The sequence below is a fragment of the Amycolatopsis sp. lyj-84 genome (assembly GCF_046549075.1).
Lineage (GTDB): Bacteria > Actinomycetota > Actinomycetes > Mycobacteriales > Pseudonocardiaceae > Amycolatopsis.
On record NZ_JAJPWO010000017.1, the window covers coordinates 1 to 112990 of the forward strand.

Here is a 112990-nt window from a genome sequence, read left to right on the forward strand (position 1 = left end):
GACTGGCACACCCCACTCGAGAAACTCACCACGCTACTGTCCTAACAGAGCACGTTGCGACCACCACATGAATCCGCCCCACTTTCGCGACATCTGATGTCCCGAAAGTGGCTTTCGCGACACGGCCGCTCGGCATCGGACACGCCACCTTTGCCTTACCCCTCAAGAGAAGCCGAAACCTCACACGCGGCCGCGACCAGAGGACCACCGCGGCACCTTCCTCCATTGTGGACGGTGTCGATGGTGCGCCTGTGACGCCAGGGACGCATGGGGCGCCGTCCCGGAGATCCCGCAAACGGGGTATCGAAAACTGTCGGTGCTTCGAACTAGTGTTCGGGTAGAGTTGACCGAACACCAGTTCGAGGGGAAGCCGATGACGATCGCACCGTTCCGCCCGGGTACGCCGCCCGTCCAGACCCTGCCGCCCGGCCGGTGGCACGGCCGGATCTGGGTCTCGGACCTGCCCTTGACCAGGCCGGAGCGCTACACCGGCTGCGTCGCCGAGTTCGACCGGTCCGGGCTGTGGCCGGTGCTGATCCCGCACGACCAGCGGTTCGCGGCCAACGGCGAGGACTGGATCGACGACCGCGGCAGGCTCGCCCCCGCCGACCACCGGATCTCCTCGGCGGACCCGGCCGAGGTGCTGGCCCGCTGGTGGGACACGTCGTGCTGCGACGGCGCCTGCCTTCGCCCGTTCGGCGCGAAGTTCCCCGGCCTCGCCCGCCGTCCGTCGCGCCGGGCGGATCCGCTGGCCGAGGCGGGCAACACCGGGTCGATCCTGGCCGCGCGCGGGCCGCACCGGCTCGCGCTGGTGCAGACCGAGCGGCCCGCCGACATCCCGGCGATCCTCGGCTGGACGGGCATGATCAAGGCGACCGACCAGGTCCACGAGCTGTCCGCGGTCCTGCGCAGCTGGGAAGACCGTTTCGGCGCGACGCTCACGGTGCTGGGCTTCGACTCGATGGAGCTGTCGGTGGCCGCACCGCCGCGCACCCAGGGCCGCGCGCTCACGGTCGCCGCCGAGCACCGCTCGTTCTGCCTGCCCGCGTTCGCCGGTCAGCCCGGCAACCTGCGCGAGTTCGCCTCCAGCCTGGTCCAGACCCGCCGGTGGCAGTTCTCGTGGGCCTGATCAGGCGTTTGCACCGAGGAGAGAGGGGGAATCAGGGCCACATGGGAAGGCGGTGATCGACGTCGCCGAGATCAGGATCGGCACTTCAGGCTGGCGCTACCCACCGTGGCGGGGGAACTTCTACCCGCGCGGCCTGGTGCAGCGACGCGAGCTCGAATACCTGTCCGGCCGGATGAACTCCGCCGAGATCAACGGCTCGTTCTACTCGCTGCAACGGCCGGAGCGGTACCGCGCGTGGGCCGAGCAGACCCCGGACGACTTCGTCTTCGCCGTCAAAGGTGGCCGCTTCATCACCCATCTGAAGCAACTGCGCGACGTCGAGACGCCGCTGGCGAACTTCTTCGCTTCCGGGGTGCTGGCGCTCGGCAGGAAGCTGGGGCCGATCCTCTGGCAGCTGCCGCCGCGACTGTCGTTCGACGCCGAGCGCGTCGAGGATTTCTTCAAGCTGTTGCCGCGCACCAGCCACGCCGCCGCCAAGCTCGCGAGCGAGTACGACGACAAGCTCGAGGCCGAGCCGCACACCGATCCGAAGCCGCGCCGGAAACTCAGGCACGCCGTCGAGGTCCGGCATCCGAGCTTCACCGAGCCCGAAAGCCTCGACCTGTTCCGGAAACACGGCATCGCGCTCGTGGTCGCCGACACCGCCGGTGAGTTCCCGTTCGTCGAGGAGATGACGACCGAGGACTTCGCGTACGTCCGCCTGCACGGCGAAGAGGAGCTCTACGTCAGCGGGTACGGAGACAAGACTCTCGAACGCTGGGCGCGCAAGATCGAAGGCTGGGGCCGCGACACGTACGTCTACTTCGACAACACCGTCGAGGCCGAGGCGCCGAAGAACGCGATCGCCCTCGCGAAACTCCTGGCCTGACCCGCGCACGCTGCACAGTCAGCGCACAGTGAGCGGTGTCCTGTTAGGTGACGCGTGAGGTCACGGGCGTACTCGCGTGCTGCGACTGGGGGTCGGCACGCCGGGCGCCCGTGCCTCGCTCAACTTTGGCCGGAGACCAGCGAGGCGAGTTTCGTCCGGACGTCGTCGGCGTCCGGATGCGCGAGCTCGGTCAGCACCCGCACCGAACGCAGCCAGCACTCACGCGCCGACGAGGGATCACCGAGCCGCAGATGGATTCCGCCGAGCTGGGCCAGCACGTCGGCCGCTTCGTAGAGCTCGCCGTGGGCGAAGAACATCTCGACGGCCCGCCGCATGCAGGCGATGCCTTCATCGGCGCGGCCGAGCCCGACGAGCGCGGTCCCCTTGGTGTGCAGGGTGAAGCGGGCTTCGTCGGGGAGCGCGTGCACCTCCAGGGCCAGTGCCTGGTCGGCGAAGCCGAGCGCCTGCTCGAAGCGGCCGACCTGGGTGCAGATGTCCCCGAGGGCCTGCAGGGCGCTGGCCTCCATGCCGGCGCCGACGTTGTGCTCCCGGATGAGACTCAACGCGCGCGTCCCGTATTCCCACGCCGTGCCGGGGTCCTGGCTGGCCAGTGTGAGGTTGTAGAGAGCCCGCGCCTCCCCTTGCCGATCCCCGACCTGGCGCTGCAGTTCGACGACCTGCTTCAGGTAGACGATGCTGTCGTCGTACTGGCGGCCGACTCCGCAGACCACGCCCAGTCCACTGAGGATGGCGGCCTCACCGGAGCGGTCCTCCAGGTCGCGGGCGGCACGGAGCGCCACGCCGAACACCGAACGCCAGTCCTCCAACCTGGCACGGACGATGAAATACGACTGCAGCAGCCAGGCCAGCTGCCAGCACTCCCGGTACCGCCGCTCCCGGTACGCCACGTTCACCGCGGCGATGAGATTCCCCGCCTCCTCGTCGAACCAGTCCAGCGCCTGTTCGTAGTGCCCGAACTTCAGCCCCGCGCCGTCGAACCGCTCCGGTTCGACGAGCCGGTAGTGCCGATCCGAACGCAAGAGCCGCGACGCGTTCAGCGCCGAGGCGAGCGACGCGTGGAGCAGCCTGTCCAGCACCGCCGTCCGCGCCTCGGGCCCGTCCAGCTTCGCCGAAAGTTCGGCCGCGTAGGCGCGGATCAGGTCATGGAACTGGTACCGGCCGGGCCTGGACCGCGCGATGAGGTGCGCGGAAGCCAGTTTCGCCAGGTCCACGCTCGCTTCCGCGACGTCGACCCCGGCCACCGCCGCGGCCGAGGGCACGCTGAAGTCGCCGCCGGTGGGCAGGGCGAGCAGCCGCAGCATCCGCGCGGCCCGTTCGTCGAGCGCCCGGTACGAGTACGAGAAGACGGCCCGGACGTTCGTCTCGTCGCCGTCGGCGAGGTCGAACGAGCCCAGCCTGTCCTGTTCGGTGTCCAGCAGCCGGACGAACTCCCGCAGCGCGAGGTCCGGGAACTGCGCCGCCCGCACCGCGAGGATCCGGATGGCCAGCGGCAGCCCGCCGCAGTACCGGACGAACCGTTCGGTGGCCTCGGGATCCTCGGTGACCCGGTCCAGCCCGATCGTCGAAGCGACGAGGGTGATCGCGTCCTCGTCCGGCAGTTCCTCGAGCGCGACGCGTCGCGCGCCGTGGGTCGCCACGAGGGCGTGCAGCTGCCAGCGGCTGGTCACCAGCACCAGGCAGCCGGGGCCGGGCAGCAGCGGCCGGATCTGCTCGGTGCTCGCGGCGTTGTCGAGCAGGATCAGCATCCGGCGGCCCGCGCTGTAGGTGCGCCAGGTGGCCGCGCGGCCGTCGACGCCGGCGGGGATCCGGTCGGCGGGGACGCCGACCGAGACGAGCATGGTTTCGAGCGCGGTCGCGGGTTCGACCAGGTCGCCGGGGCCGTATCCGCGCAGGTTGAGGTACACCTGCCCGCCGGGGAAACGCTCCCCGACCTCGTGCGCGAAATGGACGGCGAGCGTCGTCTTGCCGATGCCGCCCATCCCCTCGATCGACGCGATGGACGTCGACCGCTCGGTGTCCAGCGCTTCCGGGACGAGTCCGTGCAAGGCCTTGAGGTCGCGCTGGCGGCCGGAGAAGACCCGGAGATCCGCCGGGAGCTGGCGCGGGATCATCGGCTCGGCGCCGAGGCGGTACCGCGTCAGCTCCGAGTCCAATGTGGTCTCGACGGCCTCCTCGCCGGTCAAGATCGCCTGGTGCGCGCGCTGCAGTGACGCGCCGGGGTCCAGGCCGAGTTCTTCGGCCAGCACCGCGCCGATCCGGCGGTAGACGTTCAGCGCTTCGGCCTGCCTGCCGGAGCGGTAGAGCGCGATCATCAGCTGCTCGTGCAGCCGCTCCCTCAGCGGGTTCTCACGGCACAGCCTGGTCAGCTCGGGAACGACCGTGCCGTGCTCGCCGAGGGCGATGAGCGCGTCGGCCCACTGCTCGCGGACACGCAGCCGCTCTTCGCCCAGCTGGTCGGCTTCGTCCCGGAGCAGCGCCTCGGAATGGACGTTCTGCAGTGCCGGGCCACGCCATTCGGCCAACGCGGCGGCGAACCGCTCCGCCGCCTGGCGCAGGTCGCCGTCCGCCGCGGACTCCGCTCCCGCCGCGGCGAGTGAGCGGAACCGGGCGAGGTCGAGCAGGCTCTCGTCGAGTTCGAGCAGGTAACCGCCGCGTTCGGTGCGGATGGTGACCTCGTCGCCGAGCGCGCGGCGGACCCTCAGGATGTACGTCTGCAGGGCGCCTTTGGACCGCCGCCGGTCGTCCGGCCACAGCCAGCGGCCCAGTTCCTCGACCGGCACCACCGTGTTCGCGCGCAGCAACAAGCCCGCCAGCACGATGAGCGGCCTGCTGCCGCCCAAGGGCACCGGCAGCCCGTCGGCCGTGACCTCGGTGGGTCCCAGCACGCGAAAGTCGAGTGCCACGTCGCCCATTCTGTCCGGAATCGCGGAAAACGGCATCCGATTCCAGCAGTGGCATGATCGGCGGCGATGGACGTCTACGCGATCCCCCTGCGCACGCGGTTCCGCGGCATCACGGTCCGTGAAGGACTGCTGATCCGCGGTGACGCAGGCTGGGGCGAATTCTGCCCGTTCTCCGACTACTCCGACGCCGAAAGCGCGCCGTGGCTCGCGTCCGCGCTGGAGGCGAGCGAACGCGGCTGGCCGTCGCCGGTCCGGGACAGCGTCGAGGTGAACGCGACCGTCCCGGTGGTGTCGCCGGAAAAGGCGTACGAACTCGTCGCCGCGTCGGGCTGCCGCACGGCGAAGGTGAAGGTCGCCGACCCGAGGGTGAGCCTCGCCGAGGACTGCGCCCGGGTGGAGGCGGTGCGGGCAGCGCTGGGCCCGTCGGGCGCGATCCGCGTTGACGCGAACATGGCCTGGGACGTCGACACCGCGGTCAAGGCCATAGGCGAACTGGACCGCGCGGCGGGCGGGCTCGAATACGCCGAGCAGCCGTGCCCGTCGATCGACGAGCTGGCCGACGTCCGGCGCCGGGTCGGCGTGCGGATCGCCGCCGATGAATCGATCCGCCGGGCCGAAGACCCGCTCAAGGTGGCCGTGGCGGGAGCGGCCGACGTCGCCGTTCTCAAGGTCGCGCCGCTGGGCGGGGTCCGGCGCGCACTGGAGGTCGCCGAAGCCTGCGGCCTGCCGTGCGTGGTGTCCTCCGCCGTCGAGACGAGCGTCGGGCTCGCCGCCGGGCTCGCGCTCGCGGGTGCGCTGCCCGCTTTGGACTTCGCTTGCGGGCTGGGGACGATGTCGTTGCTGACGGGGGACGTCTGCGGCGAGTCACTGTCCCCTGTGGACGGTCGCCTGCCGGTGCCGCGCGCCGCTCCCGATCCCGGCCTGTTCGCCGGTCACGCCGCCGCTCCGGAGGTCCGGGCCGCTTGGGAAGACCGCTTCACTCGCGTCCGCGCCCACCTGCGGACGCTATGAAAGGCCCGTTACTTGCAAATTTTGCAAGTAACGGGCCTTTCATAGCGTCCCTGAGCCGAGATCAGCCGCAGTGCTCCAGCGGGGATTCATAGCTGGAGGATCCCGCCGAGCCGCCCCACTTGACGCACTTCGCGCCCGCGGCCGCGCTCACCGGGCCCGCGTAGTACTCGAAGCTTCCGGAGTCGGTCTTCCTGGCCGCGCCTTCCACTTCGAGGAAGGCGGAAACCGCGCTGCCCGTGCCCACCGAGGTGGACTTGATGGTGGTGACGCAGTTGTTCTTGTTCGTGCCGTTGTACAGCAGGTACGTGGTCGCGGCGCTGCCGAGCGCCTGCGAGTCGATCACCTTGTAGCCGTCGCCGCACACCTCGACGGCGTCGTACGGGTTGGGGTTCCCGCTGCCACCGCAGGTGTTCTTGGAGGTCACGTTCGCGTTGGGGTAGCCGAACTTCACGCCGTTGAAGTACGCGGGCTTGATGTTGTCGGGCCACAGGGCGTCGTTGGTGCGGACCTCGTAGTGCAGGTGGGGGCTGATGTTGTTGCCCGGCTTGGAGGTGTTGCCGACCTCGCCGACCTTCTGCCCCTGCGCGACCTGGACGCCCGCCGCGACCGAACGCACCTTCAGGTGCGCGTAGTAGGTCGACCATCCCCCACCGTGGTCGATCTTCACCAGGTTGCCGAAGCCGTTCGCCGAACCCTGGTGCGCCGAGGTGACCACCTTGCCGGCAGCCGCCGCGACGACGGTGTCGCCCAGGTCCGCCCCCGCGGAGCTGCCGCGGTTGAAGTCGATTTCGTAGGCCCGGTGCGCGCTGCTGTTGTCGTTGTCGCCGTTCCACACCTGGTTGCAGGGGAACGGGAGCTGGAAGTTGGGACGCGGACCGACGGCGGCTTCGGCCGACGTCGCGGTGATCGCCAGCCCGGCCATGCCCAGCAAGGCGGTGGCGGCCGCGGTGGCCAGTCGTCTGAATCTCATCGGATGTCCTTTCTCGGCGTTTCGCGAGAAGCGTCCCGAAAGGGCGTACAAGCGAGATACAAACGGCCACGAGCCCTCCTGGCCGAGGGGACCAGGAGGACTCGCGCCGCCGCCGCACCGGATCCGTCCGCGTCTTCCCCGTTCCGGTGCTGCATGTCCAGCAGCCAGGCGCAGCCTGTCCGCTGAGGGTGGTGGTGGGGCGGGGTCCGGGTCAGCCGACCCGCTCGATGACGGCCCGGCGGATCAGGAACTTCCCCGGTTCGCGAACCTGCTCGAAGGCGGCGTTGTTCAGCAGCGCGCAGCTCCCGGAAACGCCGGTGACCTCGACGGTCGTGGACTTGTCGTTGTCCAGGTTCGTCACCTTCAGCTTGGTGCCCGCCGGGAACTCGTCACTGGACGCGGCCGGCGCGCCGCCCTCGCCGGACAACGTCACCGTGGATCCCTGGCAGACGACCTCGCCGCCCCCCGCGGCCGCGTCCTCCTGGTCGGCCGCCTCGTCCTCGCCCGCCATGGCGTCGTCCATCCCGGCGTCCTGTTCGGCGGCCTTCTCGGCCTCGTCCGCGGCCTGGTTCTGTTCCTGCTTCCCGCCGTCGGCCTGGACGACCTCGGTGCAGGTCGCGGCCTGGCGGCGCTGCTGGATGAGGTCGACGACGGCCTGCCGGTTGGCGATCCGCGCCTCGGAGAGGGCGTCCGGATCCGCCTGCTGACCGGCGATGAAGTTGAGATTGTTCCGGAGGGCGGTGTCCAGTCCCTGACAGCTTTCCGAGGCCTGGCCGTCGGGCGTGCTGACCGCGAACATCGCCGCGGCGATGGCGGCCACCCCGAGTACGGACGCGATGCCGATCGTCGCGCGCTTGCGGTGTTTCCCGGCGCTGTTCATCATCCGTGTTTCCTCCGGTCTGGTTCCTCCTCACCCACATCTGGAGATACGGTCGGATAACGAAAGTGGTTCAAACCGATTTCAGCCGAGCCAAGGTTTCGCGATGCGCGCGTAGGTCCCGTCGTTCAGCGCGAGGTGCAGCCACTGGTCGGCCCACTCCTTGAACACGACGTCGCGCGGCAGGAGGTACGCCTTCTCCGAGAAGGTGAACGGCTCGTCGGGATGCACCGCGCACAGGCGCGGGTTCTGCTTTGCCTGCCAACGGGTTTCGGTCGCGTCGGTGATCATCAGATCGGCGCGGCCCGCGATGATCTCGGCGAAGATCGTGTTGTTGTCCGGATGCCGCACGATGGTCGCCCGCTTGAGGTTGGCGTCGGCGAACTGTTCGTTGGTACCGCCCGGATTCACGATCGCCCGCACCCCCGGCTGATCGATCTGTTCGAGCGTCCGGAAGCGCTTTTCGTTCTCGCACAAGGTGATCGGCGTCTTGCCGTCACGAAGATACGGAGCGGTGTAGAAACCCTTCTTCGCCCGGTCCAGCGTCACCGACACGCCGCCCATCGCCAGGTCGCACTTCAGCCCGACGTCGTCGGCGATCGCCTTCCAAGTGGTCTGGACCAGCTGGAGCCGGACGCCGAGCCGCGAGGCGAGGTCGCCCGCGAGGTCGATGTCGATCCCGCTCCACGCGCCCGCGGCGTCGCGATAGGTGAACGGGCGATAGTCCCCCGTCGAGCACACGCGGAGTTCGCCGCGGGCCTGGACGACGTCGAGCCTGCTTCGCGCGTCATGGCCTTCGGGTGCGGCACTGGCCGTGCCGATTCCCAGCACGGTCAGCACCGCGACCCCGAAAGTGAGCGCCTTCGCCTTGATCGTCATCAAGGCATTTTCCACGCCCTGAGGTAGGCGCGCACCAGCCAAGCGTCGGCCCATGCGGCGTCCGGCGCCTCCGGCAGCGGCGAGGATCCGCGCACCAGCTCTTCGAGACGACGCTCCAGGGACTCGGCCGCGTCCAACGCTTCCTCGCGGGTTTTCTTGCCCTGCCTCAGATCACGGAGCCAGCTCAGCCACGGTTCGGGAACGGGCAGCGTGATCCGCCCGGTCTCCAGCAGCTCCACGCCCTGCACGCCGAGGCGCACCATGTGCATGGCGAACTTCGTGTCGAAGCCGTACTTCTCGATCAGCTCCGGCCGCCCGTCCTTGCCCCGCAGCCCGAGCATCCGCTCGCGCTGGGCGCGTGAGTAGCCGAGGAACCGCAGGCCCGCGGCGCGCGAGACGATCCGGTGCGCGTTCTCCCGCAGCTCGGCGCCGAGCTCGTCGATCACGACGATCTCGGACTCCGGCACGAACAACGGCAGCAGGACGGTCGGATTTCCGTTAAGCACGAGACGCATCCACTTGCGCAGCGAGTAGACGGTCAGATCGAGGTCACCGGGACCCGACCGGACGCCTTCGGGCTGCGTGCGGAAGATGTACTGCTCGAACCGCTCGAGGCCGATCACGTGGTCCGGCGGCTCGACGCAGATGCCGAGCTCGTCCCGGTCGTCCTGGCCGAGCACGGCGGTGCCGTGCAGCCCGGACCCGACCTGGCAGCGCAGGATCATGCCCTGCTCGGCGATGGCGGCGAATTCGGGGCTGTCGTGTTTCACCCGAGAAGTTGTACCCGCGTCGACACCGCCCGGGCATCCGGTTTTCCACCCCCTCAGGGTCGGATTCCAGGGTCGGACCGGGGCCGTACCCCGATGTGCCGGGGGTCGGTCCCGGGCGAACATTGAGCCATGACGAACAGCGTGTACACCCCCCAGGCCACCAAGAAGCTCTTCCGCAGCCGGACCGACAAGATGATCGCGGGCGTCGCGGGCGGCTGGGCCGCCTACTTCGGGATCGACGCCGCGATCCTGCGTATCGCCTTGGTGGCGGGCGCCTTCTTCACCGCCGGTTTCGCGATCCCGGTCTACGTCGCCGCGTGGCTCCTGACTCCGGAGCAGCCGGGCGAATCCTGATCGAGGTGGACGCCGCGCGCAGGGGACGCGGCGTCCACCGGATCGCGTTTAGCCCGCTAAACGCGATCCGCGGGGGCAGGGGGAAGAGGTAAGGGGCCCGGACATGGGGATGTCCGGGCTTTTCGCTTTTCCGGAGTTCGGCCGCGCGAACGCGTGTTCACCGTTACACTCCCCATGACTTTGTCACAGGGAGCGGGAAGCGGGGGCCTCCATGGCCGGCAATTATCTCAGCCTCAGCGAGTACAAGAGGATGCTCGATGGCGCGCTGGACGACTTCTGCAAGGCGCTCACCAAGCGCTGGACGGAAGACGCCGTCGACGCCATGACGAAGCTCTCGCCCGCCGTTCCGTGCTCGACCGAGCCCTGGGCCTGGCAATGGCCCGCCGAATCGTACGGCCACCTGTCGGGCTCCGACGACTTCTGCGGATACCTGACCTGGGTCATGGACGGCATGCTCGGCCACTACAAGGACGTCCACTGCCAGGGCTGGAATCCGCAGACCCAGAAGTACGTCGAGTGCCACGTCGAGAAGAATCTGGCCCAGATCGAGCGGCTGGCCTGGAACCGGCGGCAGGAGGTCGCCAAGTTCGTCCCCCAGCTGGAGGGGCCTGACCTCGCGAAGCTCGAAGCCGCCCACAACACGTACTTGAACGTCGCCGGCAACCTCGGCTTCCACGACAAGAACGGGCGGGTGACCGAACTGCTGGGGCAGGGCGCGGTCGTCCGGAACGTCGAGTGGCTGGACGGGGCGACCAGCTCGGACGAGGACTGGTTCATCGAGTGGACCGGGCTCGCCGCCAAAGCCTTCCGAGCCGGATTCTTCGCCTCGATCGCGCCGACCATGCTGAACCAGTCGCTCATCCTCGCCAGCCTGTCCAGCCTGTACTCCACGCGCGCCGCGACGATCCAGGCCACCCGGCTCAACATCGTCAAACGGCTCAACTGGGCCACCAAGAAGCTGGACGAAAAGGTCACGCTCAAGGTCTTCACCGCGGACGCGATCCTGGAGAAGGTCGATCGGGCGTCGGCGATCCACGGGATCGCGACCAGCCTGCTGTCCGCGGGGGCGAAACTCAGCAAGGTCGTGAACACCGTCAACGAGGCGGGCGGGAAGGTCCTCGGCCCGGTAGGCGCGGTCCTCGACCTCGCCGGGTTCGTCGGCGGGGTCATCAAGGGACTCACCGTCGAGCAGGACGCCATGTCCCTCCAGGACATCCTGCAGAAGCTCACCACCTCGATCCAAGACGAACACAACGCGTTGTCCGGCCTCGAAGACGACTTCGGCGGGGACGTGCTGGTTCTGCAGAAGGCGATCGCGGGGGTGCACAGCTACAACCTCGAGCTCTACGACCTCACGGCGAACACGCTGCCGAACCGGACCGAGCGCGAGAAGAACACGGGGATCACCGTCAAGATCCACTTTCTCCTGCGGGTCGCGCAAACCTGTTTCGAAGCGGCCGAGGGGTATTCGGCACAACTGCGGATTCTCGCCGAGGCCGACCGTGCCGACCGGCACCTCGCGGGCCGTGACGAGCAGACGTGCACGGGCGACGACTCGACCTTGGAGATCCGCGACGCCGTCGAACAGTTCATGAGGACGAGCTGCGCCCGGTTCCTGCTCGCCGGTGAGCAGCTCCGGAAGGCCGCCGAGGCCTACGCGAAAACGGACGGGCAGCTCTCGGACGATCTCAAGAAGCTGTTCGCGGACTGGGAGAACGCCACCGCGGGCAGGAAAAAGATCGACCCCAATCCCGAGACGGTCGAAAGGGAGAACCCGGCCAAGGAGGCGGGCTCGACCGACCGGACGAACCTCGAACCCCGGAAGCCTTCGGACCCGAACTCCACCAACCCGTACGAGAAGGACCGCCAGCGGCAGGGCGGCGGGTACCTGGTGGACGGGCAGGTCTAGGCCCGTCGGACCGCCGTCGGTCGGGTGGTCGTGAAGGGCCCCTTGCCTACCTTGAGAGTAGTGATGGAGGCCTTCACTACCTTCGTGATCGGGCGGCGATCACGAAGCGCCACCCACGACCACCCCTACCGAAGCCCGGTCCTCACTTCACGGCAAAGGAAAAGCCCGGACGCGCGAGGCGCGTCCGGGCTTTCCGGTGTTACGGGCTCGAACTCAGAAGTCCATGCCGCCCATGCCACCGGACGGGTCGGCGGGAGCGGCCGAGGCCTTCTCCGGCTTGTCCGCCACGACGGCTTCGGTGGTCAGGAACAGCGCCGCGATGGAAGCGGCGTTCTGCAGCGCGGAGCGGGTGACCTTCGTGGGGTCCGGCACGCCGGCGGCGAGCAGGTCCTCGTAGACACCGGTGGCGGCGTTGAGGCCGTGACCCTGCGGGAGGGACTTGACCTTCTCCGCCACGACGCCGCCTTCGAGGCCGGCGTTGATCGCGATCTGCTTGAGCGGCGCCTCGACGGCGACCTTGACGATGTTGGCACCAGTGGCCTCGTCGCCCTCGAGCTTCAGACCGGCGAAGGCAGCCTCGGCGGCCTGGATGAGAGCGACGCCACCACCGGCGACGATGCCCTCTTCGACGGCGGCCTTGGCGTTGCGCACTGCATCCTCGATGCGGTGCTTGCGCTCCTTCAGCTCGACCTCGGTGGCGGCACCGGCCTTGATGACGGCCACGCCGCCGGCCAGCTTCGCCAGACGCTCCTGGAGCTTCTCGCGGTCGTAGTCCGAGTCCGAGTTCTCGATCTCGGCGCGGATCTGGTTGACGCGACCCTGGATCTGGTCGGCGTCGCCCGCACCCTCGACGATGGTGGTCTCGTCCTTGGTGATGACGGCCTTGCGCGCCTTGCCCAGCAGGGAAAGGTCCGCGTTCTCCAGCTTGAGGCCGACGTCCTCGGAGATGACCTGGCCACCGGTCAGGATCGCGATGTCCTGCAGGATCGCCTTGCGGCGGTCACCGAAGCCCGGGGCCTTGACGGCGACGGACTTGAAGGTGCCGCGCATCTTGTTGACGATCAGGGTGGCCAGAGCCTCGCCCTCGACGTCCTCGGCGATGATCAGCAGCGGCTTGCCGGACTGGATGACCTTCTCCAGCAGCGGCAGCACGTCCTTGACGGTGGAGATCTTGGAACCGAAGAGGAGGACGTACGGGTCCTCGAGCTCGGCTTCCTGACGCTCCGGGTCGGTCACGAAGTAACCGGAGATGTAGCCCTTGTCGAAGCGCATACCCTCGGTGAGCTCGAGCTCGAGCCCGAAGGTGTTGCTCTCCTCGACGGTGACGACGCCTTCCTTGCCGACCTTGTCCAGCGCCTCGGCGATGAGCTCGCCGATGGTGCGGTCAGCGGCCGAGATCGAGGCGGTAGCAGCGATCTGCTCCTTGGTCTCGATCTGGACGGCCATCTTGTGCAGCTGCTCGGTGATGGCCTCGACGGCCGCCTCGATGCCGCGCTTCAGGCTGATGGGGTCGGCCCCGGCGGCGACGTTGCGCAGACCCTCGCGGACGAGAGCCTGGGCGAGCACGGTGGCGGTGGTGGTGCCGTCACCCGCGACGTCGTCGGTCTTCTTGGCAACTTCCTTGACGAGCTCGGCCCCGATCTTCTCCCACGGGTCCTCGAGCTCGATCTCCTTGGCGATGGAGACACCGTCGTTGGTGATCGTCGGCGCGCCCCACTTCTTTTCGAGCACGACGTTCCGGCCCCGCGGGCCGAGGGTCACCTTGACGGCTTCGGCGAGGATGTTCAAGCCACGCTCAAGACCGCGGCGGGCGTCCTCGTCGAACGCGATCAGTTTGGCCATTTCGGTGTGGTCCTCCGGTATTGGGCGCCGCCGCACGCTCTGTCTCGAATGTCACAGAAGCGCGGCGGCAGGACTCTTCCTCGGCCAGGCTCGGTGCCCGCGACGGACGACCCACCCACTCAAGGGTGCGGCCTCACCGTCCCGACCTTCAGGCGAGCGGTCGGTGACCGCCTGCCTGGCACTCGACGGCGTCGAGTGCCAATGCCGTGTTTAGCACTCTCCAGGGTCGAGTGCAAGAACCGCAGGTCAGCGCGGTGCCGCGTCAGTTGCCCGGCTTGATGGAGATCGACGTCGGAGGAGCCTTCGCCGACGACTCCGGGGACTGCGACTGCGAGTCGCCGGGGCCGACCGGGATGTTCGGCGCGGTGGTCTGCGGACCGTTGCCGCTGCTCGAATCACCGAAGACGAGGATCGCCGCGACGATCGCGCCCGCGACCACGAGGACGCCGACGATGATCCAGATCCACTTGGCGCCGCCGCCCTTCTTGGGCTGCTGCTGGAAACCGCCCTGCTGCTGCGGCGGGGGGCCGTAGCCAGGGGGCGGGCCTTGCTGGAAGCCACCCTGCTGGAAACCGCCTTGCTGCGGCGGGGGGCCGTAACCCGGGGGCGGGCCCTGCTGGAAACCACCGGGCTGCTGGTAGCCACCCTGCTGCGGCGGCGGGCCGTAACCGGGCGGCGGGCCTTGCGGCGGGGGACCCTGCGGCCCCGGTCCCTGCTGGCCGTAGCCGGGCTGCTGTCCTCCGTACGGGTGCACGGGGCCCCCCTCTCCCTGTGGCGGCGTGTTCTGCCGTTGCGGTACCGCCTGTTGGACGGTCGCGGCCGCCACCTGTCCTGGCGGGCCCGGGGGCTCGTTCGACGCCGCGAGCGGACCGAGGGCGCGCCTGGCGGCCGCGATCATCTCAACACAGTTCGGGTAGCGATCGGCGGGATTCTTCGCCATTCCCTTCCGGACGACCTCGTCGATCCCGGCGGGCACGCCGACGATCCGCGAGATGGCCGGGGGCTCGCCGTTCAGGTGCCCCTTGATGACCGTCTGCACGTCGCCCTTGAAGGGCGGGCTGCCGGTCAGGCAGGCGTAGAGGACGCAGGTGAGGGCGTACTGGTCGGTGCGGCCGTCGAGCGGCTCGCCGCGCAGGTGCTCGGGCGCGGCGTAGGTGGGCGAACCGAGGAAGTCGCCGCCGCGGGTACGGTGCCCGGTGGCGCCGCGGCGGGTCAGGCCGAAGTCGGCGACGTAGACGTGCTCGCGCGAGGTCTCCTTGCTGGTGACCAGGACGTTGGCCGGTTTGACGTCGAGGTGCACGAGACCCCGGTTGTGCAGGGTGTCGAGTGCGTCGGCGACCTGGTCGAGCATGGTGAGCGTGCGGGCGGGCGCGATCGGGCCACCGGAGATCAGCCCGGCGAGGTCCCCGCCGTCGACCATCCGCATGGCGATGTAGAGCATGCCTTCGAGCTCGCCGAAGTCGTACAAGGGCACGACGTTGGCGTGGTCGATCGCGGACGTGTTCCGCGCCTCGTCGACGAAGCGTTCGCGGAACTCGGCGTCGGCCCCCAGGTGATCACCGATGACCTTCAGTGCCACCTTGCGTCCGAGCCGCACGTCCGTGGCCTTGTAGGTCACGCTCATGCCGCCCTTGCCGAGCACACCGTCGATGCGGTAGTTGCCCAGCCGGCGACCGGTCAGGTCCCCCGACTCATCGCCTGTCACGCAGCGCAGCCTAACGCGCCAGTTCCGGCGGCTGCCGGGGGTCGCCTGAACCCGGCGCTAAACCTTGCGCACGTCCGCCGCTTGACTCCGCCCGTCACGGCCGGACTGGACTTCGAATTCCACGCGATCACCCTCGTCGAGCGTCCGGAATCCGTCGGCCTGAATGGCCGAGTAGTGGACGAAGACGTCGGGCCCTTCGGTGGATTCGATGAATCCGTAGCCCTTTTCCGAGTTGAACCATTTGACGGTGCCGACTGCCACTGCGCACTCCCTCAGCACGGGGCCCGCCGGCCTTCTCTGCCCCGGACGGCGGTTTCGAGTGCAGTTCACGCTACCCGAATTACCGGCGTCGGCAATGGTCGATTCGCCCTAAGGTCACCCGCGAGAAAGCCGCCTATTGCGCGCTTGCACAAGGACGCGTCCTGGTCCTGCGAAGTCCAGCGCGAGCCCCTCGCCGGTGCGGACCGACTGCGGGCCCGCCTGGTCGACGGCGCGGAGACGGCACTGCACGGTGTCCGGATAGGCCAGCAGGAAGTCCGGCCGCACGGTGACGAGTTCGCCCGCGGTGAGTTCGAAGGCGTCGACGGGGCCCTGCGCGGCCAGCACGAGCGGACCGCTTCCGCTGTAGTGCTCCAGGAAACCGGAATCGGCCCCGAAGAGCTTCTGCAGCGGCGCCCAGCCGGGGTCCTGCCTGATGGTCGCCGGCCGGGCGAGGATCGCGTCGCGGCTCACGCACCAGCCCGCGCCGCCGGTGAACTCCAGCGGGTAGACGTCGCCGGCGGTCAGCGGCGCGAAGTCGATCCAGCCGCCGCCCTCCGGCGCGTTGAACACCGACGGGGCGGCCTTGCCCGCCCGGGAACCGCCGCGCGCGGGAACGGTTTCGGTGATGCCGAAACTGCTGGCCAGCATGGTGTCCCCGGCGGCCTGGACGGCTTCGCCGGGGGACAGCAGGATGCGGGCGACCCCGAAGTTGGGGGTGTGCCTGGTCTGGACGCGCATGCGCTCAGCGGGCGGGGACCTGGGCGATCACCCAGGCGGACAGCGCCGACGGGTTACGGGTCTGGGTGAGCAGCTGGCCAGGCCCGGCGAAGTCGAAGACGAGGCCTTCGCCGCTCTTCATCGACTGGATGACGCCGGTGGCGACCTTGCGGACCTGGTACTGCACGGTGTCGGCGAACGCGACGACGTGCCCGGTGTCGATGGTGATCACCTCGCCCTGTTGGAGGGTGACCGTCTCCAGCGCGCCGTAGCAGGCCACGACCAGCGGGCCCTGTCCCGTCGCGTGGGTCAGGAAGCCGCCTTCGCCGCCGACGAGGTTCTTGAGCCCGCCCCATTTGGTCTCGGTCTGCACGCCGTGGGAGGACGCGAGCCACGAGCCGCGGGTGACGCACCAGCCGGTGCGGCCGTCGAGGTTGATGATCTGCATGTCGCCCGGCAGGTTCGCGGCGACGTCGACCCAGCCGCCGTTCTGCGGGGCGGTGTAGGTGGAGATGAAGAAGGACTCGCCGGAGAGGAAGGCGCGGCCGAGGCCCTTCATGATGCCGCCCTGCGCCTGTGACTGGACCTGCACGCCGTAGCTCGTCGCCATCATCGCGCCCGACTCGACCTGCGCCGGTTCACCCGGCGCGAGCATGAGCCTCGCCACCGCGAACGATGGCTGGTGACGGATCTGAACCTGCATGTCTTCTTCTCCCCGGTGGTCGTTGTGACGCGCAGAGTCTTGCATGCGGGCCCGGAGGCGGGAGGATGGTCGGCGTGATCTCCGTCGACACCCACCGTGAGACCGTCACCGGCCTGCTCGGGAACGCCCCCGTCATCAGCCTTCCGCTCGCCTCCGCCGCCGGGCTCGTCCTGGCCGAGGACGTGCTCGCGGGGGTTTCGCTGCCGCCGTTCGACAACTCCGCGATGGACGGTTACGCCGTCCGCGCCGCGGATGTCGCCGAGGTTCCCGTGACACTGCCCGTCGCCGACGACATCCCCGCCGGCCGCGTCGAGATCGGGACGCTGGAGCCGGGTACCGCGCACCGGATCATGACCGGCGCACCGCTGCCGCCCGGCGCGGACGCGGTGGTGATGGTCGAGCACACGGACGGTGGCGTGACCGACGTCCGGATTCTCAGGACAGCCGTCCCGGACGCGCACATCCGGCATCTCGGCGAAGACGTCGTCGAGGGCACGGTGGCGCTGCCCGCCGGAACCGTGCTCGGCCCGGCGCAACTGGGTCTCGCGGCGGCTGTCGGCCTCGCCGAGGTTCCGGTCCGGAGGCCGCTGAAGGTGCTCGTCGTGTCGACCGGCACCGAACTCGTCGACGCGCCGGAACCGTTGCGGCACGGGCAGATCTACGAGTCGAACAGCATCATGCTGGCGTCCGCGATCCGCGCGCTCGGCTGCGAGGCCGAGGTCGTGCGCAGTGTCGTCGACGACGTGGACGAGTTCCGCGCGGTGATCGAGCCGCGGCTGGCGGACGTGGATCTGCTGGTGACCTCGGGCGGGGTCAGCGCGGGGGCGTACGAGGTGGTGAAGGACGCGCTGACCGGGCAGGGCGTGGAATTCCGGAAGGTCGCGATGCAGCCGGGCGGGCCGCAGGGCTGCGGGCGGTGGAACGGCGTGCCGGTGGTGACGTTGCCGGGCAACCCGGTGAGCGTGCTCGTCTCGTTCGAGGCGTTCCTGCGGCCGGCGTTGCTCGCGGCGATGGGGCATTCCGGCGTCGACCGGCAGAAGGTGCGGGCCCGGCTGACCGAGGCGATGAAGTCCCCCGCCGGGCGGCGTCAGTTCCGGCGGGGCTTCTACACGCATTCCGAGGGCGAGGTCACCGGGGTCGTCGGGCCGCGCGGCGGCCCCGGCTCGCATCTGCTGGCGTCGTTCACGCAGGCCAACTGCCTGATCGTGCTGCCGGAGGACGTGGACTCGGCCGAGCAGGGCGACGAGGTGGACGTCCTGCTGCTGTGACCCTGCCGGATCGCGTTTAGCCCGCTAAACGCGATCCGGAGGGGAAGTCGCGGCACCGGCCGATCGGCGTGAACAGCAGGGCCGCGACGGCGAGGACCTCGAGCCCGGCCATCAAGCCCAGCGTCTGCCGCACGCCGGCGGTCTCACCGAGGATCCCGCCGAGCAGGCCGCCGAGCGCGATCGCGCCGAAGCTGAGCACGGACATGCTCGCGGTGACCCGGCCGAACATCGCCGCCGGGACGTAGCGCTGTTTGAAGGTGGCGTTGAGGACGTTCGAGCCGACGACCCCGGCGCTGAGCGAGAATCCGGCGGCGACGAAGAAGGCGAGCCCCCAGCCGTCCCGCGCGAGCGGCCCCAGCAACATCATCAGCGCCCCGAAGGCCTCGCAGAGCACGAAGGCCCGCGCGGTGCCGATCCGCGCGGCGAGTTTGCCCGACAACGCGGCTCCGACGACGCCGCCCAGGCCGGCGAGGGCGAGCACGATTCCGGCGGTACCCACTCCCACGCCGAGATCCCGGACGAGGAACACGACCTCGATCGATTGGTAGCCCATGAGCGCGACGTTCGAGATCGCGCCGAAGACCGCGAACACCCGCAGGTACCGGTCGTGGAGGACGAAGTCGAGACCTTCGCGGATCTCGTCCCGCAGTCGCGTCCGCGTCTTGGCCGGGCGCTCCGGCTCGCGGTAGCGGATGGAACGCAGGCACAGCACGGAGATCCCGAAACTGACGGCGTCGGCGAGCACCCCGGCGACGGCGCCGAACGCGTGGGCGAGCAGACCGGCGAAAGCGGGACCGCCGATCTGCGCGGCGGACTCACTGCCCTGCAGCTTCTCGTTGGCCTCCTGGAGGTCTTCCTTCTCGACCAGCGAAGGCAGGTACGCGCGGTAGGCGACGTTGAAGAACACCTTCGCGACTCCGCCCGCCAGGGCGACGACGAGGAGTTGGGTCATCGTGAGCAGCCCGAACCACGCGGCGATCGGGACGCTCAGGAACACCAGCATGGAGAAGGTGTTGCACGCCAGCATGATCGGCCGTTTCGGGCGCCGGTCGACCCAGGCGCCCGCCGGCAGTCCGATCAGCAGCCACGGCAGCCACGCGGCCGCGGTCAGCAGCCCGACCGCGAACGTGCTGGCCTGCAGGGCGACCACGGCGACGAGCGGCAGCGCGACGACCGCGATGGAACTGCCGAGCACGCTGGTCGTCTCGCCGGTCCACAGCAGCCGGAAGTCCCGGGAGCGCAGCAGTCCGCCGCGTTCGCGGACGCTCACGGCCGGGCCGGGACGGCTCGGGTGGCGAAGAACACCGGCCTGCGTTCCTGGCCGTCGTCCGGCTGTTCCCGGTCGCTGTACTCCCGGAGCAGCGCCTGGATCCGGCCCTCGATTTCGGCCATTTCCGCGACCGAGAGCTTCATCCAGCTGTCGGTGGCGAAGGCGGCTCGGTGCCACTCCTCCGGGTAGGTCTCGCGTTCGGCGAACCATTGGCGCGCCATGGAAACCTGGCGTTCGAGGGCGAGGGATTCGGCGGCGGCCGCGACCGGGTCGTCGGGGAAGTCCGACGGCGACCAGGAAACCGCGTAACCGACGCGGCGCCACCAGCGCTCGCGCCGGTCTCGGGCGAGTTCCGGCGCCTCCTCGACCAGGTCGCTGGCGGCCAGCACCTTCAGATGGTGGCTGACGTTCCCGACCGCCTGCCCGGTCCGCTCGGCGAGCACGGACGCCGTACACGGGCCGTCGAGGCGGAGGACGTCGAGCAGGCGGCGCCGCAGCGGGTGGGACATCGCGGCGAGCACCTTCGAATCGTGGACTTCACGCACTTCACGGTCGGCCATAACGCACAACAGTAGTTGCACAAGAGTCCTTGTACAAGTCTTCTTGTGCGCTACTCCATCCGCGTCGGTAATCTCGTGGCATGGGTTTCTTCTCGTGGATCGTGTTCGGCGCCATCGCCGGGTGGCTGGCCAACGTCGTGGTGGGCGGCCCGGACCGGCGTGGCGGCTGCCTGTTCAGCATCCTGGTCGGCGTGCTCGGCGCGGCGCTCGGCGGTTTCATCTACCGCCTCGCGACGGGCACCGAGCGGTCCTTCGAGTTCGACTTCCCCAGCTTCGGCGTGGCCATTCTCGGCTCGATCGTGCTGCTCGCCCTGCTGCGGCTGGTGCGCGGCTCCGGGCGGCGCGACTCGCGGCCGCCGTATCGCCGGTGATCATGGGAGTGACCGTTGGTAACGGTTTTCCCGTGACCGGTGATCACGGACGTCCGGCGAACTAGAGTGGGACGTTCGCTCAGTTCCAGTGGCCGCGTCCGGGTGCATGTGCCGTCGGGGGGCATATGCATCCGGACGCGCGTGCCTCGGCGATGACCGAGACGGCGCGGACGGGGTCGATGAGCGAAGGCATCGGCGCCGCCGAAATGTCCCTCTTCCAGGCTCGGAACAGCTCGGCGAGTCGCTCGCCTACAGGGTCCGGGCTGGCGGGCATTCGCGGGTCCTCAAGGTCGGCGATCGGCATCAATTACCTAGAGTTATCGCTTATTTCCACCTTCCGTTACCGGGATGTGGTCCCTCCCACCCGAGCCGGGGAAACCCTTCCGGGGGAGGCCACGGCCCGCCCCTGGACAGGGCGGTAGCGTGATGGCTCTTCATGCCCCCACCCCCCGACACGAACTGCGGTGAACCCGACCAATGAGCGGCAACCGGCCGGAATCCACTGGAAACCCACTCACGCACGCCGTGAAGCTGGCCCGCGAGACCGTTCCGCCGATGCACCCGGCCGGCAGGCCGTTCGTGTTCGGCGGTCTCGCCGCGACGCTGGTGCTGCGGAAGTTCTCCAAGCGCCTCGGTGTCGTCGGCGCGCTCGCGACGGCCGCCACGGCCGCGTTCTTCCGTGAGCCCAAGCGCGTCCCGCCCGCCCAGTCCGGTCTCGCGGTCGCGTCGGCGGACGGCCTGGTCTCGCTGATCGAGGAGGCCGTGCCGCCGCCCGAGCTGGGCCTGTCCGCCGAACCGCGGATGCGGGTGAGCGTGTTCCTGTCGGTGTTCGACGTGCACGTCCAGCGGATCCCGGCGTCGGGTGTGATCGAGCGGGTCGCGTACCGGCCCGGAAAGTTCCTGTCGGCGGACCTGGACAAGGCGAGCGAGGACAACGAGCGCAACTCCGTGCTCATGCGCACCGAAGACGGCCACGAGCTCGTCGTGGTGCAGATCGCCGGGCTGGTGGCGCGGCGCATCCTCTGCGACATCCGCGAGGGCGACAAGGTCGGCGTCGGCTCGACGTACGGCATCATCCGCTTCGGCTCGCGAGTCGACCTGTACCTGCCTCCGGGCAGCAAGGTCCTCGTTTCGAAGGGCCAGCGCACGATCGGCGGCGAGACCCCGATCGCCGAGCTGCCCTCGGCGCCGCACTCGGAAGGCTGATCCATGGTCCGTGTGACCACTCCCGGCGTGCGGCTGCTGCCGAACGCCATCACGGTGCTCGCCCTGTGCGCCGGTCTGTCGTCGGTGCAGTTCGCGCTGATCGGCAACTATCCGATGGCGATCGCTTCGATCGGGATCGCCGCGGTGCTCGACAGCCTCGACGGCCGGATCGCGCGGCTGCTGGACGCGACGTCGAAGATGGGGCAGGAGCTCGACTCACTGTCCGACGGCATCTCGTTCGGTGTCGCGCCCGCGCTGGTGCTGTACGTCTGGCACGCCGAGGGCGAGCGGATCGGCTGGGTGGCCTCGCTGATCTTCGCGGTCTGCATGATCCTGCGGCTGGCGCGGTTCAACACGCTGATCGAGGACACCGAGCAGCCGCCGTACGCGGGTGAGTTCTTCGTCGGCGTGCCCGCGCCCGCCGGTGGCCTGCTGGCGATGCTGCCGCTGATCCTGGAGCTGCAGTTCGGGCAGGGCTGGTGGTCGCACCAGTACACGGTGTGGGTGTGGACGATCGCCGTGGCCGCGCTGCTGATCAGCCGGATCCCGACGCTTTCGCTGAAGACGGTGAAGGCGCCGGCGAAGGCGATCGCGCCGCTGCTGGTCGGGGTGGGCCTGCTGGCCGCCGCGATCATCCAGTTCCCGCTGGTGGCGCTGGCTATCGCGCTGGTGCTGTACCTGGCGCACATCCCGTACTCGGTGTACCGGCAGCGCTGGCTGGCCAATCACCCGGAGGCGTGGATGGCGCCGCCGCGGGAACGGCGGGCGATCCGGCGTTCCTCGAGCCGCCGACGGCTGGGCCTGCGCCCGCCGCTGCGGCGCGTGGTGGCCGGTGCCGCCCAGCGCGTCCGGCTGCAGCGAGGCGAACAGCACGTCGCACGCGCTCCGCGCACCCTCGCCAACGACAAGGACCGCGACAACGGCCGGGGCCCCCGGCGCCGCTCGTGGCGCCGGATCGGCCTCCGTAAACGCTGACCCCGCGTTCCCCCACCCCCCGCCCGTCCCAGGGGGACGGCCCCGCGCCCAGCGTATCGGGGCCGACCGACGGGACCTGGGGAAACAGGGGCCGGGAGCGGGAGTTGTCCACAACGGGGTGACCCTGTGGACAACTTGGGGACAAGTGGCCTGGAGCTGGCCTTTCGGGGCAGGCGCGAAGTTTTGCCGCTCAGCTGTCTGGTTCGGTCGCTCTATCCGGATTGCTCAGTACATGAAGGCCCCCTTCCTTGCGTTAGGCGCAAGGAAGGGGGCCTTCATGTACTGACACGGCCATGTACTGACACGGCGCCACCGCGACACCAAAGGTCCCTTGCTCACCGCGCCGAAGCGGCCAGCCCGCCGATCACCAGGTCCAGCTGGAATTCGAAGTCCTGCAGGCAGTCGCCCTCCAGCATCGACGGCAGCACCCGGTGCAGGGCGGGCAGCTCACGAGCGGTCACCAGTCGCTGGAACCACGCGTCGACAGGCTCGGCACGCGCCTCGGAAACGCCGCCGGAAAGCCCCACGGATTCGGTCAGCACGGCCCCGAACACCAGCCCCATCAGCGATCGGTAGCCCCGCGCGGCACCGCGCTCGTCCAGCCCCGCGTCCAGGAGCGCCTCGAGCATCGCGTCGATGAACTTCAGCGCCCCCACCGAACGCGGGTTGGCCTGATCCGTCGCCAAAGCGCGCACGACGACCGGATAGCGCGAAAACGCCGTGTACAGGCCGGAGGTCAGCGCCCGCAGCCGTGAATCCCAAGGACCGGGAGCGGGCAGCGGGACACCTTCGAAGACCCGCGCGGTCAACCCGTCGAGCAGATCGCCCTTGTTCGCGACGTGGTTGTACAGCGACATCGCCTCGACGCCCAGCTCAGCGGCCAGTTTTCGCATCGACAGCCCGGCCAGGCCGTGTTCGCTCGCGAGCCGCAGCGCGGCGTCGAGCACCTTCTCCCTGCTGAGCGCCATGACCCGAATCTACCGCGAGCCACTTACGCCGTAAGTACTTACATCGTATGCTTACGTCGTAAGTCACCTCTGGGAGGAATCATGGACGCCGAAACCCTGCTCACCACCACCCGCTCGGTCCGCCGCAAACTCGACTTCGAGCGCCCGGTGCCCACCGACGTGCTCAAGGACTGCCTCCGGATCGCGCAGCAGGCCCCCGCCGCGGGCAACCTCCTCGACGCCGCGCATTGGGTGGTCGTGACCGACCCCGCCCTGCGCACCCCCATCGCGCGGATCGTCCGCGAAGACGCCATCGCCACGATGAAGCGCTACGAGCATCTCGTCGACCCGTCCGCCTTCACCTCGGCGCGGCACCTCGTCGACAACCTCGACCGCGTCCCGGCGCTGGTGATCCCCTGCCTGACCGGCCGCCCGCCGGAGGGACACATCGAGCAGAGCGCCTACTACGGCTCGTCGTACCCGGCGATCTGGAGCTTCCAGCTCGCCCTGCGCGCCAAGGGCCTCGGCAGCTCGATGTGCGGCTACCACCTCGCCGAGCACGAAGCCGAGGTCGCCGGCCTCCTCGGAATCCCGGCCGACGTCACGCAAATCTCCCTGCTGGCCGTCGCGTACACGACCCAGCGGGACTTCCGGCCCGGCAAGCGGCCGCCACTCGACCGGATCGCGCACTTCAACGGCTGGTCCGCCTGAGCCTGGATAGGGTGACGGGGTGAGCGCACCCCAGATCACGCTGACCGTCCGGCACACCCCCTCCGCCCTGGATTCCCGCCGCGGCGTCGTCCGGCTGCACCCCGAAGTCCTCGACGCGCTCGGCCTGATGGCCTGGGACGCCGTCCGCCTCACCGGCGCGCGGGTCAGTTCCGCGCTGGCCGCTCCCTCGGAGGCGGAGGGGATCCCAGGCGTGATCCTCCTCGACGACGTCACGATGTCGAACCTCGGCGTGACCGAGGGCTCGGAAGTGGTCGTCGCACCGGCGGAGGTGTCGGCGGCGAAGACGGTCACCGTGTCGGGTTCGCGGATGGCGAGCGTGTCGCTCTCCCCGCACACCCTGCGGCTCGCCCTGATCGGCAAGGTACTGACCGTCGGCGACGCGGTTTCCCTGCTCCCCCAGGATCTCGCGCCCGCGCCGGGCTCCGACGTCTCCGCGGTCCGCGGCCAGCTCTCCCGCGCCATCGGCATGACGTGGACGAACGAGCTGCTCACCGTCACCGCCACCGAGCCGTCGGGACCGGTCGCCGTCGGACCGTCCACTGTGGTCAGCTGGCGTGACGGTGCCCGCACCGGCGAGGCCGCGCCCGCCGCCGCCCCGGCCCGCGCCGGGACGACCTTGGTGCGCAGCACGCCCTCGACTCCGCACGAGGACTTCATCGACGCCGAGATCGTCGAAGACGAACAGCTCGACGAGGTGGCCGAGGAATCCGTGCCTCCCCTGTCGGACCTCGCCGGATCCGAGTCGGCCGCGCGCAAGCTCGCCGAATGGTTCGACCTGGCCTTCCACCGCCCGGAGCTGCTGGCCAAACTCGGGACGTCGGCGCATCTCGGCGTCCTGCTGTCCGGGCCGGAAGGCGTCGGGAAGGCGACGCTGGTCCGTGCCGTGGCACAGGCCGAGAAGGTGCGGGTGGTGTCGCTCGCGGCGCCGAACATCGCCGTTCTCGATCCGAACGTGGCCGCCGCGCGGCTGCGAGAGGCGATCGAGCAGGCCACGCGCGACGAAGACCCCGCCGTCCTGCTGATCACCGACATCGACGCGCTGCTGCCCGCGTCCCAGCCACCGCCGCTCGCGACGGTGGTCCTCGACGACCTGCGCAAGGCCTTGCGCAGCAAGGGTTTCGCGGTCATCGCCACCACCGGGCGGGCCGAGTCCACCGATCCGAGGCTGCGCGCCGCCGACCTGCTCGACCGCGAACTCGGCCTGCCGCTCCCGGACGCCAAGACCCGCACGGAACTGCTGCGCGTGCTCCTGCGCGACGCCCCGCTGGAGTCCGGCGTCGACGTCGGCCCGATCGCCGAGCGCACCCCCGGTTTCGTCGCCGCCGACCTCATCGCGCTCCGCCGTGACGCCGCCCTCCGCGCCGCGCTGCGGCAGCGCGACGCCGAGGAACCGCGGATCTCCCAGCAGGACCTGCTCGACGCGCTGACCACCGTCCGCCCGATCTCGATGTCCACTTCGGACAATCTGGCCACCGGCGGGCTCACCCTCGACGACGTCGGCAACATGACCGACGTCAAGCAGTCGCTCACCGAGGCGGTGCTGTGGCCGCTGCGCTACCCGGACTCGTTCGCCCGCCTCGGCGTCGACCCGCCGCGCGGCGTGCTCCTCTACGGGCCGCCCGGCGGCGGCAAGACGTTCCTGGTCCGCGCGCTCGCGGGCACCGGCGCGCTGAACGTTTTCGCGGTCAAGGGCGCCGAGCTGATGGACAAATGGGTCGGCGAGTCCGAGCGCGCGGTGCGGGAGCTCTTCCGCCGCGCCTCCGAGGCCGCGCCGTCGCTGATCTTCCTCGACGAGATCGACGCGCTCGCCCCGCGCCGCGGCCAGTCCTCGGACTCGGGCGTGTCGGACCGGGTCGTCGCGGCCCTGCTCACCGAACTGGACGGTGTCGAGCCGATGCGCGAGGTCGTCGTCCTCGGCGCGACGAACCGGCCGGAACTGGTCGACCCGGCTCTGCTGCGGCCGGGACGGCTGGAGCGTCGCGTCTACGTCCCGCCGCCGGACGCGCACGCGCGTGAGGCGATCCTGGCCGCCAGCGCGAAGAACACGCCGCTCGCGTCCGATGTGGACCTCGCGGCCTATGCGGCCACTTTGGACGGTTACTCGGCGGCGGACTGCGCGGCGCTGATCCGGGAGGCGGCGCTGACCGCGATGCGGGAGTCGCTGGAGGCCAAGGAGGTCACCGCCGCGCATCTGGCGAAGGCGGCCGAGGCCGTGCGGCCGTCGCTCGACCCGGCCCAGCTGGCGGCTCTGGAGGCCTACGCCCAGAACCAGGCATGAGTACGCGAAAGGCCCTCTTCCCATCACGAGGAAGAGGGCCTTTCGCGTACTCGGCTAAGAGCCGGTCTTGTCGTTGACCTTGTAGTCCTTGGTGACGATCACGATCACACCCGGGCCGATGTTCTGGATCTCCGCGAACCTCGGCTCGGCGCGGAAGCCGAACTCCAGGGCCAGCGCCTTCGCGGCGGCTTCCTCGTCGGTGCCAGGCCGGTAGTAGGCCACGGTCTCGGGGAGCTTGCCCTGGTAGCCCTTGACCTCGGAGACGTTCCAGCCGGAGGCACGGAAGTCCTTCGCGGCCTGCTCGGCGAGGCCCTGGATCAGGCTGTTGTTGTAGACGCGCACGGTCACCCACTTGTGCGACGCCTGCTGATCTCCGCCCGGCTGGCCCGGCCCGGGCTGTCCGGTCTGCCCCGGCTGGCTCCCCGGCGGCGCGGAGCTGGCGGGCGCGCTCGACGGCGGCGCCGACGAGGCGGGCGGTGAGGTGGCCGAAGGCGAGCCCGGTGCCGGACTCGACGGCGGAGTCGCGCCGTCCGAGGTCGTGGGCGTGGTGCCGGGCGGCGTCGCCGTGTCCGAGTCACCGCCGCCGGTGGTCAGGGTGATCCCGCCGATCACGGCGGCGATCACGGCGACACCGACCAAGGCCAGTCCGGCGGCCTTCATCGGCCGGGACAGGCCCGAAAACAGACTCATGAGAGATCGATCCCCAGTCGCCGGGCCGCGCGATTGCGCTGCCGGGCCGCTCGCGTCTTTCGCAGGCGCTTCACCAGCATCGGATCGGCCTGCATGGCTTCGGTCTTCTCGAGCAGCCGGTTCAACAGCTGGTAATAACGCGTCGACGACATCGAGAAGCGTTCACGGATGGCCTGTTCCTTCGCGCCGGCGTACTTCCACCACTGCCGTTCGAAAGCGAGCATGTCGAGCTCGCGCTCGCTGAGGCCGTGCACGGTCTCCGACGGGGACGGCTGGTCGGGCTCAGCCATCGACTCCGCGGCGTCCATCCGACTCCTCGCAATCAGGTCAGTGCTCGGCGGCGTGAAACCACAGGCTTGTCATTCCGCGGCGCCATTAGACCACGGATCCGGCGCCCGGCCTCGGTATCGGCGTCGGCGCGTCATGGGTAAGGGTGTACCAGAAGGGTCCGACTAAACTGCGCTCGTGACCGTCCATCCCATCGTGATCGCCGGCGAGCCCGTGCTGCACAACCCGACTCGGGAGATCACCGAGTTCGACGACAAGCTGCGCACGCTCATCGACGACATGTTCGAGACCATGTACGCCGCCGAAGGGGTCGGCCTCGCGGCCAACCAGATCGGCCTCGACCAGCGCGTGTTCGTCTACGACTGCCCCGACGACGAGGGCACCCGCCACAAGGGCGTCGTGGTGAACCCGAAGCTCGAGACCTCGGAGATCCCGGAGACGATGCCGGACCCGGACGACGACTGGGAAGGCTGCCTGTCCGCCCCCGGCGAGTCGTACCCGACCGGCCGCGCTTCGTGGGCGAAGGTCACCGGCTTCGACGCCGAGGGCAACCCGATCGAGGTGGAGGGCACCGGCTACCTCGCGCGCTGCCTCCAGCACGAGACCGATCACCTGGACGGCTTCATCTACCTCGACCGGCTGGTCGGGCGCCACGCCCGGGCGGCGAAGAAGATGCTCAAGGCGAACCAGTGGGGCGTTCCGGGCAACTCGTGGCTGCCCGAACCCGAACCCGCCGGCGACTGACCCTGGTGACCACAGCCGACGCGACCAAGGTCTTTTGATCTTTTGAAGTCGCGCCTTTTGGCCGCAAGGCCCCGTGATCGCGATGGCAGGGCGCCCCTGGCTGGAACGTGACGTTCCAGCTCAAGGAGCGCCCTGGCAGCGCGATCACGGTCGGCGCGATCAACAACAGAGCGCGGTCAACAGCCCAGGAAGTGGCACCGCACCACGCGTGGCTGCTCGATCACCTTCCCGGCCTCCACCGACCAGGCGAGCCGGAGGTACTGGGCGTGCGTCCACGCCAACGGGGTCGCGGACGCCGTCGGCGTGCCCGCCGGGAAGCCCGTCTGCCCCGAAGGCGCGTTCTCGTCCCAGACCTGCTCCGGCATGGTGTCCCCGGAGCTGCTGACGCGCCCCAGGTCGCGAAGGCGCTTCGCGGCCGTACCCCGGTCACCGGCGGCGAGGTCGTACTCGCCGCGTTCACCCGCGAGCAGTGGCCAGAGCCGTCCGAACGTGGTCCGGCTTTCGGCCGGGAACGTGTAGTCCCAGGGTGAGCCGTCGGCCTTCTCGCCGTAGCCGTCCTTCGTGTACCGGTGCCAGAACTGACCCGTCGGGGTGGTGAACGCGATGTCGGCGTCGGTGACCTTGACGCTGTTGCGGATCACCGGATCGTCGGCCCGGTAGATGCCCAGCCTCACCAGTTCGAGGAAACCCGCGTCGGTCACGGCACGCTGGTCCATCGTGACGCTGGAGTTGCCGAGGTTGTACTTCGTGCCGTTGTCCGCGTTGCCGTCCTTGGTCAGCCGGACGAAGTACGGGTCCTTCGACAGCGGACCGTTCGTGGTCACCGTCCACCGGGCGAGTTTCGCCTTGAACGCGTCGGCGGTGTCGAGGTAGCGCTTCGCGTCGGCGGCGGCGCCGTTCGCCTTGGCGAGATCCGCCGCGCAGACCAGCCCGGCGATCACCGCGGCGATCGTCGAAGGCGAGTAGCCGTCCTGCTCCTCCCAGCGCTCCTGCTGGCTGTACGGCGAGGCGTGCCCGTTGTCCGCCTTGTAGGACACCAGGAATTCCGCCGCCTTGCGCACGCCCTGCCAGGTCTTGGCGTCGGTGCGGCCGAGTTGCTGCGCGAGCACGATCGGCAGCGCGGTCTCGTCGAGCTGGATGGACGTCCAGTACGGAGTGCCGTCGACGTGGCTGTTCTGCGGCATGTGCCCGTCCGGCAACTGCTGTGTGCCGAACATGTAGTCGACCGACCGGTTGGCGGCGTCGCGATCACCGGCGGCGAGCAGGCCGGTCGCGATCTGGTAGAGGTCACGGGGCCAGACCAGGTGATAGGTGCCCGACGGCGACCACTCAGGGTCGTTGTTACCGAACCGCCACGGCATGCTCGGCGACGCGATGAGCGCCCCTTGGTGGATCTTGTCCTCACTCGCCGCGAGCATCAGCACGGACGCCTTGTAGAGGTCCCGTTCCTTCTTGGTCTTGAGGGCCGACGGGACGTCCTTCACCTGGCGGAGGTACTGCTTCCAGCCGCGGTCGTACGCGCGGGCGGCGTCGGCGAATCCGCGCCGTAGCGAGGCTTTCGCGTTGGTGAGTGCTTCGGAGTCCTTCGCGCCCATGCCGAGCGAGAGCGTGAAGTCCCGCGAGCGGACACCATCGGCGGACGTCTGCCCGGTGAGCAGCACGTTGCCCTTCGCCGCGCTGGCGTAATCCTTGAGCGCGAAGGACTTCGTCAGCTGGGTGACGCCGTCGGAGGAACCCGCGTACCCCACGGAAGTGCGCGAGAACGCCGGTTCCGCGGCCAGCGCGGCCGCGGTCTTCGCGTCGGAAGCGACCGCGTTCGCCACGCCGGATCGCGCGGAGTCGTCGGAGCCTTCGTTGGTGAGATCGGGGTCCGCGACCGCGTACACCTGGTACGGGCGGCCGGTCAGCGAGACGAAGTCGACGTCGATCAGCACACTCGTGCGAGCCGGGTCGGTGACGTAGGTCTTGCGCACCTTCCAGCGGCGCTGGTCGTCGGTGATGGTCTGCTCGTAGGTGAGGCCGTCCGCGCCGGTGCGCCGCACCTGCTGCGACCTGGCCGAAGAATCGACGGTGGCGAAGCTCTTCCCGTCGGTGACGACGAGATCCAGCGAGCGGACGCTCGGCGTGGACAGATCCGGGTAGTAGACCTCGGACATCCGGCCGCCCTGGAGGGTGAACCAGACGTTGCTCGCCCGATCACGGGCGGTGCCGAAGCCGGTCTTGTCCGCCGGGAGCCAGCTCGGATGGGCGCCGGGCGCTCCGGGCGCCTCACCGCCCTGTGTTTCACTGCCCTGGGCCTCGGCGACCGCTGGGACCAGGCCCGCGATCAGTACGCCTGCCAGTGCCGGGAGCACGAGTTTTCGCATAACCACCCCAGACTTCTGTAACGGTGCAGAACCTCAGGATTCTGTCGTGAATCCCGTGCGGGCACATGCTCCAAACCGGTGAACCGCTAACGCTGTCGACATGTCGATCATGCATCTAGAGGACTGGTTGCGGCAGATGCACGCGCATGAACCGCAACCAGTCCCCTACTTGCGGCTTCGGAGTGACCGATCCCCCGGAGGGTTGATTGTCCGAGCCCCGGCGTGGCATGGTCGGGGCACAACCAAACAACGCGGGAGCTCGCGCCATGGCGGGCTGAGAGGGCGGCTGGTGTCTTTCTAGGGGACCCGGCGCCGCCGACCGCATGAACCTGACCGGGTAATGCCGGCGTAGGGAGTGAACGTCGTTGACGACGCTAGAGAACAAGTCTGCCATCACGCCGACCGTGACCACGGGACCGATCACCGGTTCCCGCAAGGTCTACAACCAGACGGAATCCGGCCTCCGGGTCCCCGCCCGGCGGATCGACCTTTCCAACGGCGAGCATTTCGACGTTTACGACACTTCCGGCCCGTACACCGACGACGACGCGCAGATCGATGTCCACAGTGGACTGCACCGGCTGCGCGCCGGCTGGGCGGACGGCCGTGCGCACAACACCCAGCTGGGCTGGGCGAAACAGGGCGTCATCACCCGCGAGATGGAGTACGTCGCGGCACGCGAGCGCTGCTCGCCGGAATTCGTGCGGGACGAGGTCGCGCGCGGTCGCGCGGTGATCCCCGCCAACCGCAAGCACCCGGAGTCCGAGCCGATGATCATCGGCAAGAAGTTCCTGGTGAAGATCAACGCCAACATGGGAAACTCGGCCGTCTGGTCCTCTGTGGAGGAAGAGGTCGACAAGATGGTGTGGGCCACCCGCTGGGGCGCCGACACGATCATGGACCTCTCCACCGGCAAGCGGATCCACGAGACCCGCGAGTGGATCGTCCGCAACTCGCCGGTCCCGGTCGGCACCGTGCCGATCTACCAGGCACTGGAAAAGGTCGACGGGGAGCCGGAAAAGCTGTCGTGGGAGGTCTACCGCGACACGATCATCGAGCAGTGCGAACAGGGCGTCGACTACGTCACCGTGCACGCGGGCGTCCTGCTGCGCTACATCCCGCTGACCGCGCGCCGGGTCACCGGCATCGTCTCGCGCGGTGGCTCGATCATGGCGGCGTGGTGCCTCGCGCACCACAAGGAATCGTTCCTGTACACCAACTTCGCCGAGCTCTGCGAGATCCTGCGCGAGTACGACGTCACCTTCTCCCTCGGTGACGGCCTGCGCCCCGGCTCGATCGCGGACGCGAACGACCGCGCGCAGTTCGCCGAACTGGAGACGCTGGGCGAGCTCACGCACATCGCCCGCGAGCACGACGTCCAGGTGATGATCGAGGGCCCCGGTCACGTGCCGATGCACAAGATCAAGGAGAACGTCGAGCTCGAGGAGAAGCTGACCGGCGAGGCGCCGTTCTACACCCTCGGCCCGCTCACGACCGACATCGCGCCGGCGTACGACCACATCACCTCGGCCATCGGCGCGGCGCAGATCGGCTGGTACGGCACGGCGATGCTCTGCTACGTCACGCCGAAGGAGCACCTTGGCCTGCCGAACCGCGACGACGTCAAGACCGGTGTGATCACCTACAAGATCGCCGCGCACGCCGCCGACCTCGCCAAGGGGCACCAGTACGCGCAGGAGTGGGACGACGAGCTTTCCAAGGCCCGCTTCGAATTCCGCTGGAACGACCAGTTCAACCTGTCGCTGGACCCCGACACCGCCCGCGCGTACCACGACGAGACGCTGCCCGCGGAACCGGCGAAGACGGCGCACTTCTGCTCGATGTGCGGGCCGAAGTTCTGCTCGATGCGCATCACCCAGGACGTCCGCAAGTACGCCGAGGAACACGGACTGTCCACTGTGGAAGCCATCGAAGCCGGTATGTCGGAGAAGTCGAACGAGTTCGCCGAGCAGGGCAACAAGGTCTACCTGCCGGTGGTCAATCAGTGACACACGCCGACGTACTCTCTCCCGCGGAGGCGTCATGAACACGGCACCCAGGACCGCCCTCACCATCGCCGGATCGGATTCCGGTGGTGGTGCGGGCATCCAGGCCGACCTGCGCACCTTCTTCGCCAACGGTGTGCACGGGATGGTCGCGCTCACCGCGGTCACCGTGCAGAACTCGCTGGGCGTGCAGGGTTTCAGCGAGATCCCGGTCGACGTCGTCACCGGCCAGATCAAGGCCGTCGCCGTCGACATGGGCGTCGACGCCGCCAAGACCGGGATGCTCGCGACCGCCGAGATCATCAACGCCGTCGCCAAAACGCTCGACGAGGTCCACATCGGACGGAACACTTCGACACCGTTCGTCGTGGACCCTGTCGCCGCGTCGATGACCGGGCACGCGCTGCTGCGCGAGGAGGCGCTGGAGGCGATCCGCACCGAGCTCTTCCCGCGCGCGACGCTGATCACTCCGAACCTCGACGAGGTGCGGCTGCTGACCGGCGTGCGCGTGACCGGTCCGGCGACGCAGCGGGAAGCGGCGGAAGCGCTGCTGGAGTTCGGTTCGGAATGGGTGCTGGTGAAGGGCGGCCATCTCGACGCGGCCCAGGACTGCGTGGACCTGTTGTCCGACGGCACGTCTTGGGTCGAGCTGAGGGGGCCGCGGTTCGACACGCAAAACACCCATGGCGGCGGGGACACGATGGCCTCGGCGATCACTTCCTCGCTGGCGAAGGGTTCCGACGTGCCCACCGCGGTCGCCGAGGGGAAACGGTTCATCGAGCGGTGCGTGGCGGAGTCGTATCCGCTGGGGGCGGGTGTGGGTCCGGTTTCACCCTTTTGGCGGCTCAGCGACGCTTGAGGCGTGCAATGAAGGGGACTTTCATTGCGAAATTTGCAATGAAAGTCCCCTTCATTGCAGCCGTTACCGGGTCGTGAAGCGAGGAGCGTCCACGGCCCAGTACCAGTTGTTGCCCGCCGCGTACAGGCGCCAGGTCAGCTTCACCGACCGAGCCCCCGCGGGCACCTTGACCGAAGCCGACGTCGGCACCGAAAGCACGTCCCCGCCCTTGTTGGCCGTACCCGACTCCGGTCCGTACGCCAGCACGCTCTGCTCGGGACCACCGTCGAACGACGCCGTCAGCGCGCCCCGCTGCGTCCCGTCCTGCCGGTAGTGCGAGACGAACAAAACGTCCACAGTGGACTTACCGGAAACGTCGAGACCGGGCGAGACCAGTGAAGAATCGAAGGTGCCGCTCGAGGCGGGCGAGCCCTTGTCGTCCCACTCGTCCGGGTCGGCGACCGCGAAGACGCCACGCGCCCGGGCGTTCGCCTCGCGCTGCTGGCCGGGAGCGGTGCGGGTCCAGAAGTCGTCGTTCGTGAAGGCCCAGCCCTGCCATTCCGCGACACCCACGGGCATTCCGGACGCGTTCCGCACGGTCCAGCCGCCCGGCGCGTCGTGCGTCCAGCCGAGCACTCCCGCCGGGACACCGGTTTCGTCCTGGCGAGGCTTCAAGGAGGCCGTGTCGAAGACGTCGGAAGGCGCGGCGCCGAGCGGGTAGCCGTCGTAGATCGCCGGGGACGCGGTACCCAGGTGCCGCAGGACGGTCGGCGCGATGTCGACGATCTTCGGTGCCACGGCGGGGGTTCCGGCCGGGACCGCGCCGCCCGCGGCGATCACGAACGTCATCCGTTCCTCGGGGCTGTCGCCGCCGTGACCGCCCGACGGCGTGTGGCCGTGGTCGGCGGAGATCATGATCAGCCAGTCCTCGCCGTCGCGGTTCGCGCGGGCGTCGACGGCGGTCAGCAGGCGGCCGATCAGCGCGTCGTCGGTGCGCAGGGAGGCTTCGTACTGCGGCGAGTCCGCGCCGTGCGCGTGGCCCGCTTCATCCGTCTGTCCGAAGTAGACGAACGACGCGTCGGCCCTGTCCTGCTTGAGGTGTTTCTCCGCGTCGACGGCGACCTGCTCGTCCGTCTTCTCGTAACCGGCGCTGTCACCGTCGAGCACGAACTTGCGGTCCTGGCCGGTACGCAGGATCTTGTCGCCGATCGGCTTCCAGTCGACGGCCGCGTAGGTGTCGAGTGCCGGGTTCGCGGTTTCGGCACGGGCGAGCCAACTCGGGTGCGAGGCGAGGTCGTTGCCGGTGAAGGAGTTGTCCTTCACCTTGTGCTTGTCCGGCCAGACGCCGGTGAGGATCGTGGACCAGCCGGGACCGCTGACCGTCGGCGCCATCCCGCTGCCGTACAGCGAGCTGCGCGAGGCGTACCCGCGCTTCACGAGCGCGTGGACGTTCGGGGTGTCGGCGGCCATCAGCTTGTCGAACCGGGCGCCGTCCAGGCCGATGACCAGCACCTTCGGTGTCTTGGCCGCGGCGGCCGCGACTCCGGTGGTCAGCCCGGCGACGGCCACCAGGGCCGACAGGAGGGAAAGCGTTCTGCGCACGAAAGCCTCCGGATAACTTGTTCGAACCAATTGTTCGTCAAGTTAGTGCGCCGAACTGTCCTCCCGATGAAGTCCGCGTGCCGCCGCGAAGGACTTCAGCCGACGGGCTCCATCACGCGCGAGTCGTAGGCCTTGCGGGATTCCAGGATCCCGTCGAAGTTGCCGACGGACCATTCGCTGACCGCCATCAGCAGGGTGCTCGCGCTCGAACCGCGTTCGGTCAGCGCGTACTCGACGGTCGGCGGCGTGGTCGGGTACACCGTCCGGGTGACCAGGCCGTCGCGTTCGAGGGCACGCAGGTTCTGGGTCAGCATCTTCTGGCTGATCCCGCCGACGGCACGGCGCAGCTCACCGAACCGGTGCGGTCGCCGCGACAGCGCGCCGAGCACCAGCGCGGTCCACTTGTTGGCGAGCAGATCGAGGACGTCTCGGCACGGACAGTTCCGCAGGTAGATGTCCCACGGCGATTCCGGCACTTCACAGGTGGTTTCCATCAGGTACCTAGTTTACCTACAAGTGCCTTCTGGCGAGAAGTGACCAAGCGGCCGAGGATGGTGTCACAAGAACTACTAAGGAGCTTTCGATGCGCGTCGTGACCCAGCAGCGGCTTGGTGGCCCGGAGGTACTGGAGGTGACCGAGACCGGCCGTCCGGTGCCCGGCCCGACCGAGGTCCTCGTGCGGGTGCGGGCCGCGGGCATCAACCCGGTCGACTGGAAGACCCGGGCCTACGGCGTCTTCATGGGCGAGCCGCCGTTCGTCCTCGGCTGGGACGTGTCCGGGGTGGTGGAGGAGCTCGGCGTCGGCACGACGCACTTCGCCGTCGGTGACGAGGTCCTCGGTTTCCCGTGGTTTCCCCGGCAGGCCGGTGGCTACGGCGAATACGTGACCGCGCCCGCCCGCCAGTTCGTGCGCAAACCCGCGAACCTCTCCCACGAGGACGCCGCCGGGCTGCCGCTCGCCGGCCTCACCGCGTGGCAGGGCCTCGTGGACATCGCCGGCGTCCAGCCGGGACAGCGCGTGCTGATCGACGCCGCGGCGGGCGGGGTCGGGCACCTCGCCGTCCAGGTGGCGAAGGCGCGTGGCGCGTACGTCCTGGGCACGGCGAGCGCCGGGAAGCACGGCTTCCTCCGCGAACTCGGCGTCGACGAGCCGATCGACTACCACGACGAGACCGCGACGGCGTCCGATGTCGACGTCGTGTTCGGGCTGGTCGGCGAGCAGAGCGACCTGCGCTGGCTGGACGCGGTGAAGCCGGGTGGCCTGCTCATCGCGGTTCCGGGCGGCGTGAGCGAGGCCGTCGCCGCGAAGGCCGAGAAGCTGGGCGTGCGGACGTCGGGGATGCTCGCCGAACCCGATCAGCTCGGCCTGCTGGCGCTGACCGAACTGATCGAGAAGGGCGAACTGCGCGTCCACGTCGAGCAGACCTTCCCGCTGGAGGACGTCGCCAAGGCCCACGAAGTCGGCGAAGGCGGCCGTGTCACCGGAAAGCTCGTCCTGACGGTGTAGTCAAGCGCGTGGACCTAGCCGCGCGGCAGCACCGTCGGCAGGACGGTGGTCAGCCCCGTCCAGTCCGAGGTGAGCACCGACGCGTGGTTCTTCGCCAGCAGGGCCGCCCGTTCGCTCGCCTGCGCCACGGTGGGGTTACGGGAGTCGATGGCCGGCGCGACGTTGTGCGCGTCGGTCATCACCACGTAGTAGTGGTTGTCGTCGTACCAACCCGGCGCGGTCCGCGTCAGGAACGCGTTCGCGTCGCCGTCGAACACCACGAACCACGGCCGCAGCCCGGCGTCGGCGTACTTCGTCCGCGGATCACCCGGCGCCGCGCCGTGCACCGCCGGGAAGGTCTGCGCCTCGCCGACCCGGCCCGCGTCCTTCAGAGACCGCAGATGGCGCGCGTATTCGACATCGGTCTTGAGCGTGTCCGTCGGATTTCCCTCCTCGACCGTGCCGGGGATGACCTCGATGATCACCTTGCCCCGCAACGCGTCCAGCGACGGCCAGTTGTCCGCTTTGGCCGCGTCGTCGAGCGTCGCGTACCCGCCGAGCAGATCCGCCGGGCGGAAGACCGCACTGCCGAGATGCCCCCGGATGGAGGCGTCGAGTTCGTCCGGGCCGAGGCCGCGGTTGTCCGCGAACCCGGTCTTCATCTCCAGTTTGAGCGTGAGCGGTTTGCTGTCCGGATGCGCGCCCAGCCAGACGCGGATGTCGTCGAGGCAGTGTTCGAGGTTCTTGTTCTTCCCGCCGGTGTACAGCTGCGACGGCGAACTCGCCGCGACGCAGTTGTTGTTGTTCCCCAACGGGTTCGAGTGACTGACCTTCCATTCGCGGGTGATGATGTTCGGCCAGACGTCGAGTTCGATCAGCGAGGTACCCGCGTCCAGCGACCTCGCGAGGTAGTCGTAGGCGCCGGTTTCGTAGGTGTTGTGGACGCCGACGGTGGTCACGTGGGAGACCTTGGCGGCGTCCGCGTTCGCGACCGCTCCGGACAGCGAAGCCGCCACGATCACGCCGATCAGGGACACGGTGGGGACGAGTTTCATTCGGGCCCTTTCGCACGCGGGGAGTGCAATGGCTCACACACTGTGCCACCGTGGTGGACGGTGGCCGAACCGGTGTTGAACCAAAAGGACCAGTCGGGAAAATGAACCCATGAGCGAGAACCCGAGCCCGCCGTCGGCGCTGACCATCGCCGGTTCCGACTCCGGCGGCGCCGCCGGTCTGCAGGCGGACCTGCGCACGTTCCTCACCTGCGGCGTGCACGGCCTGGTCGCGGTGACCGCCGTGACCGTCCAGAACACCCTCGGCGTGCACGACCGGACCGACATCCCGGCGGGGATCGTCGCCGGGCAGATCGAGGCCGTCGCGGCCGACATGGGCGTCAACGCGGCCAAGACCGGGATGCTGGCGTCGGCCGAGATCATCAACGCCGTCGCCGCCGCCTGCGACAAGGCCGAAATCGGCCGCGATCGGAAGGTGCCGTTCGTGGTCGACCCGGTCGCGGCGTCGATGCACGGGCATCCGCTGTTCGACGAGGACGGCCTGGTGGCGCTGCGCGACGAGCTCCTGCCGCGCGCGACGGTCCTCACGCCGAACCTCGACGAGGTCCGGCTGCTGACCGGGATGACCGTGACCACCCGCGAACAGATGCACCAGGCCGCCGTCGTCCTGCACCGGCTCGGCCCGAAGTACGTGCTCGTGAAGAGTGGTCACCTCGTGTCCGACCCGGAATGCGTCGACGTGCTCTTCGACGGTTCCACGTTCGTCGAACTGCCGGGCGAGCGGTTCGCGACGCAGCACACGCACGGCGCCGGGGACACCATGGCGTCGGCGCTGACGGCCGGGCTCGCGAAGGGCATGTCCGTCGTGGAGGCCGCCCGCTACGGCAAGTGGTTCGTCTCACACGCGGTCGAAAACGCCTACCCCATGGGCGCGAAGGTCGGTCCGGTTTCGGCGTTTTGGCGGCTTGCGCCGGAGCACTGAGAACACGGCCGGTTACGATCTGTGCCGTGACCGGACGCGAGCGGGTCGCCAAGGTCGTCGAGGCCCGCGGCTTTCAGAACTTCATCATCGCGGTGATCGTCTTCAACGCCGTCACCCTCGGCCTGGAGACCTCCACGAGAATGCTCGCGGAGTACGGGTCTCTGCTGCACACGGTCGACTACGTCGCGCTCACGATCTTCGTGCTCGAACTCTGCGCGAAGTTCTACGCCTACCGCGCGAAGTTCTTCCGCGACCCGTGGAACATCTTCGACCTGCTCGTCGTCGGCATCGCGGTGATCCCCACGACCGGCCCGTTCGCGGTCCTGCGGGCGTTGCGGGTCCTGCGGGTGCTGCGGCTGATCTCGGTCGTGCCGTCGATGCGGAAGGTCGTCACCGGCCTGCTCGCGGCGATCCCCGGGATGGCGTCGATCGCAGCGCTGCTCGCGCTGATCATCTTCGTCGCGGGTGTGATGGCAACCAAGCTCTTCGGGGCCATCTCGCCGGAGAACTTCGGCGACCTCGGCACCTCGCTGTTCACCCTGTTCCAGGTGATGACGGGCGAGGCGTGGCCGGACATCGCCAAGGAGATCATGAAGGAAGCACCCATGGCCTGGGTGTTCTTCGTGGTCTACATCCTCGTGTCCAGCTTCGCGGTGCTGAACCTCTTCATCGCCGTCGTGGTCAGCGGGATGGAGGACGAGCTTCGTCAGGACATCCGCGAAGAAGAAGCGAAGCAGGCCGAAACCCAGGCCCTGGCGAACAAGGAGATCCTCGACGAGCTCCGGGCTCTTCGCGCCGAAGTCAGCGCTCTTCGTCGGCGATAAGCGCTTCGAGGGCGGGCAGAGCCACCGCGAGCGCCGCCTGGTGCTCCGGGGTCAGCCGCTCGAGGCGCTTGCCCAGTTCGTTCACCCTCGTCGACCGGACGCCGGAAACCAGCCTCTCGCCCTCTTCGGTGGCCTCGGCGAGCCAGGCCCGCCTGTCGATCGGGTCCGATTCACGGCTGACGTAGCCCGCTTCGACCAGCGAAGCGACGATCCGCGACATGGTGGCCGCGGCGACGCCTTCCTTCGCCGCGAGATCCCCCAGCCGGAGCTGGCCGTAGTGCACGAGCGTGGCGAGCGCCGAGATGGCGCCATGGCCCGGTCCGGGTATTCCCGCCTGACGCAGTGACCGGGACAACCTGCCCACCGCCAGGAACAATCTGCCCGAAACATCCTGGACCGCTGACGTGGTCACCACTGGCTCCTCTGGGTACACGGCGGCGGGTGCGCCGCCGGAGAGTGCCGTCAACCATACGGGCTCTCCGTGCAGGGTCGCCGTGAACCGTACAAAAGGGTTATCGGGGCGGGCTCGACGCGTGTGCCCAGAACCGCTGGGGAATCCGCCCCGCGCTCGCGGCCAGCCTTCCGGCGGTGACCGCGAAGCGCATCGCCGACGCCATCCGCTCCGGATCGGCCGCCCTGGTCACGGCGGTGGAGAGCAGGACGGCGTCGCAGCCGAGCTCCATCGCCAGCGTCGCGTCGGAGGCCGTGCCGATCCCGGCGTCGAGGATCACCGGGACCCCCGCGCGCGACACGATCAGCTCGATGTTGTGCGGGTTCCGGATACCGAGACCGGTGCCGATCGGCGCGCCCAGCGGCATCACGGCCGCGCAGCCCGCCTCCTCCAGCCGCAGCGCCAGCACCGGGTCGTCGTTGGTGTACGCGAGCACGGTGAAGCCGTCCGCGGTGAGCCGCTCCGCCGCTTCGAGGGTCTCGAACGGGTCCGGCAGCAGCGTGCGGTCGTCGGCGTGGACTTCCAGCTTGATGAGGTCGGTCTCGAGTGCTTCGCGCGCGAGCTGGGCGGTGAGGATCGCTTCGGCCGCCGTCCGGCAGCCGGCGGTGTTGGGCAGCAGGCGGATACCGAGCCGCCGGAGCAGTTCGAGGACGCCGGAGCCGCCCTCGGCGTCCGCCTTGCGCATCGCGACGGTGGTCAGTTCCGTGCCGGACGCCACCAGCGCGCGTTCCACCACGGCGAGGTTCGCCGCGCCGCCGGTGCCGATGATCAGCCGCGACGAGAGCTTGTGCTCGCCGATGACGAGGTGGTCGCCGTCCATGCCGGACATTTCAGCCTCCTTGGACCGCGGTGAGGATGTCGACGCTGGCGCCCTTGCGCACCACGGCTTCCGGCCAGTCGCCGCGCCGGACGACCACGCCGTCCACCGCGACGGCGACGCCTTGTGCCGCCGTGCCGAGCACCTCGAGCACGCCCTCGACGGTGGTCCCGTCGGGGAACTCGCGCCACTGGCCGTTGACCTGGATCTCCATCACACCCGCTCCTCGCTCCGCCGCGACGGCGTCGCCGCCGTGACCTCTTCCGGCAACGGCCCGCCGTCCAGCCAGGCGACCGCGGCGTCCGCGGTGAGCGGGGCCATCAGCAGACCGTTGCGATGGTGACCTGTCGCGGCGAAGACACCTTCGCCCAGCTCACCGATGAAAGGCATGGTGTCGACGCTGGCCGCGCGCAATCCGGCGGCGGTCTCGACGAGTTCGTATTCGGTGATGCCCGGGAAGACGCGCTCCGCGCCTTCGAGCAGCTCGCGAACACCCCGGACGGTGACGGTCTCGTCGAAACCGGCCTCGTACTGGGTCGCGCCGAGGACGAGCTGGCCGTCTTCACGCGGGACGAGGTAGATCGGGCGGCCCTCGACCATCGCGCGGACGGTCCTCACCGGTGGCGGCAGGCAGCCCCGGCGCGGCCGCAGGCGGAGGATCTCGCCCTTCAGCGGGCGGACCGCGTCGGCGAGCGCCGGGTGGAGACGTCCGGTCCAGGCGCCCGCGGCGAGAACGACGTCGCCTTCGAGGCGTTCGAGATCGGTGACAGTCTCGTCGCGGAACGCGACCTCGTGCTTGTCGCAAGCGTGTTTGAGCGCCAGCAGCAGTCTTCTGTTGTCCACGGCCAGATCCCCGGGCACCAGCAGTCCACTTCGGACAGTGGCGGCGAGACAGGGTTCGACCCGGCGGGCTTCGCGGCCGGTCAGTCTCTCGACCTCGCGGCCGAGTTCGGTGAGGTACGTGGCGAGCATTTCGAGGTTGCCCGCGTCGGCGCCATCGAGCGCGACGACGAGCGTGCCGTGCGGCGAAAGCCCCGGGTCGGCGCCCTCTTCGGCCAGGTCACGGGCGAAATCCGGCCAGCGCCGCAGTGACGCTTCGCCGAGGGTGAGGACGTCTTCCTCGCCGGGCCAGGCCTCGGTGACCGGTGCGAGCATGCCGCCCGCGAGCCACGACGCGCCGCGACCGGGCTCGGGGTCGTACACGGTGACGCGATGGCCGCGCGCGGCCGCGCGCCAAGCGACCGAGAGGCCGATGACCCCGCCGCCGACAACCGAAAGTTCCTTCATGGACGCACGCTCCCTGCGCCGGCATGACCCGGATCAGGTTCCACGGTCGGAGCGGTTTCGGCTCCCTCTCAGCCCGTCCTCGGGCTCCCGTGCGGACCACCCCACCGTAGCGCGCGGGTACCGTCGCCGCCATGCCCACCCTGTCTGATCCGCGGATCCGCGCACGGCTCGCGAACGCCCGCCTGTACCTCTGCACCGACGCCCGGTCCGGCCGCGGCGATCTCGCCGAATTCGCCGACGCGGCACTGGCGGGCGGGGTCGACATCATCCAGCTGAGGGACAAGACCGGCGGTGCCCCGATCGAGGCGAAACACGAGATCGCGGCGCTGGAAGTGCTCGCGGAGGCGTGCGAGAGGCACGGCAAGCTGCTGGCGGTGAACGACCGCGCGGACGTCGCGCTCGCCGTCGGCGCGCACGTGCTGCATCTGGGCCAGGACGACATCCCGGTGCCGCTGGCCCGCGAAATCGTCGGCGACGACGTGGTGATCGGCCGCTCCACCCATTCGGCCGAACAGGCCAAGGCCGCGGCCGAGGAGCCGGGCGTGGACTACTTCTGCACCGGACCGTGCTGGCCGACGCCGACGAAGCCCGGCCGCTCCGCTCCGGGACTCGACCTGGTGCGCGCCACGGCGGGTTTCGGAACGCCGCGGCCGTGGTTCGCGATCGGCGGGATCGACGCCGACCGGCTGCCCGAGGTGCTGGACGCGGGGGCGTCGCGGATCGTCGTCGTCCGGGCGATCACCGAGGCCGAAGACCCCGAAGCGGCCGCTCGCACCCTCCGCTCCTCCCTCGCCTGACCCCTCCACCACCGCAAGTAGTCCTCTAGTTGCGGTAGTTGGCGATACGAACTACCGCAACTAGAGGACGAAACGCGGGACAGGAGTGGGATCAGGGCGCGGGGGTGCCGGAGGCGGGAGCGGACGGGGTGGTCGGGGGCGCCTGGGAGGTCGACGGCGTCGTGGACGGCGTCGTCGGAGGGGCCTGAGTGGTCGTGGGGGCCGTCGGTGTCGTCGACGGGGTCGGCGTGGTCGACGGCGTGTTCCCGGGCTGGTTGTCCTGGGTTTCGGAGGGGGACGTCGCGGGCGGGGTGTCCTGCTTGTCCTGCCGCTCCTGCGCCTGCCCGCCGCCGATGATCTTCCCTATGGTCGTCCCGGTCCCGCCGCCGAAGGTCTTCCCGGTCGCGCCCTCGAAACCGGTGATCGCGACGAGCGCCACCACGAACGCCACCACGCTGACCCCGGCGATCACCGCCCAGCGCGGTTTGAACTTCCGCTCGGAGGGCTCTTCGTCCTCCGCCGGGGTGAGCCGGACGGTCTCCTGCTCCGACGGGTCGAGCACCCGCCGCCGTCCCGGCACGGTCAGCACCACTCGTGCCTTCAGCGCCGCGTCCTTCGTGCGTTGCAGCGAACGCAGGTACAGCTCGCCACCGAGCGTCGTGATCACGCTCGCCAGCCCGGCGCCGGCGACCGTGCCGGCCACGCCGAGCGTGGAACCCAGTAACGCCGCGGTGATCGCGGCCATCGCGGCCGCCGTCACCTGGACGATCCTCCCCTGCTTTTCCGTCTTTTCGGTTTCCTTCTCGGAAGTCTCCTTGGTCATGATCCCGTTCTGCAGCTAGTCGATCCTCACCCGGTCCTAACGAATAAGGCGCATGGGATGCTCCGTTCGTTGTCCACACGTGAGGAGCGCCACGCCGTCTGTCCAAAAAGGACTGTCCAGAGTTCACGATTCCTTGACATAATAAGGCATATGGAATTGGTCTCAATCGAGGAAATCCGTGACGCGGCCAGCCGGATCAAGGGCGCCGCGGTACGCACACCGTTGCTGGAACAGACGTGGGCGCCGTTGTGGCTCAAGCCGGAAAGCCTGCAGCGGATCGGCGCTTTCAAGGTTCGTGGCGCGTACAATGCGATCGCCGCGCTCGACGAAGATCAGCGCGCTCGCGGGGTCGTCGCGTTCTCCAGTGGCAACCACGCGCAAGCGGTCGCCTACTCGGCGAAACGGTTCGGGATTCCCGCGGTGATCATCGTTCCGGACGTCGCCCCGCGCGCGAAGGTCGAAGCCACCAAGGCGCTGGGCGCCGAAGTCATCGAGGTCCCGATCGACCGCCAGCAGTCTTCGGCGCTCGCCGTCGCCGAAGAACGGGACCTCACCCTGATCCCGCCGTTCGACCACCGCGACGTCATCGCCGGCCAGGGCACCGTCGGCCTGGAGATCGCCGAAGACCTGCCGGACGCCGAAGTCGTCCTCGTCCCGCTCAGCGGTGGCGGGCTGGCCTCGGGCGTCGGCACGGCGATCAAGGCGCTGCTCCCCGGCACGAAGGTCATCGGCGTCGAGCCCGAACTCGCGGCCGACACCGCCGAGGGCCTGCGCGCGGGCAGGCGGATCGAATGGCCGATGGACCTGCGGGCGAGGACCATCGCCGACGGTCTGCGCGCCCAGCCGTCGGACCTGACCTTCGCCCACCTCCAGGCGGTACTCGACGACGTCGTCACCGTTTCCGAGGAGGAGATCCGGGAGGCCGTCCGGACGCTGGCGCACCGCGCCCGCCTGATCGCCGAGCCGAGCGGTGCCACCGCGACCGCCGCGTACCTGTTCCACCGTGACGCGTTGCCGCCGGGGAAGACCGTGTCGGTGGTTTCGGGCGGCAACCTGGACCCGGCGACGCTGGCCGAACTCCTGGCTTAGGGCGCCGAGTGCCCGGCGGGACGGACGTGTGTCGGCGGCGAGTCCACCCCGCAGTGGAGGCATTCGCCGGGATGCGGCGACTCGGCGGTGTCGTCGGCTGCCTCGGACGGCGTGTCGAGGACACCGTTGTGGATGCCGAGCGCGATCAGGCCGCCGCCGATCGCCAGCGCCGCGCACACCAGCAGCGCCGTCCGCCAGCCCGCGGTCAGCGCCACCGGATCGGTGTAGGCGGCGCCGGACAGTCCGGCGACGGCGGGCAACACGGCGATCGCGAGCAGCCCGCCGGAGCGGGCGATGGCGTTGTTGACCCCGGAGGCCACGCCCGCGTACCGGTCCGGCGCGGCGGCCAGCACGGTCGCGGTCACCGGCGCGACGACCGTCGCCAGCCCGGCACCGAACACGACGACGGCGGGCAACACCGACCCGAGATACGAAGACCCCGGCTCCACGCGCATCAGCAGGAGCATGCCCACACCGACCAGGATCGGGCCGACGACCAGTTGCGCGCGCGGCCCGATCCGCTGCGCCAGCGCGCCGGACCGGCCGGAGAACAACAGCATGATGACGGTGATCGGCAGTCCGGCGAGCCCGGCCGCGGTCGGTGAATAGCCCAGCGACACCTGCAGCTGCATGACCATCAGCATCATCACGCCGCCGAGTGCCGCGTAGACGACGAAGGTCAGCGCGTTGGCGAGGCTGAACGTCCGGTCGCGGAACAGCTTCGGCGGCACCAGCGGGTCGGCCGAGCGGTGCTGGATCACCAGGAACGCCCCCAGCCCCGCGACCCCGAGCACGATGGCCACCAGGACGACGACGTCCCCGATGCCGCGTCCGGGCGCCTCGACCAGCGCGCCGGTCAGCCCGGCGAGGCCGATCGCGCCGACGGCGGCCGCGGTGAAGTCCGGATGCCCGGTCGCCTCCTCGTCGCGGGACTCGGGCACGTAGCGCCGGGCGAGCAGGACGCAGACGACGGCCAGCGGCAGGTTGATCAGGAACGCCAGCCGCCACGACCACACCTGCACCAGCACGCCGCCGAACAGCGGGCCGATCGCCGCGGCGATCCCGCCGAGCCCGGACCACGCGCCGATCGCGCGGGCCCGGTCGTCGTGGGCGAAGGACGCTTGGAGGATGGCGAGGGAGCCGGGCGTGAGCAAAGCTCCCCCGATCCCTTGGAGGACGCGCGTCGCGACGAGCATCTCGGTCGTCGTCGCGGCGGCGCACAGCCCGGACGCGATCCCGAACCAGACGACGCCGACGATGAACATCCGGCGGCGGCCGTAGCGGTCGCCGAGCGAGCCGGCGACGAGGATCAGCGCGGCGAGTGCGAGCAGGTAGCCGTCGAGGATCCATTGCAGGCCCGCGACGGACGCTTCGAGTTCTTCGCCGATCCTCGGCAACGCGACGTTGATGATCGTCCCGTCGAGCATCGCCATGCCCGAGCCCACGATGGTCGTCGCGAGCACTCCGCGCGCCACCGGCGTCCCCCAGCGAATCCCCACCCCGTCAGTCATGGAACGACTGAATCACGCCCACCCGCACCGAGCCACAGCGGAACAAGCACCACGAACAGAAATACCTGACACGTCAGAGATTCAGCGACCGAACGACCCGAACCGGCGGACCCTGACTACTCGAAGCGCGTCAGCGCGACGAGGAGTCCGCACAGGCGCGCCCCAAGCAATTCAGCGCGCCTCAAGGCAACAGCGTGGTGACGAATTTGTAACGGTCGCCCCGGTAGATCGCCCTCGCGAACTCGACCGGTTTTCCGTCGGTGGCGAAAGAATGCCTCGAAAGGAGCAACATCGGCATTCCGACGTCGGCGCCCAGCATCTCCGCTTCGTGCGGTCCGGCGAGCGCGGTCTCGATCGTTTCCTCGGCCCTTTCCAGCTCGACGCCGTAATGCTCCCTCAGCACGGCGTACAGCGAACCACCTGCGGAAACATGTTTGCGCAAACCGCGGAACCGGCCGAGCGGGAGATGCGTGGTCTCCAGTGCCATCGGCTGTGAATCGGCCAGCCGGAGACGGCGAAGACGAAGGATTTTCGCGCCGACGCGGATTCCCAGCAGTTTCGCCAGATCCGCTTCCACCGGCAGTTCGTCGATCTCCAGCAGCTTCGACGACGGCTTGAGGCCCTGCTTCTGCATGTCCTCGGTGTAGGACGACAACTGCAGCCGTTGCGCGAGTTTCGGCTCGGCGGCAAAGGTGCCCTTGCCCTGGACGCGGTGGAGCCTGCCCTCGGCGGTCAGGTCGGCGAGCGCCTGCCGGACCGTGGTGCGCGAAACGGTGAATTCCCCCGCCAGTGCCCGTTCCGTCGGAATCGGCGAGCCCGGCGGCAACGCGTCGAGCAGATCGAGCAGATGCTGTTTCAGCGCCCAGTACTTGGGTTCGCGCTGCCCGCGCATCCCTGCCGTAGCGCCCGCCTCACTCGCGGTGGTTGTCTCCAACATGACCGACTCCCTAAGCCTTCCCACTCAAACGCGCACCTGCCCCGCTAGGAAACGTACCCTTCACCACAAACGTCCATTCGGGCTAGCATTGGTCTAGACCTACTCGGGGGACGAAGTACGTCCCGGTGGAAGGGAACGAGATGACCGAACAGCGCCCCGGCGAGCACATGGCCGCGGAGATCTCCCAGCAACCCGCCATTCTGGCAGGAATCGTGGAGCGACAGGCCGAAATCGCCGAGGTGGCCGAAGCCATCTCCCAGCGCCCGCCCAGGTTCGCACTGCTCGCCGCCCGCGGCTCCAGTGACCACGCCGCCCTGTATGCGAAGTACCTGATCGAAGTACTCCTCGGTCTCCCCTGCGGTCTCGTCTCGCCCTCCACCGCGACTTTGTACGGCGCCCGTCCCGATCTGCGGGACGTTCTCTTCATCACAGTAAGCCAAAGCGGTGGTTCGCCGGATCTCATCGAGGTCACCGAAACCGCGCGTCGCCAGGGAGCGCTGACCGTCTCGGTCACCAACACCCCGGAGTCGCCGCTGCGTGCCGCCGCCGAACTCGGCGTCGACATCGGCGCGGGACTGGAAAAGGCCGTGGCCGCCACGAAGACCTACTCGGCGACCTTGCTCTCCCTTTATCTGCTGATCGACGCGGTCCGCGGTGGCAAGGGCGAGGACGCGGCGAAGCTGGGCGAACTCGCGCAGCAGACCCTCGACAGCGCCGACGAAGGCGTTCAGCGCGCGGTGGACCGCTACCGCTTCGTCGACCGGGTGCTCACCACCGGCCGCGGCTACTCCTACGCCTCGGCGCTGGAGGGTTCCTTGAAATTGGCGGAAACCAGTTACCTCGCGGCCCGCGCGTACAGCGGCGCGGACCTGTTGCACGGTCCGGTCGCCGCGGTCGACGGCGAGACCGCGGTGCTCGCCGTGACGAGTCAGGGACACGGCGTGGGCGCGATGCAGGAGGTCCTCCAGGCCGTCGGCAAGCGTGGCGCGGACGTGCTCGCGGTCGGCTCGGCTTCCGCCGACGTCCCCGCGGCGCTGCGGATCGGGGTCGCCCCGTCCGCCGAAGAGGTCGCGCCGATCCTGGAGATCCTGCCCATCCAGCGGATCGCGCTCGGCCTTTCGCTGGCGCGCGGCGGTGACCCGGACAGCCCCCGCGGGCTGCTCAAGGTGACCAAGACCCGGTGACCCATGTCGTAGGGGTGGACGCCGGAGGCACGTCGACGCGAGCGATCGCGGTCGACGCCTCCGGCGTCGTTCTCGGCACCGGGCGCGCGGGCGGGGCGAATCCGAACTCCCATCCGCCCGCCGAAGCCGCGGCGCGGATCGCGAGCGCGATCACCGGCGCGCTGGGCGCGCTGGACCCGGCCGCGACGGCGGCGTGCGTCGTCGGCATGGCCGGGGTCAGCAAGCTGAGTGATCCGTCGATCGCGGAGATCTTCGCGACCGCGTGGAAGGACACGGGGATCAGTCCTGTGCGGACGGTCCCCGACGTCGAGGTCGCCTACGCGTCGGCCACTTCCGCGCCGGACGGTTCGGTGCTCGTCGCGGGCACCGGGTCGATCGCCGGGCGGATCCGCGGCAGGCGCATGGTTTCCACCGCCGGCGGCTACGGCTGGTTGCTCGGTGACGAAGGTTCGGCGTACTGGCTCGGCCGCGAAGCCGTTCGCTCCACTTTGGATGTTCTGGGCCGCGGCGGCGAACCCGGCCCGCTCGCGCGCGCCGTCCTCACCGAGGCACTCGGACCGTCCGCAGTGGACGCGTTCGACCCCGAAGCCCGGACGGCGCTGTGGCGCGCGCTCATCACGAGCGCGAACTCCGAAGCGCCGATCCGGCTCGCCAGATTCGCCCCGTTGGTCAGCGAGGCCGACCGCGGCGGCGACCCGGTGGCGGACGGGATCACCACCCGCGCGGCCGCCTTACTGGTGACGAATGTCATGACCACGCGAGAATCCGGCGAAACCACGCCGATCGTCCTCGTGGGCAGTGTGCTGTCACCGGAGGGCCCCGTCGGGGCGAAAGTCCGCGCCGAACTCACCGGCATCGAGGTCCTGACCAGCACCGACGGCGTACTCGGGGCCGCGTGGCTCGCCGCCGTCGAGGCGTACGGGGAAGGGGCGCCGCGACCGGCGCGGACGGCGGAAAACACCAAAAAAGAGCCCTAAAAGACCAAACCATCGACTCCGGACCCGAACTCCGGGTACCGTAGGACCCGGCCCCCGGACCCTCCCCCCTCGCCGGGGGCCGCCTTATGTCCTGGGTAGCCCGTCGGGCTCGGAGCCGGAGGGGTTCTTTCCCGCCGCACCCGCGTCGCCGTCGTCCTCCACGACCCGCAGACCGGGGTGTTCCGGCGGCAGCGTCCGGTAGAGCACCCAGCCGCTCACGGCGACCGTCACCGCGACCAGCGGCCAGGACAGCACCGTCCGCGCGATGCCGAGCGCGACCACCTGCCCGCTCCACCACAGCGAGCCGTAAACGACGACTCGCAGCGTGTACTGCAGGAAGACCCACACCCAGCTCGCCCGTGAATACGCGCGCAGCAGTTCGGGATCACGGCGCCAGCGGGTCTTCTGGCCGATGACGAGCCCGACCACGACACCGAGCAACGGCCACCGGATCACGATGCTGGCCGCCCACAGCAGCGCGCTGGCCACATTGGACAGCAGCTGGATGAGGAAGAAGTCTTCGGCGCGGCCGGTGTGCAGGGCGATCAGCGCGGCGGCGATCACCGCGGCGAGACTCACGACGACGGCGCGGGCCTTGTCACCGCGTGTGACCCGGTACGCACCGAGCAGCACCGCCACCCCGATGGCCGCTCCGGCGCCCCAGGCGATCGACTGGCCCGCGATCAGCCAGCCGACGACGAAGGCCGCCGGCGGGATACTCGCGTCGATGGCGCCACGCCGCCCGCCGAGGATCTGGGCGAGCGACTCGCGCGGGGGTCGGTAGGTCACCCTTACAGCCTGCCGGATCCATGACCCCGGACACCCGGGCGGGGAGACGTTCGCCACACACCCTGTCCGTTTCACACCCACTTGAGGGGAATCTCCGCAGCCCAGGAGTGTACATCCCGGTAATGGGGATGCATGGACGTCCGACAAAATAAGAGACTGTGTCAACGGGCTGAACCACCGGTTTCGCTCAGGTGGGATTGCAGGGGCGCTCTCAGCTGTTAGTTGTGGTGTACAAGTACCAACCGGGGGCACACGGACGGAAGGGGACCCAACGTGTACGGATTCGACAGCTACGTGGCGATCGGTGACAGCTTCACCGAAGGACTCAACGACGATCTGCCCGACGGCACCTTCAGGGGCTGGGCGGACAGGCTCGCGGAGATCCTGGCCGAAGGCAGGCCCGATTTCCAGTACGCGAACCTCGCCCTCCGCGGGAAGATGCTCGACGAGATCCTCGAAGAGCAGTTGCCGATCGCCCTGGCGGTGAAGCCCGACCTGGTCACCCTGTGCGCGGGCGGCAACGACATCATCGTGCCCGGCGCGGACGTGGACGCCGTCGCCGCGCGGCTGGAGGCGGGGGTCGCCAAGCTGCGCGATGCCGGGATCCCGGTGCTCATCTTCAACGGGCCGGACACCAAGTACCTGTCCGTCATGCACGTCCTGCGCGGCAAGGTCGGCATCTACAACGCGCATCTGTGGGCGATCGCCGACCGCCACGGCGCGAAGATGGTCGACATGTGGGCGATGGGCCCGCTGCACGACCGCCGCGCCTGGAGCGACGACAGGCTGCACTTCACCCCCGAGGCCCACCGGCGGATCGCGCTGCGCGCGGCCGAGGTCCTCGGCGTCCCGGTCGCCGACGACTGGCGCGAGCCGTGGCCGGCGTCCGAGCAGCCGAGTACCTGGATCACTTCGCGCCGCTCCGACCTCGAGTGGACGAAGGCGCACCTGCTGCCGTGGATCCGGCGTCAGCTCAAGGGCGAGTCCATGGGCGACGGCCTGTCCCCGAAGCGCCCCGAACTCGCGCCGCTGCTCCCGCTGGAGCAGATCGAGTCCGCGGCCGTCTCCCTCCCGACCGAACAACAGCTGCGAGCGGCGCGGGAGATCCACCACCACGCGAGCTGAACGAGCCGCGGTCTCGCGCCGGTACAGCTGGTCGTGAGGGCCGTGAAGGGCCCCTTGCCTACCTTGACCGTAGTGATGGAGGACTTCACTACCTTCATGATCGCCACGACCGCCACTTTCGCCCCACACGCACCAGCAGCCACAGCGGCCGCGCGTGAAGGCCACCTCCACTGCGCTAGACGCAATGAAGGTGGCCATCACGTACTTCAAAGCGACGTTGTGGCTGGACCCAAGGTGAGCGAAGGCGTGACACGCGTGATTGGGGCCGGATCACGCGTGATCGTCGCCCGAACACGACACGTTCGACCTTCCCCTCGATAGCCCGAAGCGCCACTCACGACCAGCCGCACCGACTCGGCACTCACACCCTCCTCGCCCCGCCGGACCGTTCGATGTCACTCAACAGGGTTATGTCCCGCCTCTCCGTTGACCCCACGCCGGAGGCGGCGCGCCCAGCGGGCACCTCGCCCCGGCCACGCACCCGACACCGCAGGCCAGGGACACGCACCACCTGCTGAAGACGATCGACCGCGGGCGGGCGACACCCCGCGGATTCACCCCAACGGCCGCCTGACACTGCGCCGGACGTTGTAAAACCCGGCTCGCTAACCGGCCGAACCCGGCTTACAGTCCCTTCATGCCCGGTACACGCTGGAGCCGCTTGCTGCCTACAGCGCTGCTGGTCACGCTCGCCTTGACGGCGATTTCCGTCTGGTCGGCCTCGGATGACATCGAGGCCGAGCTTTCGGCGCGCGCGAAGGACGCGCTCGCCGATGTCGGTGTCTCCGGCGGTCAGGTGAGCTTCTCGGGCCGCGACGCGAGCCTCGCCGGTTTCCCGCCGGACAAGGCCGCGCAGGCGATGGACGCCATCCAGCGGATCGACGGGGTCCGCACGGTCGAGATCTCCGGTGACACCGCCCCGCCCACCGGCCCGGTGACCACCAGCGGCGAGCCACCGAGCCCGTCGCCCGCTCCGTCGAGCCCGCCGTCCAGTCCTGCGCCGACGTCGGCCAAGCCGACGGACAAGGCCGGGTTCCAGGCCGAGATCGACCGCCTGCTGGCGGCCACCCCCATCACGTTCGAGCCGGACACCACCGAACTGACCGCGGACGGCGAGCGCGGCGCGCTCGAGATCGCGAAGCTGCTCACGGACGCGCCCGCCGGGGTGCGGTTCCGGATCACCGGGCAGGTGGCGACCGGTTCGGACAGGAAGCTCTCGATGAGCCGGGCACTGACGGTGGAGCGGCTTCTGGAGCGCAACGGGGTCAAACGCGACCAGGCGTACTCCACCCAACGCAGGACCTCCGACGGCGCGAACGGCGAGGGCCGCCGCGTCGACATCACGGCAGAACAGAGGTGATGGCTGAATGCTCTGGCTCTTCGGACAGATCTGGCTCTGGCTGCTCATCTCCTTCGCCCTCGGCTGCGGCGCCACCTGGCTGATGATGCGCGGCGAACGACGTGAGCGCCCGGCTCCCGAACCGGCGGCCCGCGAGCCCGAACGCGCCACCGGGCTCCAGGCCGTGCCCGACCCCGAGCCCGTGCCCGAGCTGCTGTCGACCGAACAGACGCAGTTCATCCCGCCCGCGCGGATCCAAGGCGACGACGAGCCGTACGACCAGGAGGCGGAAGGTCACCGCGAAGGGCAGCTGACCCCGGAACCGGTGCGGGCCTACCGCCCGAAGGAACCGGAACCGGCGGGCCGGAACGGCGACCGCGGCCGCGAACCCGAACCGGTCTGGCCGAGTGACGAGGACTGGCCGCCCGCCGGACGCGCGCCCGAACACCGGCCGGGGCAGGGCGGCTGACACTCGCCTGGTAAATTCGGCTACGCACTGTGAGCGTGACGCCGGGTACGTTTCTTCGATCGAGAGCTCCGGCACACGAAGGAGGCTCCGATTGGCGCTCCCGTATTGGACGCCGCACAACCTGCTGCCTCCGGGCCGCCACCCCGCCGATCTGGCCGACGTCTACGAACGGCTGGTCTTCGACGCACCGCACCAGAACGACCGTGAAATCCTGTTCAGCGCGTTGAACAGTTATCTGGGGGTCGCCCGGCGGATCATGCCGACCGGCCGCGCGTGGATCGGCGGAGATCTGACCGCCAGGACCCCGCACGCGCCGCTCGGGCTCGACGTGGTGCTGATCCCCGACGAATGGGGCGCGCTCAAACGGCTCGACGACACGGGCCGCTCGGCGCTCTACGGGCTGCTGACGTTGCGGGGGGTCATCGTCGGCCAGCCCGCCATGTATCTCGACCAGGTCCAGCCCGTCGGCGGCATGCTCGACGGCTTCCTCTGCCGCCCCGGCGACGAGGAGATCTGGGAAGAAGTGTGGGCATCGGGTGGCAGGGGAATTCCGGAAGTGATCTGGTGAGGAACGAATTCCGGCGTATCGCCGACGAGATCCCCGGCGGCACCTGGCTCGACGACCTCGCCCGCGCGTCGGCGATGGCCGCGTACGCGAAGTTCGAGCGGACGTCCCGTTCGCCGTTGCTTCGCGTATCCGTGATCGGTGAGTCGCATCTCGACGCGTACACCTTCTCCGACATCAGCCGCGCGCTGCAGGACGCGACGGCGAAGATCGGGCACATCATCCGCAACCCGTCGGGTGAGGTGACCATCGTCCAGCCCGCGGACCGGGAGAAGGCCCCGCTGATCCAGCGCGGCCAGGCGGGCAACGCGATCTTCTTCGGCTTCCCCGAGCCGGCACTCGAAGACGCGCTCATCCACGACGGGATCGAGTCCCTGTCCGAGCGCGCGGTCAAGGAACTGTGCGACTTCCTGCCCGCCAACGGCTCCGACGACGGCGCGCTGGACGCGGTGCTGCTGCAGCGCGACACCGTCCGCAACGCGGTCAGCGACATCGTCAACGCGGTCAGCAAGCACGCCGGGATCGGCATGGCGCTGACCCCGACCGCGGGCGAGGAACTGACCCGCAGCATGACCACCGAGCAGGCGAGGATCCTGTCCGGGAGCCTGCGCGAGTCGCGGGAAGCCGTCGGCTACGAGACGGTCAGCGGCAGGCTGGACGGGGTCCGCACCCGGCGCCGGATCTTCTATCTCGAACGCGAGTCGGGCGGCACGATCCAGGGCGCGGTCGCGCCGGATCTGCTCGACGAGATCAAGGAGAACCTGGACCGGCCGGTCACCGCGCGACTGCGCGTCGTGCGCACCACGACCATCGACGGCCGCCGCGGCCGCCCGGTGCACGAACTGCTGGAGATCACCCCGGAAGTCAGTCTGTTCGATCAGTGATCGGGTTTCCGACATTCGGCGATGCCACAATTCTCGTCAGAAAATATCGATAACCGCATGATCATCGTTCAATAATGACTTTTTCCGGCAGGTAACAATTTCGGCCATTGCCCCGAACGATGGGTTAACGTCTTCGGACGGAAGCCTCCGAAAGGGCACGTATGCCGACCGATCCACCTCTCCCGCACCCGCCCGCCACCCGCTACGGCCCGGGGTTCGCCACACACGGGACCCGGCACCGAAAGCCCAAGAACGGCCTGGTCATCGCCGGTTTCCTGGTCGGACTCGCGGCACTCGTGGTCGCCTTCGTCCCGGTCGCCGGGGTCGCCGCCTGGCCGCTCGCCGTAGTCGGAATGATTCTTTCCGTAATCGGTTTGACCAAAATCAAGAAGGGCGAAGCGGACAAGAAGGGAATGGGCGTCGCGGGGCTCGCGCTTTCCCTCGCCGGTTTGCTGGCCGCAACCGGGTTACTGGTCTACACCAACTTCTTTGCTACTGGTCAGTCGGGACTGCACATCCCGGCGGTCTCCGGGGACAAGAACACCGTCGAGTTCGTCGTCAGCGCGTCCGGCGGCGCGACCGTCCGGTTCGGCGCGCTCAACGACCAGCGGACCGAAACGACTCCGGCGAGTACCGACGAATGGCGCGGCACGGCGTCCTTCAACTCGGGCGATTACATGCTCACGGTCACCGCGGACACCCGGAACTCGTCGGTCAGCAACCAGATCGCCTGCACGATCCTCGTGAACGGCAAGAAGGTGGCGGAAAACAAGGGCCAGACCATCGCCCTGTGCACCGCGAGCACCGGCTGATCTCCGCGTTCGGTCCTCTGGATGCGGTACTTGCACGCGCAACCACCGCATCCAGAGGACTGAATGCGGGAAGGCCGCCTGGCGGCCGGCCGGTATCGCCCCCACCTCCACCGGCCGGACCGCCACGAGCCGCTCCTGGCGGCTCTTCAAACGGATCCCGAAGGGTCCGCCCGAGCGCCGATCCCTACCGAATGCCCCTCCCCTAGGGCTCGATCGACGCTGAAACGGACCCTACGCGCGCAAGAGGCGAGGCCACTAAGAATCCGCTAAGGATCACTCACGGACCTTCGCCGAGGTCCGTGAGTTCCGCGCGGACCAGCGCGGCGAGCTTCGGATTGGCGTCGGAGAGGATCTTCAGCGCGATCGCGAACTGCTCGCGGGCACCGTCCACATCCGACCCGGCCCGCAGCACTCTGCCCAGTGTCAGCCTCAGCACGCCCTCCTGGAGGACGAACCGCCTGCTGATCGTCAGGTCGACGGCTTCCCAGACGTATCGCTCGGCGGCGGCGAGTTCGCCGATCCTCATGCTCAGTTCGGCCAGGTTGTTCAGCGAGACGACGACGTAGCTTTCGTCGCCGAGGGTCCGGTCGATCTCCAGCGAGGCGATCTGGTGCCCGATCGCCTCGATGAACCGCCCCGCCCGCTTTTCGGCCTCCGCGCAGTTGTTGAGCGCCTGCCCGCGCAGTTCGAGGTCTCCGGTCCGGTCGGTCTCCTCGACCGCCTGCCGCAGCGTCGCGATGGCCTCGTCGTACCGGGCGAGGAGAGTCAGCGCGCAGCCGAGATGGATGTTCGCCGAGACCATCAGCCGGTTGTCGCCGATCGCGCTCGCGAGTTCCAGCGCGCGTTCGGCGTCGGCGAGGCAGCCCTGCGGCAGTTCGAAGGTGAGCGCGATGGCGCAGCGCGAAATCAGCATCCAGCACCGGCCGAGGACGTCACCGGACCGCTCGGCGGCCTCCAGCCCGATCTCGACCAGCCGCTTCCAGTCGTCCAGCAACGGGTACACCGCGCGATAGGTGTGCGCGACCCTGGCCAGCCGCCAGACGTCGTCGTGGCGCCCGCCGGCACGGGCGGCTTCGAGGACCTCCAGCAGGTTCGCCCATTCCGCGGTGAACCAGTCCTGCGCTTCGGCGAAGGAGTTCAGCGGCGGCATCTGCGCGTCACTCAGCGCGTCGGTGAAGTCGAGGGGGTCGACGATCCGCAGCATCTTCCGCCGCGCCCGGTCGGCGACGGCCTGATAGAACCGCACCGACCGCGACAGCACGTCTTCGCGGTCTTCCTCGTCGAGTTCGTTCTCCGCCAGCTCACGCAGGAAAAGCCGGACGAGGTCGTGCGGCACGAAGGAATCGCGGCCGGTTTCGGCGAGCAGGTTGTGCGCGGCGAGCACCCGCAGATGCCGCCGCGCCTCGCCGACGGTGATGTCGCCGATCGCGGCCGTCAGATGAGAACCGGCCGAGACGACCTGGACCACGCCGAGCCGCAGGAACGTGTTCGCGACGTCGGTGGGAAGCCCCCGGAACGAGACGTCGAACGCCGCGCGGACCCCGTCGTCGGGGCCCTCGACGTCGAGGGCGGCCAGCCGCGTCCGCTCGTTGCCGAGTTCGTCGACCAGGTCCTGCGCGGACCACTGCGCGCTGGCGGCGAGCCGCGCGCCCGCGATCCGCAGCGCGAGCGGGAGATAACCGCAGAGCCGGGCGAGCGCGTGGTTGAGGTCGAATCCGGCCGGCCCGGCGAGTTCCTCGATCAGCCGGACGGCGTCACCGGGCGCGAGCGTGCCGAGGACACGCAGTTTGGCGGCGTTGGACACGGCGAGTCCGTCGAGCCTGGAGCGGCTGGTCACCAGCGTCATCGACCGCGAGCCGGGCGGCAGCAGCGGCCGCACCTGATCGGCCGAACGCGCGTTGTCGAGGATCACCAGCATCCGGCGACCGGCGATCATCGAGCGGTAGAGGGCGATGCGTTCGTGGACCTGCTCGGGGATGCCGTCGGCGGGGACGCCGAGCCCGAACAGGAACTGCGTGAGCAGATCGGCGGGCTCCAGCGGCGGGTGCTGCGGGTCGAAACCCCGCAGCGAGGCGAAAAGGATGCCGTCGGGGAAGCGGCGGGCGGCGCGATGCGCCCACCACACCACCAGGCTGCTCTTGCCGATCCCCGCGGTCCCGGAGACCACGCCGACCGCGGTCTCGCCCGCTTCGGCCCGCTCGGCGAGATCGTCGAGCCAGGCGAGATCGGCCTCGCGCCCGGCCAGGCTCGGCACGGCGGGCGGCAACTGCTGGACGGGATGCGCTTCAGCTTTCGCGTCCTCGACGACCTTGACCGGCAGGTCGTCGTTCAGGACGCGTTCGTGCAGCCAGCGCAGATCCGCGCCGGGTTCGACGCCGAGCGTGCGCAGCGTCGCCCGGGACACCGTGCGATAGAGCTCGAGCGCGTCACCGCGGCGCCCGGCGTGATAGAGCGCGCGCATCAGCTGACCGGCCGTGCGTTCGGCGAGCGGCTTGGCCCGGACCAGCGGGCTGAGCTCGACGATCAGTTCCGCGTGCCTGCCGAGTTCGAGATCCGCGTCGACCCTGGCACCGTGGACGGCGAGCCGCAGGTCCTCCAGTTCGGGGGCGCGGACGGACCCCGGCACTCCGGCCAGCGCCGGTCCCTGCCAGAGCGCGAGGGCCTCGGCGAGCAGCTCGGACGCCTTGTCCGGGTCTTCGGTGGACGCCCGCTCCAGCAGCGACCGGGCACGGTGGACGTCGATCCGGCCGGGTTCGACGGTGAGCTGGTACCCGGGCGGCGCGGTGAGGATCTGGGCGCCGCGCGGATGGTCGCCCTGGATGTCCCGGAGCACGCGCCGCAGGTGGGAGACGTTGCCGTGGACGATCGTGCGGGCGGTGGCGGGCGGGTCGTGCCCCCAGAGCGCGTCGATGATCTCGTCGAGCCCGACGACTTTGTTGACTTTCAGGGCCAGCAGCGCGAGCAGTCCGCGGACGCCGGGACCGCCGACGGGGACCGGCCGTTCGCCATCGAGGAGCCGCACGGGACCGAGGAGTTGGAAGCGGGCAGGGGAACCGCTTTCGCCCATGACAAACCCCCTCCCCCGATCTCTCCCCTTACCGGAGTAGCCAACCTACCGCGCGAAGACGCCGCCAACCAGAAAACGCGAGGGAAGAGAGACATAGCGGGCGGCGACCCCCCATGCCCCCAATGCCACATTGGGGGCTTCGGAATCCCGGACGCTCACGCAACCCGAAGGCAAGTGACCGGCGGACTCGTCTCCCCGGAAGCGCGCCAGCGCGACGGGGAGACTTCACCCCGCGCGCCCTCTTTCGGGCCGAAGGCCCACGAAGACGTTTTGTAGGGCGCCCTGACCACGAAGCCGCAGCTTGACCACCATCTGGCGCCCTGCGAAACGTCTTCGTCAGCGCGCGGAAATAACCTTTGTGACGTCCGCCCAGTCCCTGTATGACCGGTCCGATCACGACAGCCGAACCGCCGGCGACGCGAGGGCTGTGTGGAAATAGGGACGTTGAACGTCCCTATTTCCACACAGCCTCACCCTGGGTAACCTCTCGCGCGCTCAACAGGCAGTTCGCGTGGCCGGCGGTGACAGATCGTGAGCAGTGGCTCGCGGTCCTCCGCGGCCGATGTTCCCAATGTCGCATTTGAGACGCTGAGCGTCTCAAATGCGACATTGGGAACATGAGACTGGGAACAGCGGAGCGGGGTGCCCGGTGGATCGCGCGTACCACACCATCTTTGCCCTACCCGGCAAAAAAATAAGGCCCCGTGCCATCAGTCCCGATCTGATGGCACGGAGCCGGGGGATGTCCGATTTGGGCCGCCTGGGGGCGCGACCCACACCGGACATCGGCGTCCACGTCCGTCCGGGTGGGCTCACCCCGAGCGAAGAACCCGTTCGTCCGTCGACAACACCTACGTGAGCGAGCCCACTGGCCCGCTCACGTAGGCGACAACGTAACAGGGCGCACACCGTCGGCTACAGGCGCCCCGTCATGGCCTTCGCTACCTGCGGGTTCGTCAGCGCGACAGGGGTGTCGAGTCGCGGCCGGCGATGAACGCCGGGCGCGGTTCGATCGCGGCGAACGGCTCCCGCAGCGCGTTCTCGACGCTGTTGAACACGATGAAGATGTTCGACCTCGGGTACGGGGTGATGTTGTTCGACGAACCGTGCATCACATTCGAATCGAACCAGAGCGCCGAACCGGCCTGTCCGGTGAATTGGTCGATTCCGTATTCGGCGGCGAGTTTGGTGATGTCTTCCTCACTGGGAACACCGACCCGCTGCTCTTTCAGCGAACTCTTGTAGTTGTCCTCGGGGGTTTCCCCGGCGCATTGGACGAAGGTCCGCTGTGAACCCGGCATCACCATCAGCCCGCCGTTGAACGGGTAGTTGTCGGTGAGCGCGATGGAGCAGCTGACCGCGCGCGGCGCCGGCATGCCGTCCTCGGCGTGCCAGGTCTCGAAGTCCGAGTGCCAGTAGAACCCGGTGCCCTTGAAGCCGGGCATGTAGTTCACGCGGCTCTGGTGGATGTAGACCTCGGAGCCGAGGATCTGCCGGGCCCGGTCGAGCACGCGGGGATCGCGGACGAGCTCCGCGATCAGCTCGCTGGTCTCGTGGACGTCGAAGATGGAGCGGACCTCACCGGTCTTGGCCTCGGTGATGACGCGCTCGTCGTCGCGGTGGTCCCCCGACGACATGCGGACGAGTTCCTGCCAGTACGTCTGGATCTCGCCAGGCGACAACAGCTGGTCGACGACGGTGTAACCACGGGTTTCGTGGTTGGCGAGCGTGGCCGCGTCGATGGGACCGTCGGCCTCGCCGCCCCAGACGGTGGGGTGCGTCCTGGGCAGGTGTTCGGGCTTGCCCGTGACACGCGTCGGGTAGCTGTCGTCGACTCGGGTGTCGGTCAGCGTCAATGCAGTCGCCTCCTCGAGCGATTTTTAGGGTTCGGTTACGAGCGGGTACACGCCGTTTTCGTCGTGGACCTCGCGGCCGGTGATCGGGGGGTTGAACACGCAGACGCACTTGATCTCGGTCTTGGGCCGGACCTGGTGCTTGTCGTGATCGTTCAGCAGGTACAACGTGCCCGGCTTCAGCTGGAAGATCTCGCCGGTCGCGGTGTTCTCGAGCTCGCCTTCACCGGAGGTGATGAAGACCGCTTCGATGTGGTTCGCGTACCAGAAATCGTTGACCGTCCCGGCGTAAAGCGTGGTCTCGTGCACCGAGAAACCGACGCCCTCCTTGGCGAGCACGATGCGTTTGCTGCGCCAGTTCGGGGTCTTGATGTCGGCGTCGGTGTCGGTGACCTCGTCGAGTGTTCGGACAAGCAACGGAAAACTCCTTCTCGTTCTCGGTTGAGGGCGGTCAGTTCAGGACGGTGGCGATGGACTCGTCGATGATCGACAGGCCCTTCGTGAGTTCTTCGTCGGTGAGCGTCAGCGGCGGCAGCAGCTTCATGACCTCGCCGTCGGGGCCGGAGGTCTCCATCAGCAGCCCGCGCTCGAACGCGGCGGCGCAGACCTTGCCCGCGAGGTCGCCGTTGGCGAACTCGAGGCCCCTGGCGAGGCCGCGGCCCTTCGCGAACAGGTTCGCGTCCGGGTACGCCTCGACGATGCCTTGGAACGCGGCGGCGATGCGCTCGCCCTTGGCCTTGGTCGACTTCTCCAGCTCGTCGTCGCTCCAGTAGACGCGCAGCGCCTCCGTCGCGGTGACGAACGCCGGGCTGATGCCGCGGAAGGTGCCGTTGTGCTCGCCCGGCTCCCAGACGTCGAGGTCCGGGCGGATCAGCGTCAGCGCCATCGGGATGCCGTAGCCGCCGATGGACTTCGAGAGGCAGACGATGTCGGGCTTGATGCCCGCGTCCTCGAAGCTGAAGAACGGGCCGGTGCGGCCGCAGCCCATCTGGACGTCGTCGAGGATCAGCAGGATGCCGTGCTTCTTGCACAGATCATCCAGCGCCTTGAGCCACTCGATGCGCGCGGCGTTGATGCCGCCCTCGCCCTGCACACCTTCGACGATAACGGCCGCGGGCTCGTTCAGGCCGCTTCCGGAGTCTTCGAGAAGTTTCTCGAAATAGAGGAAGTCCGGGATCGAGCCGTCGAAGTAGTTGTCGTACGGCATCGGGGTGGCGTGCACCAGCGGGACACCGGCGCCGCCGCGCTTCATCGAGTTGCCGGTCACCGAGAGGGCGCCCAGCGTCATCCCGTGGAAGGCGTTGGTGAAGTTGATGACGGATTCCTTGCCCGTCACCTTGCGCGCGAGCTTCAGCGCGGCCTCGACCGCGTTCGCGCCACCGGGGCCGGGGAAGACGACCTTGTAGTCGAGTTCGCGCGGCGCGAGGATCTTTTCCTTGAAGGTCTCGAGGAAGTCCCGCTTCGCCACGGTGAACATGTCGAGCGCGTGCGTAACGCCGTCACGGGCGATGTAGTCGATCAGGGCCCGCTTGAGCGCCGGGTTGTTGTGCCCGTAGTTGAGCGCGCCGGCACCGGCGAAGAAGTCGAGGTAGGCCTTGCCGTCCTCGTCGTACAGGTAGCTCCCCTGGGCCCGGTCGAACACCACGGGCCAGCCACGGCTGTAACTGCGTACTTCGGATTCGAGTTCCTCGAAAATGCTCATCACGTTTTCTTTCTCCCTGGGATCCCCGGATTTACGTTCTATTGACTGCTGAGCGGACCGATTCGGTACAGGTCCTCCTGCTCATGCGTTCCGTCCTCGGCCGGGAAATCCTTGGCGGTGAACAGATCCCGGCGTTCCAAAGTGGCGTTCCACCGCTTGGCGAACGAGGCGAACAACCGGATCGAAGCCTCGTTGTCCGGCGTGATCGTGGTTTCGAGGTACCGCACACCCTGGGCGGTGAGCTGACTGAACAGCTCGTCGAGCAGTGCCCCGGCCAGGCCTTTTCCGCGCTGGGACGCGTCGACCGCGACCTGCCAGACGAAGCCGGTGTCCTGCTTCCGATACCCGATCACGAAGCCGACCGGGGTGTCGTCGACTTTCGCGACGACCGAGGTGTCGGCGAAATCGTGACACCACAGCAAATAGGCGTAAGGCGTGTTGAGATCGAGCTTCTTCGAATCGCGGGCGATTCTCCAGAGCGCGGCACCGTCTGCCTTGGTCGGGTTTTCGATCAAGTGCTTTCCGGACATGTCCAAGAAACGTACCGGAGGATTCGGGCGCGGTCAGATCAGCGCGGCGGCGGCAACGCGGCTACCTGCAACAACCCTGAAACACACGTGACAAAGGTAACGGTAACGTTTGAAGCGCAGCACTGGTGGGTAAGGCCGCTTCGTCGCGGTCTCACTGGATGTGACGATACCAACCGTTACCACTCGGTCGCAGGACCAGGCCACAATTCGGCGGTTCAGCGGCGGTGGCGCCGCCGGAATACGGAACCCAGCGGCGTCCAGACGGCGGGCAGCAGAATCAGCAGACAGACCACCAGCCACCAGACCGGCGCCTCGCCGCGCCGCCAGCCCGCGACGACGCCGCCGAGCCAGCCGAACAGCGGATCACGGACCGGTGGCAGGAACGCGGCGAACAGCAGACCCGCTCCCACCAGCACGGCGAGCACCGTGAGCACCATCCGCCACGTTTTGCGCAACGTCATCAGGCTGACCACCAGGAACACGATGGCGCCCGCGGCCACCGGGACGCCGACCCACTGCAGGACGGGCCCGCCCTGGCCGCCGATGACGAACCCGGCCAGCACGGTGATCAGCGCGGCGAGCACGTTCCACGGGGACGGCAGGGTGGCCGCGCCGCGTGTGATCCACCACGCGCTGCGGCTCGCGGCCTTGGCGAAGGTCGCGGCGGGCTGGACCGATTTCGGCACCCTGGTCGCCCCCGCGGCCGCGTTGATCCCGGCGGCACCCGCCTTGACCAGCGTCTTCGTCAGCAGCATCGTCCCGCGTTCGTGGTCGAACCGTTCGCCGGAGACCTGGCACGCCTGAAACGCGCGCTGGGTCTGTTCGTCGGTCTCCGGTTCGTTTTCGATCAGCCTCCGGAACCGTTCCGACGGTTTCCCGTTCCCCTTGGCCGTTTTCGCGTCGTGTCCACAGTGGAGGCCGACACAGGGCAGTTCCTCGCGCGCGATCTGCGCTTGGCGGACCCTGGCGAGCACCATCGCCGTCACCGGCATGCTGATCGGGAGCTCGGTTTCCTTCTCCACGTCACCGAGTTCGCCGTCGAGGCCGAGGAAAGCGAGTTCACCGGCCAGTTGCGCGCGCAACGACTCCGCTTCTTCCTGCGACAGGCCGTCTTCGGTGCCCGGCCGCCGCCATCCGATCTTCTCGAACGTTTCCCGGACCTGCTTGCGGAAGGCCTCCCGCCCGACGACGTCGCGCAGCAGCCGCAGGCGTTTCGGATCGAGCAGGCACTGGATCAGCCAGCCCGCGCCGTCGACCCGGCCCCACATCCAGTCGTTCGCGCGCCACGACGCCTTGTAGAAGGCGCCGAAGTAGTCGGCCTGCATGCCGGTGAGCTTGTCCCACGAACGGCGCCGCTTCATGTCCATCAGCGTCCGCGAATCCGCGCTCACCTGGACGAGGTCGACCCGCTGGTCGACCGAGGGCGCTTGCGCGAGCAGCCCCCGGGTCGCGATGTGCAGGCGCACCAGGCGCGAGGTGACGACCGAGTCGCCGGCGCTGTCGTCGCCGGAGGTGAGCCCGGTCCACGCCAGCAGCGTGGTGACCGTGTCGGCGGCTTCGGTGTCGGGTTTCGCCTGTGCCAGCGGCAAAAGGATCGGCGTCGCCTGACGGAGCGCGGCGACCACGATCGGCCACGCCTCCTTCAGGGTGTCCGACCGGCCCCTTGCGGCCCATTTCTTGGCGAGGCCCTCGATCCAGGCCGCGAGCGTGACCTTGGCGTCCGGCGGATCCTGTTCGGTGACCCAGCCCGCGAGCCGTTCGCCGCGCGCGGCCTTGTGCCGCGCCTCGTGCAGCAGCACGCGGCAGCGGTTGAGCTGCACCGCCTGCTCCGGCGCCGGGTCGAGCCGGAAGCCCGCGTTCACCAGCTGGAGGCCGGTGGCGACCGAATCGTCCAGCGCGGTGGTCCGGAAGGCCACCAGGTCCTGGAGTTCGCAGGTGTCCTTCGGCGGCGCGGTGGGCAGGCCGTCGCGCAGTCCCTCCGCCGCGGCCGCGCGCAGCTGCGCCGCCGTGCCGGACGCCCACTGACGGCCCGGATCCTCCACATCGGACAGTGAGAGCCTGCGGGTCGCCTCGCGGACCAGCGCGGTGGCGTCCTCCTGGACCCGCCGATCGCGGTAGTCGTTCATCAGCCGCTGGTCGACCAGCGCGTCCGGACCGCCGCGAACCCCCATCGAGGCAAGGGAAACGCGAGTTCCCCTGGTTCGGACGACAGCGTCGTTGTGCCGGGTCAGATCCTCGAGCTCGGCGCTGATCGTCTGGCTCAAGACGGTGCCGACGACCTTGCTCATCGCGCTGCCCAGCAGCGGCGGCCGGTCCGGATCGACCTCGACCCGCTCGGCTTCGCGTTCCGCCGTCGGCACCACGTACAGCAGCAGCCGCCGGACGTCGGAATGCGACTGTCGTTCGAAGATCTCCCGCAACGCCGGGCGCAGCGGCTTGTTCAGCAGCACGCCGCCGTCGGTCAGCCAATGCGACCGGGTGACGTCGGTGTACCGGGTCATGTCCGGATGCAGCGGCCCGGTCTTCTCGCCGATCGGCATCCGGGAGAGTTCGAACGCGCCGGGGAACGACGCGGTGGAGCGCGCCGCGAGCGCGAGCGGGCCCACGACATCATCCGTCCACAAAGGACCATCGAAGCGGAAGAGGAGCCGGTGCTCGGTGTCCCGCACCAGGTTCCCGAGCGCGTCGTCGAACCTGGTCGTCTCGCCGTCGATCATCGTGCCGGTGAGCAGCACGGTGATGTCGGGACAGTCCGGTTTGACCGTGGCCTTGTCGGTGATGCGGTGCAGCGCGTCCTTGAGATCCGCCAGGAGCACCTTGTCGCCGTCGAGCAGCGAGCGCGGTTCCTTCTCGCCGGGGTCGCGGATCAGGTTGTCGAGCGACCCCGTGCTGATCCACGTGTCGCGCAGCACCTGCGGGCTCGACCGGAACGCCTCGGCCAGCCCGAGGCACGCCGCGTTGATGCCGCCCGCGCTCGTGCCGGTGAGCACGTCGAGCGAAACCGTGGCGTTGAGCAGATCGAGCAGGGCGCGGTACGGCCCCTCGGATTCCGGCGTTCTCGACGCGTGCAGCAGATGTGAGGTCTCGGTGGCGACCCCGCCCATCCAGACCGCGAGGCTCGCCCCGCCCACCATGGTCATCGCCAGCCGGATCTCCTGCGGCCACGGGCTCCCCGCGTCGGCCATGTGCGCCCTCCCCAAGGCTTAAGTGCACGAGCACTTTAGACCGGACGGGCGAGTCGGCGTACCGCCGTTGGTGCCGAGCTTCGTTCACCCGTAAGGGCAATTTCACGCCCTCGCAATCAGGTGCCCGATCGCTGCCCCTGGATACACGCCCCTGCCACCGGCGCGTTCAGAAGTACGTGAAGGACCCCTTCCTTGCGTCTAGCGCAGCGAAGGGGTCCTTCCTGTACTTGGGAGGGTGCGAAGGTCGAGTTTCCTCGGCTGAGCCGAGGAAAGGGAGCCTTCACGCGCCGCCGTCGTGACTTGTGAGACCACTGAGGCCAAGGGTGCTGTTCCTCCTCGGGTGAAGGGACCTTCGAGGGACCCAGGGTCCCTTAAGGAGCCCCTCACGACATCGCGACCCCCACCGGCGCGTTCAGTCCTCTGGTTGCGGTAGTTGCACGCGCAAGTACCGCAACCAGAGGACTAAACGCGGGAGGGGAGAAAGGGGCTCAGGCGGCGAAGTGTTCCAGGAGGAGGACTTGCGCCTCTCCGACGGCGAAGCCGAGGACGGCGCCGGTCGCGATCAGGATCCATTCGTCCTGCTGGAACGCCGGCCGCAGCAGACCCTCGAACTCGCGCGGCGACAGTTCCTTCATCTTGGTCACCAGCACGTTCCGGATGTCCATCGCGTCGTTCGCGTAGTCCTCGATGTACCGCATGGTCTCCGGCAGCTTGTCCATGATCTTCTCGGCGATGTTCAGCTTCATGTCCTGGTACCGCCTGCTGCCGACGGCGAACACGACCAGCGGTTTCCCGACGCCGACGCGGCGGCCGAGCTGTTCGTCGAGCTGACGTTGGATGAGCCCGAGCACCCGGTCCGACAGCGGCCCGTGCAGCACCGCCTCGATCACGTTGTGCGGGGTGATGATCTCCTTCGCGATCAGCGCGCCGTACGCCTCCGCGACCTCGCCGCGCCGCTTCAGGAACAGGCCTTGCCAGCGCACGCCGAAGTACCGGCGCTCTTCGATCGGGTAGAAGATCATCCGCAGCGCCAGCCAGTCGGTGAACCAGCCGGTGAACAGGCCGAACAGCGGCATGATCAGCGGGAACTTGAACAGGATCCACGCGATCATCTGGATCACGCCGATCAGCCCGCCGAAGAAGATGCCGGAGCGGGCGATGAACTTGAACTCCTTGTCGCCCGCCTCCTGGAAGATCCGGTTCAGCAGCCGTTTGTCCTTGACCAGGGCGGTGACCACCATGCCCTTGAGGTCGAACACACTGTCCACATCGGACTTGATCAGCTCCAGCACGGCCGCGACCATCTTCGGCGTCTCGGCCTGGACGCGCTGGATCACCAGCCGCTGCATCCCCACCGGCAGCGATTCCCACAGCCCCGGCTGATAGTGACCGGCGACGTCGCGCACGATGTCCTCGACAGCGGCCTGGAGCGGTTTTTCGATCTCCCGCGCGATTCTCTGCGGATCGAGCCTGGCGACGACCTCCGCCGGTTTGATCAGCTGCTCGGTCATCGTGTCGCAGGCGATGCTCGCCATCCGCGCGGCGCGTTTGGGCACGATGCCCTGCCAGCCGAGGAACGGTTTGATCCCGACGAATTCGACCGGCTGGAACATCATCCGGATCGCGACGAGTTTGGTGGTGTAGCCGATCAGCGCGGCGACGATCGGGATCGAGACGTAGATCGGCCAATGCTCGGCGAAGTCGGCGAGGATCCCGTCGAGGAAGGCACCCATGCCGGGGTCAGCCGGCGCTCGGGTCGCAGGCCTGCCAGAACTGGGCGCCGAGCCGGGAAATGTGGACGGTGCGCTTGACGAACTTGGCCCGCTTGACCGACTTCTCCGCCTCGCGGACGGTCTCGTCGGTCAGCAGGATCTCGTACTGCGTCTCCAGCGAGGGCACCTCTTCGTCCAGCTCGACCAGGCCGAGCCCGATCAGCCTGGTGAGGTAGCCGGGCACCTGGTCGGGCAGCGAAACCCCGGCGGCCTTGCCGACGGTGGAGGCGTTGCGGAGCACGAACCGCCCGGCGCCACCGAGGTTGGTCCGCTCGGCGACGTCGACGGCGGGGAACGGCGAGCCGTCGGAAAGCGCGGAGAGGATGCGGGCTTCGTCGGGCGTCAGCTGCCGCAGGATGATCGCGTAGAGGTACTCGCGAGCCCGCTCGCGGCCGAAGCCGATCGAGTGGTTGAGCAGTTCGGCCATCGCGGCGCGGAGCGGTTCGAGCTGGGCACGCGTGTGCACGAGGGCGATGGTCGCTTCGACCGGGCGCGAGCCGTTGGCGTCGGGCCGGTTCATCGCGGACGCGGCGGTGAGCGCGGCGTGGTACGGGTCGTCGACCTCGTCGAGACGGCGGCGCAGCTCCGAAAGCAGCTGCCGCTCACCCTGCTTGATGACCTGTTCCGCGAGGTCGACGCCGGGGAGTTTGCGGGTGAATTCCATGCCCGTGCGGGCGGCCCAGCCCGCCAGCTGCCCCGCGCGTTTGGCGAAAGCGGCCAGGTCGTCACCGGCGGGTCGATCGTTGCTCACGGGCACTCCCCTCGCGTTCGCGCTGATGCTACCTGCGAGTAGGCCGAACGGCCGAAATTGTGATCGACGCGGGTGTTTGGATGCATACATGAGCTTCACGCGCTGGGGTCCGCCGATCGACGTCCTCCCGCTGTTCGCGCGGGAAGAGCAAGCCCTGCTCGACGTCCTCACCGGTCTCGACGCGGAGCAGTGGGCCGCGCCGACGGTCTGCGCGGGCTGGACGGTGCACGATCTCGCCGCCCACATCCTGGGCGGCAAGCTCGGCAGGCTGTCGCGCGATCGCGACGGCTACCGGACGACGGCGCCCCGCGAGCGCGAACACTTCGCGAAGTTCATCGACCGGATCAACGACGAATGGGTGGTCGCGTGCCGTCGGCTGTCCCCCGAAGTGCTGTTCGCGATGCTGGTGGACAGCACCTCGCAGCTCGCCGAGATGTGGGGCCGCGCCGACCTCGACGCGCTCGGCGAGCCGGTGAGCTGGGCCGGGGACGAACCGGCGCCGGTCTGGCTCGACGTCGCCCGCGAGTACACCGAGTTCTGGGTGCACCAGCAGCAGATCCGCGAGGCCGTCGGTGCCCGCACGCTCGACGAGCGGGACTTCCGCGGGCCGGTGGTCGACACCTTCGTCCGGGCACTGCCACACACGCTGCGTGACGTCGAGACGCGGACCGGACGTCAGGTCGTCTACACCGTCACCGGCCAGGGCGGCGGCAAGTGGACGGCGCAGCGGACCTCGGACGGCTGGTCGCTCGATCGCGTCGCGCCGACGTCGCGCGCGCCGCTGGCCTCGGTGACGACGGACGCGGACACCTTCTGGCGGCTGTGCACCCGGAACCCGGCGGACCGGGACCGGGTCACCGCCAAGGGCGACGAAAACGTTTGCGCCACCGTGCTCGGGATGACGTCGATCATCACAACGAGTAGCGGCTGACCTTCTCCGGGTGGATGACGAGCCGGACGAGATCCAGCTCCTGGATCCCGGCGAGTTCGCCGGAGTGTGCCGGGTCGTCGAGGTCCCAATAACGGGCGCCGAGGCGGGCGGCCAGCTCGTGTGCCCCGTCCTGCTCCACGGTGACGCGACCCGCGACGGAGACCCAGCGTTCGCGCTCGCCCACCGGCGCGGCCACGATGATCGAGGCACGGGGATCGCCGGCCAGCCGCCGCACCTTGGGCGAGTCCCGGGGCGTGAACAACTGGACCGTGCCCTCGCCGGTGGCTTCGAACCACACCGGCCGGACCGGCCCGTCGGCCACGGTCAGGAACCCGTGCAGGGGACGGCGGAGGAATTCCAGGTCTTCGGCGGTCAGCATGAGCTCGATTCAACACGGCCCGCTTGGACGTGCCCATAGGCGAAAAGCCGGATCGCCTGTGTATTCGTCTAACGTCGGTGGCGTGGACGTGTTCAGTGACCTGATCCGTGGGGTGCGGTCCCACGGCTCGTTGTTCGGCAGTTCGGCCCTGTCACCGCCCTGGTCGCTGCACTTCGTGGACGGCGCGCCGCTGACCCTGTGCGCCGTCCTCACCGGGGCGGGCTGGGTCGTGCCCGAAGACGCTCCGCCCGAGCCGCTTCGCGCGGGCGAGACGATCATCGTGCGCGGTCCCGGGACTTTCACCTTCGTCGACGAGGTCGGCACCCTCGCCGAGCCGATCGCGTGCGGCGAGCACTGCGCGACGCCCGAACAGGGCGGGACCCGGCACCGCCTCGGCTGGGCCGACGAACCCGGCGGCGAGACGACCTTGATCGTCGGCGCGTATCCGGTCGGCGGCGAGATCGGCCGCCCGCTGCTGGACGCGTTGCCCGTCGTGGTGCGCGTGGACGCCGGGGGCGCGGGCGATCCCGTGCTGGACCACCTCGCCGCCGAGGTCGCCGTCGACGCGCCCGGTCAGCAGGTGGTCCTCGACCGGTTGCTGGACTGGATGCTGGTCTGCTCCCTGCGCGAATGGTTCGACCGGCCCGGCGGCGAGCCCCCGGCGTGGTGGGCGGCCCAGCGGGATCCGGTTGTCGGCGACGCGCTGCGCCTGCTGCACGCGGAGCCGGCGGCGCCGTGGACGGTCGGCTCGCTGGCCGGGCGGACCGGGGTCTCACGGTCGACGCTGGCCAAGCGGTTCGCCGACCTGGTCGGTGAGCCACCGCTGACCTACCTCACCCGCTGGCGGATGACCCTCGCGGCGGATCTCTTGGCGGGCAAGGAATCCACGACCATTTCCGATATCGCCCGCACCGTCGGCTACTCCGACCCGTTCGGCTTCAGCGCGGCGTTCAAACGGGTCCGGGGCGTCAACCCCAGCGAGTTCCGGCGCGGCGCTGTCCTCTAACAGACGTCAGCGGAGCTGATGCCGGGACTTCTTGGCCTGCTTGCGCAACTGCAGGATCCGGGCACCGCCGACGAGCGCGACCACGGCGCCGCCGGCGATCACGGAGAACAGCATCGCGACGGCCAGCGGCATGCTGCCGGACATGCCGAGGAAGTGGACGGTGGCGGTGTCCTGGTTCTGCAGGATGAACACGAGCAGGAACACCAGCAGGATCAGCGCCACGATGACGGCGATCCAGGTGCCGCTCACCCGCGTGCGCTTGAGTTTCGGGCCGGCGTCGAACTTGCCGCTGTGGCGCGCGCCGCCAGCGGCTTCGGGCGGTGAGACGGGCTCGACCGGAACCTCGGCGGCACCCTCCTGCGGCTGAGTCATGCAGGACAGTGTCCGCCGAAGTCGCCTTGATCGCGCTCTCAAGCGTCCGAACGGGTGACCTCGTCCGCCGCGCGCAGGACGCGCAAGGTGTTCTTCCCAGCCAGCTTCGCGCAATCCTCGTCGCTCCAGCCGCGTTCCATCAGCGCGGCGAACAGCACCGGGTACTTCGAAACGTCTTCGAGGCCCTCGGGCAGTGTCGCGACTCCGTCGTAGTCGCCGCCGAGGCCGATGTGGTCGACACCGGCCACTTCACGCGCGTGCTCGATGTGGGCGACGACGTCGTCGATGCCCGCCTTCGGCTTCTCGGGGCCACCGCGCTCCGCGGTGAACTTCGAGCGCTGGTCGATGTTCCGGTAGTCCTTGCCCGCGGCGTCCATGTCCTGGCGCAGCTGGTCGTCCCATTCGGAGACCTTCGGCGAGATGAAGCCCGGCACGAACGTCACCATCGCGACGCCGTCCTTCGCCGCCAGGGTCTCCAGGACGTCGTCGGGGATGTTGCGGGCGTGGTCGTTGATCGCGACGCACGAGGAGTGGCTGAAGATCACCGGCGCGGAACTGACCTCCAGCGCGGCGCGCATCGTGCTCGGCGCGACATGCGAGAGGTCGACCAGCATGCCGATCTCGTTCATCTCGCGGACGACGTCACGGCCGAACTCGGTGAGCCCGCCGTGCGCGGGTTCGTCGGTGGCGGAGTCGGCCCAGGTGGTGTTGTAGTTGTGCGTCAACGTCATGTAGCGGACGCCGAGACGGCGCAGGATCCTCAGCACGCCAAGGGATTCGGCGATGCTGTGGCCGCCTTCGGCGCCGAGCAGCGACGCGATCTTGCCGTCGCGGAAGGCGGCCTCGGCCTGATCGGCGGTGTCGGCGAAGGCCAGCCTGTCCGGGTACCGCTCGATCATCTGGTGCACGATCTCGATCTGTTCGAGAACCGCGGTGACGGCACTGTGCCCTTCGAACTGGCAGGGCACGTAAACGGACCAGAACTGCATCCCGAGCCTGCCTTCGGCGAGCTTCGGGAAATCGGTGTGCAGATGCGGCTGGCGGACCGTGAGATCCGTGCCCGCCACGGCCTGGACCGGATCCGGCCCGGTCGTGACCCGCAGCTCCCATGGCAGGTCGTTGTGCCCGTCCGCGAGGAGCGCCGTTTCGAGCAGGGCCTGGGCCCGGACGAGGTCACCGTTAGTCATCCGCCGATGTTACGTTCGGCTACTTTGCTCTCACCGCTACGGGTTGAGCCACCCCGCGGCCGCGACCAAACCGTTGCCCGTCACCTGGTGACCGCCGGGATGGCGGTGGGCGACGACGTCCGCGGAGCGCTCGCGCAGGTCGCGGACGAGCGCCTCCGCCGACGCCAGCGGCGCCATCGGATCCTGCTCGCCGTTCGACAGGAAGACCCGCGTACCGGACAGATCGTGCCGCGGCGGCGACGGGAGCGGGGACATCGCCGCGAACAGCGCGGCCTCTCCGACGGTGTCCGGGCGCAGCAGGGTCACCGCGGCGGCGATGTTGGCGCCGTTGGAGAACCCGATGGCGACCAGGCGCCGGTCACCGAGGCCGTACCGCTCGCGCGAGGCGACCACGAAGTCGGCCAGCTGGTTCGCGCGGAAGGCGACGTCCTCGTGATCGAAAACGCCTTCCGCCAGCCGCCGGAACCACCGTGCCGCACCGTGTTCCGACACCGGCCCGGCCGGCGCGAGCAGCGCCGAGGCAGGGCTGAGCTGACGGGCGAGCGGCACGAGATCGTCCGGTCCGCCGCCGGTGCCGTGCAGGAGCAGCAGCACCGGCTCGTCCGGCGACCCTTCGACGTACTTGTGGTCCAAGGTGCTCATCACGGGTTGTTCTCGCTCGGGAGGTCCAGCTTCGGCAGCATCGCCTCGATGTCCTCGCGTTTCGGCTCCAGCCACGGCGGCAGCTTCAGCGCGCGGCCGAGTTCGAGCAGCGGCTCGTCGATCGCGAACCCTGGCTCGTCGGTCGCGACTTCGAGCAGGGTGCCGCCCGGCTCGCGGAAGTAGATCGAGCGGAAGTACTGGCGGTCCAAAATGGACGTCACGTTCACGCCGTCGTCGATCAGTTCGTCGCGCCACGCGGCCTGGGTCGCCTCGTCCGGCGCGCGCCAGGCGACGTGGTGAACGGTGCCCGCCGCCACCAGCCCGCGCGGGGCGTCCGGCGTCACGAGGACGTCGACGAGGGCTCCAGGGCCGCCTTCACCGGCGGAGAACCGCAGGCGGTTGCCCTCCTGGTGCTCGAAGGCCAGGCCGAGGCCGTCGGTCAGCATCCCGGCGGTCGCGTCCTCTTTGGACACCGAGAGCGTGACGGAGTGCAGGCCGCGGATGGCGTGCTCGGCGGGGACGAGCTTCGTGTCCCAAGGGTCGCGCGGGTCGCCCTGCGGATGCGCGACGAGCGCCAGCTTCAGTCCGTCCGGGTCGAGGAAGGTGAGCGTCTCCTCGCCGTCGGAGTTGCGGATCTGGCTGGTCTCGATGCGGCTCTCGGCGAGGTGCTGCTTCCACCACCCGAGCGACGCCTCCGGCACGGAGAACGACGTCGTGGTCGCCTGTCCGGTGCCGTGACGGCCCTTCGGCGCGTCCTTCCACGGGAAGAACGTCATCAGCGAGCCGGGCTTGCCGGACTGGTCGCCGTAGTAGAGGTGGTACGTGCCGGGGTCGTCGAAGTTCACGGTGGTCTTCACCAGCCGCAGGCCGAGGGCCCGGGTATAGAAGTCCGCGTTGCGCTGGGGATCGCCACCGATGGCGGTGACGTGGTGCAGGCCCGAAGTCTTGATCGACATGGTGCCCTCCTCCGAGGTCCGGTGAACTCAAGCTAACCCGAAAACCTCTCGCGCGCAAGATATATTCCTGGAAGAGTTCCTGGTGTACCCTCGCCCGCGTGACAACGGAACCGAACGACGACGAAGTGGTCACGTGGTGGGGCCTGGTGATAGAGGGCTACCTGGCCACGCAGAACAAGCTGATGGGCGAGATCGCCGAACGCTTCGGCCTGGCGCCGGCGTCGTTCGACATCCTGCTGCGGCTCGTGCGATCACCGGAGCACCGGATGCCGATGACGCGGCTGGCCGTCGAGGCGGCGTTGTCCAGCGGCGGGTTCACCAAGGTCGCGGACCGGCTGGTGGCCGCGGACCTGATCTGCCGCGTGCCCAGCCCGGACGACCGCCGCGTCACGTTCGCGGCGCTCACCGAACACGGCCTCGACGTCGCGCAGCAGGCCCGGGAGGCGTGCGCGGAGATCCTGCGGCGCATCGTCCTGGCTCCACTGGGTGACGACGCGCCCGGCCTCGCCGAGGCCATGCGCACCCTGCGCACGGTCAACGGGTCTTGAACTCCGGTTCTGGCCTCCGCGTTTCGTCCTCTGGTCGCGGTAGTCGCGCGGGCAAGTACCGCGACTAGAGGACCAAATGCGGTGGGGCGGCGGGCGCCCGGACCTCGTACATGTCCCGCACGAGTTCGCGGATGACGTTGCGCCGGATCTTCCCGGTCGCCGTCTTCGGCAGTTCGCCCAGCTCGACGATGCCTCGCGGCCGTTTGAACGACGCCAGCCCGGACCGGCAGAAGTCGATCAGCTCGTCCGCGTCCAGCCGTTCGCCGGGAACGCCGACCACGCAGGCGACCGGTTTCTCAATGCCGTCGGCGTCGAAGGCGGCCACAACCGCGACCTCGGCGACCGCCGGATGCTGCAGCAGCCTGTCCTCGACCTCGGCGGGAGACACCCAGATCCCGCCGGGTTTCAGCATGTCGTTGAAGCGCCCGAGACAGGTGTAGCTCCCGTCGGCGTTGCGCACGAAACTGTCGCCCGTCCGCAGCCATTCGCCCTGGAAGACCTGCTTCGTCGTCTCGTACCGCGCCCAGTACCCGGTCGCGATCGACGGCCCGGCGACGTACAGCTCACCGGGCTGCCCGTCCGGCACGGGCTCGCCGTGTTCGTCGCGCAGGGCGACCTCGTAGCCGGGCACCGGCACCCCGGTGGTGCCGGCGCGCACCTGACGCGGCCGGTTGGACAGGAAGATGTGCAACGCCTCCGTCGAGCCGATCCCGTCGATGATCTCGACGCCGAACCGGTCGCGGAACCGTTCGTACAGCACGGCGGGCAGTGGTTCCCCCGCCGAAACCGCCTGGCGCACCGAGGCGAACGTGTCGTCCGGGATGTCGCTGGCGAGCAGCGCCGCGTAGAAGGTCGGGACGGCGAAGAACAACGTCGGCCGCTCCGCGCGGGCCCTGGCGGCGATCAGCCCCGGGGTCGGTCTCGCCGGTTCGAGCAGCGCCGTCCCGCCCGCCGCGAGCGGGAAGAACGCCGAATTCCCCAGGCCGTAGGCGAAGAACAGCTTCGGGACGGAAAGGAACCTGTCGTTCGGGCCGGTGTCCAGCACGTCGCGCGCGTACGTCTCGCAGACCGCGCGGATGCCGGCGTGCCGGTGCATCGCGCCCTTCGGCTTGCCCGTCGTCCCCGAGGTGTAGAGCCAGAGTGCGGGCGAATCCTCCCAGGTCGGCGCCGGTTCGAAACCGCTCTCGTCCACTGTGGACAGATCGCTCCAGTCGTGCGCGCGGACCCCGGACGGCAGTTCGGCGGCCTTGGCCCTGTCGAGCACGACGTCGGTGACCTCCGGCGCCAGCCCGAGCGCGATCGTCGCCTGCGCGGCGAACTCGCCGGAAACGCACAGGACCCTGGCCCGCGAATCGGCCAGCACCTTGCCGAGGTCCAGCCCGGTGACCATCGTCGACACCGGAACCGCGACCGCTCCGGCCAGCATCGCGCCGAGGATCCCGGTGAGCAGCTCGACGTCGTCGACCATGCAGAACAGGACCCGCTCCTCGGGGCGGACGCCGATCGCCTTCAGTCCCGCCGCGACCCGGCGGGTCTCGGCCGCGAGCCCGGCGTAGGTGAGACTTCGCCGCGGGGACACGACCGCGGCCTTCGCCCCGTGCCCTTCCGCGAGATGCCGGTCGAGCAGGTAGCTCGCCGCGTTGAACCCGGTAGCGGCAGCGGTCACGGGCGCACCTTCAATCGGCTCAGCTCAGGTAAACGTATTCGTAATCGAACGGTTTCCCATTGATGCCCTGGCGTGGCGGGGCCACCCAGCTCGCGATCTTTCCTCGCTCGTACACCGGGTGCATCAGCGATCGGACGAAGGTCAGGTCTTCGGGAGTGGGCAGCCACCTGCGTTTGCCGGCCAGCCAGGTCCGCTCGTCGACAACGGTGCCGTCGGGCGTCACATGGTGGCCGGAGTTTATGCCGACTTCGCGGTTGAATCCAGGGTGCGGGAGGACGAATCGGAAGTCGATTCCGGCCTCGTCCAGAATCTTGTTCCAGCGGTTGACCCCGGTCTGGCAGTCGGCGCGGTACTCCTCCCGCAGGTCGAGGTTCAGCAGCAGGATGGCCTGCAGTTCGTCGGTCCCCCAGGTGCCGTCGGCCCTCGGCCGGGGCAGCGATCCGGCGGCGTCGGTGAGCTTGTGGTCGTCCTTGCGGCGGGTCTCCTGCCAGCGGCCTTTGAGCCCGGCGGTGTAGTAGTTCGCCGCGTTGGTCGAGGTCTCGCTGCCGAACAGGTCGAGCGAGACGGTGTAGTGGAAGTTGAGGTAACGCTGGATGACCTCCAGCGGGATCCCGCCGTGCCCGGCGATGTCGAAGGTGTCGTGCTCGCGGATCAGTTCGGCACTGCGGGTGACCACCCGGTCGACCCCGGTGGTGCCGACGAACATGTGGTGCGCCTCTTCCTTGAGCATGAATTCACAAGTGCGGGAAAGCGGGTCGAAGCCGCTTTCCTTGAGGGTGCCGAGCTGATATTTGCCATCGCGGTCGGTGAAATAGGTGAACATGTAGAACGCGAGCCAATCCGCGGTCTCTTCGTTGAAGGCGCCGAGGATGCGCGGGGCGTCCGGACTTCCGGAATTCCGGAGCAGGAGACCTTCCGCTTCGTCGCGGCCTTCCCGCCCGAAGTAGGCGTGCAGCAGATACACCATCGCCCACAGGTGACGGCCTTCTTCGACGTTGACCTGGAAGAGGTTCCGCAGATCGTAAAGGCTCGGCGCGGTGAGCCCCAGCAGCTTCTGCTGCTCAACCGACGCGGGTTCGGTGTCGCCCTGGATGACGATGAGCCGCTGCAGGTCGGCGCGGTACTCGCCGGGGACCTGCTGCCAGACCGGTTCACCCTGGTGCTCGCCGAACGTGATCACCCGGTCCGGATCCCGCTCCGCGAGGAAGATCCCCCAGCGGTAGTCGGGCACGTTGACGTGGTCGAAATGCGCCCAGCCGTCCCTGCCGACGCTGACCGCGGTGCGCAGGTACACCCCTTCGGTCCGCAGCGTGGGGCCCATCTCGCCCCACCAGTCCAGGAACTTCGGCTGCCAGCCCTCCAGCGCCCGCTGGAGCCGCCGATCACCGGAAAGATCGACGTTGTTGGGGATCTTGGCGTCGTAATCGATCTTGGTGGACATGGGTTTTCAAACCCGCTTCCTGTCGAAGACGGCCTTCTGACCAGTACCGTAACGACGCAACGCGCCTTCGGGACCGGATGCGTTCGGACGAGTGAAGATCCAGTTCTGCCAGGCGGCCAGGCGGCCGAAGATCTTGCTTTCCAGTGTTTCGGGGCCGACGAACCGGTGGTTCGCCTCCATCCCGCTCAGGGCGTCCGGGCTGAGCGAAGCCCGGCCTTCCAGCGCGATCCGGATCTCGTCCTCCCAATCGAGGTCGTCCGGCGCGTCGGTGACCAGGCCGAGGTCGTTCGCCTCCGCCGGGCTCAGTGGCTTGCCGCGCTCGTCCTCGAGTCTCGTGACGTGGCCCGGGTCGCCGAAGAACCGGGACTCGAGGCGGGACAGGCCGTTGCCCATCGGGAACCGGCCGAAGTTGGCTTCGGACAACATGATCGACGCGCGTTCTTCACTGTCTTCGTCGTCGATCGGCGGGCCGTCCAGGATGTACTGCCGGTCCGCGGCGAGCGCGAGTTCCAGCAGGAGCCCGGCGAAGCAGCTGCCGGGTTCGATGAGCGCGATGAGACTGCGGCTGGTGACGTCGAGCCGCTTCAGCGTCCGCTTCCAGTAGTGGACGATTTCGTTGCTCAGGCAGTCTTTCGCGTCGAACACGGCGCGTTCGTGTTCGAGGACCTTCGCGGGATCGCCCTCGGTGCGGAGCACCCACGTGCCAAGCTCGGGTTCGTTGGTGCGCAGGCGAAGGATCGCGTCGTCCAGTTCACGGGTGACGTCCAGTAGCCAGCCGTCGTCGTCTTCAGGCCCCTTGACGGTGATGGTCGCTTCGGCCGGGCTCAGCGAAATGTCGACGTAGCGATGCGTGAGCGGAGTCAGCTCGACACCTTCGCCGTCGAGCCGCTCGCTCGTCCGCGCGAGTTCCTTGGCCCTGGCCAGGACGGCTTCGCGGAACCCCTGCCGCGGCACGAGTTCGTCGACGAGCCGCCAGTCGACGGCCGTCCGCCCCTTCACCCCGTCGGGACGGGTGGCGAAGACGTCGGCGAGATCCCGCCGGACGCCGCGTTTGTCGACCACCCTGGTGAGCCCGCCGGTGCCGGGGAGGACGCCGAGAAGCGGAACTTCCGGCAGCGCGACGGTCGAGGAGTTGTCGTCGACCAGCAGGATCTTTTCGCAGGCCAGCGCGATCTCGTAGCCGCCGCCGGCACAGGTGCCGTTGACCGCGGCGACGTACAGCTGGCCGGAGTGCGCGGTGGCGTCCTCCATGGCGTTGCGGGTCTCGTTGGTGAACTTGCAGAAGTTCACCTTCCACTCGTGCGACGACGACGCCAGCATGCGGATGTTCGCCCCGGCGCAGAAGACGTTGTCCTTCGCGCTGGTCACGATGACCACGCGGACCTCGGGATGCTCGAACCGCAGGCGTTGCGTCGCGTCGTACAACTCGATGTCGACGCCGAGGTCGTACGAGTTGAGCTTGAGCTCGTAACCCGGTACGAGACCCCCGTCGGCGTCGACATCGAGTTCGAGCCACGCGACGTCGCCGCCGGTGGACAGTTTCCAGTGCCGGTAGCCGCCGGGATGACGTTCGAACGTCACCGTTGTGGTCCGCGTCACCCTTCCGATTGTCTACATTGCACTGATTAACGTCAATGTTGTGTAGAAAGTTGGTCAGGCGTGGTCACCCGGTTGAGCTTCGCCGCCGCCCACGTCACGAAGCCCCACAGCAGCAGCGCCGCCGCGGTGTCGGTGTAGATCGTGGCGAACCAGAAGGCCGGGATCTGCGGCACGGCCACGAGGAAGTGACCGAGACTCGCCAGCCCGGACAGCGAGAAGACCATCAGGAACGCGAGTGCCCGCCAGTAGCGTCCGCGCCGGTAGTCGCGGTAACCGAGCAGGCCGATCGTGGTCAGGACGACGTACGCGACGGCGACCAAAGCGGCGACGACGCCGACCGGGAGGCCCTCGACCTGCGGGTAGTCGGCCGCCCTGATCACGTTGTGCGCGTAGTGCAGCGTGGTGGACAACAGCGTGAAGGCGAGGATCAGCCGCAGCGCGGTGAGTCCCCGGTCCTGAAGAGCTTCCATGTTCGCCCCCTTGCGATTTGATAGATCGCTCTAGCGAGAGAGTAGCTCATGGTGGGTGGGAGCTGAAGGGGACTTTCGTCCCGCTCTGTCGCGCCCGAGACCGGCCCTGCGCGTGCAATGAAAGGCCCGTTACTTGCAAATTTTGCAAGTAACGGGCCTTTCATTGCACGCGCGACGGTGCTGGGTGCGGCGCCCCGTCGGCAAGGGCCTCGGAAATGTCGGTGGGGGCGCGTAGAGAAGGAGGAGTGCCCGAAGCCACCGTGCCCCTGATCGGGGTCGAGAACCTGAAGATGCCCGAGTGGGCCACGCCCGACGAGGCCGTGGCCGACGCGGGGATGGTCAAGGCCATCCGCGCGCTCCCGTCCGCCGTGGCGATCGTGCTGCGGCTGGCCTGGCGGACGTCGGCGCGGCTGACCCTGCTCGCCGGCGTCGTCCACGTTCTTTCCGGTTGTGTCACGGCGTTCGGCCTGCTGGCGACGGCGAACGTGTTCACCGCGCTGCTGGAGAACGGGCCGACCCCGGACAGGGTGTTGGAATCGCTGCCCGCGCTGGCGATCGTCATCGGCTCGTACGCCTTGCGCGCACTGCTGGACACGGCGGTGGCCGCGGTCGAGGGCACGCTCCGGCCGCGGGTCGTGACCTCGGCGGGCGACGAGGTCACCGCAGCCATGGTCCGGGTCCGGTTGCTGGCCTTCGAGGACGCCGATTTCCGGGAGCTGGCCAGGCAGGGCGCGCGGGACGGGGTCCGGTCGATCGAGATGAGCCTGCGCTGGATCGCGGATCTGACGTCGGCGCTGATCTCGCTGATCGCCGCGCTGGTGGCGGCGGGCCTGCTGAATCCGTGGCTCGCGCCGGTGCTGCTGCTCGCGGCGGCGGCCGACGGCTGGGCGGCGGCCAAGGTCGCGCGGCTGAACTACCGGCACTATCTCGACACCGTCGGCCGGAACATCCGGAAGAGGATCGTCGAGGAGGTGGCCACCTGGCGCACCTTCGCCCTCGAACGGCACGCCCTCACGCTGCAGGAGCCGCTGCTGCAGGAGTACCGGCGGATCACCGAAAGCCTGATGCGCAAGGAGGTCCAGCTCGCGCATCGCAGCAACCTGGTCCGGCTGACCGGGCGCGCGGCGGCCGGGCTGGGCACCGCGATCGCGTATCTGGTGCTCGGTCTCCTGCTCTACAGCGGGCAGATGGAACTCGCCCTCGCCGGGACGGCCGCGCTCGCCATGCGGACGGCGTCGAACTCGCTGTCCGTCACGATGCGCGCGGTGAACGCCATGTACGAGGAGTCGTTCTACATCGCCTTCTTCCAGCGGCTGCTTCTGGAATCCGTAAAACGCAGCCCGGTGAAGGACGGGGTCGTCGCACCGCCGGATCCGGCGGAGATCCGGCTGGAGAACGTCAGTTTCACCTACCCCGGCCAGGAAAACCCCGCGCTGCGCGAGGTTTCGCTGACCATCCGGCGCGGCGAGGTGATCGCCCTCGTCGGCGAGAACGGCTCGGGCAAGACCACGCTGGGCAAACTGCTCACCGGGCTGTACCCGCCTTCCGACGGGAAGGTCTTCTGGGACGACGTCGATCTCGCGGACGCCGATCACGAATCGGTGCACGCGAACATCGCCGTGATCGCGCAGGATCCCGCCGAATGGCCGATGACCGCGGAGCACAACGTGACCGTCGGCAGACTGGGCCGGGAAGACCCGGAACGCGCCGCCTGGCACGACGCGATCACCTCCTCCGGCGCCGACGAGGTGATCGAATCCCTGCCCGCCAAGGAGAAAACGGTGCTGTCCAAGAAGTTCAACGACGGCCAGGACCTTTCGGGCGGGCAATGGCAGCGGATGGGCATCGCCCGCGGGATCTACCGTGACGCCGCCGTCCTCGTCGCCGACGAGCCGACGGCCGCACTCGACGCGAAGGCCGAGGCACGGGTCTTCGCCGGACTGCGGCACGCGAGCGCGTCCGGGGCGGGCAGGCGCACGACGATCCTGGTGACCCACCGGCTGGCCAACATCCGCTCGGTGGACCGGATCCTGGTACTGGAGAAAGGGCGGCTGATCGAGCAGGGCACGCACGCCGAACTCATCGAGGAAGGAGGGCTCTACCACGAGCTCTACGAGATCCAGGCTCGCGCGTATCGCGGTGAGTAGTCACACTGTCCTGATGCCGGAGACAATCGCCGAAGTGAACGGCATCGAGCTGTGTCACGAGACGTTCGGTCCGCCGGACGGCAAGCCGTTGCTGATGATCATGGGCCTGGCCTCGCAGATGATCTGGTGGGACGACGAACTCTGCGAGCACCTCGCGGCCGAGGGGTTCTTCGTCATCCGCTACGACAACCGGGACGCCGGCCGCTCCACCCGGATGGCCGGACGCGCGAGCCTGCCACTGGCGTACACCCTGCGCACGGCACCGTACTCACTGAAGGACATGGCGGACGACGCCGCCGGGCTGCTGGACGAACTCGGCATCGAGAGCGCGCACGTCGTGGGCGCGTCGATGGGCGGGATGGTCGCGCAGACCCTCGCCATCGAGCATCCGTCGCGGGTGCGCTCGCTGACGTCGATCATGTCGACCACCGGGAACCGGTTCGTCGGACGGCCGAGCGCCAAGGCGATGGCGATGCTGCTTTCGGCTCCGCCGCGGAATCGCGAGCAGTACGTCGACTACCTGGTGCGCACGTTCCGCGTCATCGGCTCGCCGGGTTATCCCTTCGACGAGGCCCGGATGCGTGAGCGCGCGGAACGGTCCTTCGACCGCGGCGTCAATCCCGGCGGGACCGCCCGGCAGCTGGCCGCGATCCTGTCGAGCCGGGATCGCTTCCGCGCCCTGCGCAAGGTCGAGGTGCCCGCTCTCGTCGTGCACGGCGCGAAGGATCCGCTCGTGCACGTTTCCGGCGGACGGGCGACAGCGCGTGCGCTGCGGGAGTCCGAATCGGACATCGTCCCCGGCATGGGACACGACCTCCCGCGCGCGATCTGGCCGCGGCTGGTGCGCGGTCTGGTCCGGACGGCGGCCCGCGCCGACTTCAAGACCCGGCGAGCGTGATCGAACCCAGATGCGAGAAATGCGCCGCCACCCGTGATCCCGGGCGCAGCTCGACGGCGTCGGTCATCCCTCCGGTGAGCACGATCCAGCCCGGTTCCAGCGCGAGCCCGCGTGCGCCAAGGGTGTTGGCCGCGAGCGCCAGTGCTTCCGCCGGATGCCCCTGCACGGCGGCACCGGTGGCGGTGTCGACGATGGCACCGTCGACCTCCAGAAGCGCCGCCTCCAGCGAAAGATCCACTGTGGACGGATCGACGCCGACGGGACCCAACGTGAAGTACGCGGAGAAACCGTTGTCCGCCACGGCGTCCGGCAGCTTGAAGCGGTAGTCGCGATATCGACTGTCGATGATCTCGACGCCGCCGTACACCCGGTCCACCGCAGCCATCGCGGTCGCCGCGGTCACACCGGGACCCGCGAGTCGTTTACCCAGAACGAAAACCAGCTCGGGCTCGGCGCGCGGGTGGATCAGCGACGGCACCGGGACACCGGCGGGCAGGACCATCGCGTCGGTCAGCCACGCGAGCAACGGCGAGTCGACCCCCATGCTCTGCCGCATCGCCCGCGACGTCATGCCCAGCTTGACGCCGACGACCGTCTCGCCCCGCGCCCGCCGGAGCCGCAACGCCTCGTCCTGGATCGCGTACGCGGTATCGACGTCCAAAGCAGGCCACTCGTCTGTCAGCGGCTCGCGCTCTTCCCCGGACAGCAGCGCTTCCGCCGCCTCCCGCACACCAAGGCTCACGGCCGCTCCTCCCCGGAGAACTTCGCGGTGACACTGCCGAGCCCCGCCATCGTCGCGACGACGGTGTCGCCGGGGCTCACCGGGATCGCGCGCGTCATCGAGCCCGGCAGCACGACATGCCCCGGCTCCAGCGCGACACCGAGCGGCCCGACCGTGTTCGCGAGCCACACCAGCGCGTTCACCGGCGAACCGAGGACGGCGCCGCCGGCTCCGGTGGCCGCGAGCTCGCCGTTCTGGTGCAGGTTGCACCCCACCAGCCGCAGGTCGAGGTCGCCGATGGCGGTCGGCCTGCTGCCGAGGACGACGCCACCGGAGGACGCGTTGTCCGCGATGGTGTCGACGATGCTGATCTTCCAGTCCTGGATGCGGGAATCGACGATCTCCAGCGCCGGGACGACGAAGTCCACCGCCCGCAGCGCGTCCGCCACCGTGACGCCGGGGCCGCGCAACCGCGAGCCGAGCACGAACGCGATCTCCGGTTCGATCTTCGGCTGCAGGAAGTCGCCGATCGGGATCGGCTGGTGTTCGAGGTGAAACATCGAGCCGGTCAAGTGGCCGTAGTCGGGCTGGTCGACGCCCATCTGCCGCTGCATCGCGGCGGACGCGAGACCGACCTTGTGCCCGCGGACGCCGTCGCCGCGTTCGGTCCAGTGGCGGACGAGCCGCTGCTGGATGCGGTACGCGTCCTCGAGGGTCGCGGCCGGATACGTCTCGATCAGGGGCGCGATCGGCTTGCCGGTCTCGTACGCGCTGAGCAGCGCGGCCGCGGCCTCCTGCAGCGTGCTGGCGTCCATGGGCTCCTTCCGACAGCCGAACTCTGCCCCCTCGTCTTGGCCCGCACAAGGCACCCGTTCCACTGGCCGGTACGACCAGATTAGGCCGAAAGTGTCTTGCGCGGCCGCGATCTTCACCTAGCCTGCTCCCATGTCCGATTGGACGCTCTCGCGGGCGAAGACCAGGATCGACCGTCGTGAGGAGCTCGACGAGCTCACCGCGCGCATCCGGTACGAGGTGCGCGTGCACCTCAACGAACCCACATCGCACAACGCGTACGACGAGCTGACCGACATCTTCGCGATCGGGCACGCGGAGTGTTCGGCGCTGCTCAAGCACCGTCGCGTCCTCCCGCTGTGGGAGCGGCTGCTGCTGACGCGCTACACCCGACGCCTCTACGGCAAGGCGATCTCGGCGACCGTCGGTGACCTCCCCGCCGACGCGGGGCCGGCGCCCGCGGCCGCGTTCGGCCCGGAGATCGCGTCCCTGACCCCGGATTCCGGCGACACCGGCGCGAAGTACGACATGCAGGGCCGCGGCCTGGTCAACGTCTTCCGGATCGCCGCCGGGAGGCACGGCGAGAACTGGCCGGATCGCCACGACGTCGCGACGACGTCCGCGCACAGCGTCCTGACCTGTTCCGCGGTCTTCCTCCGCCGCCGCGCCTGGCACGTCGTCTGGCCGGTGTACCGGGTGCGCGGCCTGCGGCTGTGGAAGCTCTAGGAATTCCCGCGCGCCCGGGGTGGTTGAACCCGGTATGACCGATCGCGCCACCGAGATCCTCGCCGGATCGAAGACGATCGCCGTCGTGGGGCTGAGCCGCGATCCGGCCAAGGCCTCGCACGGGGTCGCTGCCGTGCTGCAGGCACACGGCTTCCGGATCATCCCCGTCCACCCTTCGGCCGACGAGCTGCTCGGCGAGAAGGTCTACCGCTCGCTGACCGACATCCCCGAGCCCGTCGACATCGTCGACGTCTTCCGCCCGTCCGCCGACACCCCGCCGATCGCCGAACAGGCCGTCGCGATCGGCGCGAAGGCGCTCTGGCTCCAGCAGGGCATCACCTCCGCCGAGTCCCGCCGGATCGCCGAAGAAGGCGGCTTGGACTACGTCGAAGACCGCTGCACCGCGGTCGTCCGAGCGGTCGCGAACCTCTCGGTCCGTTAGAAACACACTCCGGGCCGAACCCCTCGCCGTCTTTCCGGCGAGGGGTTCTTTCATATCCGTGAATAGAAAAATGGCCCCTGAACTCATACACCCAATCGGAACCGTCGAAGGGATTGGTCCAAACCGGTGATCTTGACCGCAAGGCCCCGAGCTGGGAAAACTTGTCCGGTCGACAGTTTGTTAAGAAACCTTCCCAACGTTGGACCGAACTGTTAACGTCCGAATCCGCTTAGCGGCAACCGGTACCGGCCATCGGTACCCCGGTCCAACGGAGGGCGATGTGGGCACACCACGGGGCCTGGATTCCAGTGGCACACTCGAGCGCGGACTCGCGGTTCTCGAGCATGTAGGCCAGAACCAGGAGATTTCCACCAATGCGATCGCCAGGCAACTGGGTCTCTCCCGGAGCGCCGCCTACCGCATCGTCGGCACCCTCAAGAACCTCGAATACCTCGAAGCCGATCGGGCCACCGGCCGCGTGCGGCTCGGCACCCGGCTGGTCGAACTCGGCGCCCGCGCGATGGCGGCGACCGATCTCCACCGCTGCGCGCCGCGCTATCTCGCGTCGCTCGCCGAGCGGAGCGGCGAGACGACGTACCTCGCCGTCCCGGACAACGACACGATGGTTTACGTCGCCACCGAACGCAGCGCCAACGCCGTCACCCTGGCCTGCCGCCTCGGCACGCGACGCCCGCAGCACGCGACTTCGCTGGGCAAGGCGTGGCTGGCGGCGCTGCCCGAACAGGACCGCGTCGAACGCATCCGCCGGATGAAACTCGACAGCCTCACGCTCAAGACGATCAACGACCCGGCCCGGCTGCTCGACGACCTGGCCAGGACGAGCCGTCGCGGCTGGGCCGTGGACGAGGTCGAAAACGAGCCGGACGTCGGCTGCGTGGCCGCCGCCGTCCGCGACCACACCGGACGGCCGATCGCCGCGATCAGCATCGCGGGCCCCGCGGGCCGCGTGCTCCGCCGCACCGACGAACTGGGCGCGACAGTGGCCGGAACCGCCGCCGCACTGTCGCTCCGGCTGGGGTACGTCCGCGCGCAAAGGGGCTGAAGTGGGCTGGATCCAGGACTACCAGCCGGCGGGCGGGCTGTGGCTGTCCGCGGCGCTGGCGGCGTTGCCGATCATCGTGTTGCTGGTGACGCTGGGCGTCCTGCGCCGATCGGCGCATCTCTCGGCCGCGCTGGCGCTGATCACCGCGCTGCTGGTCGCGGTGCTGCTGTACCGCATGCCCGCCGGGCTCGCCTTCGACTCCGCGGCCATGGGCCTCGTGTTCGGGGTGTGGTCGGTGGCCTGGATCGCGTTCCACGCCGTGTACTTCCACAACGTCACCGTCGCGACCGGACGGTTCGACGACATCAAGGCGGTCCTCGCCGGATTCAGTGAGGACCGCCGCCTCCAAGCGCTGCTGATCGCGTTCGGGTTCGGCGCGCTGCTGGAAGGGATCGCGGGCGGCGGGTCACCGATCGCGATCACCGCGGCGATGATGGCCGCGCTCGGCTTCCCGCCGGTGAAGGCGGTCGTACTGGCGTTGCTGGCGAACACCGCGCCGGTCGCGTTCGGCGGTCTCGGCAACCCGCTCATCGTGCTGGGCAGGCTGACCGCGCCGATCCTCGGCCTGCCACCGGAACAGGCGACGGAACTGTTCTCGTCGATGGTCGGGCGCCAGCTTCCGCTGCTGGCCCTGATCGTCCCCGGCTTCCTGATCGTGGTCCTCGCGGGCTGGAAGCGGATGGCCGAGGTCTGGCCCGCGGTGCTGACGGCGGGCCTGTCGTTCGCGGTCATGCAGTTCGTCACCTCGAACTTCATCAGCCCGAGCCTCGTCGACGTCGTCGCCGCGCTCGCCGCGATGGCCTCGCTGTGGATCCTGACGCGGTTCTGGCAGCCGCGGGCGGTTTGGCGTTTCGACGGCGAAGAGCCGGTGAAGGCCGGGGCGAGTCTCGGCGCGGCGAAGGCCGAACGCGGCGCGATCTACGCGTGGGCCCCGTACATCGTGCTGATCGCGGCGATCTTCCTTTCCCGCGTCGGCACGATCTTCAAGAACCTGCCCGAATGGCTGGACCTGACGAAGTTGCTGCACAGGGCCGACTGGGTGTTCGCGTGGCCGGGGCTGCACAAGGAGGTCGTCCAGCACGCGCCGATCACGCCCAAGGACACCCCGTACGCGGCGACGCTGACCGTCGATTTCCTTTACTCGCCGGGGACCGTCGCCCTGTTCGCGGCGATCGCGGCGGGTTTCGCGATGGGCGCGAAACCGGGTCTGCTGCTGGCCACCTACCGGCGGACGCTGCACCAGATGCGGTGGGCGCTGGCGACGATCTTCATGATCCTCGCGATCGCGTTCGTCATGAACTACTCGGGCGCGACGCAGACCCTCGGCCTCGCACTGGCGACCACCGGGGTGCTGTTCCCGGTGTTCTCCGCCTACATCGGCTGGCTGGGCGTCTTCCTCACCGGTTCGGACGCGTCGACCAACAGTCTCTTCGGGCCGATGCAGGTGATTTCGGCGCAGCAACTGGGTGTCGACCCGATCCTCGCCGGCGCCACGAACACCTCGGGCGGCGTGATGGGCAAGATGATCTCGCCGCAGAACCTGTCCATCGGCGCCACCGCGATCGGGCAGAGCGGGCAGGAAGGCGCACTGCTGCGGCAGACCTTCCTGTGGTCGGTCCTGCTGACCGCCGTGGTCGGGGTGATCTCGCTGCTTCAGGCGACCGTGCTGAGCTTCATGATCCCGGGTCCGTGAGCCGGATCAGGCCCGCCTCGGTCGCCCGGAAACCGCAGGCGTCGAAGTAGAACGGACGCAGTTCCGGCACGAAGTCGACGTGCAGCCATTCACAGCCCGCCGCCCGCGCGTGGAGCACGGCGAGCCGGACGACGGCCGTGGCGATCCCCCGCCGCTGATGGGTCCCGCGGGTCTTCGTGTCGAGCAGGAACGCGTGGTCCCCGCCGTCCCAGGCGACGTTCACGAAGCCGACCAGCGTTCCGGCGGGTTCCCGGGCGGTGACCCAGCCGAGGCTGTGCCGCCGGATGCCGTTCCACCAGCCGGGCACGGGCTCGCCGCCGTGCGAACGGACGAGATCGGACATCTCGTCGTCGGTGACCGGGTCACGCCAGCGGTAGGAGAAGTCGGTCATCCCGCCAGCATCCCGGAAATGATCATTTCGCGCCAGTCATTTGAAGATCTCCGAGAATGTCCATAATGGTCATCCGATCTTTACCGGCGACTGGTCTGGATGGATGAACGGAAGGTTCGTTCACCGGAATGAGAACTACCGTTGTGCCCATGCCCATGACGCTGATAAAAGGTACTTTCCAGCTTGTCGGAGCCTCACCGGACGGCGATTCGGTGCGGTTCTATCCCGACGATCCCCAGGCGACCAAGAAGGCGGGACTGAAGGTCCGGCTGAATTCGCGGGGCGGGATGCAGTTGCGGCTCGACGCGATCGACGCGCTCGAAACGCATTACCAGGCCAGGGGAACCGGCGGGATGTGGCATCAGCCCGCGGAATTCGCCGACGCCGCGGCGGCGAACCTGCTGAAGATCCTCGGCTTCAAAACGGTCGAACGCGATGAACGGGGAAGGGTCAGTTCGTCGACCCCGATCAAGGTAGCGGGTCACATACTGACGCGATTCGCCGACAAATACGGACGAGCGGTGGCGTTTGCCTTTCCCGGACAACGGCCGGGACGGTCGGCGGACCTTTCCAAGGTCCACCTCGACGTCAAAACACTGAAGAACTCCGCGAACTACCGGCAGGTCGCGGACGGACTCGTCTACCCGACGTTCTATTCGCTGCTTTTCCCCGATCTCCGCGACGCGCTGGCCGAGGCCGCCGCCAAAGCGCGTCAAGACGGACTCGGGCTGTGGCCGGACGACGTCACGAACTCCGGGTTCAAGCTCTCGTCACGACGTCAGCTGGCCGACGAACTGGTCATCCTGCCGAAACTGTTCCGCAGGCTCGTCGACTACCTCGCGCTCGACGAAAGCGGCGGGGTCTCGCTGACCGGCTTCTCCGACTTCCTGGACTCCCGCAACGACCGGCTGTTCACCGTCCCGGACGGGCACGCCACCGAATTCGAGACGCTGGTGAGCGTGAAGCGGCAGACCGTGAACCTGGCGGTCGAACCGGAACGGATCGTCTTCATCGAGGCCTGAACACCCCGGTGTGGGCAAAAAGACCGTACCTCCCTCCCCTCCGCCGTGCTCATCTGAAAGGTGGGAGAGGGAGCCGATGCGAGTACACGGTTCGCGGCGGTCCGAGGAGGCCGACGGGCGGATGGAGACAGCTTCGAAACTGGTCGACGCCATCCGCGTCCTGGTCGTGCGCTACTGCCGGGCGCGGATCGGACGACGGTCGGGCACCTACGACACCGCCGACGCGGTCGCGAAGGACAGTTGCCTCGCGATCCTCGCCGGAGCCGAGGGGGTGCCCGCACTTCTCGCGTTCGCCTACGACGTCACGCGCCGCCTGGTCGACGACTTCCACCGGACCGCCGCCGAACTGCCGAACCCGCTTTCGGGGCTGCCGGGGCAGCAGCGCGAGATCATGGTGCTGCGGTCGCTCGTCGGGCTTTCCACCGACGACACCGCGCTGGCGCTCGGCTGCTCCGTGCAGGCCGTCCGGCTGGGCCAGCACCGCGCCCTGACCGCCCTGCGCCCCGCCCCCGCCTGACCCTCGCCGCGGGGAGTTCCCCTAGTGGTCAGGGGGTGCAGTCGGCCGCGCGGTTCAGCAGCAGGGTGCGTTCCCGGTCGTTCCCGGTCATCTCCGCCGCGCGCTCGAACTCGGCGCGGGCCTCGTCGAGACGGCCGAGCTTCGCCAGGAAGTCACCGCGCACGCTCGGCAGCAGGTGATACGACTTCAGCGCGGGCTCCGACGTCAGTTTGTCGACGACCTCGAGCCCCGCCTCCGGCCCGACGGCCATCGACAGCGCCACCGCGCGGTTCAGCTCGATCACCGGCGACGGGTTGAGCTTCCCGAGACCTTCGTAGAGGACCGCGATGCGTCCCCAGTCGGTCTCATCGCCCGTTCGAGCCCGCGCGTGGCAGGCGGCGATGGCGGCCTGTGCCGCGTAGACGCCGAAAGCGCCGTCCGCGAGCGACTCGGCGAGGTCCAGCGCGGCGAGGCCGCGGCCGATCAGGAGCCGGTTCCATTTGGCCCGGTCCTGGTCGAGCAGCAGCACGGGCTCACCGTTCGGCCCGACACGCGCGGCGGACCGCGAAGCCTGGATCTCCATCAACGAGACGAGCCCGTGCACCTCGGGTTCCTTCGGCATGAGCCCCGCGAGGATCCGGCCGAGCCGCAGCGCCTCCTCGCACAACCCCGGCCGCATCCAGTCCTCGCCCGCCGTCGCCGAATAGCCCTCGTTGAAGATCAGGTAGATGACTTCGAGCACCGACGAAAGCCGGGCGACCCGATCCGGCCCCTCGGGCACCTCGAACGGCACCTTGGCGTCGCCCAGCGTCTTCTTCGCGCGGACGATCCGCTGCGCGATGGCGGTTTCCTTGGCGAGGAACGCCCGCGCGATCTCGTGCGTCTGCAGCCCGCCGATCATCTTCAGCGTCAGCGCCACCCTGGCCTCGGTCGAGAGCACCGGGTGACAGGCGGTGAACACCAGCCGCAGCAGATCGTCCTCGATGTGGTCGTCGAGGCCCGCGATGAAGTCGGGTTCCTCCTCGAACTCCTGCTCGCGGCCGATCTCACCGAGTTTCCGGTCGTACCGCTCGTTGCGCCGGAAGGTGTCGACGGCGCGGCGTTTCGCCGTGGTCATGAGCCAGGCGCCCGGATTCCTCGGGACGCCCGACTCAGGCCACTGTTCGAGCGCGGCGACCAGCGCGTCCTGCGCCAGTTCCTCCGCGAGGCCGACGTCGCGCGTCATCCGCGCGAGACCGGCGATGAGGCGGGCCGATTCGATCCGCCACACCGCGTCGATCGCCGACCGTGGGTCTGCTGTTGCCGTCACGCCGACCAATCAACATCGTCGGCGCGACGACCGCAACCCTAGGCCGTGTCCTGCAAGTCTTGTTCGCGGTCTCCGCGCCCAGGCGGCCCCTGACGGCACGGGCGGACGCGGCCGAGTACGACCCGGTACGAGGCCGATCCGCCCGCACCGTCAGGAACCACCTGGATCACGAAGCCCATCGAACAGACTCACAGGACACGACCTTAGTTCCCCTCGGCCTGCTCGCGCAGCTTCTTCTCGGTCTCGATGATCTCCGGGGTCGCGTTGTCGAACTCCTCGAGCTCGAACACCCGGCGGATCTCGATCTCGCCCTCGCGGAACGGCGCGCGCTTCATCCACTCGACGACCTCGGCCCGGTCCTTGACCTGCAGGATCCAGAAACCCGCGATGAGTTCCTTGCTCTCGGCGAAGGGCCCGTCGACGACCCTGGCCTCGGTGGTGCCGGAGTACTGGATGCGGAAACCCTCGGAGCTGGGGTGCAGTCCTTCACCAGCGAGCATGACGCCGGCCTTCACCAGCTCCTCGTTGAACTTCCCCATCTCCTGCAGGTCCTCGGCACTCGGCTGGGTGCCGGCCGCGTCGGTCTTCTCGTCGCTCTTGACAATCACCATGAACCGCATCTCGCGTCTCCGTTCCCGGCGGGGCTCGTCCCTGCCACATCTACGCGTCGAACGGGCATCCCCGGTTTCGACACGGTCCCCAAAACTTTTTCCGCGAGTATTCGAGCAGCCGGAAAACCCCAGGTCAACCGCACATGGTGCCACCTCATCCCCACCACCCACCCTTGAAGGGCGCGCTCCGCGCGGCTGGGCCTATCCTGACCCGTCGTGGCCGCCCTCCCCTCAGATCTCCGCTCCGCCCTAGACGCAGAGCTGGGCCGATACCCCCAGACCAGGCTGACGCAGTCCGTCGAGCGGCTCAGCGCGCGCTACCGGGAGAACAACCCGGCGACGGCTCCGATCCTGTCGACCGACGCGGACATCGCCGCGTACGCGGGCTACCGGATGCCGGCCACCTACGCGGCCGTACACGCCGTTCTCGCCGAAGCGGCCCTCCGCGCTCCCGGGTTCGCTCCGCGCACGCAGATCGACGTCGGCGGCGGCACCGGTGCCGCGATCTGGGCGGCGGCCGACGTCTGGCCGTCGCTGGAGGAGAGCACCGTCGTCGAGCAGGTCCCCGGCGCGATCGCGCTGGGGCAGCGGCTGGCGGGGAACGCCGGTGACAAGGCCGTCCGCGGCTCGACCTGGCGACGCGGGCTGATCGACCCGGCCGCGCCCGCGCCGGACGCCGACCTGGTGACCCTGTCCTACGTCCTCGGCGAACTGCCCGAGGCCCGCCGGGCCGAGGTCGTCCGCTGGCTGTCGGCGAAGGCGGGGATGCTGGTGCTGATCGAACCCGGCACCCCCGCGGGCTACGAACGGATCGTCGAGGCGCGGGATCAGCTCATCGGGCTCGGGCTCTCCCTGGTCGCGCCCTGCCCGCACGAAGGCGACTGCCCGATCCCGCGCGGCAAGGACTGGTGCCATTTCTCCGCCCGCCTCCCGCGCACCGGCCTGCACCGTCAGCTCAAGTCCGGGACGCTCGGCTTCGAGGACGAGAAGTTCTCCTACGTCGTCGCCTCGCGAACGGAACCGGAGCGGGCCGACGGCCGGATCCTGCGGCATCCGGTCAAACGCAAGGGCATGGTCAGCCTCGCCCTCTGCGCCGAAACCGGGCTCACCGAAACGATCGTCACCAAACGGCACGGCACGGCCTACCGCGCGGCCCGCGACGCCGAATGGGGAGACCCCTGGCCATCTCAGTCCACAAGGGACTGACGGCCGCGTCGCGCCAGGTTGCCGATGACGGCGAGCAGCGCGCCGAGCGCCGGATTGTCGTTGCCCCGCCGCCACATCAGTTCGAGTTCCACCGGACGGCCCTCGATCCCGTCCACCGGACGGAGCACGACGCCTTCGAACCGCAGCGCGGCGGCCGCGGCGGGCACCAGCGCGAGACCCAGATCCGCTTTGACCAGCGCGAGCGCCGTGTGCACCTGACTGGGGTACTGCGTGTACACCGGCTGCACCCGCGCCGTGCGGAACACCGCCACGAGCAGGTCGTGGAAGTACCGGCCCTCCGACGGCGAATACATGATGAACGGCTCGCCGCCGAAGTCGCGGACGTCGGGATTCCTCTTGCGCCGCGCCAAAGGATGCCCCGACGGCAGGGCGGCCAGCAGCGGCTCCCGCCACAGCGGCAGGGTCACGATGTCGCCACCGGTGACCGGCGGCCGGACCATGCCGAGATCGATCCCGCCCGCCAGCATCTCCTCCACCTGCGCCGACGTCGCCATTTCCCGCAACACCAGATCGACACCGGGAACCTCCGCGTTGGCCGCGGCGAGAACGCGTTCGAGATACGAATACGCCGCGGTGGCGGTGAAACCGAGCGTGACGACACCGACTTCGCCTTTTTTCGCGCGGCGGACGTACAGCGTCGCCTCTTGCGACGAACGCAGTATTTTCCTTGCCTCGGCGAGAAAAACCCGTCCGGCGGGTGTCAGCCGGACCGTGCGGTGCGTACGGTCGAAAAGTTCGACCCCGAGTTCGCGTTCCAGCAACTGGATCCGCCTGCTCAACGGCGGCTGGGTCATCGAGAGCCGCTCCGCCGCCCGGCCGTAGTGCAGTTCCTCGGCCACCGCGACGAAACTCACGAGCTGCTCCAGGGAAAACACCCATTCATTTTAGGTATCACCGGACGGCGGACAAGCGCCGAACCGGTATCGTTCAGCGCGGGATTTCCACTGTGCGATCGACGATTTCGTCCGCCAGGGCCGGAATCCGGCTTCGGCACCAATGTGATGAGCCGAAGAGTTGAGCGGCGCTCGTCGGAATGGCTCAGGCGGGACCCAATCGTCCGTTCAGCCGGTTCCGGCTCCCCGGTCCGCACCTAGGGTGGCAGTACGACCGCTTGTCCTGGCCCTCGGCAACGGCGCTCGTCGGCGAACTCTGGAGGGGCCATGTGCGTTCGTATTCTCGAAACCCGGACCAAGCGGGAAAATCCGCTCATCCGGCTGTTGATCCGTATTCAGATCAAGGCGTCCTGGCGCTGAGCGCAGGCCCGCAGCCTGCTGATCGCCCGGTGTTTGGTCACCCGCACGCGCGACGACGTCGTACCGAGTGCCGCCGCCGTCTCGTTCGACGTCAGCTGGCCGATCACCCGCATTCCCAGTACTTCCCGGTGCGAGACCGGCAGCATCCGCATCAGCTTGCCGAGCCGGACCCCGAGGTCGTCCCGCAGTGCCCGCTCTTCCGGTTCCTCCGTGGCGACGGCCGGGCGATCCGGGAGTTCACCGGTCAGGACCTGTTTGCTCCGCGCCGCCTTCCGGAAGACGTCGGCGACCTTGTTCGCCGCGATGGCGCGCATGAGGAACAGGAAAGAACCGCCGCGCAGCCCGTGGCCGGGAACCGCGACGAAGACCGCGAGGCAGATCTCCTGCGCGATGTCGGCGGGTTCGAGATAGGTCAGGTCACGACCACCCAGACGGGTTTCCGTGTAGTGCCGCGCCCACGGCATGAGCGCGGCCATGAGGTCGTCCATGCCGTGCGGCTCACCGCCCGCCGCGGCCTTGGCCAGATCGTCCCAGCAGGCAGGGGAAATCCAGGTCTCACCGCCGCCGGTTCTTCGCACCGGAAACCCGTCGCCGTCCATGCCCGCTCCCCACGGATGAGAAAACCCTGCCGCCGGGGTCCAGGACGGAACGCGGACCACGGTAGTCGAGAAATCCGGCCACCTCAATCGACGAAGGTCCGAGACAAATTGTCCGCCCCGGCGTGAAACCGGACAGGTTCCCACCGCTGGTCTAGACATGTTGCGGACCGGGACGTAACTTTCCGTGCTGAGACCCCTCGCCAAGGTCACACCCAGGCCGGGAACGCGCCCCCGGCCGACATCCGCAAGCACCGCCGCGGCGCGTTCGCGCTCCCGCGGCGGGATTCAGCCGAGGAGTGCACTGTGCGCATCCGTCAGAAGATCCGGCGCGTCTTGACCGCGCTGGCGGTCGTTCTCCCCCTGGTCACCGGAGTCTCGGCCCTCGCGGCACCCACCGCGGTCGCCGCCGGTCCCGATCCGCTGCCGCTCACCGTCACCAACAATTCGAACCGCTCCGACGCGGTCTACCTCTACGTGCTCGGCACGAACCTCAACACCGGCAGGCTCGGCTACGTCAACGCCGGCGGCGCCTTCACCCCGTGGCCGCCGGGCGCGAACCCGCCGAGTCCCGCGCCGGACGTCGCGATCGCGGGCCCCGGCAACGGCGGCTCGACCACTCTGCGGATCCCGCGGATGCTCTCGGGCCGCGTCTACCTGTCGTTCGGGCAGAAGATCAAGTTCTTCCTGACCCCGGACGGCCTGGTGCAGCCCGCGCCGTGGGCCGGTGGCGATCCGAACCGGGACATCCTGTTCGACTGGAGCGAGTTCACCTACGACAACGGCGGGCTGTTCATCAACAGCTCGCAGGTGGACATGTTCAGCGTCCCGCACGCCGTCGGGCTGACCAACGGCGCCGGGGTGAACAAGGAAGCCGGGCGGCTCAAGGCGGGCGGCCGCGAGAACATCTTCAACGCCGTCCAAGGGCAGGCCGGTTTCTCGAACCTGGCGTACAACCGGCTGCGGGTCCTCGCTCCGGGCAAGGGTCTCGACGCCGGGAAGTTCAGCGGGAACTACCTCGACGGCTACGTCACGAACGCCTGGAACACCTACAGGTCGACACCGCTGACCGTGGTCCCGTTCGAGGCCGAACCCGGCAAGAAGTTCACCGGCCGGACCGGCGGGGACGACGTCATGCGGTTCACGAACACCTCGGGCGCGACAGTGGCGTCGTTCAGCAAGCCGAGCACCCGCGACGTCTTCAACTGCGACGGGCGGCTGCAGGCGCCGAACGACCAGGTCGTCGGCCCGATCGCGCGGACGCTGTGTGCGGCGCTGCACCGGTCGACCCTCGGTTCCCTGCACACGCAGCCGACGTATGACGCGGGCCAGTTCTACAAGCAGTCCGTGACCGACCACTACTCGCGGATCGTCCACGAGCAGATGGTCGACGGCAAGGCCTACGGGTTCGCGTTCGACGACGTCGGGCACTTCGAGTCGCTGGTGCACGACGGTGACCCGCGTGCCGCGCGGATCGTCCTGACGGCGTTCTAGGGGTTCAGCGCGCCGCACTCCCGATCCGCCAGGCAGACATGCCGATCCCGCTCGGCTTGAGCGAGAACACCGGCGGCTCGGGAGTGCGGGAGCGCTCCAGCTCTCCCGGCGTGTACCGCACGCATTTCCGGTGCCATTCCAGGATTCCGGACATCCATTCCTTCATGTTGTCCGCGTACCGGGTGAGCACGGCGCGGATCTCGTCGTCGAGCCCGAGGTCGTCGCACATCCGCGGCAGGTCCTCGTCCGCGAGCTGCTCGAACTGTTCCATCCGCGCGTTCATCAGCCGGGCGGCGATGTCGCGGGCCTCGATCCGGTCCACGGCGAGGAACCGCTCGACGACGTGGACCAGGTTGTGCACTTCGCCCTCGTATTCGATCTCCTTCTGGTACGAGAACAGGTCGTTGGTGAACGTCGCGTAGTCCTGGGCGGCGGTGTCGAGTTCGTACAGGACCCGGTTCTGGTAGATCTCCGGCGGGACGACGTCACCGAGTTCGAGCCGGGCGAGGCTCTTCGTCAGGTCGGAACCGAAGGTGCGGCGCCGCATCTCCACGTAGTCGACCGGGTCGGGGACGCGGTTCTGCGCCTGGTTCGCCACCTCCCAGACCCAGCTCGCGGTCATGCTCTCGATCGCCCGGCGGAAATCCGCGCGCGCGGGCGGGCGCAACGGCCCCGCGGTGCGGTTCCACAGATCGACGAGCCCGAGTTCGACCGGGTTCGCGGGCTCCGGCACCGGCTCGCCGTCGAGCGGCATGAACAGGGAGAGCCGGTCGCTGCAGAGCTTCGCCGCGACGGGGTCCCGCCGCATCCCGAAGATCAGCGGGAAGTAGTCGTCGCCGTAGGTACCCCAGGCGAGCCAATCCGAAGACACCTTGAGCTGCTCGAGGTCCGAATCGGCGTGGATCATCGCCGCGCAGTGCGGGAAGTCGAAACCGCGGAACCGGCGCTCGTCCCAGATCGCGCCGTGCTCGACGCCCGGCACCGCATCGAACATGCCCATCGCCCGCGCCCAGGTCGGGGCGTATTCCCGCGCGGCGGCGAGATGCGGGCTGGTGCGGATCGGGTACGGCATGCGGAATTCGGGCAGTGGCAGGTGCCCGACCGGCGCGAACGGCGCGGGCGCCTGCTGCCGCGTCCGCTGGACCAGGCCCAGCCGGTTCGGCGAGAGCCGCAGCGAGTCCGTGCCGAGTCCTGCCGGCCCGTTCACGCCGGAGACCGGGCCCTCGTTCATGTACCGGCTCGACTTCGCGTGCCATTCGTGGCCGCCGGACTGCCAGTCCTGCAGGCCCTTGACGTACAGGCCGACCCCGATCTGTTCGGGCAGCGAGACGTCGTGTTCGGCCAGCAACGCGGGCACCTCGACGAGCGCGGTGTTCTCGAACTGCTGCAGCCGCGAGGTCAGCAGGTCGTTGGTGAGCTCGGCGGCATCCTGCGTCGGGCAGTCGAGGAACTTCTCGAAGACGAGGACGGCGTTGGAGTTCTCGCCCTCCTCGCGCACCTCACGTTGGTAGGAAAAGAGGTCGTTGCGAAGGTGGACAGCGTCGGCGAAGGTGTCGCGCAGGACCTCCATCGGCCTGGTCGCCGCGATCTTGTCCGGCACTTCGGCGCCGACGGCGTACTCGATCAGGTTCGCCGACCACGGCGCCCCGCCGACGCGACGGCGCATCTGGATGTACTCGATGGGGTTCGCGATCCGGCCGCGGTCGATGTTGTCCAGTTCCCAGAGCGATTCGACCATCAGATTGTGCGTGCTGGTGACGAAGCGCCGCCGCCACGCTTCCGACATCGAGGGAATGGTGCGCGCCCAAAGATCCTGAAGACCGGCTTCGGCGGGGTTCTCCGGTTCCGGCGACGTTTCCCCCGGCCCGGTCATGAACAGTTCCAGCCGGTCCAAATAAGCCTTGGCGCCTTCGGTGTTGCGGGTGTACTTGAATTGGGCGAGGAAATCGTCGTCGAAGAAGAACACCCAGACGTACCAATCCGTGACCAGATCGAGGGACGGCCCGTCACAGTCCGGATGAGTGTGCGCGCAGAGCAGCGCGTAGTCCATCTTCGCCAGCGCTTCTTCGGTCCAGACGACGTCACCGGACGGGGACGGCGAATCGAGCATTCCCTTTTCCCTGGCCCAGGCCATGCTGTGCGCCCGCGCGGCTTCCAAGTGCGGGTTCATCCGCGCCGGATGCGGAACGTAGAACTCGGGCAAGGTGAATGCCTGCATCTGCGACTGCCTTCCGGACGGACGTCGAATACTTCTCGACAGTTCCAGCCGTCCGCCGCGCCGGGCAACGGCCACCCGAGCGATTCGGCGTACTACGGAGTGAATCAGTTCCAGAGCGACTTCGAGTCGACGTCGTTCTTGGGACGCGGGTAGGCGTCATTTGAGGTGAGGGGTGTGTGGAAATAGGGACGTTGAGTGTCCCTATTTCCACACACCCCTCCGTCTCCTGGCTGCCCGGCGGCCACGACCGGGCCCGACCACGCCTCAGTTCCAGAGCGACTTCGAGTCGACATACGGTGCCAGCAACGCGGTCAAGACCGCGTCCCCGTTCCCGTTCAGTTCGTCCTCGGCGATCCGCCGGGCGACACCGACCAGGAAGTCCGCGACCTGCACCCGCGGATCGGCCCGCGAGTCCACGAACTTCAGCCCGGCGAGACCCGGGCTCGCCTCGATTTCGGCGAGCCGTTCCCCCTTGAGCGACGGCTGTTCGTCGTGGACGAGGAAGACCGGCTCGCCGTCTTCACTCCAGCGTCCGACCGCGCGGAGGATCGCGGGCACCAGCGGATCGAGGACCTTGGCGTCACGCAGCTCGGCGACCTTCGCGCGCAGTTCCCCGGAGTCCCCGGCCAGCGCGAAGAACGATCCCGCCGCCGGATCCCGGCGGTTCCGGGTCCGCAGCACGTCGTTGAACGCGGCCAGGAGCCCGTCGTCCGGCGAGACGTCCAGGCCGAGGAGCCCGCGGAGTTCGTTCGCCAGCAGCAGCTTCTTGTCCACGAGGTACACGTGCGCGCGCCCGCGGACCGGGCCCAGCGACCCGAGGAACCATTCGAGGACCCGCCGGTGCTTCGTGCGGAGCAGGTGGTTGGCCTTGTACTCGACCGCCGGCGAGCGGATCCGGCGCCGCAGCTCGGCCAGGCAGTCCGCGGCCTCTTCGATGCTCAGCCGGACCCCCGCGTGCGCGAACACGTCGGTCTGCCCGCCGATCAGTTTCTCGCCCTCGGACCCGGACTCGTCGCAAGCGATCTCCAGGGGCACGCTGCGGATACTGCCCGACAAGAGCGGCGACGTCGACCTGGTTACGCAGGTTCAGGCAGCGGCGCACCGGTCTCGAGCAGCGTCTTGAGGCTCGACAGGATCGACGGCCAGCCGCCCTTGACCATCTCCAGCGCGGTGCTGCCCTGGTCGAAACCGTCGTGGACCACGGTCAGCTTCACCGTGTCGCCGACCGGTTCGAGGTCGAACGTCACCTTCGACCGCGACTCGGCCCGCAGCTTCGCCGACACGTCGTCGTCGAGCCCCACCGACTTGGCGAACTCCGGGGTGAAGGTGTGCCAGGTGTAGGACAGCCGCCGGTACGGATCGGACTCCAGCACGACCTGTTCGGGATCCTCCAGTTTCTCGCCGAGCTGCTCCCAGGCCATCGTCGACCCCGGCTTCCAGTCCGAAGTGAACTCACAGCCCCAGTACTGCTTGGTGAAGGCCGGATCGGTCAACGCCTTCCAGAGGCGCTCCGGCGTCGTCCTGATGTAGCTGGTGTAGACGAATTCGTTGGTGGTCATGGGTTCTTGCTCCAATGCCAGCTTGAGGTCGGCGAGCGCGTCGACCCGGCCCTGGTGATACCGGTCGATCCAGCGTTCGGCGATCGCGTTGATCGGCTCCGCGTTCACGTAGTGCAACTTCTCGCGGCCACGCCGCACCGTGGTCACCAGATTGGCCGCCTCCAGCACGGCCAGATGCTTGCTGACCGACTGCCGCGCCATGTCCAGCCCCGCGCACAACTCGCGGAGGGTCTGGCCGTTGCGGGCGTTCAGGTCGTCGAGCAACCGGCGGCGGCTGGGGTCGGCCAGCGCCTTGAACACGTCGTCCATGTCGGTCTCCCTGATATGCAGCCTCCCGGCTGCCTTTACAGGTTAGGCAGCCGGGAGGCTGCACGTCAAGGAGCGACCTCACGACGACGAAGGAGCCGGGACGAGGAATGTCCCGGCTCCTTCATCGGCCAAGTTCTCGCCGTCGACGCTCAGACCGGGATGTCTCCCGGCGTACCCCACTGGGTGGTGAACAGGTTGAGGCCGTACCAGGTGCCGTTCGACGGACGCCACACCACGAAGTCCGCCCGAGGGTCACCGCCGAAATTGCCCGCCACCGGAACGTCGCCCGCGGTCCCCCACTGCTGGGTCGCGATACCGAGCACGTACCAAACGCCATTACCCGGCCGCCACACGGCGAAGTCGGCACGCCCGTCCGCGTTGAAATCACCCGCCACCGGAATATCGCCCGCGGTCCCCCACTGCTGGGTCGCGATTCCCCGCACGTACCAAACACCGTCACTGGGGCGCCAGACGGTGAAATCGGCATTGCCGTCCGCGTTGAAATCGCCGGACACCGGGACGTCACCGGACACACCCCACTGCACCGTGGCGATACCGAGTACGTACCAGACGCCGTTGCTCGGGCGCCAGACGGTGAAGTCCGAGCGGCCGTCACCATTGAAATCGCCGGTCAGCGGAATGTCGCCGGGCGTTCCCCATTGCTGGGTCACCACGGCGCCGGTGCTGCTCTGGATGATGTACCAAATACCGTTGCTCGGCCGCCACACGGCGAAGTCGGCCCGGTGGTCGCCGTCGTAATCCGCGGCCACCGGCACGTCACCGGAGACACCCCATTGCTGAGTCGCCACACTGCCGTTGCTGCTACGAATCACATACCAGACACCGGTTCCGGGGCGCCAAACCGCCTTGTCGGCGAATCCGTCGCCGTCGAAATCCGCGGCGGGTTTCTGCGATGCGGGCGAGGCGGTGACGGCGACCTCGGCGCCGGCGACGGTCGGCGCCACGAGCAGACCAGCGAGCAGACCAACCAGCGCCAACGCCGGCCGAATAGTTCTTCGCATTTTCCGGAAACCTTTCCGTTCGATGAATTCACTCTTCCCAGTTCGCTCCGCTTGGCCGAAGATAAGCACCGGGGCAGTTGCAGTCTGACACCGGCGGCACCGCATTGTCAGTCAGGGTTCCACCTGACGGACCGAGGGAGGGGATTTCAATGGAGACAAAGAAAAGACCCAGAAGCGTCCTCGTCGGCGCTTTCACCCTATTGGATGCACTGATACGACATCAAGGTGAAGCAGGATTGACCCAGCTGGCCAATTCCTGCTCACTGCCGAAAGCGACCGTACACCGATTACTCGAGCAATTGACCGAGCTGGAGGTTGTCGAACGCAGCGAGAACCGCTATCGCGTCGGCGTGCAGGCATTCCGGCTCGGCCAGTCGTGGCAGCCGTATCCACGACTGCTGGAGCTCGCCCGCGGTCAGCTCCGAGGACTGGCCGCGGCCACCCGGGCCAGTTCGGTACTCGCCGTACCCTGCGACGGGCGCATCCTGATCGCCGCCGCCAGTCTCATCCGGCCGGAGCACGATCTCCTGCTACGGCCGGGATCGACCGTGCCACAACGGACCGGCCGCTTTTCCCCCGACTGGCAGGCCGAGCACGGCCTCGTCGTCACCGAAGCGTCGGTCAGGTTGCCGACGGGCGGAACGGTCGGTTCGATCGCGGCCGTGATCGCCGTGCCGCGGCCGCCCGGCGGCGTGTCCGACGCCGTCGCCCGCACCGCCCGTACCCTCAGCGCGGCGCTCGTGCACCAGCCCACGCAGGATGACCGGGACCGGCGGAATCCGCTCCTGAGCCGCCAAGGGAGCGCCAGACTGTAGACGTCGTCAGATTCCGGCGACGTCACCGTGCCCGCCCTCGGATTCCCAGCGGGCGAGGGCGTTTTCCGGAACGGGCCGAGCGCCGAACTCGTCGAGCAGTGCCTCCGGGCCGGCCACGTTGTTCTGCCCGGAGGCCGCCACCAGCACTCCCTCGGCGGCGGCCGGGTCCGCCTCCGGCGGGACGACCAGGAGGGTGACCCGGTGCATGTTCCCGCCGGTCACGTGCACGACATGGACGTTCTGCGAGTCGATCCCCTCCAGTTTGACCAGCCGTCCCTGGTAGATCAGCTCGCGGACCGTGACCGCCCAGCCCGACGGCGGGAACGCCACCCGCCATACCGGGCCGATCCGGCCGTCGAGCGCCGTGGCGAGTTCGGGCACCTCTGTCGTCAGGTCACGGGACCGGGGCCACCAGGCGCCGTCGACGAAACCGCTCTCCGAGTTGCGGGGCTTGAGCCTCAGCCGCTCGGCGGTTTCCGGGGTGCGGGCGTCGGCGCGCATATTCGGCTCCGGTCTCCGGCGGGGAAGGCCGGTGTCGGTGAAGAACAGAAAGTGACATCGGTCGTTCTCCGACGCGCGGAATACTCTCGGCGTTTTCATTGTACAGAGGAAATCGCTTGGCAGTGCGGCAATAATTCACCGGCTCCGGATTCCGGCACGGAAATCGGCGTACAGTGGGCTGTATCCGGCCACCCGCGTGAGAAAGAACGAGACTCAGTCCATTGAGGACTGTTCATTTGCGACCAACGGGAAGAAGACGACATGACCGCCGACCGGCAGGACCAGAGCCTGATCGTCGAACGGCTCCGTCTCGGCACCGGATTTTCCGCCTCCGAACACGATTGGGTCGCCGAAAGGCTGGCCGCGCTCGGTTCCAGGCTGCGTTCCTTCCACGAAGGCCAGGTCGATCTCGAAATCAGCGTCAAAGACCGGCACGGCACGGGGCAGCAGCTCACCCTCGAATGCCGGATCCACCGCCTGCCCGGTGTGCACCTGGTGGCCGGTTCGTCCGCACCGGACCTGCCGGTCGCCCTCAACGAGGTCCGCACCGACATGATCCGCCAGGTCGACCACGCGAAAACCCGCACCGAACCCCGCCACAACCGCGCGCTGCGGCAAACCCCGGCCCCGCCCGCCCCGGGAGCGTGACAGCGGGTCACGGCAAAGCGAGACGGAAGATCTTGCGAACGACCGAGCCGAGTTGCTTCGACAGGGAGCCGGTGTTGTAGGGCAGATCGTGCTTCTCGCAGACCGCGCGGACCTCCGCGGCGATCCGCGGATAGCGGCGGGACGGGATGTCCGGGAACAGGTGATGTTCGATCTGGTGACTGAGGTTCCCGGACAGCAGGTGGAACAACGGGCTTCCGGTGATGTTCGCCGAGCCGAGCATCTGGCGCAGGTACCACTGCCCCTTGCTCTCGTTCTCGCTCTCCTCTTCGGTGAAAACCTCGGCACCGTCGGGAAAGTGACCGCAGAAGATGATCGAGAAGGCCCAGAGGTTGCGGATCAGGTTCGCGCTGACGTTCGCCGCCAGGGTCACCGGGAACAGCGGACCGGTCAGCGCGGGGAAGAGCACGTAGTCCTTGCCCGCCTGCCTCGCCACCTTGCGCAGCATCGGTCCGAGCAACGGGCGGACGTCCGCCCAGGACCGGCGACCTTGCACGATCCGGTCCGCTTCGAGGTCGTGCAGCATGATCCCGTACTCGAAGAACAGTGCCTGCGCGGCCGCGTAGAGCGGATTGCCGAGGTAGTAAGGATTCCACTTCTGGTCTTCGGTGATCCGGATGATGCCGTAACCGACGTCGCGATCCTTGTCGAGGATGTTGGTGTAGGTGTGGTGCATGAAGTTGTGCGAGCGGCGCCACTGTTCGCTCGGGCAGACCATGTCCCATTCGAAGGTCCGCGAGTTCAGCGTCGGGTCCTTCATCCAGTCGTACTGACCGTGCAGGACGTTGTGCCCGATCTCCATGTTGTCCAAGATCTTCGACAACGCCAGCGCGCCCACACCGGCGAACCACGCGGGCGGGAACCAGCCCGCGAACAGGAGCACCCGGCCCGAAACCTCGCTGAGCCGTTGCACCGCGACGACCCGGCGGATGTAGTCGGCGTCCTCCGCACCGAGATCCGCCACCATCCGTTGACGCAGCGAATCCAGCTCCTTGCCGATGAGCTCCACCTGGGCTCGATCGAGTTCTCGGGTCGTCGTGGTCACGGGGGATCTCCTTGCCGTAGTTCGGGTTCCCGGTCGAGGCCGGGTTCGGGCGGGCCTCGCTGCGCAAAGACCGGATGGCGGAGTTGAGCACCGCCAAGAGGGGAACGGCCAGCAGCGCCCCGGCGATACCGCCGACGAGCAGCCCGGTCGCGATGGCGAGCACCACCGCGAGCGGATGGAGCCTCACCGCCCGGCCGAGCAGAATCGGTTGCAGCAGATGGCTTTCCAGTTGCTGGACGACGAGAACGACGCCGAGCAGGATCAGCGCCGGGACGAGCCCGTTGGAGACCAGCGCGATCAGGACCGCGACCGTGCCCACCACGACCGAGCCGATGATCGGCACGAACGCGCCGAGGAACACCAGTGCCGACAAGGGAATGGCCAGTGGGACACCCAGTACGGCCATGCCGATACCGATGCCGACCGCGTCCACCGTGGCCACCGCGATCGTCGCGCGTACGTAACTGACGAGCGCGGCCAGGCTTCGCCGCCCGGCGACGTCGGCCCGGGTCCGCGTTCCGGCGGGCACCGCACGCAGCAGGAACGTCCAGATCCCCGGCCCGTCCGCGAGCAGGAAGATCAAGACGAACAACACGAGCAACGCCTGCGCCAGCACGCCGCCGACGGTGGCGGCCGTGGTCAGCGCGCCGGCGGTGAACCCGGTCTGGGAGTTGGTCAGCGTGGTCACCAGCTCGTTGACCGAATCGCGCAGCTGCGCGGCGCTGAGGTGGAGCGGACCGGTGGTGAGCCAGTTCGCCACGGCGTCGACACTCTTCGTCAGCTGGACTCGCAAGGCGGGAAGCCCGTTGACGAAGGTGAGCACCACGAAGGTCAGCAGGCCGCCCAGCACCGCGAGCCCGCCGATCAGGACCATCACGACGGCGAGGCCGCGAGGGATCCGGTGACGGACGAGGAAGGTCACCGCCGGGGCCAGCATCGCGGCCAGCAGGAGGGCGATCGACACCGGCACGACCACCGAGGAGAGGTAGCCGAGGGCCAGCCCGAGCAGGTAAAGGGTCGCGCCGACGACGAGCAGCCGCCACCCCAGCTCCGCGGCCACCCGCAACAGGCGCGGCACCACCGGCCGGGCGTCATCAGGGACTTCCGGCTCGTGCCGGGGATCGGCCATGAGCGGGCCTCTCGTGCGCTGCGGACGGCTTGCCGGCCCTGTCAGCGGAACTCGTCCGAACGCCTCGCGAAAAGTCCACAAAGGACTCAGAGAATCACCGTGTGTACCGACGATCAGCGAGAATGCCCATGACGACTCCTTGGCAGAGCAAGCGATTCGAGCCTGCGACGCCTGGGTCCCGGGCGAAACCGGACACACCACGATCCGTTCCGCGGATTCCGGGCGGCCGGTCGGATGACACTGGCCAGCGTAGCCCCTGAGCCCGGTGCCGGGTCCGCCGATGCGAGACCGGTACCTCCAAGCCGAAAAGCCGGTCCGGGACACGTTCTTTGGCCTGGTCGGCGCGGTAGACTCGCCGACGACAGCGCCGGAGTGCCCAGACACCGCCCTCGCGACGATCGACCGTCACACTGGCCGCATCTGTCCCTCTGCCGTGCGCCCGATCTTCCGCACGACGAGCTTCAGCGATGACGGCCTGGTCTGGAGCCTGGATCGTGAAACTCATAACGCTCGATCTTCGCCGGTCGCATCGCCTGAAGGCGGATCGCGCGCCGCTTGACGCAACCTCGGCAGACAGGACGGACCTCGGTGCCGTTCGCGCGGCCATCGAAGAACCCGACGACGTCCGCGAGGCTCCAGCGCACCGTTCTCCCCCTTTGGCCGTGACGGTGGAACAGCTCGGCCGGGCGGTGGTGCTCGTCGTCGACGGCGACCTGGACCTGCACACCGCCCCCGCGGCACGCCAAGCGATCGAGGCGGCGTTGAGCCACCGGCCGCGACGGTTGATCGTGGACCTGAGCCTCGTCCGGTTCTTGAACTCCACCGGATTGGAGGTCCTCCTCGCCGCCCAGCGGCAAGCCGCCCCGCACACCGACCTCCGGCTGGTCGCCACCACGCGCGCGGTCTGGCGGCCACTGCAGATCACCCGGCTGCACGAACGACTGATCATCCACAGCTCACGCTCGGCGGCCGTCGCCTCGCCTGCCAGAACCGGCGACGAAGACCGCTCACCACCCAGGAAGACCTAGCGGCCCCGCACACCGACCGGACTGGCCGGTTCCCTGGGGGTTCAGGCGCCGAGGCGACTGTAGAGGCGTGCGGCGAGGGTGGCGGCGAGCTGGTTGAGATGCGCGGCGGGGTCGTGGAGGGCGTACTGGCCCAGCAGTTCCGCCACGACGTGGGCCTCGGTCTCCGACAGCAACGCGACACAGCGTTCGCGGCGCCCCTGATCGAGCAGGCGTTTGAGCGCGTCGGCGTACTCGTGGTGGTCGCGCACGCCGGTCAGGCCGAACGGATCCTGCCGCGCGGTCGAGTCGGTCATTCCGGTCTGCCCTTTCGAGTGATGTCGCCCCATCGCCACCCCGCGTTGACCTGCGGATCCGCCGCGCAGACATTCTTCCACGCCGCGGCAAGAGCAAATCTATGGTGGCGGGGGTAGACATTCAACCTCGGGTGTGTGTACTGTCCTCCTCGTACCGAGAAAGACAACGTCAAGCAGGCGCGGGAGATGACGGAACTACCCGCGAAGTGAGACAAGGCGGTCAGGCAGGACGAAGCCAATCAGTGAACAGGTTTCGGCTGGTGACCGGAGAAGTACCGGGATCGAGGAGTGAAGACGTAAGCAGCAAGGCCGATCCCGGCGAAACAGTGCAGTAAGCAGTGGCAAGTGCAGTAATGCAGTGGCAAGTCAGTAGGTGCAGTACCGGTCAGGTGGCCGGAGCCGATCACCGACGGGGCTCCGGGCAGTGACCAGCGGCGTGACGCGTGCTGGGACCGATCAGTGGAAGGGTTCCAGCCGGTGACGCCCCAGGAAATCGCAGTACAGGCAGTACCCGGTAAGAGAGAAACACAGGAAAGAAGGGACAGGGAACATCATTGGATCGCCCGCAGCGGCTGGGCAGCAGTGCCGCGCGGGTACCGCAGGGTCATCGGATTGGAAGGTGGTTCTCGGTTACGAATCAGCGATCTCCGCGTCGTCCGCCTCTCGGACGGACACCGCGGATGCAAGACACCGGCCTCACGGCTGGTAGACAATGGTGAAACCCAACCCCTGGGACCCCGGACGCCGCACTGGCGCCCGGGGTCCCTTGTGATGTGGAGGTGGAATGATTCCTGACCAACGCGAGACCCCCGCCACCGTTTCCGGCGGGGCCGACAAGTTCGACGACGACCACTACCCCGCCTACACGATGGGCCGAGCCGCGGACATGCTGGGCGCCACCCAGAACTTCCTGCGCAGCATCGACGAAGCCGGGCTGATCACACCGCAGCGCTCGGCGGGCGGGCACCGCCGCTACTCCCGCCACCAGCTGCGCATCGCCGCACGCGTGCGGGAACTGGTCGACCAGGGCACCGCCGTGGACGCCGCCTGCCGCATCGTCTCCCTCGAAGACCAGCTCCACGAATCCCAACGCCAGAACACCGAACTCCGCGCCAACGAATAACCCCGCCGGGCCAGGTGTGCCGCCACGACGTCGCGGCACACCCTGATCCGCGGGTTCTCCGCCTCACTGTTCGGCGGCCTAGAAGTTGTGGTCGTCCAATCGCAGGCGATGGGTGAGTGCGTCGCGGGCCATGTCGGTCAGGGAGCGGTCGTGACAGAAGGCGCGTGCGCGCAATCGGGCGAGTGCCTGCTCAGGTGGAATGGCGAGGCCGGCGGCGAGGAAGGCGGCGGCTTGCTGGACCTCTTCCCGATAGCGACGGAGGCCGGAGTCACCGGTGGCCGAGTTCTGCGCGCTCCGCAAGAGCAGGGGCAGCAGCCCTTGCCGGACACGGTGGAAATCCCGAGCTTGCGATGAGGTCATGGCGCCGGAGGTGGCGCGGTAACCGGTAAGGGCTCCGACGGTCCTGCCGCGGGCCCGGAGCGGGGCGGCGATGACGGCTCGGGCCGGGCTCTGCATCGCGGCGGGCAGGAACAACGGCCAGCGGGCCTGGTCGGTGGCGACCAGATCGGGTTCGGTCACCGTGTAGCCGTGCTGGACGGCTTCCAGAGTGGGACCGTCACCGAGGGTGAATTGCAGGTCGTCCAGCTCGGGCCCTGACCCTTCGGCGGGGTCGCACCACACCAATTCCAGGGTTCCGGCGCCGTTGATCAGGTCGATGGTCAGCACATCCAGGCCGAGAAGCACGGCGATGCGCAGGGAGGCAGTGGCGCCGAGATGCTGTCCGTCAGCGGCCGCGCGGTGCAGGTGAGCCAGAACGGTCTCGAGGTCATCGGGCGGTGTCACACCCCCACCACGAGGTCTGCCGTATGAGGCACCGTCGCGGCGGCGGAGCTGGTTTTGGTGTCACGCATCGGAGTCGCCTGTCGAGTGGATTCCTCAACCGCGGTGACGAAGACCCGGTCACCGGCGAGCTCAGGAGCAATTCACCCCGCGGAGGGGCACGTCATGCCCGCTGGCAGGTGCTCGGCTCGCCTCATTTTCGGTGGCCCGCCCAAGGCCACATTCCGACAGGTTCCACACAGTCTGAACGGCCTCACGATACGTGACTCATTGTAGCCCCACCGCCGAAGAGAGCTGACGCGACTACTGCCTCAGGCCCTCGACGGACAGGTCGGCGATCATTTCGAAAGGGAGCCGCCCAGGGGGCTCGAACCCCTGACCTTCTGTTTACAAGACAGATGCTCTACCAGCTGAGCTAGAGCGGCCTTGCCCGGAGTCACCCCCAGGCACACCCAGTATATCGGCGCCCGCTCAGCCGTTCGCAGGGCGCACCCAGGGTTCCCCTGCCACCGTCCGGAAGGCGTGCGCGAACGTCACGGCGGTCGCCGGGTCGCGGCGGTCGGCGACGTAGTACCAGCTCATCCGGACGGCGTCCGGCGTCACTTCGAGGACGCCGGGGCCGTGCGAGTCGAGTTCCACGAAACGCACGTGCGGGTTCAGCGCGCGGATCGCGGCCTCGACCTTCAGGGAGCCGGTCCGCGGCGGGACGCCGAGTTGCTCGTCGATGTTGTCCGAGGTGACCGACGGGCAGACGAACTCGACCGCGACGCTCGTCCCGTCCCGCGGCACGTCGTTCGCCCACGACGAGTGGACGTCGCCGGTCAGGAACACCGTGTTGCCGCGGCCTTGCGCGGCGATGGCGTCCAGCACCCGGCGGCGGTCGGCGGTGTAGCCGTCCCATTGGTCGGTGTTCACCGTGGTCGGCTGGCCGTCGAGGAGGTCGCCGAGCGCGAGTTGTTCGCGGGTGGGCAGCGCGGGGACCTTGATCGGCGTGACCATCACCGAATTCCCGATCACGTTCCACGACGCCGTCCCGCGCGCCAGGCCCTCCAGGAACCACTGCCGCTGCTCGGCGCCGAGGATCGTGCCGTCCGGCTCCTCCGAGGGGCCGGGCTGACGAGTCCGGTAGGTCCGCAGGTCCAGCATGGTGAGGTCGGCCAGCTTCCCGAACTTCAGCCGCCGGTACAGCCGGTCACCGCGATGCCGCACCGGCATCCATTCGAAGTACGCCTGGTGCGCCGCCCGCATCCGGTCGCGCCAACTGCCTTCGGTCGCCGGATCGTGTGACGGCGACCCGCCGGACCAAGCGTTGTCCGCGGCCTCGTGATCATCCCAGGTCGCGACCATCGGGTGGCGGGCGTGCAGCCGCCGGAGGTGGTCGTCGGTCTTGTACATCGCGTGCCGTTGCCGGTAGTCCGCGAGGGTGATCAACTCGTTGGGCGGTACCGAGGGCCGGAGATCGTTCGCAGGATTGGGATTCCCTTCGTAGAGGTAGTCACCCAGGTGAAGGAAGGCGTCAAGATCGTCGCGGTCGGCCAGATAGCCGTAGGGGGCGAAATGACCGACAGCCCAGTTCGCACACGAGACCACGCCGAACCGCAGCCTCGCGACGTCGTCTTCGTGCGCGGGAGCGGTGCGCGTCCGCCCGATCTGCGAGACCTTCCCGCGCGACGTGAACCGGTAGTAGTACGCCGTCGACGCGCACAGCCCGCCCGCCGTCACTTTCACCGTGTGGTCGCGTTCGGGTCCCGTCCGGGCGTGACCGCGAGCGACGACGTGCGCGAATCCGGCGTCCTCGGCCACCTCCCACCGGACGTCCGCCGACGGCCCTTTTCCGGATCCCGGAACGGCCTCGGCCGAGGGCGTGACCCGGGTCCAGAGGAGCACCGAATCGGGCATCGGGTCGCCCGAGGCCACGCCGTGCGCGAAAACCGGGCTCTCCGCCCCGTTAGATGCACCCGAAAGGGTGAACGTGGCCGCTGTTCCGGCCGCTGTCACACCGGCCGCGCGAAGGACGGAACGCCTGCTCACAGAGGACGCCATGGCATGAAGTGTGCCGTAAACCGGCGGAGCCGCGATGATCTTCATCGGACGTGGTGGACGCCACTTCGGGATACCTGCAACGGTCGGGCCGCCGGGCCCGATGGTCCTCGGGAAAGTCCTTTGGAACAACGGACCCGACAGCCCTGCGAACCGAGTGAGGAGGTGGATCGATCATGAAGATCAACGAGCACACCAAGGGGGCCCAGAGCGGCAGACGCGGTGACGACAGGAACCAGGACGAAACACCCGAACGTGGCGAATGGTTACTGGAAGCCCCGCGTCAGCGTGACGGTGAGCGATCGATCCACCAGGCTCGTTCGCACCGGCCGAACCTGTTGCGGCGTCGCGCCTGGCAGATCCTCGAAGCCCCGACGGCCGAGCAGCCCGCCGTCGACGGCGACGAGGCGATGGGCCCGAAGCCGCCCGACGACTCGACGGTCAACTTCGTCCTGGACCTCGCGCTGCGCATCGGCGAGGTCCAGATGTCGAGCGGCGCCGGCGCTTCCGACGTCACGGCGACGATCATCGCGCTGACCTCCGCGCTCGGTCTCCCGCACTGCGAGGTCGACGTGATCTTCACGTCGATCACGGTCACCTGCCACCGCGGCACCGACATGGCGCCGGTGACGGCGCTGCGTGTGGTCCGTTCGCGCAGTCTCGACTACACGCGGCTCACCCAGACGGAGACGCTGGTCCGCAGGATCGTCCGCGGGAACATCGGCGCCGAAGAGGCCCAGCAGGAACTCCAGCGGATCACGACCGCGCCGCACCCGTACCCCCGTTGGGTGGCCACGGCCGCTTGGGGCGGGCTGGCCGGGTTCATCACCCTGATCCTCGGCGGCAGCATCGACGTCGCGCTGGTCGCGATGGTGATCAGTGCCGTCATCGACCGGCTCGGCCGCTTCCTGAACCGCTTCGCGCTGCCGTTCTTCTTCCAGCAGGTGATCGGCGGTCTGGTCGCGACCCTGTCCGCGATGGCGATAGTCAGCAGCAACCTGCTCACCACGAACAAACCCACGTTGGTCGTCGCCGCGGCCGTCACCGTGCTGCTGTCCGGCCTCTCCACGGTTTCCGCCGTGCAGGACGCCATCACCGGCTACTACGTCACGGCGGCCGGGCGCACGATGGAAACCGCGCTGATGAGTGCCGGGCTGATCGCGGGCGTGGTGCTCGCCCTCAAGATCGCCTTGCTGCTCGGCCTGCCGCTGACACCGCTTCCCGAAGTGGTCTCCTCGACGCCGCAACAACTTCCGATCATCGTCATCGGCAGCATCGGCGCGTCCGCCTGCTTCGCGCTCGCGTCGTATTCGACGATGCGCGCGATGATCGTCGCGGGAGCGGCGGGGGCGATCGGCGGCGCGGTGTACGGCGCGCTGATGTTGACCGATTTCGAGGCGGTCAGCTCGTCCGCGATGGCCGCGACGCTGGTGGGTTTCTGCGGCGGCGTGCTCGCCCGGCGGCTCAAGGTGACCCCGCTCGTGGTGGCTGTGTCCGGCATCACGCCCCTCCTTCCCGGTCTCTCCACCTATCGTGGTCTATACCAATTGGGCGTCGAACAGGGCGGGAACATCTCGACGCTGATGACCGCGGTCGCGATCGGGCTTGCCCTGGCAGCGGGTGTGGTTCTCGGCGAGTACCTGGCGCAGCCGGTGCGCACGGGGCTCGGCAGGCTCGAACGCAAGTTCGCCGGGCCGCGGATGGCGGGGCCGATGGAACCCGCCGAGCGACGCTTGGAGTGATCGCGCGACGACCGGCCGTCTCGCGAGCTCGCGATAGGGTCCTTCCCTAGGGCAGCGACCCGCGATTTCGAGGGAGCGGCTGGTGGACGAAGTGAACTCCGAGACGGGCAGAACGGCATCCGCGGATTTCGTGGTGGTGGCGAACCGGCTCCCGGTGGACCTCGAACGGACCGCCGACGGGAGCAGGCGCTGGACGGCGAGCCCCGGCGGGCTGGTGTCGGCGCTCGAGCCGTTCCTGCGGTCCCGCAAGGGCGCCTGGGTCGGCTGGCCGGGCGTGCCCGACGTCGAGGTCGAGGAATTCGACGACGACGGCCTGGTCCTGCACCCGGTCTCCCTGACTTCGGACGACGTCCGCGACTACTACGAGGGCTTCTCCAACGCGACGCTCTGGCCGCTCTACCACGATGTGGTGGCGCGGCCGGTGTTCGACCGGAGCTGGTGGGAGTCCTACGTCCGGGTGAACCGGCGCTTCGCCGAGGCGAGCGCGAAGGTGGCCGCCGAGGGCGCGACCGTCTGGATCCAGGACTACCAGCTCCAGCTGGTCCCGGCGATGCTGCGCGAACTGCGCCCTGATCTCCGGAT

Annotated in this window: 107 protein-coding genes, 1 tRNA gene, 1 pseudogene and 2 riboswitches (1 of these 111 cut by a window edge); of the genes and pseudogenes, 46 read left to right on the forward strand and 63 right to left on the reverse strand. The window is 68.7% G+C overall.

Annotation, left to right across the window (positions count from 1 at the left end; translation table 11 throughout):
- Window positions 1–373: 373 nt before the first annotated feature.
- Both ACLJRM_RS37065 and ACLJRM_RS37070 read left to right on the forward strand, forming a co-directional pair.
- A complete protein-coding gene (locus ACLJRM_RS37065) occupies window positions 374–1129 on the forward strand; it encodes a DUF4253 domain-containing protein (RefSeq protein WP_410600153.1) in 756 nt (251 codons plus the stop codon).
- Between the two features lie 52 nt (window positions 1130–1181).
- Window positions 1182–1997 carry a DUF72 domain-containing protein gene (locus ACLJRM_RS37070; protein WP_410665731.1) on the forward strand — a complete coding sequence of 272 codons (816 nt, stop codon included), beginning with the start codon at window positions 1182–1184 and terminating at the stop codon, window positions 1995–1997.
- 119 nt (window positions 1998–2116) lie between these two features.
- Here the strand turns inward: ACLJRM_RS37070 and ACLJRM_RS37075 are convergent, their stop codons facing one another.
- Entirely contained in the window at window positions 2117–4930 is a 2814-nt protein-coding gene (locus ACLJRM_RS37075) for an AfsR/SARP family transcriptional regulator (RefSeq protein ID WP_101610915.1), read from the reverse strand.
- 57 nt (window positions 4931–4987) lie between these two features.
- Between ACLJRM_RS37075 and ACLJRM_RS37080 the strand changes: the two genes are divergently transcribed.
- Complete coding sequence (locus ACLJRM_RS37080; protein WP_101610916.1) at window positions 4988–5932, forward strand: o-succinylbenzoate synthase; 945 nt, start codon at window positions 4988–4990, stop codon at window positions 5930–5932.
- A 61-nt stretch (window positions 5933–5993) separates the two neighbouring features.
- Here the strand turns inward: ACLJRM_RS37080 and ACLJRM_RS37085 are convergent, their stop codons facing one another.
- The 4 genes from ACLJRM_RS37085 to ACLJRM_RS37100 all read right to left on the reverse strand — a co-directional run bounded on the left by ACLJRM_RS37085 (window position 5994) and on the right by ACLJRM_RS37100 (window position 9428).
- Window positions 5994–6902, reverse strand: a complete 909-nt coding sequence (locus ACLJRM_RS37085; protein ID WP_410665732.1) for a M23 family metallopeptidase — start codon at window positions 6900–6902, stop codon at window positions 5994–5996.
- A gap of 211 nt (window positions 6903–7113) precedes the next feature.
- Window positions 7114–7785 (reverse strand): hypothetical protein, encoded by a 672-nt coding sequence (locus ACLJRM_RS37090; RefSeq protein ID WP_410665733.1) that lies wholly within the window; start codon window positions 7783–7785, stop codon window positions 7114–7116.
- A 78-nt stretch (window positions 7786–7863) separates the two neighbouring features.
- A complete protein-coding gene (locus ACLJRM_RS37095) occupies window positions 7864–8658 on the reverse strand; it encodes a transporter substrate-binding domain-containing protein (RefSeq protein ID WP_410665734.1) in 795 nt (264 codons plus the stop codon).
- Window positions 8658–9428 (reverse strand): DNA polymerase beta superfamily protein, encoded by a 771-nt coding sequence (locus ACLJRM_RS37100; RefSeq protein ID WP_101610919.1) that lies wholly within the window; start codon window positions 9426–9428, stop codon window positions 8658–8660. Before ACLJRM_RS37100 ends, ACLJRM_RS37095 begins: the two co-directional genes overlap by 1 nt.
- A gap of 129 nt (window positions 9429–9557) precedes the next feature.
- Between ACLJRM_RS37100 and ACLJRM_RS37105 the strand changes: the two genes are divergently transcribed.
- Window positions 9558–9782, forward strand: a complete 225-nt coding sequence (locus tag ACLJRM_RS37105) for a PspC domain-containing protein (RefSeq protein WP_101610920.1) — start codon at window positions 9558–9560, stop codon at window positions 9780–9782.
- A 211-nt stretch (window positions 9783–9993) separates the two neighbouring features.
- Window positions 9994–11691 (forward strand): hypothetical protein, encoded by a 1698-nt coding sequence (locus tag ACLJRM_RS37110; protein WP_101610921.1) that lies wholly within the window; start codon window positions 9994–9996, stop codon window positions 11689–11691.
- Window positions 11692–11904: 213 nt separating this feature from the next.
- Here ACLJRM_RS37110 and groL read toward each other — a convergent pair whose 3' ends face one another.
- The 5 genes from groL to ACLJRM_RS37135 form a co-directional block, all read right to left on the reverse strand.
- The gene (gene groL, locus ACLJRM_RS37115; protein ID WP_101610922.1) at window positions 11905–13533 is read right to left on the reverse strand and encodes a chaperonin GroEL; all 1629 of its coding nucleotides are present in this window, start codon (window positions 13531–13533) and stop codon (window positions 11905–11907) included.
- A gap of 262 nt (window positions 13534–13795) precedes the next feature.
- Window positions 13796–15238 carry a serine/threonine-protein kinase gene (locus tag ACLJRM_RS37120; protein WP_101610923.1) on the reverse strand — a complete coding sequence of 481 codons (1443 nt, stop codon included), beginning with the start codon at window positions 15236–15238 and terminating at the stop codon, window positions 13796–13798.
- A 57-nt stretch (window positions 15239–15295) separates the two neighbouring features.
- Window positions 15296–15499, reverse strand: coding sequence for a cold-shock protein (locus ACLJRM_RS37125; protein ID WP_076160121.1), 204 nt, complete (start codon window positions 15497–15499; stop codon window positions 15296–15298).
- A 114-nt stretch (window positions 15500–15613) separates the two neighbouring features.
- The gene (locus ACLJRM_RS37130) at window positions 15614–16237 is read right to left on the reverse strand and encodes an AIM24 family protein (protein ID WP_101610924.1); all 624 of its coding nucleotides are present in this window, start codon (window positions 16235–16237) and stop codon (window positions 15614–15616) included.
- Between the two features lie 4 nt (window positions 16238–16241).
- Window positions 16242–16919, reverse strand: coding sequence for a TIGR00266 family protein (locus ACLJRM_RS37135; protein ID WP_101610925.1), 678 nt, complete (start codon window positions 16917–16919; stop codon window positions 16242–16244).
- A 74-nt stretch (window positions 16920–16993) separates the two neighbouring features.
- Between ACLJRM_RS37135 and glp the strand changes: the two genes are divergently transcribed.
- Window positions 16994–18187: a gephyrin-like molybdotransferase Glp gene (gene glp / locus ACLJRM_RS37140; RefSeq protein WP_101613544.1), complete on the forward strand. Its 1194-nt coding sequence runs from the start codon at window positions 16994–16996 to the stop codon at window positions 18185–18187.
- A gap of 16 nt (window positions 18188–18203) precedes the next feature.
- Here the strand turns inward: glp and ACLJRM_RS37145 are convergent, their stop codons facing one another.
- Window positions 18204–19457 (reverse strand): MFS transporter, encoded by a 1254-nt coding sequence (locus tag ACLJRM_RS37145; RefSeq protein WP_410665735.1) that lies wholly within the window; start codon window positions 19455–19457, stop codon window positions 18204–18206.
- Window positions 19454–20017, reverse strand: coding sequence for an ArsR/SmtB family transcription factor (locus tag ACLJRM_RS37150; RefSeq protein ID WP_410600139.1), 564 nt, complete (start codon window positions 20015–20017; stop codon window positions 19454–19456). The genes ACLJRM_RS37145 and ACLJRM_RS37150 overlap by 4 nt, the downstream gene beginning before the upstream one ends.
- An 80-nt stretch (window positions 20018–20097) precedes the next feature.
- On the opposite strand from ACLJRM_RS37150, the gene ACLJRM_RS37155 reads away from it, so the two are divergent.
- From ACLJRM_RS37155 to pssA, 3 genes are all read left to right on the forward strand, one after another.
- Window positions 20098–20388 (forward strand): GlsB/YeaQ/YmgE family stress response membrane protein, encoded by a 291-nt coding sequence (locus ACLJRM_RS37155; RefSeq protein ID WP_101610928.1) that lies wholly within the window; start codon window positions 20098–20100, stop codon window positions 20386–20388.
- A 477-nt stretch (window positions 20389–20865) separates the two neighbouring features.
- Window positions 20866–21594 carry a phosphatidylserine decarboxylase gene (locus tag ACLJRM_RS37160; RefSeq protein ID WP_101610930.1) on the forward strand — a complete coding sequence of 243 codons (729 nt, stop codon included), beginning with the start codon at window positions 20866–20868 and terminating at the stop codon, window positions 21592–21594.
- 3 nt (window positions 21595–21597) lie between these two features.
- Window positions 21598–22569: a CDP-diacylglycerol--serine O-phosphatidyltransferase gene (gene pssA / locus ACLJRM_RS37165; protein WP_410665736.1), complete on the forward strand. Its 972-nt coding sequence runs from the start codon at window positions 21598–21600 to the stop codon at window positions 22567–22569.
- 335 nt (window positions 22570–22904) lie between these two features.
- Here pssA and ACLJRM_RS37170 read toward each other — a convergent pair whose 3' ends face one another.
- Window positions 22905–23537, reverse strand: a complete 633-nt coding sequence (locus ACLJRM_RS37170) for a TetR/AcrR family transcriptional regulator C-terminal domain-containing protein (protein ID WP_410665737.1) — start codon at window positions 23535–23537, stop codon at window positions 22905–22907.
- Window positions 23538–23618: 81 nt separating this feature from the next.
- Here ACLJRM_RS37170 and ACLJRM_RS37175 point away from each other — a divergent pair, with 81 nt between their 5' ends.
- Both ACLJRM_RS37175 and ACLJRM_RS37180 read left to right on the forward strand, forming a co-directional pair.
- Window positions 23619–24227: a nitroreductase family protein gene (locus ACLJRM_RS37175; RefSeq protein ID WP_101610933.1), complete on the forward strand. Its 609-nt coding sequence runs from the start codon at window positions 23619–23621 to the stop codon at window positions 24225–24227.
- A gap of 19 nt (window positions 24228–24246) precedes the next feature.
- Complete coding sequence (locus ACLJRM_RS37180) at window positions 24247–26526, forward strand: AAA family ATPase (protein ID WP_101610934.1); 2280 nt, start codon at window positions 24247–24249, stop codon at window positions 26524–26526.
- 54 nt (window positions 26527–26580) lie between these two features.
- On the opposite strand, the gene ACLJRM_RS37185 is transcribed toward ACLJRM_RS37180, so the two are convergent.
- Together ACLJRM_RS37185 and ACLJRM_RS37190 are read right to left on the reverse strand one after the other, a co-directional pair.
- Window positions 26581–27216, reverse strand: a complete 636-nt coding sequence (locus ACLJRM_RS37185; RefSeq protein WP_101610935.1) for a LytR C-terminal domain-containing protein — start codon at window positions 27214–27216, stop codon at window positions 26581–26583.
- The gene (locus tag ACLJRM_RS37190; RefSeq protein ID WP_101610936.1) at window positions 27213–27524 is read right to left on the reverse strand and encodes a DUF3263 domain-containing protein; all 312 of its coding nucleotides are present in this window, start codon (window positions 27522–27524) and stop codon (window positions 27213–27215) included. The genes ACLJRM_RS37185 and ACLJRM_RS37190 overlap by 4 nt, the downstream gene beginning before the upstream one ends.
- 157 nt (window positions 27525–27681) lie before the next feature.
- Here ACLJRM_RS37190 and ACLJRM_RS37195 point away from each other — a divergent pair, with 157 nt between their 5' ends.
- Complete coding sequence (locus ACLJRM_RS37195; RefSeq protein WP_101610937.1) at window positions 27682–28248, forward strand: peptide deformylase; 567 nt, start codon at window positions 27682–27684, stop codon at window positions 28246–28248.
- Between the two features lie 176 nt (window positions 28249–28424).
- Here ACLJRM_RS37195 and ACLJRM_RS37200 read toward each other — a convergent pair whose 3' ends face one another.
- Complete coding sequence (locus ACLJRM_RS37200; RefSeq protein WP_410665738.1) at window positions 28425–30614, reverse strand: glycoside hydrolase family 15 protein; 2190 nt, start codon at window positions 30612–30614, stop codon at window positions 28425–28427.
- Between the two features lie 241 nt (window positions 30615–30855).
- Window positions 30856–30986, forward strand: a riboswitch (TPP riboswitch).
- Between ACLJRM_RS37200 and thiC the strand changes: the two genes are divergently transcribed.
- Both thiC and thiD (ACLJRM_RS37210) read left to right on the forward strand, forming a co-directional pair.
- Window positions 30980–32623: a phosphomethylpyrimidine synthase ThiC gene (thiC, locus tag ACLJRM_RS37205; protein WP_410665739.1), complete on the forward strand. Its 1644-nt coding sequence runs from the start codon at window positions 30980–30982 to the stop codon at window positions 32621–32623. (Overlaps the previous riboswitch by 7 nt.)
- A gap of 34 nt (window positions 32624–32657) precedes the next feature.
- Window positions 32658–33479, forward strand: coding sequence for a bifunctional hydroxymethylpyrimidine kinase/phosphomethylpyrimidine kinase (gene thiD, locus ACLJRM_RS37210; protein WP_410665740.1), 822 nt, complete (start codon window positions 32658–32660; stop codon window positions 33477–33479).
- A 63-nt stretch (window positions 33480–33542) separates the two neighbouring features.
- Here the strand turns inward: thiD (ACLJRM_RS37210) and ACLJRM_RS37215 are convergent, their stop codons facing one another.
- Window positions 33543–35060: an alkaline phosphatase family protein gene (locus ACLJRM_RS37215; RefSeq protein ID WP_410665741.1), complete on the reverse strand. Its 1518-nt coding sequence runs from the start codon at window positions 35058–35060 to the stop codon at window positions 33543–33545.
- 95 nt (window positions 35061–35155) lie between these two features.
- Window positions 35156–35554, reverse strand: coding sequence for a winged helix-turn-helix transcriptional regulator (locus ACLJRM_RS37220; RefSeq protein ID WP_174720471.1), 399 nt, complete (start codon window positions 35552–35554; stop codon window positions 35156–35158).
- An 89-nt stretch (window positions 35555–35643) separates the two neighbouring features.
- Here ACLJRM_RS37220 and ACLJRM_RS37225 point away from each other — a divergent pair, with 89 nt between their 5' ends.
- Window positions 35644–36567, forward strand: a complete 924-nt coding sequence (locus ACLJRM_RS37225; protein ID WP_101610942.1) for an NADP-dependent oxidoreductase — start codon at window positions 35644–35646, stop codon at window positions 36565–36567.
- Window positions 36568–36581: 14 nt separating this feature from the next.
- Here the strand turns inward: ACLJRM_RS37225 and ACLJRM_RS37230 are convergent, their stop codons facing one another.
- The gene (locus ACLJRM_RS37230; protein ID WP_410665742.1) at window positions 36582–37601 is read right to left on the reverse strand and encodes a phosphatidylinositol-specific phospholipase C domain-containing protein; all 1020 of its coding nucleotides are present in this window, start codon (window positions 37599–37601) and stop codon (window positions 36582–36584) included.
- A gap of 109 nt (window positions 37602–37710) precedes the next feature.
- On the opposite strand from ACLJRM_RS37230, the gene thiD (ACLJRM_RS37235) reads away from it, so the two are divergent.
- Window positions 37711–38541 carry a bifunctional hydroxymethylpyrimidine kinase/phosphomethylpyrimidine kinase gene (thiD, locus tag ACLJRM_RS37235; RefSeq protein ID WP_101610944.1) on the forward strand — a complete coding sequence of 277 codons (831 nt, stop codon included), beginning with the start codon at window positions 37711–37713 and terminating at the stop codon, window positions 38539–38541.
- Window positions 38542–38567: 26 nt separating this feature from the next.
- A complete protein-coding gene (locus tag ACLJRM_RS37240) occupies window positions 38568–39365 on the forward strand; it encodes an ion transporter (RefSeq protein ID WP_410600127.1) in 798 nt (265 codons plus the stop codon).
- On the opposite strand, the gene ACLJRM_RS37245 is transcribed toward ACLJRM_RS37240, so the two are convergent.
- The 4 genes from ACLJRM_RS37245 to thiO form a co-directional block, all read right to left on the reverse strand.
- A complete protein-coding gene (locus tag ACLJRM_RS37245; protein ID WP_101610946.1) occupies window positions 39343–39777 on the reverse strand; it encodes a MarR family winged helix-turn-helix transcriptional regulator in 435 nt (144 codons plus the stop codon). The two genes, ACLJRM_RS37240 and ACLJRM_RS37245, sit on opposite strands and share 23 nt — an antisense overlap.
- Window positions 39778–39877: 100 nt before the next feature.
- The gene (locus ACLJRM_RS37250) at window positions 39878–40636 is read right to left on the reverse strand and encodes a thiazole synthase (RefSeq protein ID WP_101613547.1); all 759 of its coding nucleotides are present in this window, start codon (window positions 40634–40636) and stop codon (window positions 39878–39880) included.
- 10 nt (window positions 40637–40646) lie between these two features.
- Window positions 40647–40847 (reverse strand): sulfur carrier protein ThiS, encoded by a 201-nt coding sequence (gene thiS / locus ACLJRM_RS37255; RefSeq protein ID WP_410665814.1) that lies wholly within the window; start codon window positions 40845–40847, stop codon window positions 40647–40649.
- On the reverse strand, window positions 40847–41920 hold the full coding sequence (gene thiO / locus ACLJRM_RS37260; RefSeq protein WP_410665743.1) for a glycine oxidase ThiO: 1074 nt from the start codon (window positions 41918–41920) through the stop codon (window positions 40847–40849). Before thiO ends, thiS begins: the two co-directional genes overlap by 1 nt.
- Window positions 41914–42021: riboswitch (TPP riboswitch) on the reverse strand. It overlaps the preceding gene by 7 nt.
- A 30-nt stretch (window positions 42022–42051) precedes the next feature.
- On the opposite strand from thiO, the gene thiE reads away from it, so the two are divergent.
- Complete coding sequence (gene thiE, locus ACLJRM_RS37265; protein WP_410665744.1) at window positions 42052–42717, forward strand: thiamine phosphate synthase; 666 nt, start codon at window positions 42052–42054, stop codon at window positions 42715–42717.
- A gap of 91 nt (window positions 42718–42808) precedes the next feature.
- On the opposite strand, the gene ACLJRM_RS37270 is transcribed toward thiE, so the two are convergent.
- Complete coding sequence (locus ACLJRM_RS37270) at window positions 42809–43519, reverse strand: hypothetical protein (protein WP_410665745.1); 711 nt, start codon at window positions 43517–43519, stop codon at window positions 42809–42811.
- 150 nt (window positions 43520–43669) lie between these two features.
- Here ACLJRM_RS37270 and ACLJRM_RS37275 point away from each other — a divergent pair, with 150 nt between their 5' ends.
- Window positions 43670–44608: a threonine/serine dehydratase gene (locus ACLJRM_RS37275; RefSeq protein ID WP_410665746.1), complete on the forward strand. Its 939-nt coding sequence runs from the start codon at window positions 43670–43672 to the stop codon at window positions 44606–44608.
- On the opposite strand, the gene ACLJRM_RS37280 is transcribed toward ACLJRM_RS37275, so the two are convergent.
- Complete coding sequence (locus ACLJRM_RS37280; protein WP_410665747.1) at window positions 44605–46119, reverse strand: MFS transporter; 1515 nt, start codon at window positions 46117–46119, stop codon at window positions 44605–44607. The two genes, ACLJRM_RS37275 and ACLJRM_RS37280, sit on opposite strands and share 4 nt — an antisense overlap.
- A 181-nt stretch (window positions 46120–46300) precedes the next feature.
- Entirely contained in the window at window positions 46301–47056 is a 756-nt protein-coding gene (locus ACLJRM_RS37285; RefSeq protein ID WP_101610953.1) for a GntR family transcriptional regulator, read from the reverse strand.
- A 140-nt stretch (window positions 47057–47196) separates the two neighbouring features.
- Between ACLJRM_RS37285 and ACLJRM_RS37290 the strand changes: the two genes are divergently transcribed.
- Together ACLJRM_RS37290 and ACLJRM_RS37295 are read left to right on the forward strand one after the other, a co-directional pair.
- Window positions 47197–48240, forward strand: a complete 1044-nt coding sequence (locus ACLJRM_RS37290; RefSeq protein WP_101613548.1) for an SIS domain-containing protein — start codon at window positions 47197–47199, stop codon at window positions 48238–48240.
- Window positions 48237–49217, forward strand: coding sequence for an N-acetylglucosamine kinase (locus ACLJRM_RS37295; protein ID WP_410665748.1), 981 nt, complete (start codon window positions 48237–48239; stop codon window positions 49215–49217). Before ACLJRM_RS37290 ends, ACLJRM_RS37295 begins: the two co-directional genes overlap by 4 nt.
- Window positions 49218–49301: 84 nt before the next feature.
- Here ACLJRM_RS37295 and ACLJRM_RS37300 read toward each other — a convergent pair whose 3' ends face one another.
- Window positions 49302–50006 carry a DUF3159 domain-containing protein gene (locus ACLJRM_RS37300; protein WP_410665749.1) on the reverse strand — a complete coding sequence of 235 codons (705 nt, stop codon included), beginning with the start codon at window positions 50004–50006 and terminating at the stop codon, window positions 49302–49304.
- Between the two features lie 273 nt (window positions 50007–50279).
- On the opposite strand from ACLJRM_RS37300, the gene ACLJRM_RS37305 reads away from it, so the two are divergent.
- The 6 genes from ACLJRM_RS37305 to ACLJRM_RS37330 all read left to right on the forward strand — a co-directional run bounded on the left by ACLJRM_RS37305 (window position 50280) and on the right by ACLJRM_RS37330 (window position 55200).
- The gene (locus ACLJRM_RS37305; RefSeq protein ID WP_101610956.1) at window positions 50280–51131 is read left to right on the forward strand and encodes an SGNH/GDSL hydrolase family protein; all 852 of its coding nucleotides are present in this window, start codon (window positions 50280–50282) and stop codon (window positions 51129–51131) included.
- A 637-nt stretch (window positions 51132–51768) separates the two neighbouring features.
- Entirely contained in the window at window positions 51769–52491 is a 723-nt protein-coding gene (locus ACLJRM_RS37310; protein ID WP_233222935.1) for an OmpA family protein, read from the forward strand.
- A gap of 7 nt (window positions 52492–52498) precedes the next feature.
- The gene (locus ACLJRM_RS37315) at window positions 52499–52939 is read left to right on the forward strand and encodes a hypothetical protein (RefSeq protein ID WP_410665750.1); all 441 of its coding nucleotides are present in this window, start codon (window positions 52499–52501) and stop codon (window positions 52937–52939) included.
- Window positions 52940–53030: 91 nt separating this feature from the next.
- Window positions 53031–53507, forward strand: coding sequence for a DUF6932 family protein (locus ACLJRM_RS37320; RefSeq protein WP_101610959.1), 477 nt, complete (start codon window positions 53031–53033; stop codon window positions 53505–53507).
- Window positions 53504–54388, forward strand: coding sequence for a hypothetical protein (locus ACLJRM_RS37325; protein ID WP_101610960.1), 885 nt, complete (start codon window positions 53504–53506; stop codon window positions 54386–54388). The genes ACLJRM_RS37320 and ACLJRM_RS37325 overlap by 4 nt, the downstream gene beginning before the upstream one ends.
- A 161-nt stretch (window positions 54389–54549) precedes the next feature.
- Window positions 54550–55200, forward strand: a complete 651-nt coding sequence (locus tag ACLJRM_RS37330) for a hypothetical protein (protein WP_101610961.1) — start codon at window positions 54550–54552, stop codon at window positions 55198–55200.
- A gap of 277 nt (window positions 55201–55477) precedes the next feature.
- Here ACLJRM_RS37330 and ACLJRM_RS37335 read toward each other — a convergent pair whose 3' ends face one another.
- The 8 genes from ACLJRM_RS37335 to ACLJRM_RS37370 form a co-directional block, all read right to left on the reverse strand.
- Window positions 55478–58267: a BTAD domain-containing putative transcriptional regulator gene (locus ACLJRM_RS37335; RefSeq protein ID WP_101610962.1), complete on the reverse strand. Its 2790-nt coding sequence runs from the start codon at window positions 58265–58267 to the stop codon at window positions 55478–55480.
- 956 nt (window positions 58268–59223) lie between these two features.
- Window positions 59224–60123, reverse strand: a complete 900-nt coding sequence (gene thpD, locus ACLJRM_RS37340) for an ectoine hydroxylase (RefSeq protein WP_410665751.1) — start codon at window positions 60121–60123, stop codon at window positions 59224–59226.
- Between the two features lie 24 nt (window positions 60124–60147).
- A complete protein-coding gene (locus ACLJRM_RS37345) occupies window positions 60148–60537 on the reverse strand; it encodes an ectoine synthase (protein WP_101610964.1) in 390 nt (129 codons plus the stop codon).
- A gap of 34 nt (window positions 60538–60571) precedes the next feature.
- Entirely contained in the window at window positions 60572–61822 is a 1251-nt protein-coding gene (ectB, locus tag ACLJRM_RS37350) for a diaminobutyrate--2-oxoglutarate transaminase (RefSeq protein ID WP_101610965.1), read from the reverse strand.
- Between the two features lie 38 nt (window positions 61823–61860).
- Window positions 61861–62352 carry a diaminobutyrate acetyltransferase gene (gene ectA / locus ACLJRM_RS37355; protein ID WP_101610966.1) on the reverse strand — a complete coding sequence of 164 codons (492 nt, stop codon included), beginning with the start codon at window positions 62350–62352 and terminating at the stop codon, window positions 61861–61863.
- Window positions 62353–62567: 215 nt separating this feature from the next.
- A complete protein-coding gene (locus ACLJRM_RS37360) occupies window positions 62568–65537 on the reverse strand; it encodes a patatin-like protein (RefSeq protein ID WP_410665752.1) in 2970 nt (989 codons plus the stop codon).
- A 488-nt stretch (window positions 65538–66025) separates the two neighbouring features.
- Window positions 66026–67270, reverse strand: a complete 1245-nt coding sequence (locus ACLJRM_RS37365) for a DUF445 domain-containing protein (protein WP_410600110.1) — start codon at window positions 67268–67270, stop codon at window positions 66026–66028.
- 7 nt (window positions 67271–67277) lie between these two features.
- Window positions 67278–68060: an Abi-alpha family protein gene (locus ACLJRM_RS37370; RefSeq protein ID WP_410665753.1), complete on the reverse strand. Its 783-nt coding sequence runs from the start codon at window positions 68058–68060 to the stop codon at window positions 67278–67280.
- Between the two features lie 88 nt (window positions 68061–68148).
- Between ACLJRM_RS37370 and ACLJRM_RS37375 the strand changes: the two genes are divergently transcribed.
- The gene (locus ACLJRM_RS37375; protein ID WP_410665754.1) at window positions 68149–68991 is read left to right on the forward strand and encodes a maleylpyruvate isomerase family mycothiol-dependent enzyme; all 843 of its coding nucleotides are present in this window, start codon (window positions 68149–68151) and stop codon (window positions 68989–68991) included.
- On the opposite strand, the gene ACLJRM_RS37380 is transcribed toward ACLJRM_RS37375, so the two are convergent.
- Window positions 68972–69370 carry a pyridoxamine 5'-phosphate oxidase family protein gene (locus tag ACLJRM_RS37380; RefSeq protein WP_410665755.1) on the reverse strand — a complete coding sequence of 133 codons (399 nt, stop codon included), beginning with the start codon at window positions 69368–69370 and terminating at the stop codon, window positions 68972–68974. The two genes, ACLJRM_RS37375 and ACLJRM_RS37380, sit on opposite strands and share 20 nt — an antisense overlap.
- An 82-nt stretch (window positions 69371–69452) precedes the next feature.
- On the opposite strand from ACLJRM_RS37380, the gene ACLJRM_RS37385 reads away from it, so the two are divergent.
- Entirely contained in the window at window positions 69453–70376 is a 924-nt protein-coding gene (locus ACLJRM_RS37385; RefSeq protein WP_101610971.1) for an AraC family transcriptional regulator, read from the forward strand.
- A 6-nt stretch (window positions 70377–70382) separates the two neighbouring features.
- On the opposite strand, the gene ACLJRM_RS37390 is transcribed toward ACLJRM_RS37385, so the two are convergent.
- Genes ACLJRM_RS37390 through ACLJRM_RS37405 form a run of 4 tightly spaced genes read right to left on the reverse strand, consistent with a single transcriptional unit; the run spans window position 70383 to window position 73533 of the window.
- The gene (locus ACLJRM_RS37390) at window positions 70383–70748 is read right to left on the reverse strand and encodes a lipopolysaccharide assembly LapA domain-containing protein (RefSeq protein WP_101610972.1); all 366 of its coding nucleotides are present in this window, start codon (window positions 70746–70748) and stop codon (window positions 70383–70385) included.
- 38 nt (window positions 70749–70786) lie between these two features.
- Window positions 70787–71935, reverse strand: a complete 1149-nt coding sequence (locus ACLJRM_RS37395; protein ID WP_410665756.1) for a dipeptidase — start codon at window positions 71933–71935, stop codon at window positions 70787–70789.
- Window positions 71936–71971: 36 nt separating this feature from the next.
- Complete coding sequence (locus ACLJRM_RS37400; protein ID WP_410665757.1) at window positions 71972–72577, reverse strand: alpha/beta hydrolase; 606 nt, start codon at window positions 72575–72577, stop codon at window positions 71972–71974.
- Complete coding sequence (locus tag ACLJRM_RS37405) at window positions 72577–73533, reverse strand: ring-cleaving dioxygenase (RefSeq protein WP_410665758.1); 957 nt, start codon at window positions 73531–73533, stop codon at window positions 72577–72579. Before ACLJRM_RS37405 ends, ACLJRM_RS37400 begins: the two co-directional genes overlap by 1 nt.
- 98 nt (window positions 73534–73631) lie before the next feature.
- Between ACLJRM_RS37405 and ACLJRM_RS37410 the strand changes: the two genes are divergently transcribed.
- A complete protein-coding gene (locus ACLJRM_RS37410) occupies window positions 73632–74081 on the forward strand; it encodes a MarR family winged helix-turn-helix transcriptional regulator (RefSeq protein ID WP_410665759.1) in 450 nt (149 codons plus the stop codon).
- 64 nt (window positions 74082–74145) lie between these two features.
- Here the strand turns inward: ACLJRM_RS37410 and ACLJRM_RS37415 are convergent, their stop codons facing one another.
- Genes ACLJRM_RS37415 through ACLJRM_RS37430 form a run of 4 tightly spaced genes read right to left on the reverse strand, consistent with a single transcriptional unit; the run spans window position 74146 to window position 79257 of the window.
- The gene (locus ACLJRM_RS37415; protein WP_410665760.1) at window positions 74146–75747 is read right to left on the reverse strand and encodes a benzoate-CoA ligase family protein; all 1602 of its coding nucleotides are present in this window, start codon (window positions 75745–75747) and stop codon (window positions 74146–74148) included.
- A gap of 19 nt (window positions 75748–75766) precedes the next feature.
- Window positions 75767–77188 carry a benzoyl-CoA 2,3-epoxidase subunit BoxB gene (boxB, locus tag ACLJRM_RS37420; protein ID WP_101610978.1) on the reverse strand — a complete coding sequence of 474 codons (1422 nt, stop codon included), beginning with the start codon at window positions 77186–77188 and terminating at the stop codon, window positions 75767–75769.
- Window positions 77189–77194: 6 nt separating this feature from the next.
- A complete protein-coding gene (gene boxC / locus ACLJRM_RS37425; protein ID WP_410665761.1) occupies window positions 77195–78787 on the reverse strand; it encodes a 2,3-epoxybenzoyl-CoA dihydrolase in 1593 nt (530 codons plus the stop codon).
- A gap of 32 nt (window positions 78788–78819) precedes the next feature.
- Entirely contained in the window at window positions 78820–79257 is a 438-nt protein-coding gene (locus ACLJRM_RS37430; protein ID WP_101610980.1) for a hypothetical protein, read from the reverse strand.
- Window positions 79258–79502: 245 nt separating this feature from the next.
- Here ACLJRM_RS37430 and ACLJRM_RS37435 point away from each other — a divergent pair, with 245 nt between their 5' ends.
- Window positions 79503–81404 (forward strand): ABC transporter ATP-binding protein, encoded by a 1902-nt coding sequence (locus ACLJRM_RS37435; protein ID WP_410665762.1) that lies wholly within the window; start codon window positions 79503–79505, stop codon window positions 81402–81404.
- Between the two features lie 13 nt (window positions 81405–81417).
- Window positions 81418–82302 carry an alpha/beta fold hydrolase gene (locus ACLJRM_RS37440; protein ID WP_101610982.1) on the forward strand — a complete coding sequence of 295 codons (885 nt, stop codon included), beginning with the start codon at window positions 81418–81420 and terminating at the stop codon, window positions 82300–82302.
- On the opposite strand, the gene ACLJRM_RS37445 is transcribed toward ACLJRM_RS37440, so the two are convergent.
- The gene (locus ACLJRM_RS37445; RefSeq protein ID WP_168214424.1) at window positions 82283–83044 is read right to left on the reverse strand and encodes a 2-keto-4-pentenoate hydratase; all 762 of its coding nucleotides are present in this window, start codon (window positions 83042–83044) and stop codon (window positions 82283–82285) included. The genes ACLJRM_RS37440 and ACLJRM_RS37445 overlap by 20 nt on opposite strands.
- A complete protein-coding gene (locus ACLJRM_RS37450) occupies window positions 83041–83838 on the reverse strand; it encodes a 2-keto-4-pentenoate hydratase (RefSeq protein WP_410665763.1) in 798 nt (265 codons plus the stop codon). The genes ACLJRM_RS37445 and ACLJRM_RS37450 overlap by 4 nt, the downstream gene beginning before the upstream one ends.
- 130 nt (window positions 83839–83968) lie before the next feature.
- Between ACLJRM_RS37450 and ACLJRM_RS37455 the strand changes: the two genes are divergently transcribed.
- The 4 genes from ACLJRM_RS37455 (at window position 83969) to ACLJRM_RS37470 (ending at window position 87739) form a co-directional block, all read left to right on the forward strand.
- Window positions 83969–84541, forward strand: coding sequence for a hypothetical protein (locus ACLJRM_RS37455; RefSeq protein WP_101610984.1), 573 nt, complete (start codon window positions 83969–83971; stop codon window positions 84539–84541).
- A gap of 34 nt (window positions 84542–84575) precedes the next feature.
- Entirely contained in the window at window positions 84576–84983 is a 408-nt protein-coding gene (locus tag ACLJRM_RS37460; protein WP_101610985.1) for a CoA-binding protein, read from the forward strand.
- A gap of 280 nt (window positions 84984–85263) precedes the next feature.
- Entirely contained in the window at window positions 85264–86046 is a 783-nt protein-coding gene (locus ACLJRM_RS37465) for an IclR family transcriptional regulator (RefSeq protein ID WP_101610986.1), read from the forward strand.
- A gap of 1 nt (window position 86047) precedes the next feature.
- On the forward strand, window positions 86048–87739 hold the full coding sequence (locus tag ACLJRM_RS37470; RefSeq protein ID WP_410665764.1) for an L-lactate permease: 1692 nt from the start codon (window positions 86048–86050) through the stop codon (window positions 87737–87739).
- On the opposite strand, the gene ACLJRM_RS37475 is transcribed toward ACLJRM_RS37470, so the two are convergent.
- Window positions 87720–88130 carry a GNAT family N-acetyltransferase gene (locus ACLJRM_RS37475; protein WP_101610988.1) on the reverse strand — a complete coding sequence of 137 codons (411 nt, stop codon included), beginning with the start codon at window positions 88128–88130 and terminating at the stop codon, window positions 87720–87722. The two genes, ACLJRM_RS37470 and ACLJRM_RS37475, sit on opposite strands and share 20 nt — an antisense overlap.
- A 149-nt stretch (window positions 88131–88279) precedes the next feature.
- Between ACLJRM_RS37475 and ACLJRM_RS37480 the strand changes: the two genes are divergently transcribed.
- Both ACLJRM_RS37480 and ACLJRM_RS37485 read left to right on the forward strand, forming a co-directional pair.
- Window positions 88280–89152, forward strand: coding sequence for a nuclease (locus tag ACLJRM_RS37480; protein ID WP_101610989.1), 873 nt, complete (start codon window positions 88280–88282; stop codon window positions 89150–89152).
- 121 nt (window positions 89153–89273) lie between these two features.
- The gene (locus tag ACLJRM_RS37485; protein WP_101613551.1) at window positions 89274–89669 is read left to right on the forward strand and encodes a sigma factor-like helix-turn-helix DNA-binding protein; all 396 of its coding nucleotides are present in this window, start codon (window positions 89274–89276) and stop codon (window positions 89667–89669) included.
- Between the two features lie 28 nt (window positions 89670–89697).
- Here ACLJRM_RS37485 and ACLJRM_RS37490 read toward each other — a convergent pair whose 3' ends face one another.
- Both ACLJRM_RS37490 and ACLJRM_RS37495 read right to left on the reverse strand, forming a co-directional pair.
- Window positions 89698–90966, reverse strand: a complete 1269-nt coding sequence (locus ACLJRM_RS37490; RefSeq protein WP_410665765.1) for an RNA polymerase sigma factor — start codon at window positions 90964–90966, stop codon at window positions 89698–89700.
- A 194-nt stretch (window positions 90967–91160) separates the two neighbouring features.
- Entirely contained in the window at window positions 91161–91577 is a 417-nt protein-coding gene (locus ACLJRM_RS37495) for a YciI family protein (protein WP_101610991.1), read from the reverse strand.
- A gap of 207 nt (window positions 91578–91784) precedes the next feature.
- Here ACLJRM_RS37495 and ACLJRM_RS37500 point away from each other — a divergent pair, with 207 nt between their 5' ends.
- Window positions 91785–92774 carry a small ribosomal subunit Rsm22 family protein gene (locus ACLJRM_RS37500; protein ID WP_410665766.1) on the forward strand — a complete coding sequence of 330 codons (990 nt, stop codon included), beginning with the start codon at window positions 91785–91787 and terminating at the stop codon, window positions 92772–92774.
- Here ACLJRM_RS37500 and ACLJRM_RS37505 read toward each other — a convergent pair.
- The gene (locus ACLJRM_RS37505; protein WP_410665767.1) at window positions 92756–93670 is read right to left on the reverse strand and encodes a LysR family transcriptional regulator; all 915 of its coding nucleotides are present in this window, start codon (window positions 93668–93670) and stop codon (window positions 92756–92758) included. The two genes, ACLJRM_RS37500 and ACLJRM_RS37505, sit on opposite strands and share 19 nt — an antisense overlap.
- Before the next feature lie 353 nt (window positions 93671–94023).
- Window positions 94024–94647 (reverse strand): sigma-70 family RNA polymerase sigma factor, encoded by a 624-nt coding sequence (locus ACLJRM_RS37510; RefSeq protein ID WP_101610994.1) that lies wholly within the window; start codon window positions 94645–94647, stop codon window positions 94024–94026.
- A gap of 303 nt (window positions 94648–94950) precedes the next feature.
- Here ACLJRM_RS37510 and ACLJRM_RS37515 point away from each other — a divergent pair, with 303 nt between their 5' ends.
- Window positions 94951–96138 (forward strand): beta-1,3-glucanase family protein, encoded by a 1188-nt coding sequence (locus tag ACLJRM_RS37515; RefSeq protein ID WP_410665768.1) that lies wholly within the window; start codon window positions 94951–94953, stop codon window positions 96136–96138.
- A 4-nt stretch (window positions 96139–96142) separates the two neighbouring features.
- Here ACLJRM_RS37515 and ACLJRM_RS37520 read toward each other — a convergent pair whose 3' ends face one another.
- The 4 genes from ACLJRM_RS37520 to ACLJRM_RS37535 all read right to left on the reverse strand — a co-directional run bounded on the left by ACLJRM_RS37520 (window position 96143) and on the right by ACLJRM_RS37535 (window position 101246).
- Window positions 96143–98356: a terpene synthase family protein gene (locus tag ACLJRM_RS37520; RefSeq protein ID WP_410665769.1), complete on the reverse strand. Its 2214-nt coding sequence runs from the start codon at window positions 98354–98356 to the stop codon at window positions 96143–96145.
- A 264-nt stretch (window positions 98357–98620) separates the two neighbouring features.
- Window positions 98621–99391, reverse strand: coding sequence for a DUF3800 domain-containing protein (locus ACLJRM_RS37525; RefSeq protein ID WP_410665770.1), 771 nt, complete (start codon window positions 99389–99391; stop codon window positions 98621–98623).
- A gap of 41 nt (window positions 99392–99432) precedes the next feature.
- Window positions 99433–100224 (reverse strand): ArsR/SmtB family transcription factor, encoded by a 792-nt coding sequence (locus ACLJRM_RS37530; RefSeq protein WP_101610997.1) that lies wholly within the window; start codon window positions 100222–100224, stop codon window positions 99433–99435.
- A 149-nt stretch (window positions 100225–100373) separates the two neighbouring features.
- Entirely contained in the window at window positions 100374–101246 is an 873-nt protein-coding gene (locus ACLJRM_RS37535) for an FG-GAP repeat domain-containing protein (protein ID WP_410600082.1), read from the reverse strand.
- A 149-nt stretch (window positions 101247–101395) separates the two neighbouring features.
- On the opposite strand from ACLJRM_RS37535, the gene ACLJRM_RS37540 reads away from it, so the two are divergent.
- Window positions 101396–102061, forward strand: coding sequence for a helix-turn-helix domain-containing protein (locus tag ACLJRM_RS37540; RefSeq protein ID WP_410665771.1), 666 nt, complete (start codon window positions 101396–101398; stop codon window positions 102059–102061).
- Window positions 102062–102067: 6 nt separating this feature from the next.
- Here the strand turns inward: ACLJRM_RS37540 and ACLJRM_RS37545 are convergent, their stop codons facing one another.
- The gene (locus tag ACLJRM_RS37545) at window positions 102068–102562 is read right to left on the reverse strand and encodes a DUF5994 family protein (protein ID WP_410665772.1); all 495 of its coding nucleotides are present in this window, start codon (window positions 102560–102562) and stop codon (window positions 102068–102070) included.
- Between the two features lie 261 nt (window positions 102563–102823).
- On the opposite strand from ACLJRM_RS37545, the gene ACLJRM_RS37550 reads away from it, so the two are divergent.
- Window positions 102824–103210 (forward strand): HPF/RaiA family ribosome-associated protein, encoded by a 387-nt coding sequence (locus ACLJRM_RS37550; RefSeq protein ID WP_410665773.1) that lies wholly within the window; start codon window positions 102824–102826, stop codon window positions 103208–103210.
- A gap of 7 nt (window positions 103211–103217) precedes the next feature.
- Here ACLJRM_RS37550 and ACLJRM_RS37555 read toward each other — a convergent pair whose 3' ends face one another.
- The 3 genes and pseudogenes from ACLJRM_RS37555 to ACLJRM_RS37565 form a co-directional block, all read right to left on the reverse strand.
- Entirely contained in the window at window positions 103218–104273 is a 1056-nt protein-coding gene (locus ACLJRM_RS37555; protein WP_410665774.1) for a fatty acid desaturase family protein, read from the reverse strand.
- Window positions 104274–104397: 124 nt separating this feature from the next.
- Window positions 104398–105402, reverse strand: a pseudogene (locus ACLJRM_RS37560) (AI-2E family transporter); the annotation flags it as partial.
- A 461-nt stretch (window positions 105403–105863) separates the two neighbouring features.
- Window positions 105864–106046, reverse strand: a complete 183-nt coding sequence (locus ACLJRM_RS37565; RefSeq protein ID WP_410665775.1) for a hypothetical protein — start codon at window positions 106044–106046, stop codon at window positions 105864–105866.
- Window positions 106047–106064: 18 nt separating this feature from the next.
- On the opposite strand from ACLJRM_RS37565, the gene ACLJRM_RS37570 reads away from it, so the two are divergent.
- On the forward strand, window positions 106065–106430 hold the full coding sequence (locus ACLJRM_RS37570) for an STAS domain-containing protein (protein WP_233222932.1): 366 nt from the start codon (window positions 106065–106067) through the stop codon (window positions 106428–106430).
- A gap of 41 nt (window positions 106431–106471) precedes the next feature.
- Here the strand turns inward: ACLJRM_RS37570 and ACLJRM_RS37575 are convergent, their stop codons facing one another.
- Complete coding sequence (locus ACLJRM_RS37575; RefSeq protein ID WP_101611005.1) at window positions 106472–106723, reverse strand: hypothetical protein; 252 nt, start codon at window positions 106721–106723, stop codon at window positions 106472–106474.
- A 784-nt stretch (window positions 106724–107507) separates the two neighbouring features.
- Here ACLJRM_RS37575 and ACLJRM_RS37580 point away from each other — a divergent pair.
- Window positions 107508–107846 (forward strand): MerR family transcriptional regulator, encoded by a 339-nt coding sequence (locus ACLJRM_RS37580; RefSeq protein ID WP_101611006.1) that lies wholly within the window; start codon window positions 107508–107510, stop codon window positions 107844–107846.
- 78 nt (window positions 107847–107924) lie between these two features.
- Here the strand turns inward: ACLJRM_RS37580 and ACLJRM_RS37585 are convergent, their stop codons facing one another.
- The 3 genes from ACLJRM_RS37585 to ACLJRM_RS37595 all read right to left on the reverse strand — a co-directional run bounded on the left by ACLJRM_RS37585 (window position 107925) and on the right by ACLJRM_RS37595 (window position 110669).
- Entirely contained in the window at window positions 107925–108629 is a 705-nt protein-coding gene (locus tag ACLJRM_RS37585) for a hypothetical protein (protein WP_199192886.1), read from the reverse strand.
- A gap of 349 nt (window positions 108630–108978) precedes the next feature.
- Window positions 108979–109051 (reverse strand) — tRNA-Thr (locus ACLJRM_RS37590).
- A 46-nt stretch (window positions 109052–109097) separates the two neighbouring features.
- Complete coding sequence (locus ACLJRM_RS37595) at window positions 109098–110669, reverse strand: alkaline phosphatase D family protein (RefSeq protein WP_410665776.1); 1572 nt, start codon at window positions 110667–110669, stop codon at window positions 109098–109100.
- Between the two features lie 173 nt (window positions 110670–110842).
- On the opposite strand from ACLJRM_RS37595, the gene ACLJRM_RS37600 reads away from it, so the two are divergent.
- A complete protein-coding gene (locus ACLJRM_RS37600) occupies window positions 110843–112408 on the forward strand; it encodes a threonine/serine exporter ThrE family protein (RefSeq protein ID WP_101611007.1) in 1566 nt (521 codons plus the stop codon).
- Window positions 112409–112490: 82 nt separating this feature from the next.
- Window positions 112491–112990, forward strand: partial view of a trehalose-6-phosphate synthase gene (locus tag ACLJRM_RS37605; RefSeq protein WP_101611008.1) — the 5' end (the start) only. It continues 952 nt past the right edge of the window; the window shows 500 of its 1452 coding nt (coding positions 1–500); the start codon lies at window positions 112491–112493; the stop codon falls past the right edge of the window.

Bases quoted from the DNA above. Each gene is read 5' to 3' on its own strand.
- ectA (WP_101610966.1), bottom strand. From the start codon at position 62,352: ATGTCCGGAAAGCACTTGATCGAAAACCCGACCAAGGCAGACGGTGCC.
- ACLJRM_RS37480 (WP_101610989.1), top strand. From the start codon at position 88,280: ATGCCCATGACGCTGATAAAAGGTACTTTCCAGCTTGTCGGAGCCTCA.
- ACLJRM_RS37390 (WP_101610972.1), bottom strand. From the start codon at position 70,748: ATGACTCAGCCGCAGGAGGGTGCCGCCGAGGTTCCGGTCGAGCCCGTC.
- ACLJRM_RS37575 (WP_101611005.1), bottom strand. From the start codon at position 106,723: ATGACCGACTCGACCGCGCGGCAGGATCCGTTCGGCCTGACCGGCGTG.
- ACLJRM_RS37335 (WP_101610962.1), bottom strand. From the start codon at position 58,267: ATGGGCGAAAGCGGTTCCCCTGCCCGCTTCCAACTCCTCGGTCCCGTG.
- pssA (WP_410665736.1), top strand. From the start codon at position 21,598: ATGGTCCGTGTGACCACTCCCGGCGTGCGGCTGCTGCCGAACGCCATC.
- ACLJRM_RS37360 (WP_410665752.1), bottom strand. From the start codon at position 65,537: ATGGCCGACGCGGGGAGCCCGTGGCCGCAGGAGATCCGGCTGGCGATG.
- boxB (WP_101610978.1), bottom strand. From the start codon at position 77,188: ATGTCCACCAAGATCGATTACGACGCCAAGATCCCCAACAACGTCGAT.
- thiO (WP_410665743.1), bottom strand. From the start codon at position 41,920: ATGAAGGAACTTTCGGTTGTCGGCGGCGGGGTCATCGGCCTCTCGGTC.
- ACLJRM_RS37455 (WP_101610984.1), top strand. From the start codon at position 83,969: ATGTCCGATTGGACGCTCTCGCGGGCGAAGACCAGGATCGACCGTCGT.
- ACLJRM_RS37290 (WP_101613548.1), top strand. From the start codon at position 47,197: ATGACCGAACAGCGCCCCGGCGAGCACATGGCCGCGGAGATCTCCCAG.
- ACLJRM_RS37175 (WP_101610933.1), top strand. From the start codon at position 23,619: ATGGACGCCGAAACCCTGCTCACCACCACCCGCTCGGTCCGCCGCAAA.
- thiE (WP_410665744.1), top strand. From the start codon at position 42,052: ATGCCCACCCTGTCTGATCCGCGGATCCGCGCACGGCTCGCGAACGCC.
- ACLJRM_RS37375 (WP_410665754.1), top strand. From the start codon at position 68,149: ATGAGCTTCACGCGCTGGGGTCCGCCGATCGACGTCCTCCCGCTGTTC.
- ACLJRM_RS37365 (WP_410600110.1), bottom strand. From the start codon at position 67,270: ATGGGTGCCTTCCTCGACGGGATCCTCGCCGACTTCGCCGAGCATTGG.
- ACLJRM_RS37200 (WP_410665738.1), bottom strand. From the start codon at position 30,614: ATGCGAAAACTCGTGCTCCCGGCACTGGCAGGCGTACTGATCGCGGGC.
- ACLJRM_RS37430 (WP_101610980.1), bottom strand. From the start codon at position 79,257: ATGGAAGCTCTTCAGGACCGGGGACTCACCGCGCTGCGGCTGATCCTC.
- ACLJRM_RS37405 (WP_410665758.1), bottom strand. From the start codon at position 73,533: ATGTCGATCAAGACTTCGGGCCTGCACCACGTCACCGCCATCGGTGGC.
- ACLJRM_RS37495 (WP_101610991.1), bottom strand. From the start codon at position 91,577: ATGCGGTTCATGGTGATTGTCAAGAGCGACGAGAAGACCGACGCGGCC.
- ACLJRM_RS37330 (WP_101610961.1), top strand. From the start codon at position 54,550: ATGCCGACCGATCCACCTCTCCCGCACCCGCCCGCCACCCGCTACGGC.
- ACLJRM_RS37160 (WP_101610930.1), top strand. From the start codon at position 20,866: ATGAGCGGCAACCGGCCGGAATCCACTGGAAACCCACTCACGCACGCC.
- ACLJRM_RS37190 (WP_101610936.1), bottom strand. From the start codon at position 27,524: ATGGACGCCGCGGAGTCGATGGCTGAGCCCGACCAGCCGTCCCCGTCG.
- ACLJRM_RS37395 (WP_410665756.1), bottom strand. From the start codon at position 71,935: ATGACTAACGGTGACCTCGTCCGGGCCCAGGCCCTGCTCGAAACGGCG.
- ACLJRM_RS37155 (WP_101610928.1), top strand. From the start codon at position 20,098: ATGGGTTTCTTCTCGTGGATCGTGTTCGGCGCCATCGCCGGGTGGCTG.
- ACLJRM_RS37400 (WP_410665757.1), bottom strand. From the start codon at position 72,577: ATGAGCACCTTGGACCACAAGTACGTCGAAGGGTCGCCGGACGAGCCG.
- ACLJRM_RS37460 (WP_101610985.1), top strand. From the start codon at position 84,576: ATGACCGATCGCGCCACCGAGATCCTCGCCGGATCGAAGACGATCGCC.
- ACLJRM_RS37580 (WP_101611006.1), top strand. From the start codon at position 107,508: ATGATTCCTGACCAACGCGAGACCCCCGCCACCGTTTCCGGCGGGGCC.
- ACLJRM_RS37550 (WP_410665773.1), top strand. From the start codon at position 102,824: ATGACCGCCGACCGGCAGGACCAGAGCCTGATCGTCGAACGGCTCCGT.
- ACLJRM_RS37170 (WP_410665737.1), bottom strand. From the start codon at position 23,537: ATGGCGCTCAGCAGGGAGAAGGTGCTCGACGCCGCGCTGCGGCTCGCG.
- thiD (WP_410665740.1), top strand. From the start codon at position 32,658: ATGAACACGGCACCCAGGACCGCCCTCACCATCGCCGGATCGGATTCC.
- ACLJRM_RS37150 (WP_410600139.1), bottom strand. From the start codon at position 20,017: ATGGCCGACCGTGAAGTGCGTGAAGTCCACGATTCGAAGGTGCTCGCC.
- ACLJRM_RS37280 (WP_410665747.1), bottom strand. From the start codon at position 46,119: ATGACTGACGGGGTGGGGATTCGCTGGGGGACGCCGGTGGCGCGCGGA.
- ACLJRM_RS37275 (WP_410665746.1), top strand. From the start codon at position 43,670: ATGGAATTGGTCTCAATCGAGGAAATCCGTGACGCGGCCAGCCGGATC.
- ACLJRM_RS37485 (WP_101613551.1), top strand. From the start codon at position 89,274: ATGGAGACAGCTTCGAAACTGGTCGACGCCATCCGCGTCCTGGTCGTG.
- ACLJRM_RS37090 (WP_410665733.1), bottom strand. From the start codon at position 7,785: ATGATGAACAGCGCCGGGAAACACCGCAAGCGCGCGACGATCGGCATC.
- ACLJRM_RS37475 (WP_101610988.1), bottom strand. From the start codon at position 88,130: ATGACCGACTTCTCCTACCGCTGGCGTGACCCGGTCACCGACGACGAG.
- ectB (WP_101610965.1), bottom strand. From the start codon at position 61,822: ATGAGCATTTTCGAGGAACTCGAATCCGAAGTACGCAGTTACAGCCGT.
- ACLJRM_RS37230 (WP_410665742.1), bottom strand. From the start codon at position 37,601: ATGAAACTCGTCCCCACCGTGTCCCTGATCGGCGTGATCGTGGCGGCT.
- ACLJRM_RS37510 (WP_101610994.1), bottom strand. From the start codon at position 94,647: ATGGACGGCGACGGGTTTCCGGTGCGAAGAACCGGCGGCGGTGAGACC.
- ACLJRM_RS37310 (WP_233222935.1), top strand. From the start codon at position 51,769: ATGCCCGGTACACGCTGGAGCCGCTTGCTGCCTACAGCGCTGCTGGTC.
- ACLJRM_RS37135 (WP_101610925.1), bottom strand. From the start codon at position 16,919: ATGCAGGTTCAGATCCGTCACCAGCCATCGTTCGCGGTGGCGAGGCTC.
- ACLJRM_RS37105 (WP_101610920.1), top strand. From the start codon at position 9,558: ATGACGAACAGCGTGTACACCCCCCAGGCCACCAAGAAGCTCTTCCGC.
- ACLJRM_RS37110 (WP_101610921.1), top strand. From the start codon at position 9,994: ATGGCCGGCAATTATCTCAGCCTCAGCGAGTACAAGAGGATGCTCGAT.
- ACLJRM_RS37540 (WP_410665771.1), top strand. From the start codon at position 101,396: ATGGAGACAAAGAAAAGACCCAGAAGCGTCCTCGTCGGCGCTTTCACC.
- ACLJRM_RS37595 (WP_410665776.1), bottom strand. From the start codon at position 110,669: ATGGCGTCCTCTGTGAGCAGGCGTTCCGTCCTTCGCGCGGCCGGTGTG.
- ACLJRM_RS37130 (WP_101610924.1), bottom strand. From the start codon at position 16,237: ATGCGCGTCCAGACCAGGCACACCCCCAACTTCGGGGTCGCCCGCATC.
- ACLJRM_RS37220 (WP_174720471.1), bottom strand. From the start codon at position 35,554: ATGGAAACCACCTGTGAAGTGCCGGAATCGCCGTGGGACATCTACCTG.
- ACLJRM_RS37225 (WP_101610942.1), top strand. From the start codon at position 35,644: ATGCGCGTCGTGACCCAGCAGCGGCTTGGTGGCCCGGAGGTACTGGAG.
- ACLJRM_RS37315 (WP_410665750.1), top strand. From the start codon at position 52,499: ATGCTCTGGCTCTTCGGACAGATCTGGCTCTGGCTGCTCATCTCCTTC.
- thiD (WP_101610944.1), top strand. From the start codon at position 37,711: ATGAGCGAGAACCCGAGCCCGCCGTCGGCGCTGACCATCGCCGGTTCC.
- ACLJRM_RS37530 (WP_101610997.1), bottom strand. From the start codon at position 100,224: ATGGACGACGTGTTCAAGGCGCTGGCCGACCCCAGCCGCCGCCGGTTG.
- ACLJRM_RS37065 (WP_410600153.1), top strand. From the start codon at position 374: ATGACGATCGCACCGTTCCGCCCGGGTACGCCGCCCGTCCAGACCCTG.
- ACLJRM_RS37520 (WP_410665769.1), bottom strand. From the start codon at position 98,356: ATGCAGGCATTCACCTTGCCCGAGTTCTACGTTCCGCATCCGGCGCGG.
- ACLJRM_RS37600 (WP_101611007.1), top strand. From the start codon at position 110,843: ATGAAGATCAACGAGCACACCAAGGGGGCCCAGAGCGGCAGACGCGGT.
- ACLJRM_RS37185 (WP_101610935.1), bottom strand. From the start codon at position 27,216: ATGAGTCTGTTTTCGGGCCTGTCCCGGCCGATGAAGGCCGCCGGACTG.
- ACLJRM_RS37440 (WP_101610982.1), top strand. From the start codon at position 81,418: ATGCCGGAGACAATCGCCGAAGTGAACGGCATCGAGCTGTGTCACGAG.
- ACLJRM_RS37270 (WP_410665745.1), bottom strand. From the start codon at position 43,519: ATGACCAAGGAGACTTCCGAGAAGGAAACCGAAAAGACGGAAAAGCAG.
- groL (WP_101610922.1), bottom strand. From the start codon at position 13,533: ATGGCCAAACTGATCGCGTTCGACGAGGACGCCCGCCGCGGTCTTGAG.
- ACLJRM_RS37535 (WP_410600082.1), bottom strand. From the start codon at position 101,246: ATGCGAAGAACTATTCGGCCGGCGTTGGCGCTGGTTGGTCTGCTCGCT.
- thiS (WP_410665814.1), bottom strand. From the start codon at position 40,847: ATGGAGATCCAGGTCAACGGCCAGTGGCGCGAGTTCCCCGACGGGACC.
- ACLJRM_RS37250 (WP_101613547.1), bottom strand. From the start codon at position 40,636: ATGGACGGCGACCACCTCGTCATCGGCGAGCACAAGCTCTCGTCGCGG.
- ACLJRM_RS37285 (WP_101610953.1), bottom strand. From the start codon at position 47,056: ATGTTGGAGACAACCACCGCGAGTGAGGCGGGCGCTACGGCAGGGATG.
- ACLJRM_RS37450 (WP_410665763.1), bottom strand. From the start codon at position 83,838: ATGGACGCCAGCACGCTGCAGGAGGCCGCGGCCGCGCTGCTCAGCGCG.
- ACLJRM_RS37095 (WP_410665734.1), bottom strand. From the start codon at position 8,658: ATGACGATCAAGGCGAAGGCGCTCACTTTCGGGGTCGCGGTGCTGACC.
- ACLJRM_RS37085 (WP_410665732.1), bottom strand. From the start codon at position 6,902: ATGAGATTCAGACGACTGGCCACCGCGGCCGCCACCGCCTTGCTGGGC.
- ACLJRM_RS37380 (WP_410665755.1), bottom strand. From the start codon at position 69,370: ATGCTGACCGCCGAAGACCTGGAATTCCTCCGCCGTCCCCTGCACGGG.
- ACLJRM_RS37075 (WP_101610915.1), bottom strand. From the start codon at position 4,930: ATGGGCGACGTGGCACTCGACTTTCGCGTGCTGGGACCCACCGAGGTC.
- ACLJRM_RS37545 (WP_410665772.1), bottom strand. From the start codon at position 102,562: ATGCGCGCCGACGCCCGCACCCCGGAAACCGCCGAGCGGCTGAGGCTC.
- ACLJRM_RS37080 (WP_101610916.1), top strand. From the start codon at position 4,988: ATGGACGTCTACGCGATCCCCCTGCGCACGCGGTTCCGCGGCATCACG.